Source organism: Vreelandella aquamarina (genome assembly GCF_020075495.1).
GTDB classification, from domain to species: domain Bacteria; phylum Pseudomonadota; class Gammaproteobacteria; order Pseudomonadales; family Halomonadaceae; genus Vreelandella; species Vreelandella aquamarina_A.
In genome coordinates this window covers 57,672-172,140 of record NZ_JABYQT010000005.1, presented here as the reverse complement: position 1 = coordinate 172,140, position 114,469 = coordinate 57,672, and the positions used below count along the sequence as shown (strand labels likewise).

The following is a 114,469-nucleotide window of genomic DNA, read 5'->3' as shown; positions in this document are numbered from 1 at the left end:
GTGCAGACCGCGCGCTGGGTGTACTGCGAAGATGCCAAGATGCTTGAGGAGTTCAAGCGCAAGGCCAGCACCAACCTGGCTATCGATGGTGGTGGCTACCTTACCTATATTGCTCCGACCCGTGTCAATCTGCAGATGACTCAGGAGCGTTGGCCGGATATCCGTTTCCAGCCAACCCGCGAGCACTAGCACCGCCGGTGGGCGGGAAGCCTGTTTGAGCTTGAAACTGCATGGTCATCCTGCAGTCAGAGCGGCTTATGTCGCTACTTTCAGGCTTGCCGCCTGCTGTTCCGGGTCAACGCGCTCGATCGAGTAGGGTAGCGACAAGAGCGTCACCTCGCTGCCCTGCCAATAGAGTGGAGTGCCTTCATCCACTGCCTTGGTATTCATGACGGCGAGCAGTTCAACGCTCTCGCTGTCGCGCTGCGCGCTCGCGACCACTTCTCCCATGGCCTTGTCCTGTTCGGTCATCAGGCTGGCGCCAATCGCGGGTAGCTGGCTTGTGGCAAGTTCGGCGCGCACCAGGCGTTTTTTGACCTGGCCACGAAAGTGCGCCCGAGCGACGACTTCCTGGCCCGTATAGCAGCCTTTCTTGAAGCTGATGCCCCCTAATGCTTCCCAGTTGAGCATCTGGGGCAGGAAGTGATCCTGCTGAACATCGGTGAGCCAGGCAAGCCCGCTGCGAATATCCTCGAGCGCCCAGGCTGCCTGCTGAGTGTCATCGGCCTCTTGAGTGATGGGCAAAGCGAAGGAAGCGGGTACGCAGAACAGCCAGCGCGGCATAGGCCCTGGCAGACGTACGACGCTCGCCTGAGCGTTACCATGCTGCTTGAAAGGCTGCTCGGGCAGCGTAAGCTCGAGCGATGTGGCCAGCGTTCCGGCACCATCACTTGCGCCGATGAGATTCATGCTCGCATCGTGAATCAGTTCCGCCTTGTAGAAGGCGGCGAATTTCTTGAGATGGGTCGCAAGCCCGTTCACAAGGGATGCACTCAGGATAAGCCTGAAATGGTCATCATCCACGCGCAGCAGTTGCCCATTGGCCAGCATGCGCCCCTTGGGTGTACAGAAACAGGTGAGCGGCGCGAACTCGCCATTGGCCAGGCTTACCTGGGCACTGGTTTGCCCCTGCAGGAATTTTTCTGCATCTGCCCCTTTTACATCCAGCGCTGCCAGATGGCCAAGGCGCAGGATGCCGGTAATCGTGGTAGAGGGGATAACCGTTGGCATATAAACTCCTGGTCGGGACAATGAAAGTGTGTGCCAAGAAAGGCCGCTTCTCAACGTGTGGGCGCAAGGCGCGAATTGCAAGGTGCTCTTGGCGTGCTAGACTCTTTTCTCTGTATCAGTTTTGCATAAGGTCAACGGAGTAGATTTCGCAATGGCACAGCAGTCGTTAACGTTTCAAGGCGTAAAGAATGCCGATCAGGTAAACAAGATTACCACAGCACTGATGATGCTGGACGGTGTCGATAGTGCCGAAGTGGGCCGTCATGGTGCCGATGTAGACGGGCGCGTCAAGCGTGAAGCGTTGATCGCTGCGGTAGAGAAACTCAAACTGGGAGTCAGCGTGTCCTGATGCATTCGCCTATTACGGTCATTAGCCAGCGTAACCATGTATTTCGTCAGCGTGTCGAGATCAATAGCCTCGAGGCGCTCTATGTCGATGTACCCAAGGCAGTGGGTGGGGAGGGTAGTGCGCCTGATCCTCACGACTATTTCGATATTTCGCTGGGGGCCTGCAAGGCGATCACCGTACAGATGTATGCCAAGCGCAAACAATGGCCTCTGGAGGCGGTGACGGTAACGATACACAGAGATGATAGTGAAGAAGCCGAAGGAACCTACAAGCTCACTGTCGTTCTTGCTCTGCATGGCATCAGCGACCCTGAGCAACGTGCAAGGCTTGAAGAGATCAGCCTGCGTTGCCCGATACAGCGGCTCATGACTCAGGCCACCATCGATATCACGACCCAGGCGGTTTGATTCTCCAGGGTTCAATTTCTCAGTCAGGAGCGACGATGAGCAAAGAGTTTCGGTTACAGTCGAAATTTCAGCCCGCCGGCGACCAGCCAAACGCCATCAAGGGATTGGTAAGTGGCCTGGAATCAGGACTTGCCCATCAGACGCTGCTTGGAGTCACGGGGTCGGGCAAGACATTCACCATGGCCAACGTGGTGCAAACGCTTCAACGGCCCACCATTGTCATGGCCCCCAACAAGACGCTAGCTGCGCAGCTTTATGGCGAGTTCAAGGCATTCTTCCCGGATAACGCCGTCGAGTACTTCGTATCCTACTACGACTACTATCAGCCAGAGGCCTACGTACCTTCTTCGGATACGTTTATCGAAAAGGATGCCTCGATCAACGATCATATCGAGCAGATGCGCCTATCTGCCACAAAAGCGTTGCTCGAACGACGCGATGCCCTGATCGTCGTGTCGGTCTCGGCGATCTACGGCCTGGGTGATCCGGACCAGTACTTGAAGATGCGCCTGCACTTTACCCGCGGTGAATTGATCGACCAGCGCGCTTTCCTGCGACGTCTGGCCGAGCTTCAGTACACCCGAAACGATATGGATTTTCGTCGTGGTACGTATCGCGTGCGCGGTGACGTGATCGATATCTTTCCTGCGGACTCTGAAGAGGACGCAGTGCGTGTGGAGCTGTTCGATAACGAAATCGACTCGATCCGCCTCTTTGATCCACTGACGGGGGACATCCGCAGCCAGGTGCCGCGAATGACCATCTACCCGAAATCCCACTATGTCACACCCCGCGAGACCATTCTGGGCGCCATCGATGCCATCAAGGGGGAGCTGAAAGAGCGACTCGACTGGATGCGCAAGCACGAGCGTCTGGTGGAAGCGCAGCGCCTTGAACAGCGCACGCTCTACGACATCGAAATGATGCTGGAGCTCGGCTACTGTAACGGTATCGAGAACTACTCCCGCTATCTTTCCGGCCGAGCGCCCGGCGAGCCGCCACCCACGTTCTTCGACTATCTTCCGGATGACGCGCTGCTGTTCATCGATGAGTCGCACGTCAGTGTTCCTCAGGTAGGCGGTATGTACAAGGGCGATCGCTCGCGCAAGGAAACCCTTGTGGAGTATGGCTTCCGCTTGCCTTCGGCGCTCGACAACCGACCCATGAAGTTCGAGGAGTGGGAGTCCATCTGCCCGCAGACCATCTTCGTTTCGGCCACTCCTGGTCCTTACGAGGCAGAACACGCAAGCCAGGTGGTCGAACAGGTAGTGCGACCCACCGGCCTACTGGACCCTGAGATAGAGGTACGCCCGGCCAGCACCCAGGTAGATGATCTACTCTCCGAAATAGGCCTGCGCATCAGCGTGGGCGAGCGGGTGCTGGTGACCACCCTGACCAAGCGCATGGCAGAGGATTTGACCGAATACTTTGATGAGCACGGCATTCGCGTGCGCTATCTGCACTCGGATATCGATACCGTTGAACGGGTAGAAATCATTCGCGACCTTCGACTGGGCAAGTTCGACGTTCTGGTGGGTATCAACCTGCTGCGCGAGGGCCTGGATATTCCCGAGGTATCACTGGTCGCCATTCTGGACGCCGACAAGGAGGGCTTCTTGCGCGCCGAGCGTTCGCTCATCCAGACCATTGGCCGTGCCGCACGCAATGCCCACGGCAAAGCCATCTTGTATGGTGACCGAATTACCGATTCAATGCGCAAGGCAATCGACGAGACCGAGCGCCGGCGTACCAAGCAGCAGGCGCACAACGAGAAGCATGGCATTACACCGACCACCGTCACACGCTCGGTAGCTGATATTCTGGAAGCGGCACAGGCACCCGGCGGCAAGAAGAGCAATCGTAAACGTGGAGCTGAACGCAAGGTGGCAGAAGGGGCTGGCGATTATGATATTGCCAACATGGGACAGCATGACTTGCTGGCGGCCATCAGCAAACTCGAAGATGCCATGTTTGAAGCCGCGCAGAACCTGGAGTTTGAAGAAGCGGCGCGCCTGCGCGACCAGCTCAATCAAATGAAAGAGAAACAGCTGGCGCTAGGATAACGCATGCCGGAAGGACCCGAAATTCGTCGAGCAGCGGACCGCATCGAAAAACAGATAGGCGGTAGAGTAGTTGAAGATGCCTGGTTTGCATTTCCCGAGCTGGCGAGCCAGGCCGACAGCTTGATTGGGCAGCGGGTAGTGGGCGTTGATACCCGCGGCAAGGCAATGCTGATCAGGTTTGCCAATCAGAAAGTGCTCTACTCGCATAACCAGCTGTACGGTGTGTGGAAGCTGCATCGCGCCGATCAGCCACCAGACACCAAACGCTCTCTCAGAGTACGCCTTGAGTCCGAGGGCAGGGTAGCCAGTCTCTATAGTGCCTCGGACATTTCGCTATGGGATAAGCAAGCTCTTGGCCAGCATCCCTTTCTTGCTCGCCTGGGTCCTGATCTCTTGAGTGAAAAGGTGAGCGCTGACGATGTGCTGGTGCGCCTGACCCTGAAGCCGTTCTATCGGCGAAGCCTCGGAGCATTGCTGCTTGATCAGGGGTTGGTGGCCGGGCTGGGTAACTATTTACGCTCGGAAATCCTTTTCTTTGCAAGGCTTCACCCAGCCAAGCGGCCTGCCGACCTTTCTCTAGATCAACAGAAAACCCTGGCGATGCTGATCGTGGATATCACTCGTCAAGCCTACAAGCTGGCGGGCGTGACCAATACCGAAGCCTGGATCGAGCAGGCAAGAGCAACTGGCGAGACGCGTCGCCAATGGCGTTTTGCGGTTTTCGAACGTGCTGGGCTGAGCTGTCATCGTTGCGGCGATATCATAGAGAGAATGAGCGTCGGTTCGCGGCGACTTTACTGGTGCCCTACGTGTCAGCCTGCGTCTTGATAAGGTTTATACCGTTATCTTGTTTAGCTTATCATCGTAGCTTGAGAGGGATTGCTGGTCAGGCACTGCAGTAGAAGCTGCCGCTTTATTACCAATACGGTATACTCGGGGCACGCTTAAACGGCCATTATCATGCAGTTAAAAAAGCCGTAGACAAGACGCAAACCAAGGAGCCGTTACTCCATGACCGTGATTCGCCAGGACGACGTGATTCAAAGCGTTGCCGATGCTCTGCAGTATATCTCTTACTACCATCCCAAAGACTTCATCGACGCGATGGATGCTGCCTACAAGCGCGAGCAGAATCCTGCCGCTAAAGATGCCATTGCGCAGATCCTGATCAATTCGAGAATGTGCGCCACTGGCCATCGTCCCATCTGCCAGGATACCGGTATCGTTACCGTATTCGTTCATGTGGGCATGAACGTGACCTGGGAAGCGGACATGAGCCTGGATGATATGGTCAACGAAGGTGTGCGTCGCGCCTATCTGTTGCCGGATAACGTACTGCGCGCCTCTGTACTTGCCGACCCGGACGGCAAGAGGCAGAACACCAAGGACAATACTCCTGCCATCATTCATCACAAGCTCGTGCCTGGTGACAAGGTGGACATTCACGTGGCCGCCAAGGGCGGTGGTAGCGAAGCCAAATCCAAGTTCGCCATGCTCAACCCGTCAGATAGCGTCGTCGACTGGGTCATGGAGCAACTGCCCAAGATGGGTGCAGGCTGGTGCCCGCCGGGTATGCTGGGTATTGGTATCGGCGGTACCGCCGAGAAGGCCATGGAAATTGCCAAGGAAGCACTGCTGGATCCGATCGATATCCAGGAGCTGCAGGCCCGTGGCGCAAGTAACCGTGCTGAAGAGCTGCGCCTTGAGCTTTTTGAAAAGGTCAACCAGAGCGGTATCGGCGCCCAGGGCTTGGGTGGACTGACGACGGTGCTGGATATCAAGGTCAAGGACTATCCGACTCACGCGGCCAACAAGCCGGTAGCCATCATTCCCAACTGTGCGGCTACCCGCCATGCGCATTTCACGCTGGATGGTTCAGGCCCCGTGGCACTTGCGCCACCCAAGCTCGAAGACTGGCCAGAAATTACCCGCGAAACTGGCGAAAACGTCAAGCGTGTCGATCTGGACAGCATTACCCCGGAAGAGGTGAAAACCTGGCAGCCCGGCGACACGCTGCTGCTCAACGGCAAGCTGCTGACCGGTCGCGATGCGGCTCACAAGCGCATGGTCGACATGATTGCCAAGGGCGAGCCACTGCCGGTAGATATGAAAGGGCGGTTCATCTATTACGTCGGCCCGGTAGATCCTATCGGCAATGAAGTGGTCGGGCCGGCAGGGCCTACTACGGCAACCCGAATGGACAAGTTTACCCGTACCATGCTCGAAGAGACTGGCCTTCTGGGTATGGTCGGCAAGGCCGAGCGTGGTCAGCAGGCAATTGAAGCGATCCGTGATAACGAGGCAGTCTATCTGATGGCTGTAGGTGGCTCGGCGTACCTGGTTGCCCAGGCGATCAAGAAATCTCGCGTGGTCGGCTTTGAAGACCTTGGAATGGAAGCCATTTACGAGTTCGAAGTGGAAGACATGCCGGTTACCGTGGCCGTTGATAGTCTCGGTACGTCGGTACACGAGACCGGGCCGGCAAAATGGAAGGAAATCATCGCGCAAACCGCATGATGTCGATTGCGTGATAGGTCTCTAGCCGTCAGAAGCCCCGTGCACGCGGGGCTTCTGTGCATTTTGTTCAGCAAGACGTTGTTTAAACGACTAATACGCTTGATGGGGAAGTAGGTATGGCCTCTTGGTTGCTAGGGACAAGCATCATGCTGATACACGTTCTAGGAATGGTATCGGCCGTCATGGCATTGATGTCGAGCCGAACGTCCCAGGGCGCTGTTGCCTGGATCATTTCCTTACTGACCTTTCCCTATATCGCGCTGCCGGCATACTGGTTCTTTGGACGCCCGCGCTTTTATGGATATGTCATGGCCCGAGGCGCACGGGATAACGTACTGAGACGGGTCCTGGCGCGCTATTACGAAAGCTCTTTACCCTTTCATGTGACTCCCGCGAGTTCCGATATCCAGGCCGTTGAACAACTGGCCATGATGCCGCTGACGCGGGGCAACAATGCATCGCTGCTGATAGATGGTGACGCCACTTTCGCCAGCCTTTTCGAAGGTATCGACAGGGCAGAACACTACCTGCTGCTGCAGTTCTTCATCGTCCGCGATGATGCACTCGGCCGTCGGCTTCAAGCTCACTTGTTGAAAGCGGCACGGCGAGGGGTACGGGTCTATTTTCTCTACGATGAAATAGGCAGCCGCAAGCTAGGCGAAGGCTACCTTAAAGAACTCATCGCTGAAGATATCGAGGTCAGCCCGTTTCGCTCTTCGCGAGGGTTCAAGCATCGTTTTCAACTGAATTTCCGTAACCACCGCAAGATAGCCGTTATCGATGGCAGGCAAGGGTGGCTTGGTGGCTTCAATGTTGGCATCGAATATCTGGGGCAGAGCCGCAAGCACGGGCCCTGGCGTGATACTCATCTGATGCTGGAAGGGCCAAGCGTGCTTGGTCTTCAGGAAGCCTTTTGGGAAGATTGGCACTGGGCTACCGGCGAGGTTGCCAGCTTGAACTGGCAGGCCGAACGTCATGCAGATACCGACCATCATGTAGTGATCGTACCTTCAGGCCCAGCAGATCGGCAGGACACGGCAAGCCTGTTGGTCCAGCAATTGATTCATAGCGCGACTCATCGGTTATGGGTAACGAGCCCTTATTTCGTCCCGGATCAGGGCGTTCAGGACGCGCTGCGGCTGGCCGCCATGCGCGGTATCGACGTACGGGTCATGATCCCGGAGCGTCCCGATCATCTGCTGGTCTTTTTATCCGCGTTCTCGTTTTTGCCCGACATGTTGAAAGCCGGCGTTAAAATATACCGTTATCTTCCTGGTTTTTTACATCAAAAGATCATGCTAATCGATAATGAGGCAGCAACTGTCGGCACGGTAAACCTGGATAACCGTTCATTTCGCTTGAATTTCGAAATTACCGCTTTCATACCCAGCACAACTTTTGCAGAAGAAGTACATCAGATGCTGGAAAACGATTTCGCTCAATGTCGACGCGTGACCGTCGATGAAATTCAGCGGCGGCCTCTATGGAAAAAAGTTGTTTCGCGGGCAGCTTACCTGATGTCGCCTATACAATAAGCAGTGATCGACACAATGCAAAGACACGATACAAAGGGCAAAGGAGTGCGAGGTGAATCTTGAAACAAAATGGCTTGAAGATTTCGTAGCCCTTGCCAATACTCGCAGCTTTTCAGCATCTGCACGCCAACGCCACGTTACCCAACCGGCTTTCAGTCGCCGCATTCGTGCGTTGGAGCAGGCCGTGGATGTAACGCTGGTAGATCGTTCCACCACGCCAGTCGGGCTTACATCGGAAGGCCAGCTGTTCTTGGTTACTGCGCGCAATCTGGTAGAGCAGCTCAATGAATCGCTGAGCCACTTGCGCGGGCTTTCCATTGCCAACGAGGCGCTGGATATCGTGGCTGCCCATTCACTGGCACTCAGTTTCTTTCCGCCATGGATATCTCGCCTGCAAAAGGGTCTGGGAGAGTTACCTACACGACTGGTGGCCATGAACGTAGGAGAGGCCATTCATGTACTGCGCGAAGGTAACTGTGATCTCATGCTGGCTTATTATGATCCGTTTGCCACCATGCAGCTGGATGCAGAAGTGTTTCCATCCTTTTCGATCGGCAAGGTCAAGATGCTGCCCGTATCGTTGCCTGATGAGAATGGAGAACCCTGCTATTCGCTGCAGGGGAGTGCATCCATTCCCTATCTAGCCTATACCCAGGGCGCTTTTCTAGGTCGCAGTGTGCGCATGCTGCTGAAGAATGATCCACTGCGCATGAAACTTCGCACCGTCTATGAGACCGCCATGGCAGAAGGTTTGAAAGGAATGGTGCTCCAGGGAATAGGTGCCGCCTGGATACCGGATTTTTGCATTCGTGAAGAACTCAAGAGCGGTCGGCTGGTAAGAGCAGGTGACGAGAGCTGGGATATTCCGTTGGAAATTCGTCTTTATCGCTGCTCACTGGTACACAAGCCAGGTGTCGAGAAACTGTGGCGACAGATGATGAAGTTACCGCGGGACTTCTTGCAAGCGTGACCTAGGGCGATGATCCAAGATCGGCCGGCAGGCCCAGAAAGTTCTGAATGATAAAGAAGTGGTCTTCGAACAGGCTATCGGGTTCAAGGTCCGCCAAGGCTACCCAGCTGGCTTGATCACCACCTTTGACTGGCTTCAGGCGAGGCAGCTGCTGATCTGGACGCAGCGCAAAGTAGAAGGCCTCGGCCAGGGTACGCCCACGCCAGCTGCGGTGAGGCTCATCGAATAGCCGCTGTCCGCGCAGCGAGCCTTTCAATACGGGCTCAGGGACCTTGAGGCGCAGTCGCTCTCTCAGCTCGCGCAGGCATGCATCCAGCAGTCGCTCTTGAGGATTGATGAACCCGCCGGGAAGGGCATAAAGCCCCTTGCCGGGTGCTGCCTGACGGCGTACCAGCAACACATGTCCTGACTGAACGACCACGGCATTGACCGTAACAAAGACAGGCGGGTAGGGCGCAGGTGCCCAGGCTTTTCGATATTGGTCCAGCAGTGCCTGCTCTTCAAGAAGCCGTAGATAGGCATCGCTTTGGCGAAATTCATTCACACTGCTTATCACACCGGACGACAGATCACGGTGAGCGTCGCAGCTCAGGTAGTCGCTCGCCGCGTTTTTCGAACAAAACAGCCGCTCGCGGATCTGGCCGGATGAAATATCCTCGACCAGCGGGACGCTGACCGACTCCCATTGAGGAAAAAGCGACAGGTAATAACTCGATTGCCCGCGGCTCGCCCCAATCAGGCCTATTCTTGGCAGGCGTGCATTTGCCGGCGTTGCCAGGTCACGTACCTTGCGCTGCACATCGCGTACCCATACGTCATCGTTGTACAACGCATCCAATAACGGTGTTATCTCCAGGCGCTGGTTATCGGCCTGGCCAAACATCGAGCGAATCATGATCTGGCGCTCGTCAAACTGCCAGGGGTTGCGCAGCGAACGCGCCTGCCAGGCAGACCCTGCCAGCACGATAACCTGGCGTGCCTGTTTCAGTGCTTCACGAAGAATCGCAAGATGGCCTAGATGAGGCGGCTGGAAACGGCCGATGAACACCAAACAATCAAAGGCATAAGCAGGCGTAGAACCGTTGGCGTCAGAAGCCATGAAGCCTCCTTGAATGCTTGATGAACTAAACGCGCTATTATGGGGAAGGAGGTAACAGGGCGCAATGTGATCAATGCTGCGCACTCGTCGCGCATTAGGTATGCTGTCAGGCAGTTACAAGAAAGACGCTCTCGAACTACTCAAGGGAATGAATATGCTGAAAAAACACCTCACGTTCTGGTGGAAGGTCGTTCAGGACGCCATATCTTTATGGCTGGAGCGCAATGCGTTCAGCTACGCAGGGTCACTGGCGTTCTACACGCTTTTTTCGCTGGCTCCGACCATCATCATTGCCGTGACGGTGATTGGCGTAGTGCTGGGTGAAGACGCTGCACAGGGCCAGATCGTGGCGCAGTTGCAAGGGTCGCTTGGCGTGGATGTAGCATCAGCCATTGAAGGCGCTGTTGCTCAATCGCGTATCGAAGAGTCAGGCTTGTTGCCGACTTTCCTCGGAGTAGGGGCGCTGCTGGTCGGGGCTACCACCGTGTTTGCTCAAATGCAGTTCTCCTTGAATACCATCTGGGGCGTAACCGCCAAGCCTACCAGTAACAGCATGTTCATCTTTATCAAGACACGTCTGCTATCGCTTACCGTAGTGCTATCGATCGGCTTCATCTTGCTTGTTTCGCTGATTCTAGGCGTGGCGCTGCGCGGTATGTTGCAGGCAGCCAACGATATTCTGCCGCTGGCGAGTTACTTCACCACGATTCTGGAATCCCTGATTTCCCTTGGTGTAGTCGTGCTGCTGTTTGCGACCATTTTCAAGGTGCTACCGGATGTCGTGCTGCGTTGGCAAGATGTATTTATCGGGGCCGTGGTCACTGCCATCTTGTTTACCATCGGGCGTAACCTGATTGCCGTCTACCTTGCCTATACCGCCACGGCGTCTACCTACGGCGCAGCAGGGTCGGTCGTGATGGTGCTGCTATGGGTCTACTACTCGTCGCTGATCCTGCTGTTTGGTGCAGCGTTTACCCGTTCGCTCCTGTTGCGCCGGGGCAGAAGGCTGGTTCCTCGTAACAGCGCTGTGCTCATCCGCCAGGAGATCCTCGAAACCGAAAGACCCGCCCCCAAGCATGGAGAGGAATTCTGATGTCACACTGTCAACGCGCCCTGGTCAGCGGCAAGGTGCAGGGCGTAGGGTACCGCCGTGCCACTCAGAAGCAGGCTATTGCCGAGCAGGTCACAGGCCATGCCAGAAATCTGCCGGACGGGCGAGTAGACGTGCTGATGTGTGGCGAGCCCGACGCCCTCGAAAGGCTAGCCGAGTGGCTCTGGAAGGGCCCCGCGCAGGCGCGGGTAACCCAGGTCGAGATGAGCACCGTGGCGGGCTGCCAGGTGCCCAGCCGTTTCTCTACCGAGTGATCACGCGGGCGACGAGGCGTCTTTCCACTGAGCAATGTTGTCTGCGGTCAGCCTGATGATGTTCTGGCGTGCTTCGGGCGTTATCCAGGCGTTGTGAGGTGTCACGATCAAGTTCAGCGGCTCCGAGAGAGCATCCAGCAAGGGGTGACCATCGCGCGGCGGCTCGGTTGGAAGCACATCCACGGCCAGGCCGCCTATGCTGCCCTGACGCAGTGCGTCGAGGGCAGCCTCTTCATCGATGATACCGCCTCGCGCGCAGTTGATGACCAGCAATGATGACTTGGCAGCTGCCAGCCGCTCCTGATTGATCAAGTGTTTGGTATCGGCGTTAAGTGGGCAGTGCAGGCTGATGATATCGGCCTCGGGCATCAGCGAATCCAGCGAGGGGCGCGTGTCATTTGCCTCATTGCCCGGACGTGCAGCGAAGGTGACTCGCATACCAAAGGCGTCTGCCAGGCGCGCGACCTCCGAGCCCAGCTCCCCCTGGCCCACCATGACCAGGTGCTTGCCGGCAAGCTGTAGCGTCGGATGGTCCTGCAGGCAGAAGAACTCGCTGCGCTGCCAGGCGCCGCTGGCCACCTCACGCTGATAAAGCGGCAGCCGGTTGGCCAGCGTCAAGATCAGCATCAACGTATGCTGAGACACGCTGGCGGTGCCGTAGGCGTTCACGTTCTTGACGACAATTCCGAGCGCCTTGGCGGCATCCAGGTCTATGTTGTTGAGCCCCGTGGCCATGACACAGATCAGGCGCAGCCTGGGAAGCTGCTTCAGCGTCTCGCCGTCCAGCACCACCTTGTTGACCAGGGCAATGTCGGCATCCGCCAGCCGCTCAAGAGCCTCCTGGGTAGAACTCTGGTCATGCACATCAAGCTGGCTCACCGCGTCTTGAATAACGCTTACATCAATCTGCGGGCCCATGCTCTTGGCGTCCAACATCACGGCGTGAAGCATTTTATTCTCTCCAGTTAGGGCCGAGGAGCAGTTAGCCTTGCTCGGCAGGGGGCACAAAAGGGTATAATATTGCCGCTTGATCAACCGCAGCCTTGGATTTTATCTCGGCAGGCCACATATTCGCAGCTGGCTGCGTTTATATTCGCCAATATCCTGTCGTTGTTGAGCTTTTCAGGAGTTATCAACATGCCTATCTATGAATATGAGTGCAAGGCCTGCGGCCATCGCATGGAAAAATTGCAGAAAGTCAGCGCGGACCCGCTAACGCTGTGTCCCGCATGCCGCCAGGATGATCTGGCACGACTCGTATCCGCTGCCGGCTTTCGCCTGGCGGGGGGTGGCTGGTATGAAACCGATTTCAAGACGGGAAGCAAGAAGAACCTGGCCGCTGATGGCAAGGGAGCCGCTTCCAGTACCAGCGCCAAGAGTGACACTACATCCAAGTCACCAGGCGCCGCCTAGCGGGCGCTGAGCCTCAACGGCTCGTGACACCTTATTTGCCACGTAACAGAACAGGATTTGACATGCGCAGCCATTATTGCGGCCAGCTAAACGAGACACTGGTGGATCAAACGGTCACCGTTTGCGGATGGGTACATCGTCGCCGCGATCACGGTGGGGTAATTTTCCTCGACATGCGTGACCGCGATGGTATTGCCCAGTTTGTGGTAGACCCGGATACTGCCGATGCGTTTGCGAATGCCGACCGCGCCCGCGGTGAGTATGTTCTGCGTATTACCGGCCGGGTTCGACTGCGCCCTGAAGGCACCCAGAATCCCAACATGCCGACCGGCATGATCGAGGTACTGGCCAAGGAAGTGGAAGTGCTCAACACGGCCGCTACACCTCCGTTTCAGCTTGATGAGCACGGCAAGGTAGGCGAAGAGGTACGTCTGAAGCATCGCTATATCGATCTGCGCCGTCCGGACATGATCGAAAAACTGCGCCTGCGCTCGCGTATCTCGCATACCGTTCGCGCGTTTCTGGAAAACCAGGGCTTTCTGGATATCGAAACGCCCATCCTGACCCGTGCAACGCCTGAGGGCGCCCGTGACTATCTGGTGCCCAGCCGAACACATGCAGGCAGCTTCTTTGCCCTGCCGCAGTCACCGCAGCTGTTCAAGCAGCTTCTGATGGTGGCCGGTTTCGACCGTTACTACCAGATTGCAAAGTGCTTCCGCGATGAAGACCTGCGCGCCGATCGTCAGCCTGAATTCACCCAGATCGATATCGAAGCTTCCTTCGTTGAAGAAGACGACATCATGGGCATTACCGAAGCCATGATCCGTCAGCTTTTCCAGGAAGTGCTCAGCGTCGAGCTGCCGGAATTCCCGCGCATGACCTGGCAGGAAGCCATGGACCGCTTCGGTTCCGACAAGCCGGATCTGCGTATTCCGCTCGAGCTGACCGACGTGGACGATTTGATGCAACAGGTCGATTTCAAGGTCTTCTCGGGCCCGGCCAGCGCTGAAGATGGCCGGGTAGCGGCACTCAAGGTGCCGGGCGGTGCCAAGCTGTCGCGTAAGGAAATCGACGAATACACCAAGTTCGTGGGTATCTATGGTGCCAAGGGCCTGGCCTGGATCAAGGTCAATGAGCGTGCCAAGGGACTTGAAGGGCTGCAGTCGCCCATCGTCAAGTTCATGGAAAACATCGTTGAGGAACTCCTTGATCGCCTTGGCGCGGAAGATGGCGATATCATCTTCTTCGGCGCCGACAAGACCCGCATCGTCAACGAAGCAATCGGCGCACTGCGCGTCAAGCTGGGCGCGGATCTCGATCTCTACACCCAGAGCTGGGCGCCGCTGTGGGTTGTCGACTTCCCCATGTTCGAAGCCGACGACAATGGTCGCCTGAGCCCGCTGCACCACCCGTTTACTGCGCCTTCCTGCTCGCCGGAAGAGCTCAAGGCCGACCCCGCGAAGGCGCTCTCGCGTGCCTACGATATGGTGTTGAACGGCACCGAGCTGGGTGGAGGCTCCATTCGTATTCACGACCAGACCATGCAGAGCACGGTATTCGAGATTCTGGGCATTGGTGAAGAGGAAGCCCAGGAGAAATTTGGCTTCCTGCTGGACGCGCTTCAGTATGGTGCACCGCCTCACGGTGGTCTGGCGTTCGGGCTTGATCGTCTGGTCATGCTGATGGTCGGCGCCAAGACCATCCGTGAAGTCATCGCGTTCCCGAAAACTCAGAGTGCGGCCTGCTTGATGACAGACGCGCCGGGTGAGGTCAGCCCTGACCAGTTGAAGGATTTGAATATCCGGTTACGCCAAAAGGCAAAGCCTGAAGCGGCTGGCGAGTAACATCGCCGGCTGACAGGCCGCCGATTGCTGAAAACACCGACGCTCCGGCGTCGGTGTTTTTGTATGGTAAAAGTGAGTACACGCATCATGGATGGAACACAAGCGACACTACCGGTACGCATTCTCGGGATCGATCCGGGCTCGCGTATTACCGGCTATGGAATCATTGATCTCAACGGCGTAAAGCCGAGCTATGTTTCCAGCGGCTGCATTCGCACCTCCGATGGTCCGCTCGAGCAGCGCCTGGCCCAGATCTATGCAGGATTGAGTGAAGTCGTTGGTCTTTACAGGCCTACGGATACGGCCATCGAGCGGGTATTCCTGTCGAAAAACGTCGACTCTGCACTCAAGCTAGGTCAGGCACGGGGGGCGGCGCTGGTATGTATGGCCAATCATGGCCTAGGCGTTGCCGAATACGCGGCACGCCGCATCAAGGAAGCAGTGACTGGTCAGGGCGGCGCCGATAAATTGCAAGTGCAACATATGGTAACGGCACTGCTCAAGCTTTCTGCCACGCCCCAGGCGGATGCCGCCGATGCGCTGGCCATCGCCCTTACCCATGCCTACTCATGCAACGGTCTGCCCGTGGCGGCCAGCGGACGCAGCCGACGCGCATCCACCGGGCGTTGGCGGCTTTAACGACTACTGGTCACCTGTACAGAGTGGCATTATAGTAAACGCCTGTTTTTACTATCGCGAGCGTATTTATGATTGGACGTCTAAGTGGCTATCTGCTGGAAAAACAACCGCCCTGGGTCGTGATCGACGTTCATGGCGTGGGGTACGAGCTTGAAGCCTCGATGAACACGCTGATCTCGCTGCCCGCGGTGGGAGAAAGCGCATCGCTGTATACCCACTTGACCATTCGCGATGACGCACACCTGCTTTACGGTTTTGCTCGCGAGCACGAGCGGGCACTGTTTCGAGCGCTGATCAAGGTCAACGGTGTCGGCCCCAAGCTGGCCCTGGCCATTCTCTCCGGCATGGATGAAGACGCCTTCATGCGCTGCGTGCGTGACGACGACAGTAAAGCCCTGACCAAACTCCCCGGCGTAGGCAAGAAGACCGCCGAACGGCTCATTATCGAAATGCGCGATCGTTTCCCCGAGTGGGAAAACGGTTCATACGCGCCGCTTCCACTGGAAGCAGCCAACGGCAAGCCTGTTCGTAACAGCCTGGCAGATGCGGAATCCGCTCTGGTCAGCCTGGGCTACAAGCTGACCGAAGCCAGCAAGATGCTGGCCGACCTTGACCCGCAGCAGCCAACGGAAGCCCTGATCAAGGCTGCGCTGACGCGCCGTATGAACGGCTGATGGGTGCCGTCGCACGGTATAGGCCGCCTCTATTGAAGAAGAGCATTTATGTTAGAACATGACCGGCTGATAGCCGCCGAAGCAGAGCAGGGCGAAGGACGGATCGACCATGCCATTCGCCCTAAACGACTCGAAGACTATATCGGCCAGCCGCGCGTCCGCGAGCAGCTGGAGATATTCATCGGGGCCGCTCGCCTGCGTGACGAAAGCCTTGACCATACGTTGGTGTTTGGCCCGCCAGGGCTGGGTAAAACCACTCTTGCCAATATCATTGCTACTGAAATGGGCGTGGGACTGAAGTCCACGTCGGGGCCGGTGCTCGAGCGCGCAGGCGACCTGGCCGCCATGCTGACCAACCTGGAGCCGGGCGATGTACTGTTCATCGACGAAATTCACCGGCTTTCACCCGCGGTTGAAGAAGTGCTTTACCCGGCCATGGAAGATTTTCAGCTCGACATCATGATCGGCGAAGGGCCCGCTGCGCGCTCGATCAAGCTGGACCTTCCACGTTTTACCCTGGTGGGCGCGACCACTCGCGCAGGGCTTTTGACATCACCGCTGCGTGATCGCTTCGGTATCGTGCAGCGCCTGGAGTTTTACAATCTCGAAGAGCTTACCGAAATCGTGACTCGCTCGGCGCGCCTTTTAGGTGTTGAGACCAGCCGTGAAGGCGCCGTGGAAGTCGCTCGTCGCTCTCGCGGCACGCCGCGTATCGCCAATCGACTGCTGCGCCGGGTGCGCGACTACGCTGAGATAAAAGGCAACGGTACTGTGGATGTTGCGCTCGCCGATGCGGCGTTGAACATGCTCAACGTGGATCACTATGGCCTGGATCATATGGACCGTCGTCTGCTGCTTGCCATGATCGACAAGTTCGAGGGCGGGCCCGTCGGGGTCGATTCGCTCTCGGCGGCCATTGGCGAGGAGCGCAACACCATCGAGGATGTAATCGAGCCTTATCTGATTCAGCAAGGCCTGATGATGCGCACACCCCGAGGCCGCACGGTCACTCGCCAGGCGTGGCTGCACTTCAACCGAGTGCCCAATGAGCACTCGGTCGACATGGAAGGAGAGCGCCGCCCATGAGCCTTGCGTTTTCGCTACCCGTTCGCGTTTACATGGAAGATACAGACGCCGGCGGGATTGTCTACTACGTTAACTACCTGAAGTTTATGGAACGCTCGCGCAGCGAGTGGTTACGCAAGCTTGGACTTGACCAGCAAACGCTACTAGACGAAAGCACGCAGCTAGTGGTATATCGCTTAGCCTGCCACTATGCGAAACCAGCACGGCTGGACGAGTCACTGATCGTCACGGCCCGGGTCATAGAGACAGATCGTTGCCGAGTCACGTTTGAACAGCGTGTAGAGCGGGGCGAGGAACTCCTATGCAGCGCCACAGTCGAGATAGCCTGCCTGGACGCCAAACGTCTGCGCCCTAAGGCCTGGCCTGCGGCTTTTCAGGCAGGGCTAATGACTTAACCGCGGTTTCATGATTGAAAATCACCACTTTGTCGGCAACGTCCGGCGTTAATTGATTGATGAGGGCACCTGTGAACGATAACACCATGTCCATCCCGCACCTGATAATGAGTGCCAGCGTCGTTGTACAGCTGGTAATGCTACTGCTGGTGGTGGGGTCGATCCTGTCCTGGGTGGTGATCTTTCAGCGTAGCATTGCGCTACGCCGTGCCAAACAGGAGTACAACCAGTTCGAAGAGTCGTTCTGGTCAGGGGTCGATTTAAACGAGCTGTATCGAGAGATACCGGCAGATGACCCACGTCACGGCGCCGAACACATCTTTCAAGCGGGTTTTCGCGAATTCAACCGCCTGATGCCCAAGACTCGCAATGCCGACACCGTACTGGAAGGTGTACAGCGCAGCATGCGTGTTGCCTGGTCTCGTGAGGAAGACCGCCTGACCCAGCATTTGGTCTTCTTGGCAACGGTGGCTTCGGCAAGCCCTTATATCGGTCTGTTCGGTACCGTCTGGGGTATCATGGGTTCGTTTCAGTCACTTTCCATGACGCAGCAGGCAACGCTGGCAACCGTGGCGCCCTGGATCGCCGAAGCTCTGATTGCCACGGCAATGGGACTGTTTGCCGCCATCCCTGCGGTCATTTTCTACAACCGCCTCTCCAACAACGCGTCTCGTCTGCTTGGCAAATACGAAGACTTCGCCGAAGAATTTCACGCGATCTTGCACCGCAACCTGCAAGGCCGCGACGGCAAGCCTAGCGCCAGTTAAGGGAGTACGCCATGCAAGGTCCATTCAATCGCAGTGGCAAAAGCAAGCCGATGGGGGAGATCAACGTCGTCCCCTTCATCGACGTCATGCTGGTCCTGCTGGTCATCTTCATGATCACGGCCCCCATGCTGACACAGGGGGTCCAGGTCGACCTGCCTCAGGTTTCTTCCGAGCCTATCGATACCCAGGATAGCGACCCGATCATCATTTCGGTGGATCGCGATGGTGGCTACTTCATTACCTTGGGCGAGGACTCGACGTCAGTGTCTCTCGACCAGATGGCCGAACGCGTGGCCGCCATACTTCAACGCCGCCCCGGTACGCCGGTCATGGTACGCGGTGATCGTAATGTGCAGTATGGTCAGATCGTTCTGCTGATGAGCACGCTTCAGCGCTCTGGCGTGGCCAACGTGGGATTGCTTTCAGAGCCGCCGCAAGATGGGTAAGGACAAGGCACAGACCGTCACCGATGCGCCTCGGGACCCGCAGGATGTAGGCTACACGCTGCCCATCATCCTCGCGGTGGCCGTGCATCTGGCTATTATAATATTCAGTCTGATCAACTGGCCCACCAGCTCGGCCGAACCGGATTCGTCTTCCATCGTGCAGGCCACCCTGGTCAGTACCGAAACCTTCACTGATCAGGCGCAGCAGGTAACCGAGCAGCAGGCGGCCATGAACAACAACGCCGAGCCCGTTGAAGAAGCACAGACAAGCGAACCTGAGCCTGAAGCTGAGCCAGAGCCGGATAATCAGGCACAACAGCAGCAAGCCGCTGAAGAGGCAGCCCGTCAGGCTGCCCAGGCAGAGGCCGAGGCGCTGGCAGAAGCCCAGGCCGCCGCTGAAGCAGATGCCCAGCGCCGTGCTGAAGAAGCCGAGCGCCAGGCCCAGGAGCAAGCCGCACAAGCCCAGGCTCGTGAAGCCGAAGCAGAGGCTCAACGCCAGCGGGAGGCGGAAGCGCAACGCGCGCGCGAGCAGGCCGAGGCCCAAGCGCAGCGTGAAGCCGAAGCACAGCGCGCGCGTGAACAGGCTGAAGCCGACGCCAGACGCGAAGCCGAAGCCAAGGCACAGCGCGAACGCGAAGCCGAAGAGCAGCGCCAGCGTGAGGCGGAGGCAGAAGCTGCAAGACAGCGTGAAGCTGAAGCAAAGGCGCGTGAAGAGGCCGCCGCTGAAGCACGTCGCGAAGCCGAGGCCGAAGCGCAGCGCGAGCGCGAAGCAGCCGCCCAGCGCGAACGTGAAGCGGAAGCTGAACGGCAACGCGAAGCCGAGGCCGAGCGACAGCGCAAGGCAGCCGCGGAGGCGGCTGAAGCGGCCATGCAGCGCCAGCTGGCAGGCGAGGCCGAGGCAGCCGCGAATGCTCAGCAGGCTCAACAGGCGGCTAACAGTTTCATCAACATCGTACGCCGCGCTGTAGAGCAGGCATGGTTGATACCGCCTGGAGCAAGCGATTCATTGAGTGCTACGCTTCAGATACGCCTGGGGCCATCGGGTGAACTGCTTGCGGCATCGATTGCAACATCAAGTGGTGACAGTGCTTTTGATCGGTCTGCAATACAGGCTGTTGAACAGGCTGCGCCGTTTGGCGAGTTGAGAGATTTGCCAGCGGATCAGCAGCGAAATTTACGTCAAATCAATCTGCGATTTACCCCGGGGGATGTTCGCTGATGCAAATATTGAGCAAAGTGTGGCTGTTCTGCGCGCTGCTATTCCTTAGCAGTACGGCTAGTGCCCAGTTGACCATTGAAATTACACGCGGCAGCGATCAGGCAGTGCCGATCGGGGTGGTGCCCTTTGCCGGCGCCGAGGGCATGTCGGAAGATATCGCTCAGATTGTACAGGATGACCTTGAGCGTAGTGGCTTGTTCGAGCCACTCGAGCGCAGTGCCATGTTCGAGAAGCCAAGTCAGGCCGACGAGGTCGAGTTTGGTACCTGGCGCTCGCTCGACGTGCGTTACCTGATCGTTGGCCGTGCCCAACCAACCGGTAATGGCTATCAGCTGCAGTTCGAGCTGATGGATATCAGTGGCCAGCGCCGCATGATCGGGGAAACCGTCACTGCCAATGCCAATGACCTGCGCGGGGCCGCGCATTATATAAGTGATCAGGTTTTTGAAGCGATTACCGATATCCGCGGCGCTTTCTCGACCAGCATTGCGTATATCACGGCACAAGGGCTTGGTGACAACATGCAGTTCGGCCTTTACGTTTCCGACGCCGATGGCCATAACAGTCAGCAGGTATTGACTTCGGATCAGCCGATCATGTCTCCCGCCTGGTCACCGGATGGCCGCAAGCTGGCCTATGTATCCTTTGAAAGCGAGCGGCCGGCCATCTATATTCAGGATGTAGCCACCGGCCAGCGCGTGCAGGCAACCTCGTTTGAAGGCATCAACGGCGCACCGGTATGGTCCCCGGATGGTCGGCGCATTGCCATGTCGCTCTCCAAGGATGGACAGCCGGAAATTTACGTGATGGATATTGGCAGCCGTTCGATCGAACAGCTCACCAACAGTAACAGCATTGACACCGAGCCCGCCTGGTCACCGGATGGCCGTAGCCTGCTGTTCACGTCTGACCGCAGCGGTGGCCCGCAGATTTATCAGTACTCCCTGGGCAGTGGTGAAACCAAACGCATAACGTTTACCGGCAATTACAACGCGCGCGCGCGCTATTCACCGGATGGCGAACAGATCTTCTTGATCCATCGCTCGAGCCGTGGATATCAGGTTGCGCGTCAGGATCTGGATGGTGGCCGTCTGGTCGTACTGAGTGATTCAACAAGAGATGAATCTCCTAGTGTTGCACCGAACGGGACCATGGTAATCTTCGCTACCCAACAGGGTAACAACGGGGTGCTGAGTGCCGTTTCTGCCGATGGGCGGTCGTCATTCCGGCTTCCTGCAGCACAAGGTGATGTGCGCGATCCCGCATGGTCACCATTTTTAAATTGATGATAAATGGCAATTATTTCTTTCAGGCAAGGAGTCTGATTATGCAACTTAAGCCGTTGGCTCGCTCATTGGCAGTAGCGTTATCCATCGTTGTGATCGCGGGCTGTTCCAGCACCGGCGGAACCCAGGATGGCGATTCTTATGGAAGCCAGAATGGCAGCAGCATGGGTGCGGGCACATCAGGTGCTGGTACTGGCGGCCAGTATGGTTCCACTACCGGCTCAGGCTCAGGTGCGGGCCAGCAGGCGGATTCGCGTATTCCTGAAGTGCGTACCATCTACTTTGATTACGATCGCGACAGCATCAAGCGCGAATACGAGTCTGCGGTCATGGCTCATGCCCGCTACCTGCGTGCCAACCCCAATGCCAAAGTCGTACTGCATGGTCATACCGATGAGCGCGGTACCCGTGAGTACAACATGGCCTTGGGCGAGCGTCGTGCCCGTGCGGTTCAGCGTTTCTTGAACATTCAAGGCGTATCTCCCTCGCAAATGAGCGTGGTGAGCTACGGTGAAGAGCGTCCGGCTGCCAGCGGTCAGAGTGAAAGCGCCTACTCACAGAACCGTCGCGTCGTGTTCAACTATTGATCGTATCTAGCTACTGATAACGCCGGCGTGCCCAGAGCACGCCGGCGTTATCCATGGAGTTGTCATGAATCACAGTCTCAAACGCTATTTTGAGAGGCTGTGCGGTGCGGGAGCCCTGGTGCTCCCGCTGTCCGTATTGCCCCTTGTAGCGGTTGCCCAGCAGCCTCTCGTCCAAGACCTCTCTTCAGGCGGTTCCAGCGGTTTCTACCAGCAGACCCAGCGCCAGGAAGCCTCCAGCGGCAATCTCGTGCTGTTTAACCAGGTAGAAGAGCACCAGCAGGAAATCCAGCAGCTGCGCGGACAGATCGAAGAGCTTCGCCATCAGCTCGAGCAGTTGAAGCGTCAATCCCAGCAGCAGTATCTGGATATCGAAGATCGCTTGATGAACAGCAGCTCGACCACTCAGATCGAGCAGGCGACTCCCCAAGTCGAGCCCGAAGCGGCTCAGGAAGTGGTGAATGCACCGTCGGCGCGTAACGTCAGCGAAGATGCCCAGGCGGATTATCAGGCCGCATTTGCCCACGTGCAGGCGCGTCGCTTTGATGAAGCGATCAAGGCGTTTGAAGCCTTCGTTGCCGCCCATCCCGATAGTAGCCTGGCCGCCAACGGCCACTATTGGCTAGGAGAGCTTTATGCAGCAGAAGGGCAGTTGAGCGACGCCGATGCGGCCTTTAGCCGTGTCATCGAACAGTTCAACGGCAGCAGCAAGGTGCCCGATGCTCTCTACAAGCTGGGACTCGTCAAGGCACGCCAGGGGGAAGCCGAGCAGAGCCGGGAACTGCTCGAGCAGGTGCGTGATGATTACCCGCAAAGCAGTGCCGCCGGACTTGCCAGTGACTTTCTTCGCCAATCGGCTGGCTGACAATTTATTGGATGCATGAATTCAGGAAAGAGCATGAGCTGCAAAATCGACTATCAAGCGCCTGTCGATCTGCTTGAAAACCGAGTTGTGCTGGTAACCGGAGCGGGTGACGGTATCGGCCGTGCGGCGGCGTTAAGCTTTGCTCGCCATGGCGCAACGGTCATTCTGCTCGGTCGCACCATTGAAAAACTCGAGCGTGTCTACGATGAAATCGAAGCGGCGGGTGGCCCTCAGCCAGCGATCTTCCCGCTCAATTTTGAAGGCGCAACGCTTCATGATTTCGATGAAATGGCCAAGACAATGGATAAAGAGTTTGGCCGGCTGGATGGCCTTTTGCACAATGCCGGTCTACTCGGCCGCATTACCCCCTTCGAGCAGTATGATGCCGAGCTATGGGATCAGGTGATGCAGGTCAACATCAACGGCCCGATCTGGATGACTCAGGCCCTGCTGCCGCTTCTGCAAAATGCCGATGATGCCTCGATCATTTTCACCTCATCGAGCGTCGGCCGAAAGGGGCGGGCTTACTGGGGTGCCTACTCAGTTTCCAAGTTTGCAACGGAAGGCTTTGTCGAGGTGTTGGCCGACGAGCTGGAGAGTCAGACACAGTTGCGTGTCAATACTTTGAACCCAGGCGCTACGCGTACCCAAATGCGGCAAAGTGCCTATCCCGGTGAAGATCCCGCAACGCTGCGTACACCCGAAGAGATCATGCCCACCTACCTCTGGTTGATGGGGCCTGATAGCGCAGGCGTGAGCGGGCAGAAATTCGATGCCCAGCCGCCACGTCAACGCTGACATGCGCGATGATTGCTCAGGCTTCGCGCCTGAGCAATCAGGCCTTTTCTAACTATCTTCGTGAAACCCTATTCATCGTCGTGAAACCCGTTGAGGGTGTCTACCAGCGCCTGACACTCTTCAAACCATAGATCCGCCGGCCACTGCTGGTAATCGTCCTCTTCGCTGATATATCCATAGCCAACGGCAACGGCGGTCATGCCGGCGGCCTTGGCGGCCTGAATATCGCGAACGTGATCGCCAACGTACCAGCACTCGCTGGGCGCAACGCCTAGGCGCCGAGCGGCTTCCCACAAAGGCTCCGGGTGGGGTTTCTTGACGCTCAGGTCATCTGCACAGAGTAACGCACCCGGTAGTAGCGACAACGCATCCAGCAGTGGCTCAGTGTATACGCGGGGCTTGTTGGTCACGATTCCCCACAGCCGCTGGCTGCCTTGCCACTTTTCAAGCCACGCATCCAGTGGAGGAAATACCTGGCTATCTACTGCCACCGCCTTGGCATAGCTGTCCAGCAGAAACTGGCGTGCCTGGTCGTGTTCGGGGGCGCCATGTTCGAGTCCCAGCGCCAACGTCACCAGGGCACTTCCGCCGTTGGAAACCTGGCGACGAATTTGTTCATAGGGCAGCGGCACGAGTCCATGGTGAATGCGCAAGGCGTTGGTCGCCCGCGCCAGATCGGGTGCGGTATCCACCAGGGTTCCATCAAGGTCGAAAAGTATGGCACGCGGAGCGGTAGTCGCCATTTATTGACTCACCTTGCGGCAGTACATCATGTAATTGACCGAGACATCATTGGCGACCAGCCGATAGCGGCGGGTAAGGGGATTATAGGTCAGGCCCGTCTGCTCGCGTACCTGCAGGCCGGCATCACGTGACCAGGCTGCCATTTCAGATGGCCGAATGAACTTGGCATAGTCGTGGGTGCCGCGAGGCAGCAGCTTTAGCACGTACTCCGCGCCGAGAATCGCAAAGGCGTAGGATTTGGGCGTACGATTAAGCGTCGAGAAAAACACGTAACCACCAGGGCGAACCAGCGCGCAGCAGGCGCGAATCACCGAGGCCGGATCAGGGACGTGTTCAAGCATTTCCATGCAGGTAACAACATCAAAATGGCCCGGCTGTTCGGCGGCCAGGGCTTCAACGCTGACGTTGCGATACTCTACAGCCACACCTTTCTCTTCGGCATGCAGCCTGGCAACCCCCAGCGGCGCCTCACCCAGATCGATTCCGGTAACCGTGGCACCCCGGTGGGCCATGGACTCACTCAATATGCCCCCTCCGCAGCCTACATCGAGCACCTTCTTCCCGGCGAGACCTGCGCGCGCATCGATGAAGTCCAGGCGCAGGGGATTGATATCATGCAGCGGCTTGAATTCACTTTTCGGATCCCACCAGCGGCTAGCAAGTGCTTCAAACTTAGCAACTTCTGCTACATCGACATTGTCTTGGTAGCGTCCTGCAGTGCTATCCTGAGGTGTCGCTTGCATGTGTTGACTCCCATGGTCGGTAAGCAAAGGAAAGGAAATTTCCATCCAGCCTGATTATCAGCGCCAAGTGGCGAGTGGCATCCACTCGATCGTTCAGTATTATGGGCATTCTAACCACTCCTGGGTCAGAACGCATAAAAAGGACCATTGTATGAATTTTATGGCGATACCTTCTCGCTTCCCCGACACACAAGGAGCTTGTTAGATGCGTATATTACTCTATGGAAGCGAGCTGAGTGCCGTGACGGCTGCCGCCGCCCTTGCCTGGGTGGGGCACCAGGTCGAATGGTTGCCTCATGAAAGCGCGCCCTGGAAAAGCCTCTCCCAGGTCGATTGGCTGCTTCGCGAGCCTGAACTGATGCCACACATACAGCAGGCCATCGCCGACAAGACGCTAAGACTGATCGAGAAGCTGGAAGAGGCCACGACCGCCGATATCATCTGGCTTGCGCTATCACCGGCCCAGCGCCATTCGGCCAGCGAGTTGCTTCAGTCGCCAGCATTGTCCATTCAGCACGGCAGCGTGCTGGTCAACAACTCAACGTTCCCGGTCGGTGAAACCGAGCGGTTGCACGATCTGATGAAAGCGCAGCACAGCAGCGTTGCGCTACCGGACACGCTTGAAGAAGGGCGCGCCTGGGCATCGTTCACCCGGCCAACACGCTGGCTGCTTGGCTGTGATGATGCCAAGGGCGAGCAGGTGGTACGTGAGCTGCTGCGCGCGTTCAATCGTCGTCAAGAGGTGTTCCAGCCCATGCCCCGGCGTGCAGCCGAGCTTACCAAGCTTGCCATCAACGGCATGCTCGCCACGCGCATCAGCTACATGAATGAAATTGCCGGCCTTGCCGACACGCTGGGAGTAGATGTGGAGCACGTGCGCCAAGGCATGGGAGCCGATACGCGTATCGGGTTTGAATACCTGTACCCGGGCTGCGGGTTTGGCGGTCCCAACTTCTCGCGCGACTTGATGCGCCTGGCAGACGTTCAGTCGAAGAGCGGTCGCTACTCGGCACTGCTTGAGCAGGTAATGGACATCAACGAACAGAAAAAGGAAACGCTGTTCCGCAAGTTGTGGGCCCACTTCGAAGGCGAGCTTTCGGGCAAGACCGTGGCTATCTGGGGAGCTGCCTTCAAGCCGGGAACGGCACGTATCGATCATGCGCCGGTCCTCACCCTGCTGGAAGCGCTCTGGGCTCAGGGAGCCAAGGTGAGACTGCATGATCCAGCAGCCATCGGCGCCTTGCACCAGGTTGTGGGCCACCGGGAGGACTTGCAGACCTTCGACCAGGATCCTTACCAGGCCTGTGAGGGAGCCGACGCCCTGATGCTGGTGACCGAATGGAAATCCTACTGGAACCCGGACTGGCACCGACTGGCATCCTTGCTGAGCGCTAAACTGGTGCTGGACGGTAGAAATATCTACGATCCTGCATTTGTTGCCAGCTGCGGGCTTGCATATCGCGGTATTGGCCGCCGCGCCGATCCAACGTCTTTTTGAGGAAACCCCATGCCCGATTCGACGCCGTCCCAACGCATTGTTCCTGACGTTGATCAAAGCTTGACGGCTCACCATCTACGTCATCGCAAAGGGCCAGCTGTATGGCCACTCTGGCTTGCCGTCATCATCCTCTTTGCCCTTTTGGCGGCGGTGTGCGCGGCGGCCTGGCTTGAACGTGAACGGCTGCTGGGCGAGCTGCACCGGATAAGCGGCGAAGCCTCCAATGTTCATGCCAGGCTCGATTCCGACGATATCGATGTCCAGGATACCATTACGTTCATGCAAGCCCAGATGACCACGCTTTTTCAGGAGCAGGAACAGCTGTCGGTCGCCCTGGCCAATACCCGGGAAGATATCTACGGAATGCTGACCGATCACCAGGAGCAGGGATCCAGTGATGCGCTCGAGCGGGTCAGCGAGAGAATGGATGCGTTCGAAGAGCGCGCAGAACTGCGTGACGGTCAACTGGCAGCCCTTGGCACCTCACTGAACGCGCTGGAGCAATCCGGTACCTCGGGCAGACAAAATCTGGTTGAAGAGCTTGAGCACCTGAGGCAGATTACCTCTCAACAGCTTGCCTCGCTTGAAAATGCATCGAGCACTCTGCGCCAATCGCTGGAAGAGCAAATAAGCACACGCAGCGATGAGGTTGATGAGCGTTTAAATATGCTGGAAACCGAGCTGAATACGCTACAGTTAGAGACAGCAACGGCGCAAGAAGAGCAAATGGCGGAAACCGAGGCACGCTTGAGCGCACGCATCGCAGCGCTTGAGAGCGATATTCGTCAGTTGCGCCAGGCCCAGTTGGCGTTTAGCGCCCAGATCGAGATGCTCAGATAATCTTGAACGACCAGAACAGCCATGATCGCTGAATTTTAGGGATTGAATGTATGGGAAGACAACAGCGATGGCGCATGGCCACCCGTGTAGTCTGTCTTAGCGCGCTGCCATTATGGGCTGTCAATGTATCACTGCCCGCCTGGGCGTTAGAGGCTGCGATCGATGGCGTAAGCGGTGACGTTGAAGATAACATCAGTGCTTATCTGGAAAGTATCGACGAAGAGCAGTACACCAATGTACGGCTGGAAGGTGAAATCCGCAGTCGAACCCAGGAAGCCATGCGTGTTTATGGTTACTACGAACCGGATATCAGAGTCGAGCTGGAACCCGCCGTCCGATTAACGATCGACCCCGGCCCGCGCATCGAAATTGAAGTGCTTTCGATCAATATTGAAGGCGATGCCAAGAACGATCCGCCCTTCAAGGAGGCGCTGGATAGTTTTCCCCTGCGTGAAGGAGAGCCGCTTCGTCATGCCCCCTGGGATAGTCTACGCTCGCAGCTTTCGGGCCTTGCCATCGAACGCGGCTATTTCGACTGGGGGTTTACCGATCGGCGCATGGAAGTACGGCCTTACCTGCAAAGCGCGCGGCTCTACATGGATTTCAACAGCGGTGCCCGCTACCGGTTTGGCAATACGCATATCACGGGCAGTCATATCGACCCCGAGCGTTTGCAGAACATGCAAACCTATGAAACCAATGATCCCTATCTAGCTGAATCGCTCGCAACCTATAACCAGCGTCTGGCCGAAACCGGCTGGTTCCGCTCCGTGACCGTGCGCCCACGCCTTGAAACCGCCCAGGAACTCACCATCACGCCCCTGAGCGGCGGTGACCCCTGGTGGTCTGAAGCGACCGCCAGTCAACCCGTGCGGCCGTTGATCAGCAGCGCAGCACTCGCCAGTGTGCTCATGCTCAACAAGCGAGATGATACACAGTTGCCAATCGATGTGAGTGTCGAGCCTGCCGACCGGCATCAATTCGAGGTAGGTGTCGGTTATGCTACCGATGTCGGCCCCCGGCTGCGTTTCAGCTGGAACCAGCCGTGGATCAACAGTTATGGCCATAGCTTGAACCACGACTTGTATCTCTCGGCACCAGAACAGCGTTTCACGGGGGTCTATAACATCCCCCTGGAGGACCCGCTGCGCGACAGTTACCGCCTCCAGTATGGTATTCGCAATATTGATGATAGCGATACCCGATCATTGGAAGCCGGGGTCGAGCTTGGGCGGCGTTGGCAGTTTGACAACGACTGGGTACAGACGATCTATTTCCGTACAACCTATGAAGACTTCACCCAAGGCGGTGAAGCTGACCAGGTATGGCTGTTCTACCCGGGCATTCAGTGGTCGAGAACCCGTACTCGCCCTCAGCGCTTTCCCCTCTGGGGGGACCGCCAACAGCTTTCTTTGGAGTACTCTGATCGCGCTTGGGGCTCGGATGCCCAGTTCACCCGTGTAACCGGCGATACCGAGTGGATACGCACGATAGGTAATGACAACCGTTTCTTGGCACGCTTGAGCATGGGCGCCATCGAAACCGATGATTTCTCCAAGCTGCCGCCCTCGCTGCGCTTTTTCGCAGGCGGCGATCGTAGCGTGCGCGGCTACTCCTATGAAAGCCTTTCGCCACGTAATGAAGAAGGGCGACTGCGCGGTGGTCAGCAGTTGATAACCTCAAGCCTCGAATACCAGCGACGCGTCAAGGATAACTGGTGGGGTGCCACCTTTATCGATACCGGTGATGCCTTTGATGACTGGGCACCTGATGATCTGAAAACCGGGGCCGGGGTGGGGGTTCGCTGGGTATCACCGGTAGGGCCGATTCGCTTTGATGTAGCGCATCCTTTCGATAACGACGATGCCTTTCGCATACATTTCTCCATCGGTCCGGAATTCTAGGAGCACGCTTTGTCCCAGGTTGAGTCTTCCTCTTCGACGCATCAGCCATACTCTTCGCGCCAGCGCGCATGGCTTGCGCTATGGAGCGTGATACGTCTACTGATCGTCTTGCCCTTGTGGCTGTTTGGCTTGATTGCACTACTGCTTGGGGTGGCACTGTCTCCCTGGGGGACGGGATTTCTGTTCTCTCAAGGGGAACAACGCGGCTTTTTTACCTTCGAGCATCAGCAGGGCGCACTGCTCGAAGAATTCACCCTTCAAGGGTTTCATCTTGAACTGGGCAATGTTCGCGTGGTCATCGACGACTTAGAGCTTACCTGGGCAGATGATTGCCTGCTCTCTAGACGGCTATGCCTGGATACGCTGCGCGTGGACGGCGCGGATATTCGCATCGGCGCCAGCGAGACGGAAACCCCACCCAGTGAAGACAGCACACCTTTCAGGCTATATCTCCCGTTTCCGGTCGAGCTTCGCGCAGTTGCGCTTGACGATGTAACAGTGCAATTGGCCAATGGTACCCGTATCGAGTGGGCCAGTTTTGAAACCTCCGCTACCGGCGAACAGAGCCGCATAGCCTTTGACTCGAGCCAGCTCGATCAACTGAGCATATACCTGCCCCCCTCGGCGGGTGTTCAGCTCACTCAGGATTCGCCCACACCGCTGACGCCTGAAGCAATCGATGGTGCGATTCTGGCAGCCTCTTCACAAGAAGAAGCCATGCAGGCAGTTTCCATCGAGGAAAACATCGCCACACGTGGTCCTGTAGAACTGCCGGACATCATCCTGCCGGTTGATCTCGACATCAGCAATTTGACGGTCAACGACATTCGTCTTGCCGGCGCCTTCGAGTACACCATCGAGCGCTTGCAACTGGGCCTTGTTACGCAAGAGAGTCGGGTAGAGGTGACATCACTGGAAGTACTCAGCGACGATGCAGAGGCCAGCCTGGTGGCAAATGTCGATCTCACCGGCAATTACCCATTGGATGCTCGGCTCGATGCTGTGCTGTTCTTGCCCGACCTGTTTCCCGAGCTCGACGGCGAAGTGCTTGAACTGACACTTTCCGGCCCGCTGGACAATCTGCAGGCTGGGCTGGCCGCCTCGGGCACCGTAACAGCAACGCTCGATGGCAGAATTAACGCGCTGGACCCGGAACTACCTTTCCAGGCACGCCTGCAAAGTGAACGGCTGCAGTGGCCGCTGGCTGGCGATGACAAAGATCAGGCTCCCCCTTATGTGATTGAAGACGTCGATGCTTTCGTGTCGGGTAGTCTTGTCGCCTACCAGGCAGAGATCCAACTGGCCGTCCAAGGACCCGAACTCCCCCTTGCGCAGCTAGCATTGAATGGTCAGGGTGATTTCAGCTATTTCCAGTGGCAGTCTCTGGTGCTTGAGGTAGAAGAGAGTACGCTGCGAAGTGAAGGCAGAATTGACTGGCAAGCCCCGCTGACGGTGGATACCCGAATCCGGTTGGATCAATTTGATCCTTCACATTTTGTGGATCAGATGGACGGCAGCTTGAGCGGGGATATCGAGCTGGGTGTACGCCAGCAGGGAGATATATGGTCTATCGGTATTGCCAACATCGATATAGACGGGCAACTGCGTGACTACCCTTTAACCTTGCAGGCCGCGCTGAATGCCAACAGCAATATGGAAGTGGACATCCACGAACTGCTGTTTACTCAAGGGAATAACCGGCTTGAAGCCTCCGGCCAGGTGAGCGAGCAGGCGATGTCACTAGATGCTGATATCGCTCTACGGGAACTGCGTACCCTTTCTCCTGAACTGGCTGGCACGCTGACTGGTAACGTAAGGGCGACTGGAAGTTTCGCCCAGCCTGAAATCGTGGCAGACCTGGCGGGGCGTGAGCTGCGTTTTGCAGATAACCGCGTCGAGCGTCTTGAACTCGATGCCACGGTACAAGGACTTGATGATCCACGGCTCGACATCCAGCTTGGCTTGCAGCAAATATTTGCCGGTGGCCAGCGCCTGACGGCCGCCGATGTGAATCTGACCGGGCGCCTGTCCCAGCACCAGCTCGAAGCCACTGTTCAAGGTGATCCCGATACACCTCTTCAGCGCGCATTGCTTGGCCTGACGGGACGTTTTGATCAGGCGCGCCAGCAATATCAAGGCCGGTTGACGCCGCTGGAGATCGATTCTGAAGCAGGAACCATCCGTCTGGAATCGCCCTTGGAGTTGAGCTACAACCTGGCAAATGGCCAGGCACGTCTCTCGCCGTTCTGCCTGCGCCGCGAAGAGGGCGGTCTGGTCTGTTCCCAGGAAGTTATCAACGCCTCGGCCGATCAAGGGCGCGCCATACTGACCGTGCGCGAAGTGCCCATGGAAATGCTCGAGCCGTTTTTGCCTGATGAGTGGTCGTTTGAAGGCGCCACGACTGCGGATGCGACGATCGATTGGCGACAGGGCGGTGCGCGCTGGCAAGCCGATGTTCAGCTACTCAGCGAGCTTGCGATTACCGCCATCAATGATTACGGGCAGCCTGTACAACTGCCTGAAATCAATCTGGACGCCCAGATTCAAGCCAACCAGGCCCAGGCGAACACCAACATGGTGTTGTCCTTTTCAGAAGCAGGTGACCTTACGCTCAACCTGTCGCTGAATGACCCCCTGGGCCAGGGCAGGCTTGATGGCGAGCTGCTGGCCAATAACTTGACGCTGGAACCCTATCGCCCGATGGTCATCAACATGGACCATCTTGAAGGTGCGATCGACGGGCGCGTGCAAATTGGCGGCACCACTCGCCAGCCCGATTTGCAAGGGAGCCTGGCACTGCGCGGGTTGCGCCTGCATGGGCCGGATATACCGCTGGACGTGCGTGATGGCGAACTGACGGTTTCGTTTGATGGCGAACAGGGTGATATCAACGGCTTTGTGAGTGCCGAGCGCGGGCGTCTGAATATAACCGGTGATGCCTACTGGCCCTCGGCCGACGATTGGCGTATCGGTGTGGATCTCAATGCTACCCAGGAGCCGCTTCTGCTGGTGTTACCTCAGTTCGGACGCCTGGAAGCGGCACCCGATATCCGCGTGCGCGTTACTCCCGAGCGGCTGCAGGTGCGTGGAAACGTGGACCTTCCCTGGGCACGTTTGCAAGTCGGCTCCCGGTCCTCCTCGGCCATTGAGCCAAGTTCGGATGAAATCATCATTACCGAAAGTGATGACCGTGCCGCAGAAGAAGCTGCTCTGCGTGCGCAAGCCAACGGCGATGACCCCAGCGCCGCTGCAGAGTTGGTCCAGGCGGGTATGGAGCTTGACGTATTGATTACGCTGACCCTGGGGCGGGACATGCAGATCTCCGCCTACGGGCTTGAATCAGGCCTCGGGGGCACGCTGGAAATCCGCCAGGATAGCGGAGGCCTTCAACTGTTTGGCGACGTGAACCTGGTCGATGGCCGCTTCCAGGCGTTTGGCCAGGATCTGCTTATCCGTCGCGGGCAGCTCTTGTTCAGCGGCCCGCCAGCACTGCCTACGCTGGACTTCGAGGCCATACGCAACCCTGACGTGACCGAAGACGACGTAATCGCCGGGCTACGCGTTACCGGCAGTGCCGAAGAGCCCAACGTGATGATCTTTTCCGAGCCGTCCATGGGTGAAACCCAGGCGCTCTCCTATCTGCTGCGCGGCCGCGCACCGGATGCAGGAGGCGGGATGGACAGCGCGCTGACCACGGCACTGATCGGCATGTCACTTGGGCGAACGGGGGGCGCAGTGGGCTCCATCGGCGAAGCCTTTGGTATCGACGACCTGGCGCTGGATACTACGGGCGCAGGCGACGAAAGTCAGGTCGCCTTGAGCGGACAACTCACCGATGATATTCGCATCAGTTACGGTGTGGGAATTTTCTCGCCGATTGCGGAACTAACCTTACGCTATACGCTATGGCGTAACCTATATGTACAAGCGGTATCTGGCGCTAACCAGGCGGTGGATTTGATTTACACATTTTCACGCCGTGGCGATCCCGTCATTTACCGGCAGCAGTAGAGAGGCTTTCATGATCAATCAAGACGGTGGCAACACGCAGCGTACGCCCATTGAAACCGGTGACGTTCACACCATCAACGGCCACTCTCTGAAAGGGCCTTATCCGGAGAACTTCGAAGAGATCGTATTGGGAATGGGCTGCTTCTGGGGCGTCGAGCGGCTGTTATGGCAGCAGCCGGGGGTTTATGTGACGGCAGCAGGCTATGCAGGTGGCTCGACCGAGCATCCTACCTACAAGGAGGTGTGCTCCGGGCGTACCGGTCATGCGGAGGTGGTGCGCGTCATCTATGATCCAGGCAAGACCGATGTCGACACGCTTCTCCAGATATTCTGGGAGCAGCATGACCCCACCCAGGGCAACCGCCAGGGTAACGATATAGGCACGCAATACCGCTCGGCCATTTATACCACGACCGCGGCGCAGCAGCAGGCGGCAGAACAGAGCGCCAAGGTTTATCAGCAGGCGTTGAATGCAGCCAACCGAGGTCGCATCACCACCGAGATCAAGCCGCTGGATACCTTCTATTTTGCGGAAACCTACCACCAGCAGTATCTGGACAAGAATCCCGACGGCTACTGTGGTTTGAAAGGCACCGGCGTTACCTGCCCGATCGGTGGTTAATCCGCTGATCCGGTAGAAGGAGAAAAAGAAGAGCAGAGCATCAAGACGACTACCGCCAAGCGGTAGTCGTTTTTCCTGGCATCCTGTAGCGCTTTAAACCAGTCAGTCGCTAGGCTGAAGGCGGTCAATGCGATAAAGGGTTTCCACCTGATCCAGCCCGGTAACGGTGCACTTGAGATCCTTGACGCGGCCATCACTCAAACCGTAGACCCAGCCATGCACGGAAATCTGTTGGCCACGTTGCCATGCTCGCTGCAGGATTTTAGTACGGCAAAGGCTATTGACCTGCGCCTTGACGTTCAACTCGCACATGCGGTCGATCTGGTCATCAATGGGGAGGTGCTCGAGTGAATGGCGATGATGGTTATACTGCTCTCGCACTGAATGCAGCCAATAATCCACCACGCCACATTCGCCACCGGTCACCGCCGCACGGATACCGCCACAGCCATAATGGCCCACGATCATGATATGGCTGACTTCCAACACATCTACTGCATACTGCACGACCGAAAGTGCATTCATGTCAGTGTGATGCAAGAGGTTGGCAACATTGCGATGGACAAACACTTCGCCGGGCGGCAGGGCAATTATCTGGTTGGCAGGTACACGACTGTCAGAGCAGCCAATCCAGAGATAGTCGGGATTCTGCTGAGCGGAAAGCCGCTTGAAATAGTCGGGATCCTCCTCGCACATGCGTTCAGCCCAGGCACGATTGTTGTCGAGGAGCGTCGCAATAGAGTTAGACATTGAGTCTCCGTTTCATCACTTCGTCAGGTTAGTGTTGGATACATCAGGGGGGAATGGTTTTAACCTTCCCGGTCAGCAAGGTCAATAAGCATACGTGACCAAGGTAGCGGTACGTACACGCATCTACAGGAGTAAAGAATGGTAGCCGATTCCGGATACGAATATGACCTTTTAGTGATTGGCGCCGGCTCAGGTGGCGTTCGCGCTGCCCGTATGGCAGCCGCCACCGGAGCGCGCGTCGCCATCATAGAAGACCGCTATTTAGGTGGAACCTGCGTCAACGTTGGCTGCGTTCCAAAGAAACTTTACGCATACGCAGCGCACTTTCATGACAGTTTTGACGATGCCGCAGGCTTCGGCTGGCAGCTTTCCGAGCCTGCCACGTTTGACTGGAACACGCTGCGGGATAACAAGACCAGCGAGATCAAGCGACTGAACGGCATTTATCAACGCCTGCTGGAAGGTGCCGACGTTACCTTGCTCAATGCACGCGGTGAACTCGTTGATGCGCACACGGTTGCTTTGAAAGATGCCAACGGGGTCAATCATGTAACGGCAAACAAGATTCTGCTGGCGACCGGCGGCTGGCCCTGGGTGCCCGATTTTCCAGGCAATGAGCACGCCCTGGACTCTAACCAGGTATTTGATCTGGCGTCATTTCCAAAGCGCTTTCTGGTCTTGGGTGGTGGGTATATCGCCGTCGAGTTCGCCAGTATTTTCAACGGATTGGGCAGCGAAACCCATCTGGTCTACCGCGGCGGTTTGTTCCTCAAGCCGTTTGACAACGAAGTGCGCGAGTTTACGCGCAAAGAGATGGAGAAGAAGGGCGTCAAGCTGCACTTCAATGCCAATATCGAACGTATAGAAGCCCTGGGCACCGGCTATAGCGTACAGCTAACCAATGGGGAAACGCTCGAAGTGGATGCGGTGCTTGCCGCCACGGGGCGTAGAGCTAATGTGGAAGGCCTGGGCCTGGAAAAACTTGGCATTGCACTCGACGACAGCGGAAAGATACCGGTCAACGAGCGCTTCGAGACGTCAGCGCCCTCCATCCTGGCACTGGGAGACTTGACCAAAGGGCCTGAGCTTACGCCATTGGCAATTACCGAAGCCATGCAACTGGTCGAGCATCATTTCAAGGACACCACACCCAAACCAATTGATTACACGAAAATTCCCACGGCAGTATTCTGCCAACCCAATATCGGTACCGTCGGGTTGAGTGAAGAAGACGCGCGGCAACAGTTCACGAACATACGGGTCTACTCGACAGAATTCCGCGCCATGAAGCATACGCTTTCGGGAAGTCAGGAGCGCACACTGATGAAACTCGTAGTCGACGACGCGACCGATGTCGTGGTCGGCGCCCATATGGTAGGCGAAGAGGCCGGCGAGATCATACAGGGCATTGCAATTGCAGTAAGAGCTGGCCTTACCAAAGAGGATTTTGATCTTACCGTGGGTATTCACCCCACCAGCGCCGAAGAGTTCGTGACCCTGAGAACCCAGACCAGGTCTTGATGCAACCTCATGAAAGCGAGCCGAGTGCTCGCTTTTTTTATGTCTCGCCTTGGGAATAGTTGGACTAAACTCATATCGTTACCTTCGATGTGGTGCCCTGAGCGCCGAATATCAGACAACACATAACACCTCGTTATGGAAAACAGGGTGGTAAATAACATGGTTTTTGAATTGGTAATAATCAGCTGTTATAATGAACAACAAATTCGCTACAGCGAAGCATAACCATGAACACACCTATACAAGCGTTTACCTCATCATCGGATCTTGCTCGTCCTACAGTGGCTGATGCGGTCGTCGGTTTTGTCGAAACGCCACTGTTCATACGCAAACCCAATGCAGATGACGGCTGGGGCATCTTCGAGCTGGTCAAGGCATGTCCTCCACTGGATGTAAATTCTGCCTACGCCTACCTGCTACTGGCGACCCAGTTTCGTGATACCTGCGCGATTGCCACCAACGAAGAGGGCGAGATAGTCGGGTTTGTGTCGGGGTACGTCAAAGACAATGCACCCGACACTTACTTCCTGTGGCAGGTTGCCGTTGGTGAGAAGGCTCGCGGGACAGGGCTTGCCAGGCGGTTGGTGGAAGCCATTCTGGCACGGCCCGAGTTATCTGATATTCACCATCTGGAAACCACCATTACACCCGACAACCAAGCATCATGGGGGCTATTTCGTCGTCTGGCCGCGCGTTGGCATGCACCGCTCAACAGTCGCGAATACTTTTCTACCGAACAGCTCGGCGGCGAGCATGACCCTGAAAACCTGGTTCGTATCGGTCCTTTTCAAATCGATCACTGCTGATCGACACGTCAAGTAACGTAGCTTCGTATAACGTCGCTACCAGCACGCTTTACCAATCAATAATGATGATACATGGAGGTCATTAATGAAGACGCAAACGCTTGAACGCATGGAATCCAACGTTCGTACTTATTCGCGTTCATTTCCGGTAGTGTTTACCAAAGCTCAAAACGCCCGCCTGACGGATGAAGAAGGGCGCGAGTATATCGACTTCCTGGCCGGTGCAGGCACGCTCAACTATGGGCATAACAATCCTCATCTCAAGCAGGCAATGATCGACTACCTCTCCAGCGATGGCGTCGTTCACGGCCTGGATATGTGGACTGCGGCCAAGCGCGATTACCTCGAGACTCTCGAAGAAGTCATCTTCAAGCCTCGTGGCCTGGACTACAAGGTACACCTGCCGGGGCCGACCGGGACCAATGCGGTGGAAGCGGCTATCCGCCTGGCGCGCGTTGCCAAGGGGCGCCACAATATCGTGACGTTTACCAATGGCTTCCACGGCGTGACCATGGGGGCACTGGCCACGACAGGCAACCGCAAGTTCCGTGAAGCTACCGGCGGGATCCCGACCCAGGGCGCAAGCTTTCTGCCTTATGATGGCTACATGGGCGAGCATGCTGATACGCTGGATTATTTCGAAAAACTTCTCAAGGACAACTCGGGGGGGCTGGATATTCCTGCCGGGGTCATCGTTGAAACGGTGCAAGGCGAGGGCGGTATCAACGTAGCCGGCATCGAATGGCTGAAACGCCTGGCGTCCATCTGTCAGACGCACGATATCTTGCTCATCGTGGATGATATTCAGGCTGGCTGCGGACGTACCGGTAAATTCTTCAGCTTCGAGCACGCGGGCATCAAACCCGACATCGTCACCAACTCAAAGTCGCTCTCCGGTTTCGGCTTGCCGTTCGCCCACGTTTTGATGCGCCCCGAGCTGGATCAATGGAAACCGGGTCAGTACAACGGTACTTTCCGCGGCTTCAACCTTGCCATGGTCACGGCCACGGCAGCGCTGAAAAAGTACTGGTCCAACGACACGTTCGAGCGTGATATCCAGCGCAAGGCACGCATTGTCGAAGAGCGCTTTCAGAAGCTCGCTGCACTGCTGAGCGAACACGGCATGCCGGCAACCGAGCGCGGCCGCGGTCTGATGCGTGGCATCGATGTAGGGTCTGGCGATATTGCCGACAAGATTACAGGAAAAGCGTTTGAAAACGGCCTCGTGATTGAAACCAGCGGCCCTGAAGGTGAAGTCGTCAAATGTCTGTGCCCGCTGACCATTACCGATGAAGACCTGCTTGAAGCGCTGGATATTCTCGAAGCAGCGGTAACATCCGTTGCAAATGGTTGATTGTGCCAAGCGCCACGTAAGTGGATATCTGGTGGCTCATTTGACAGCCGCCCTGTAACGGAGTGATTTATGATTGTTCGCAACCTTGATGAAGCGCGTAAGACTGACCGCCTGGTGACGGCGGAGAATGGCAACTGGGACAGCACACGCCTGGTACTGGCGGAAGACAATGCAGGTTTTTCATTTCACATCACGCGCATATTCCCAGGTACAGAGACGCATATTCAGTACAAGCACCACTATGAAGCCGTCTTCTGCTATGAAGGTGAAGGCGAAGTGGAAACGCTGGCAGATGGCAAGATCTGGCCAATCAAGGCGGGCGATATCTATCTGCTCGACAAGCACGATGAGCATCTCCTGCGCGGCAAGGAAAAAGGCATGACGGTTGCCTGCGTCTTTACACCGGCGCTCACCGGCAAGGAAGTGCACCGGGAAGACGGTTCCTATGCACCTTCAGAAGCGTAAAGGTTAACCAATCATCGAAAGCAGCTTGCCAATGGCAAGCTGCTTTTTTATGCGATAAACCGGGAGGTAGACGCGTGAATGATCGAGCCGACATCAGACTTAACAACGTGCGTATCAGTGCTTGCTTAAGCAGGTAGGTGTCAAGTAGTCTGCCGACGTGGTTGGTTCAAGATCCCTGTCTGGTGTTCGCATAATATATATTATGTTAAATAGAGTGGTATATAACATTTAACATGCTGTTATCGCGTTGGACAACCGGACTCGCTTCTCCTTATCATTCCTTTTTTATTTCAAGGGTGTCCTTCGTTATGCGTTCAGGTGTCTTGTGGCTAATGGCTGGTTTATCACTTCTATTTTCAGGTTGCGCCCTGCAGCAACCCGAACCCAATGAACCGCCACCGCTTAGCGAAACGGCGTTCACTGCCCGAATGCTCGAACTCCAGGACTCCCTGTCTCAACAATGCAATGCAGCCACCCAGCATCAACAGCAACAACTCACTCAGCAGCAATCGCTGACGGCGGACGTGCGTGAGGTCGGCAGCCTGCTGCGCTTGATGCGTAGTGACATCCAGGAACTGGAAGCGCGCGGTGAAGACCCCATCATCATCCGCGAAGAGTGTGAGATTCCCGATGCGCTGGATACCAAGACCATCATGGGCCGCAGCGAGTGGGTAGGTTTTCCGGGTATTGGTACTTACTTGAAGGCGCGAGTCGATTCCGGCGCCAATACCTCTTCGCTTTCCGCTTCCGACATCACTCGTTTCGAGCGGGATGGCGAAGACTGGGTTCGCTTCAAGCTGGCACTCAACGAAAATGACACGGTGGTCGAGTCGCTGCGCAACGAATGGATCGAAGCGCCGGTGGATCGCCGCGTACGCATCGTTCAAGCATCGGGTGAAGAGTCGCGTCCGGTGATTTCACTGCTGATGACCCTGGGCCCTATTCGTGAAAATGTTCAGTTCACGCTCAATGATCGCACCCACCTGGATTTCCCGGTGCTGCTGGGCCGGCGATTCCTAATGGATATCGCAGTAATCGACGTCGCGCAGGCTTATATGCATGAGCGCCCGGAATTCCCTGGCGGCGAGCCCGCAGATCAAGCCGCTGAAGATGAAGTGGCTGATCAAGAAGATACCGAAGAGTAACCGAGCCCCCTGCTGCTTTCCGCTGAAAGGAATTTTCATGTCCCGGCTTCCGTTTTATATCATCGTGGGTTTACTGCTGGTGGCAGGTATTGCCACTAGCGTGCACAGACATCTCCAGTTTGAAATACCGTGGGTACCAGGCGAGCAGCGTCAGGTATGGGAAGTCGAAGCCGTTATCAACTTCAACGCGCAAAACGGCCCTGTCGAGGTCGACCTGGCACTTCCCTCGCATCAGAAAGGCTTTCGCGTTCTGACTGAAAACACCGCGTCTTCAGGTTACGGGCTGGCTTACCAGGCCGACGAACTTGGCCGCCAGGCGCAATGGACCATTCGCGAGGCGGCCGGCAGCCAACAACTTTACTACTCCGTTCAGATGCTGGTGTCACCGGATGCCCGTCCACCGGTGCAAGTTCCACCTGGGCTGACATCGGCAACGCCCTGGGAAAGCCCCTATGACTCCGCCGCCAGCCAACTGATTGACCGGGCGTGGTCACGCAGCGCCAATAACGCGACCTTTGCGCGTGAGCTGATTCTCGATGTCAACGGTGAGCGTCAGGGGGAAAATGCCCGCCTGCTGCTTACCCAGGAGACACCTTCTGCGTTGATCGTTCGTCTGCTGAACCAGGCCGGCGTGCAGGCCCGGGAAGTAAGCGGCCTGGTACTGGAAGATGGCCGCCGCCGCCAGTCGCTCAGCAGCTGGATCCAGGTATTCGATGAGCCTGCCAACGAGTGGGCGCTGTTCAATCCCGTAACCGGCGAGCAAGGCCAACCCGACAACCTGCTGCTGTGGGAAACCGGTGGCCGGGCGGTGCTCGAAGTTCAGGGCGGTACCAATTCCCGGGTCAGCTTCTCCATGCTGACACACCACCAGCCCGCCTCGGCCGCGGTGCGTAATCATTACTCTGAAGATACCTTGATCAACTTCTCGATCCACAGCTTGCCCCTGGAAGAGCAGGCGCTTTTCCAGACCATCCTGCTGATTCCCATCGGTGCGCTGGTAGTGGTGTTTCTGCGCGTACTGGTGGGTATCAAGACCTCGGGCACGTTCATGCCGGTATTGATCGCCCTCGCCTTCATACAGACCACCCTGCCGACTGGCCTGATTGGCTTTCTGTTGATCGTGTCTGTAGGGTTGATCATTCGTAACTACCTGTCGTACTTGAACCTTCTACTGGTAGCCAGGGTTTCAGCGGTCATCATAACGGTTATTGCCATCATTTCGATATTTACCGTTCTGGCCTACCGCATGGGGCTGAGCGCCGGCCTTACGGTCACGTTCTTCCCGATGATCATTCTGGCCTGGACCATCGAGCGGATGTCGATTCTCTGGGAGGAGGAAGGCCCCAAGCAGGTACTGATTCAGGGCGGCGGTAGCCTACTGACAGCGGTGCTCGCCTATCTCGCCATGAACAACCCTTGGGTACGCCACATTACCTTCAACTTCCTGGGCGTTCAGCTGATCCTGATGGCCTTGATTCTGCTGCTGGGCAACTACACCGGCTACCGCTTGCTGGAACTGCGCCGCTTCAAGCCGATTACCGACGATGAGAAACCGTCATGAGCTGGTTCAAGGACTGGACGTGGCCAAGCCGCCTGCAGGATAAAGGCATCATCGGCATGAACCGTCGCAACATCCGTTATATCGGACGTTACAACTCACGCCGCCTTTACCCGCTGGTGGATGACAAGCTGAAGACCAAGCTGCTGGCCCAGCAGTACGGCATCACCACGCCCCAATTGATTGGCACGGTGTCCACCCAGTTCGGCGTCAAGCACATTGGCGATATGCTGACGGGGCACAACGGCTTCGTGATCAAGCCGGCCAAGGGGAGCGGTGGCAAGGGCATTCTGGTCATCGAGAAAGTGGTGGATAACCAGTTCGTAAAACCCAGCGGTGCGCACTTGAGCCTTGAAGATGTGGAGCGCCACGTTTCCAACATTCTATCAGGGCTCTACTCCCTGGGCGGCTCGCCGGACGTTGCCCTGATCGAGACGCTGATCAACTTCGATGAAAGCTTGATGGCCTATACCTATGAAGGCGTTCCCGACATCCGGGTAATCGTGTTCAAGGGCTATCCCGTGATGGCCATGATGCGCCTTTCGACGGCAGCTTCCGATGGCAAGGCCAACTTGCACCAAGGGGCGGTAGGCGTGGGTCTCAACATTGCTACTGGGGAGGCGCTGCGTGGGGTACAGTTCGACCGGCCCTGCTTCAGCCACCCGGATACGGGCCATGATCTGGCTAGCCTGGTCGTTCCGCAGTGGGATACGCTGCTGAATCTCGCGGCTGGCTGCTATGAAATGACAGGGCTTGGCTATCTGGGAACCGACATGGTGCTGGATCGTCAGCACGGCCCGATGCTGCTCGAGCTCAATGCCCGCCCGGGCCTTGCCATCCAGATGACCAATGGCGAAGGACTACGCCGCCGGCTTGACCTGATCGAGCGGCAGCCGGACGGCGTTTCAGCAGCCAAGCGGGTTGCCTTTGCCCAGCATCACTTTGCCCGCAAGAGCGAGCTGGTCGAAACGCCTGACACCGTTACGGCAAGCGCGTAGACTAAGGCTCAAGATGTTCAACGGGTACCCTAATGACTGAAGCGAATACGCTACTTCAACAAGCGGAATCACAGTGCCATAGCCGCGGCGTCCGGTTTACGCCCATTCGCCGCCGGGTACTTGAGCTGATTGCCAGAAATGGCGGAGGTTTGAAAGCTTATGATCTCTTGGACAAGCTTTCGACCGAGCACGCGGCCGCGCGCCCGCCTACCGTCTACCGTGCCCTTGAGTTCCTTATCGACCAGGGACTGGTGCATCGCATCGAATCGCAGAACGCTTATGTCGCCTGCGCTTGCCCTGAGCATATTCACGGTTTTCAACTGCTGATCTGCCGCCAGTGTGGCTATGTCGAAGAGCTGCACCTGGATGAAGTGGGCGACCAGCTGGCGGCGTTCGCCAAACGCCAGGGGTTCAGCGTCGAGCGGCAGACCATCGAGCTGCAAGGTCTTTGCCAGAACTGCCGAGCTGCCGGCAAGAAAGAGAGTGAGTAACAGGCATGTCCCGTTTTGATCAACTCCCCCCACGCGAGCTTTTCAAGGCGCTCGAGAGCGCCACACCTGACGATACCCTGCCGGGTATGTCCGCCCTGCTTGAGGCCGTGCATTTCAATGCAGACGGCCTGCTGCCCGCCATCGCCCAGCAGCACGATACAAAAGAGGTGCTGATGATGGCATGGATGAACCGAGAAGCACTTGAAGAAACGCTGGCAACCCAGCGGGTCTGCTACTATTCGCGCTCACGCAAAACGCTCTGGCGCAAGGGCGAATCTTCAGGGCAACAGCAGCACCTCAAGGCCGCTGCGCTCGACTGTGATGGAGATACGCTCTTGCTGCAGGTCGAACAGACAGGCCCGGCCTGCCATACCGGTCGGCGCAGCTGTTTCTATCTATCGCTGACTGGTGAGCAGGCGCATGTCAACAGCAAGCCGCTGATTGACCCTGCCGAGCTTTACGGTCAAACGTAGTGCTTGCCCGAGGATGGCTCGCAACGATCCGCTTTACTGGACGCCTGCTCGGGCGTCTGATGATTGGCCTGGTACGGGTTTATCAGTATCTGATCAGCCCGCTGCTGGGCCCACGCTGCCGCTTCTGGCCCAGCTGCTCTTCCTATACGATTGAAGCCATTCAGGTTCATGGCCCGATCAAGGGCGGCTGGATGGCACTCAAGCGAATCGTCAGGTGCCATCCCGGTAGTGCCGGTGGTATGGATCCGGTACCCGGCGGGCGAAGCGAAAAGCTTTGCCGTGAAGATAACGAACTGACACCTTCCTGCTACGGCGACCATCATACTCCGCGCTAAGCTGCCACCTTCAGTTTCCACCGCCCTTCTCTCGGTTTTTCAGTTCTTCCCCGCGACCTGATAAATGCGTTCGATCATGGCATGCAGGCCGTTGCTGCGCGTAGGCGAAAGATGCTTGTCCAGCCCCAGATCCGCCAGGAAGTGAGGTTCGGTCGCGCGAATTTCAGCAGCGCTACGCCCGCTGTAAATACGCAGCAGTACGGCAATCAGCCCGGACACGATGGCTGCATCGGATGTGGCCTTGAAGATCAGCTGCTCTTCCTGCGCCTCGTGACACATCCAGACGTTGGACTGGCAACCCTGGATCTTGTACTGCTCGGTCTTCAACGCCTCCGGGAAATCAGGCAGCTGTTTGCCCATGTCGATAATGTACTGATACCGGTCCATCCAGTTATCAAACATCTCGAACTCTTCGATCAGCTCTTGCTGGGCCTGTTCGGCGCCGGAAGTGCTCATAGGGATTCCTTCTCTGTGCATTTAAAACGTCGCCCTAGTATACCTGCTTCAGGGCGCAAGCCGATGGAGCTGTTGCTCACGGTGCCACTCATGATCTTCAGTATGAAGATAGCGCGAGGTGGTATCCAGGCGTGCATGGCGCGCGCTTTCAGCCAAGTGGCGCAAGCTGATACCAGACTGCGCCTGGTGGGTAATCGATGTGTGACGTAACCAGTGGGGCGTGGCCTGGCGCAGCGCGGCCACATAACCAGGGTCGCCTCCCTCACCTTCGAGCGCATCGGCCGCTTGCATGAAGGTATCGCGAATCAGCCGGTAGAGCTGATTGTGACCAATGCCGCGCTTGCCATCCAGGGCTCTGATGGCAGGGCTTTCATCCTGATAAGCCGGCCGGGCATCAAGCTTCAGCACCTTTCGCCAGTCAGCCAGGCAAGCCAGCATATCTTCTGGCAAGGGTACGCGCGCCACCTTGCTCCCCTTGCCCACTACACTCCACCACCAGCGCCCTTCTATCAGCTGAAAATCGCCCATACGCGTCTCTGCCATTTCATTGACGCGGGGTGCCAACAGGTAGGCAAAGCCGAAAATGAAGCGCCGCCGGGCATGCTCATAAAACCCACGCTTGCTCTGCCCTGCTTCGAGCGACCCATTCAGCCATTGCCAGAACCACTCCCACAACGGGCGCTCCAGATAGCGCTGAACACCCGGCGCCTGGTTATTCAGGCGGCGCGACTTGTCTCTCATCAGCCGAAACGGGTTATGGCTCAGCCAGCCGGCTTCCACCAGCCAGGTGAAGAGCCCCTGCAAGATGACCAGGCTCTGCCGACGGCTGGCGGGTGAAAGCCCTCCCCGAAACGGTCGCCACTGAGGGTGATGGCGAGGCCTGGATGGCCCTGTCCAGCGTTCTGCCGGCTGAGGGTCAGCCAGAAATTGTTCGAAATGGCGTAGCGCTTCGCGGTCCATGTCGCCCAGTGTCAGCTGCCTGCTGGCGAGCCAAAGCAGCAGACGCTCGGTTTCCCGTCGATAGCTTTTCAAGGTCTGCGGGCTTTCCCGGTACTCCGCAAGCCACGCTGCTACCGCGTCGGCATCCGTTACCGCATCAATGCGCCGGACCACCCTGCTTCCGAGCGATGCGCTCATTACGCCTGGAGTTTCCATGGGCAAACGGCTCTTGCCAGCGTCCATTGTTTCTACCGCCCCCTCGACCGTTAACTTTTTGTTTATAAGCATTTTCTATGCACATTACCTGTGCGCTTATGGGCTGCCGCATGCTTGCTGCTCAAAGCCTGCTAGCCATTACATGACCCAAGTGTGCTATCCCGCCCCATAAAATTCAAGATAATACGTGTAATCTTGAATTTATCTGCAATAAGATAAATAATTTTACGTATTACATATAACGTAATTATTGTATTAATACGTGTCACGGTGGACAATAGATAGATACCCCCAGCGCAGGAAGATGAAGACCATGGCTCGCAACGGCATTCAGTACAGTGATGTGCAACAGGCAATCGATACGCTGCTGAGCCGCGGCGATACGCCCAGCGTGCAGCGCATTCGTGATGTGCTGGGCACCGGCAGCTTCACCACGATCAGCGAACACTTTCGCCTGTGGCGCACCGAGCGCGAGCAGAATCGTGACGTTCCCCCACCCAAAGGCGTACCCGAAGTAGTGGTCAACCTGGCCAGCGAGCTGTGGCGCGAAGCGCAGGAAGTGGCCAATCAGGCCTTGGTGCATTACCGCGAAGAGGCCAACAGGCAGGTGGAAGAGGCGCAGCAGGCAGCGGCCGAGGCGCTACAGCAAGCAGTTCATGCCGAACAGCGCGAAAGTGCCCTGGCAGAGCATTTACGCCATACCGAGCAGCGTCTTGAAGCACTCACCCGCGAATTGGCCACCAGCCAGACAAGCGAGCAGCACCTTCACCAGACGGCAGAGGACCTGCGCGGTGAAAATCAGCAGCTGAAACTGACTTTGGAAGCGCTTCGGCAGCAAAACGCCGACAACGCCCAGCAGTACAATGAGGAACTGAAAGCTCAGCAAACCGGCTGGGAAAAGCGCCTTGCCCAGGAAGAGCAGCGTAATGAAGCCGCAGAAGGTCGGCTGATGGCCATGCTGGACGATGCCCGCCAAGAGCGAGCCCAGGAGGAAAAGGCCGCCCAGAAGCGCGCGCAGCAAAAGCAGCAACGCATCGACACCTTGAGCGAAGAGCTAAAGAGCAGCCGCCAGGAAGTGCACCGCCATCAACTGGAAACCGGTCAGGCGCTTCAACGTATCAAGGAGTTGGAGCAGCACAGCGAGGCACTCAAGCAGCAGCAAGACGTATTGACCGAGCAATTGGAAAAGGCGCAGATCGCCCAACGCCAGCAGGCTGAGCAGACCCGCCAAGCGCAGGATTGGCAGACGCAGATGGTGCAGCATATGGCAAGCCTGCAACAGCAACTTGCTGAACTACCCGCTTCGATTAGCGTCAGAGAACAGCAGTCGAACAAGAAGTAATTAGCCCTATAGGCAGGAGGCATCATTATGCTGATCAACATTGCCAAACCAAGCGATACTCATGAATCGGAGGTAACACCGGAGACGGTCTATCTATCGCGCCGGCGCTTTATGGGTGGGCTTGCCAGTCTGGGTGCAGGTCTGGCCTTTGCCGGTAGCCTCAAGGCCTCCGAGCAGCACCCAGACTATGGTGATGTACCGCCAGGCGATGCTCCTGAATGGTTCAAGGCCAAACGCGATGCCGCCGAGTGGCAGGCCGTGATGCCCAGTGACCCGACCAAGGACAAGACCGCTCCCTACGCGGATGCCAGCAGCTACAACAACTTCTTCGAATTCGGTACTGGAAAAAGTGATCCGGCCCGCAAGGCTGGCAGTCTGGTGACCGAGCCTTGGAGTGTAGTGATCGATGGCGAGGTCAATAACGCTGGGCGCTTCGCGCTTGAAGATATCGCGGCACCCTCCCGATTCGAAGAACGGATCTATCGCTTGCGCTGTGTGGAGGCCTGGTCGATGGTCATTCCCTGGCTAGGCATTTCGCTTGCCGATGTCATCGAGCGCGCCGAGCCTACCTCAAAGGCCAAGTACGTACGCTTTGAAACCTTGGTCGATCCTGAACAGATGCCGGGGCAGCGTTCTTCGTTTGCCTTGATTGACTGGCCTTACGTGGAAGGACTGCGGCTTGATGAAGCCATGCATCCGCTCAGCTTCCTGGCTCTGGGCATGTATGGACGCGAGCTGCCCAACCAGAACGGCGCACCGCTGCGGCTCGTCGTGCCCTGGAAATATGGCTTCAAGAGCATCAAGTCGATCGTACGTATATCGCTGGTCGAAGAACAGCCGCTCAACTCCTGGCAGCGAATCGCAGCCGATGAGTATGGCTTCTATGCAAACGTCAATCCGGAAGTCGACCACCCGCGCTGGAGCCAGGCGACCGAACGCCGCCTGCCCAACAGCTTGTTCAACACCAATATCATCGATACCCGCATGTTCAATGGCTACGCCGATGAAGTCGCCAGCCTCTATTCGGGCATGGATCTGCGGGTCAACTACTGATGCCGATGCCTGCCACCATATTTACTCTCTGGCGAACAGGCGTATTTGCAGCCGCACTGCTGCCACTCGTATGGTGGGGCTGGCAAGTGGCCAACAATATGGCCGGGCCTGAGCCTGGGCGTTACCTGCTGCTCAATATTGGCCTGGGGGCGCTGTGGCTGCTGCTGTGCACGCTTAGCCTTACGCCACTCACCAAGCTGACCCGCTGGAAAGGCTTCAACCTTATTCGCCGCCAGCTGGGGCTCTGGACGCTCGCCTATGCGGTATTGCATCTCATCTGCTACGTGCTGTTCATTCTGGGTCTGGACTGGGCTCGCCTGGGTAGCGAAATCGTCAACCGGCCTTATATCATCGTCGGCATGCTGGCTTTGCTGGGACTGACGATCCTGGGCGTCACTTCCAATCGCTGGGCCATGCGCAAGCTGGGCAAGCGCTGGAAAACGCTGCATAAGGCGAGCTACCTGATCCTTGCGCTGGTGCTGCTGCATTTTCTTTGGGTGGTGCGAGCGGACATGCAGGAGTGGTTCGTTTACGCGCTTACCGGCACTTTACTGCTGTGCCTGCGAATACCGCCCGTATCACGCACCCTGCCCAAGCTTCGCCAACGGCTGAAGCAGTCGGTTTGAATTGAAAAGGCCACCTCGCGGTGGCCTTTTACTGAATGCCTTACGTTTGGCCAGATGGGGATTCGTCTTCCGCTACTTCCCACGTCCCCTCTTCAGTCCATGGATCGTTCTCCGGGAACTCCTCGATATTGATCTCAGGCTCTTCATAATCGGGTTGATAGCGCAGATCGTATTGCGCCGCTCGCACCATCGACACCATCAGCAACACGGCAATGATCAGCAGCGGTACACCGCTGACGATGCTGGCGGTCTGCAGTGTTTCCAGCCCGCCCAGAAACAGTAGCGACATAGGCAAAAACGAGAGCGTAAAGGCCCAGAACAGGCGATGTGCGCGGGCCGGCTCCTTGTTGACGCTCTTTTCAGCCGCGGATGACAGAATGTAGGCAATCGAATCAAAGGTGGTTGCAGTAAAGATGGACAGCAGAATCACGACGGCCAGAGTCAGCAGCCAGGAGAAGGGAAGCTGGCCGAGTACGGCGTAGAAAGCCACGTTGGCAGACTGATCATTCATGATCTGAATGACATCCAGCGTACCACTCAGTTGCAGATAGAGGCCGTAGTTACCCAGAATGATGAAAAACAGCGCACACCCGAGCGAGCCAAAGAACAGCGAACCCGCCACCATGGTCTTGATGCGACGCCCTTTGGAAATACGTGCAATGAAAAGCCCTACCGTAGGCGCAAACACCAGCCACCACGCCCAGTAGAAAACCGTCCAGGATTTGGCAAAGCCCGTCTCTTCAAACCCGCCAAGTGCGCCAAACGGCTCGGTCCAGGTGGCCATCTGAATGATGTTGCTCAGCATCAGGCCAATGGAATTGAGGCCAGTATCCAGAATGAACACGGTAGGCCCCACAGTGAGCACAAACAGCAATATCCCCAGGCCCAGATACATATTGATATCCGATAGCACTTCGATACCGCCCTTGAGACCCCGCCAGGCACTGATGGCAAACAACGCGGTAGTGCCTGCCAGCACACCCACCTGGCTGACTGCATTGGGGGTAAAGTCAAACACATCGCCCAGGCCTTGATTGATCAACGGCACAAGAATACCCAGCGACGTGGCTCCGCCACCCAGCATACCGAAGATGAACAGCACATCGATGATGTTACCCAGCCAGCTGCGGGCGAGCCTTTCACCCAGTACCGGGCGAATGGCCTCACTGATACGCAGTACCTTGTGTTTGCGCACGTGAAGAAAGTACGCCATGGGTAGCGCCGGCACCAGATAGATCGACCAGGCGATGGGGCCCCAGTGGAACATGCCGTAGGTTGCCGCCCAGGCGGTTGCTTCTTCCGAGAACGGCTCGAGATGAAACGGCGGGCTCTGCAGATAATACATCCACTCCACGACACCCCAGAATACGACCGCCCCGCCGATACCCGCGGCGAACAGCATGGCCCCCCAGGAAAACAGCGAAAACTCGGGTTCGGAATCCGCATCGCCCAGTTTGATCTGACCGATATCACTGAAAATGATGTAGAACATGAACCCAAGCGATGCGATGCCCATGGCCTGATAAAGCACACCGAAATTATCGGTGACAAAGCTTTGAGCCACCATTACCCAGACCCGCCCCATCTCGGGAAACAGGATCAATGGTAGAGTGACGGCAATCAGCAGGGCCAATGAGCCAAAGAAGATAGGTTTGTGAATATTGGAAAATGCGCGCTTTGTATTAATAGTGGTATCCCCCGATGCGGAAATACATCCGTTGTTTTATGCCCGGCGCTAGTGAAAGACTGCCCGCTCGGGAAAGAACGGCATCTAATCGCTACCTAGCGTTTGTATAACCCTTGATAAGATTTAAATAGTTGCACGCTTTACGCCAGCGCACTAGAAAATCGTTTCAACGAAATAAAAAAACCCAGCCGAGGCTGGGTTTTAGAGGATAGACGCTTAGCGAAGGGTAGACACTTAGCGGTAGTAAGCGTTCGTCGTATCCGTATGGTCGGTAACATCGCGAATACCGGCAAGCTCCGGGATACGCTCCATCAGGGTTTTCTCGACACCATCTTTCAGGGTCAGATCCACCGCCGCGCAGCCCTGGCAGCCACCGCCAAACGCCAGCACGGCCATCTTCTCGTCGGTCAGCTCTACCAGCTTGATTTCACCACCGTGCGCTGCCAGTCCCGGGTTGATTTCGCTGTAGAGTACGTAGTTGATACGATCTTCAAGGGGGCTGTCGGCATTCACCTTGGGCATCTTGGCATTGGGCGCCTTGATCGTCAGTTGCCCTCCCATGCGGTCGGCGTTGAAGTCCACCACAGCCTCGTCCAGGAACGCCAGGCTGTTCTTGTCCAGATAGACGTTGATCTTCTCGAGCTCGAGCTTGACGTCGGTGGGCTCTTCCTCGCCGGGACGGCAGTACGCCAGGCAGGTTTCTGCATAGGGCGTGCCGGGCTGAGTGATAAAGATGCGTACGGCAATACCTTCCACGTTCTGCTTTTCCAGCAGTTCCGCAAGGTATGTCTGAGCGCTATCAGTAATATCAATACCTTGAGTATCGACGTTAGTGTCTTTTTCGCTAATCATGGTCATGAGGGCTGTCTTCCTCCCGTGGTAGTGGCGATGCCACTTCACATGTCGTTTGTGCCTATGGTAAGCAAAACGATGCGCTGACACAATCCCGAGTATTTTAGTAGGCTATTTGTCCGCACCATGTTATTCAAGCCATGTCTTCAAGTGCACCTCGGCCTTGTCGTTGCTGCTCGCTCCGTACTTCTTCAGCAACATCGGCTGCTTCAGTGTGGACAATCGGATTAGCCACCTCCTCGACGAGCAGGAACTGGGGTGTCGAAAATGGTGACTGTTCCGACTTGCAACGCATGTTCAAAGCCCTGCTCACAGTTTTATCCATGACAACGCTTTCAGGCAGGCAGGGTTAATTAGTCTTGCTCATGCACTGTATTAGCAATGCTCATCCCTTCTGGCATCGCACTTAGGGGCGTTTTGTAATGCCTTTTGTTATCATCATGCGCCTCATACCTCTATACGCAGCTTTACCGACGATAACAACCTCCCCTTTGATGACTGTGACGCTGGAGAACTCCCCCTGCCATGGCTGATAGTGCTTTGACCGTAACCCTCACACAACGCCTTGCTGAACGCATCCTGATCCTGGACGGTGGCATGGGCACCATGCTGCAGAACGCTCAGCTGAGCGAGGAGGATTTTCGGGGAGAGCGTTTCAGCGACTGGCCCTCGGACCTCAAGGGCAACAACGATCTACTCGCGCTTACCTGCCCTGATGTGGTCGCGCGGATCCATCGCGCTTACCTGGAAGCTGGCGCAGACATCATTGAAACCAACACGTTCAACAGCACGCGTCTTTCCCAGGCCGACTACGGCATGGAAGAGATCGTGGTGGAGCTCAACCGCGAGTCGGCGCGACTGGCACGAGAAGTATGTGACGCCGTGGCTCGGGAAACCGGCGTGCCGCGCTATGTGGCAGGTGTTCTCGGCCCCACATCGCGTACTGCATCGCTGTCACCGGATGTCAACGACCCGGCCAAGCGTAACGTCACCTTCGATGAGCTGCGCGAGAACTATCACGAAGCGGCCCGCGCGCTGATCGAAGGCGGCGCCGATGTGATCATGATCGAGACGATCTTCGACACGCTCAACGCCAAGGCCGCCATCTACGCCCTTGAAGAGCTTTTCGAAGAGCTGGGCAGGCGCCTGCCGGTAATGATTTCCGGCACGATCACCGACGCCTCGGGCCGCACGCTTTCGGGCCAGACCACCGAAGCCTTCTGGAACTCGGTGCGTCACGCCCAGCCGCTCTCGGTCGGCCTGAATTGCGCATTGGGTGCAGAAGAGCTGCGCCCGTACCTTGAAGAGCTTTCCACCAAGGCGGACACCTTCGTCTCCGCCCATCCCAATGCCGGCCTGCCCAACGAGTTTGGCGAGTACGACCAGACACCGGAAGAGATGGCGGCTATCGTCGGCGAGTTCGCTCACAGCGGGCTGGTCAACATCATCGGTGGCTGCTGCGGCTCGACGCCTGAACACATTCGCGCGATCGCCGAAGCGGTCAGCGCCATGCCACCGCGTCAGGTGCCCGAGCGCAGCGCAGCGTGTCGCCTCTCCGGGCTCGAACCCTTCAACATCGACGGCAGCTCGCTGTTCGTCAACGTGGGGGAACGTACCAACGTCACGGGCTCGGCGCGCTTCAAGCGATTGATCGTGGAAGAAGACTTCACCACGGCGCTTGAAGTGGCGCTCGAGCAGGTGGAAAGCGGCGCCCAGGTCATCGATATCAATATGGATGAGGGCATGCTTGAGTCCGAGGACGCCATGGTGCGCTTTCTCAACCTGATTGCCGGCGAGCCGGATATCGCTCGCGTGCCGATCATGATCGACTCCTCCAAGTGGGAGATCATCGAAGCGGGCCTGAAGTGCGTTCAGGGCAAGGCGGTGGTCAACTCGATCTCGTTGAAAGAGGGCGAAGCCGCGTTTCGCGAGCAGGCCACCAAGTGCCGCCGTTTCGGTGCCGCTATCGTGGTCATGGCGTTCGACGAAGAGGGCCAGGCGGATACCTTCGCCCGCAAGACCGAGATCTGCGAGCGCGCCTATCGCCTTCTGGTCGATGATATCGGCTTTCCGCCGGAAGATATCATCTTCGACCCGAACATCTTCGCCATCGCCACGGGTATCGACGAGCACAACAACTACGCGGTGGATTTCATCGAAGCCACCCAGTGGATTCGCGACAACCTGCCCCACGCCATGATTTCCGGCGGTGTTTCCAACGTGTCGTTCTCCTTCCGGGGCAACAACCCGGTGCGCGAAGCGATTCACTCGGTGTTCCTCTACCACGCCATCCGCGCTGGCCTTTCCATGGGGATCGTCAACGCCGGCCAGTTGGCCGTCTATGACGACCTGCCCGCGGAGCTTCGCGAAGCCGTCGAGGATGTGGTGCTCAACCGGCGCAGCGACGGCACCGAGCGGCTTCTGGACATTGCCGACAAGTACAAGGGTGACGGCAGCGGCGCAGCCAAGAAAGAGGATCTCGAATGGCGCAGCTGGCCGGTCAACAAGCGCATCGAGCACGCTCTGGTCAAAGGCATCACGGCTTATATCGAAGATGACACCGAAGAGGCCCGAGCACAGGCCGAGCGCCCAATCGAGGTGATCGAAGGGCCGTTGATGGATGGCATGAACGTGGTCGGCGACCTGTTTGGCGCGGGCAAGATGTTCCTGCCGCAGGTGGTGAAATCAGCGCGTGTCATGAAGCAGGCGGTGGCCTACCTGATTCCGTTCATCGAGGCGGAAAAGAGTGAAGAGACCCAGGCCAAGGGCAAGATCATCATGGCCACCGTCAAGGGCGACGTTCACGATATCGGCAAGAACATCGTCGGCGTGGTGCTGCAGTGTAACAACTACGAAGTGATCGACCTCGGCGTGATGGTACCCGCCGACAAGATCCTTCAGGCGGCCATCGACCACAATGCCGACATTATCGGCCTTTCTGGCTTGATTACGCCCTCGCTGGATGAAATGGTACATGTCGCCAAGGAGATGCAACGCCGGGGCATGAACCTGCCGCTTCTGATCGGTGGAGCGACCACCTCCAAGGCCCATACCGCGGTCAAGATCGAACCTCAGTACGAGCACCCGGTGATCTACGTGACCGATGCTTCTCGTGCGGTTGGCGTGGCCGGGCGCCTGCTGGCGCCGAATTTGAAAACCGACTATGTCGCGGAGATTCGCGAAGAGTACGAGAAGGTCCGCGAGCGTAACGCCAAACGTCGCCCCAAGGCGGCGGACCTGGATTATACCCAGGCTCGCAAGCGCCGTTTCCGTACCGACTGGGACACCATGACCCCGGTTAAACCCGCTTTCACGGGCCTCAAGACCTTTGACGACTATGACCTTGAAGAGCTGATCGAGCGCATCGACTGGACGCCCTTCTTCATGAGCTGGCAGCTGGCGGGCAAATACCCGAAAATTCTCGATGACGAGATTGTGGGTGAAGCGGCACGCAACCTGTTTGCCGATGCCAAGGTGATGCTGAAAAAGCTCGTCGATGAAAAGCGCGTACAGGCCCGCGGCGTGATCGGTCTGTGGCCTGCCAATAGTGTGGACGACGACGTCATTGAAGTGTACGCCGATGAGTCACGCAGTGAGGTGGTCGAGCGTCTCCATCATATTCGCCAACAGACCACCAAAGGCCGTGACGGTATCTGTTACAGCCTGGCGGACTTCATTGCGCCCAAGGAAAGTGGCAAGGCCGACTGGATAGGCGGGTTTGCCGTGACGACCGGCCATGGGGTGGATGAGCTTTCCAAGGCCTATGAGGCCGCAGGCGATGACTATAACGCCATCCTGGTTCAGGCGTTGACCGATCGTCTGGCAGAAGCCTTTGCCGAGCGGATTCACGAGCGGGTACGCAAGGAGTTCTGGGGGTACGTGCCAGAAGAAGCGCTGGATAACGATGACCTGATCGCAGAAAAGTACCAAGGCATCCGCCCGGCCCCAGGCTACCCGGCCTGCCCGGACCATACCGAGAAAGGTACGCTGTTCAAGCTGCTCAACGCCACGGAAAATACCGGACTCACGCTGACGGAAAGCTACGCCATGTGGCCGGCTGCGGCCGTAGCTGGCTGGTACTTTGCCCACCCGCAGTCGAAGTACTTCTCCACCGGCAAGATTACCCGTGACCAGGTAGAGGCGATTGCCGAGCGCAAGCAGATGTCGCTTGAGGAAATGGAGCGCTGGCTATCGCCGGTACTCTCCTACGACCCCAGCTGATATGGCGTTAGCGGATGATCGCCATGCCAAGATAATGCGCCTGGCACTTCCTGTCATGTTGGGCATGCTTTCCCAGAGCATGCTCAATATCATCGACGCTGCGCTGGTGGGGCATCTAGGTCAAGTAGCGCTGGCGGGGGTTGGCGTCGGTGGGTACGCTATGTTCATGATGACGGCGCTGGTGTTCGGTCTCTCCTCCAGCGTGCAGTCGCAAACCTCCCAGCGCCTTGATGCAAGCAGTCTGCAGATGGCCCAGCCGCTTCACGCAGGTGTCATCATCGGGCTGGCTGTTGGGGTGCCCTTATCCTTGCTGGCCTGGTGGCAGGCGCCTGCGCTGCTGGGCCTGATCACTCAAGCACCGGATGTGGAGCGCGTAGCGATTGATTACTTCCGCTGGCGTGTGGTTGCGCTCACGGCCATTGCCCTGACACTCTGTTTACGGGGCTACTGGAATGGTCGCCAACAGACGCATCTCTACTTGCGTATCATCATCGTCGTACAACTTTTCAACGTAGCGGCCAGCAGCGTGCTGATTTACGGCCTGGCAGGAATGCCCAGGCTAGGCGCAGACGGGGCAGGCGTAGGCACCACGCTTTCCCTGTTTCTGGGGCTTTTTCTCTGGCTGTGGGTGACGTTTAAGTCGCCACACCATGCCGACATACGGTCAGGCTTGCCCTCCTCTGCTATCCTGCGTGCCACCTTTGCCCTTGCCTTTCCGCACTCACTGCAGCAGATATGTTTTGCAGCAGGTTACCTTGTGCTCTTCTGGCTGTTGAGCCAGTTGGGAACAGCAAGCGTTGCGGTAGGCCATGTACTGGTCAATCTCTCGTTGGTGCTGATTCTTCCCGGTGTAGGCGTCGGCGTTGCCACCATGAGCCTGGTGGGCGAAGCGCTAGGACGTGATGATCAGCACAGCGCCCACCGCTGGGGGCTCGATGCGCTGCGCGTGGCAGGCATGCTGCTTGCCGTGCTGGCTCTGCCCATGCTGATAGTGCCTGATCAGGTACTCGGCATTTTCTTTTCAAGCGCCGAGCTGGTAGCACTGGGCGTACTGCCTTTGCAGATTACCGCCATGATGATCGTGCTGGACGCCGCTGCCCTGGTACTCGCCCAGGCATTGATGGGAGCCGGGGCACAGCGTACGGTGATGGCATTGAGCCTTGGCATGCAGTGGCTGCTGTTTTTACCCCTTGCCTGGTGGGTAGGGATTGGCCTGCAGCAAGGGTTGCTTGGCATATGGCTGGCGCAGCTGTGCTACCGGCTGACCAATTCAGCGGGGTTCTTGTGGGTGTGGCAGCGTAGACGCTGGCTCTCCCCCGCCACTTTAAATACCCTTTAACGATAAAAAGATAATTATATATTCTTTTGTAGAATATGAGACAGGCGTTAAGGTAGCACTATCGTATTGTCCGCCCTGACGTGACCATTTCGCTTTTAGCAGGATCGTGCCACATGTACCGTTATGATATTCATGACCAGACGCTGGTTGATGAGCGCGTTGCCCAGTTTCGCGACCAGATGGATCGCTACCTGGCGGGACGCCTGGGAGAAGAAGAGTTTCGTCCGCTGCGGCTGCAAAACGGCCTGTATATCCAGCGGCATGCGCCGATGCTACGCATCGCCATTCCTTACGGCATGCTGGCAAGCTATCAGTTGCGCGCGCTGGCAGATATCACCCGCCGGTACGATCGCGGCTACGGCCACTTTACGACCCGTCAAAACCTGCAGCTGAACTGGCCTGCCCAGGAAGACGTGCCGGATATCCTGGCCGAGCTTGCCACGGTGCAGATGCATGCCATTCAGACCAGCGGCAACTGTATCCGCAACACTACCAGCGACCAGTTCGCCGGCATTGCCAAGGATGAAGTGGAAGACCCGCGCCCCTGGTGTGAATTGATTCGCCAGTGGTCGACCCTGCATCCGGAATTCGCCTACCTGCCGCGCAAGTTCAAGATTGCCGTGACTGGTGCAGCCGCGGATCGCGCCGCGATCCAGGTTCACGATATCGGCCTGCGCCTGTGGCGCAACGACGAAGGCGAGCTGCGCGTCAAGGTACTCGCCGGCGGTGGCCTTGGACGCACGCCGATGATTGCCGAAGTCGTGCGCGAGGACCTGCCCTGGCAGCATCTGCTGACCTATCTTGAAGCCTGCGTGCGCGTATATAACCAGTTCGGTCGCCGAGACAACAAGTTCAAGGCACGCATCAAGATTCTGGTCAAGGCGCTGGGCATCGAAGAGTATCGCCGCCGGGTGGACGAAGAGTGGGCCCACCTGAAGGATGGCCCGCAAACGCTCAACCAGGCTGCAGTAGAGGCTGCCAAGCGCCATTTCCCCGAGCCCGAGCGGCGCCCGGTGGCAGAAAGCGCGGTCACTGATTTCGAACGTCTGCGCACGGAGAACCGTAGCTTCGCGCGCTTCGTTACCAACAACGTCACCGACCACAAGGTGCCGGGCTACAAGGCGGTTACGCTGTCGCTCAAGCGCCGGGAGCACGCCCCGGGCGATGTCACCGCCGATCAGATGGATGCCGTGGCGGATCTGGCCGACCGCTACAGCTTCAGCGAGCTACGTGTGACCCACGAGCAGAACCTGGTGCTCTCGGATGTGCCGGTCGATGAAATCGAAGCGCTCTGGAATGAGCTGGACGCCCTGGGCATGGCCAACCCCACCGTGGGTACGCTCAACGATATCATTTGCTGCCCTGGCGGTGACTATTGCAGTTTGGCCAATGCGGTATCGATCCCCATTGCCCAGTCGCTGCAGGAGCGCTTCGAGGATCTGGACTTCCTGTACGACCTGGGCCCGCTGGATCTCAATATCTCGGGCTGCATGAACGCCTGTGGCCACCACCATGTAGGTCATATCGGCATTCTGGGTGTCGACAAGAAAGGCGAAGAGTTCTACCAGATCTCGATTGGCGGCAATGCCACCGATGACGTATCGCTTGGAAAGATTCTTGGTCCTTCCTTCTTTCGTCAAGATGTTCCAGATGTGGTCGAGAAGGTGCTACAGGTGTACGTCGCCGAGCGCCATGAAGATGAGCACTTTCTGGATACCTACCGCCGTATTGGTTTGAAACCCTTTAAAGAGCGTGTCTATGCCAAGTAACGTGGATACCCCGACTGACCAAGCGCTTGCCCATCCTCCGGTGCACGTGAATCACCTGCTGATCAATGGTGGGCTTGCGGTGGAAAACGCCTGGTGCGTTTCTTATGACGTCGACGTACTGCCCGAACAGCGTCCGGCTTTCGTGCCGCTGGCCTTGTGGCAGGTCAACAAGCAGGATGAGGAACTTGCCCCACTGCTGCTGAGTGATACCGAGCTGACCGCTGAGCTTGCGGCAGATCTTGCACCACTCCCTGCCGTGTCGATCGACTTTCCAAGCTTTACCGACGGCCGCGGCTATTCGCTTGCCCGGCTTTTGCGCGAACGCTTCGGGTATGCCGGTGAAGTACGTGCGGTAGGCGATGTGCTGGTCGACCAGCTGGATTACATGCGCCGCTGTGGTTTCAACGCCATGGCGCTGCGCGATGATCAGGACCCCGCAGATGCGTTGCGGCTACTGAACTCGTTCAGCGTGCGCTATCAAACGGACGTTGAAGAGCGCCAGGCGCTGTTCGAGCGCCGTCTGACAAACCGCGGATAATCGGCAGTCAGCTAGACGTAAAAAGGGCAGCGAAAGCTGCCCTTTTTGCTGTTGAGCTTTTATCCGCGCCTTTTCTGCTGGCGCTCGCGATTGTTGGCTTTCGCCCGCTCGCTCTTGCGCAGCATCACCCAGGTAGCGCCAAGCCCCCCTTCCGAGGGCTGGGCGGACACATAGGCCTGAACCTCCTCGAACTGACTGAGCCACTTGGCCAGGTAAGAGCGCAGCACATTGGCCGGACTGTCCATCTCGCGCCCCCTGCCATGCACGATCATGACCGAGCGCAGGTCATGGGCATACGCCTCCTGGATGAAGGGAAACAGCATACGTCGGCATTCGGCCAAAGGCCGGCGCAATAGGTGTAACTGCGCCTGCACGCTATAGCCGCCGTGTCTGAGCTTATCGACTACGCCTTGCTGAATGCCTTCCCGGCGGTACTCGATCGGGTCGAAAGGCGGTAGCAGGTCAACGAAGTCGTCGGACAGGAAATTGCGCTCGTCAACGGCTTCCTGGGCGCTCTCACGGCGGGCCAGCTGTGCCTCGGAGGGACGTTTGCGGTGATTTTGTGCATCGGCACGGTTGCTGGGGGCCAAGGGTTTCACATCGCCGATAAACGCTCGAAAATCCATATCGTCACGAAGTGGCTGATTCATTGCAGGCTCCTCCGATGGGGTCTACTGACTATCCTAGCAAACCACGCGCCGTTGCATAAATAAAAAGCCGGACCTTGCCGGATGCGCTGCCAAGCGCCAAGCTGAATGATTAACAATCGGCAAGGTAACAATATGGTCTGGATTAAAAAGTGGCTACAGGTGGCAGGCGTTTTGATGCTGGGACTGGCCAGTTGGCTATGGTTGACCATGCTCAGTCCATGGTTCTACTCGCCTCCGGATGATTTCTCGCAGGTTGAACAGCGTCCTCACCATGTATTCGTTTACGGTACGCTGCGCTATACCGCTGTTCGCTGGATAGTGATGGGTAGAGCCGGTGATCCGCAGGTAGCTACCCTTGAGGGATACCACCGAAATGGCCTGGATGTTTCCGTTCAGCCCGGCAGCCGGGTAGAGGGTCTGCTGCTCAGCGTGACCCCTGACGAACTTGAGCAGTTGGACCGCTACGAGCGCTTGGGGGATCGTTACACGCGGGAGAGAAAAACCCTCGCCGATGGAAACGTTGCCTGGGTATATGTCAGGCTGCCCGAAACCAGCGGGCGTATGGTGACATCTCCTGTCCGGCAGATAGCTCTGGTACCATGAGTACCCAGCTGGCTTTGGTTGAGCCTTCTTTCTAAGCGAAGGAAACACGATGAGTGACACGACTCCCTACGTATTGGTTCTTTACTACTCGCGCTCCGGGGCAACGGCCGATATGGCACGACAGATGGCTGCTGGCATCGAGAGCGTGGCCGGTATTCAAGCCCGTTTGCGCACGGTTCCTCCTGTTTCTCCCACCTGTGAAGCGGTCGACCCCGAGATTCCTGACGAGGGTGCGGTCTACGTCGAACTCGACGATCTACGCAACTGCAGCGCACTGGCCCTCGGTAGCCCGACCCGCTTTGGCAACATGGCGGCCCCGCTCAAGTACTTCCTGGATACCACCAGCAGTCTCTGGATGAATGGCGCTCTGGTAGACAAGCCCGCCTGCGCCTTCACGTCTACATCGAGCCTCCACGGCGGGCAAGAAAGTACCCTGCTGACCATGCTGGTGCCTCTGCTTCACCACGGTATGGTATATGCCGGCATCCCTTACAGTGAAACCGAGCTTTTAAGCACCCAGGGCGGTGGTACGCCCTATGGTGCCAGTCATCTGGCAGGAGCGCGAAGTGATCGTTCCGTGGACCAAATGGAGCGTGCGCTGTGCATCGCCCAAGGCAAGCGCCTGGCAAGGCTGGCCCTGGCGCTTGGCCGTATGCGTGAGGAAGGGGCATGAAACAGTGGCTAGGCGAGCTCGAGCAGCGCCACGGCCTGGACACGCTGACCATGCGCGCCAGGCAGTGCGTGGTGGCAAGCCTTGTCATCTTGCTCGTGCTGGTGATCGCTCGCAGCTTTCTGATTCAAGGCGATGAGCTTGACTGGCGGCCAGTGCTTGCTTTCGTGCTGCCGCTGATTCTGTTTCTGCCGTCCATCATCGGCAAGCGCGCACGCGGGCACGCCTGGCTCGCTTTCGTAAGCCTGTTGTATGTCACTCAAGGAATCATGCTGGCCGCCGTGCCGGGGCAAACAGGGCGCGGTATTCTGGAGGCGGTAGTAGCGCTGATGCTCTTTGCAAGCTGCATGGCCTATGCCCGTTTCCGCAGCCGCCAGCAACGCCAAACAGGCCGTTAAGAAAAAGGCTTGTGCAACACTGGCAAGTCGCGAATATAACGAATATTTCAGGGAGATCCGCTAATGACCCGCCATATTGCTGACATCCGACGCGACTACGAAGGTGGCCGGCTCGATGAAGCGCAGGTTGGCCAGGGGCCATTCGTACTGTTTGACGAGTGGTTCAGTCTCGCCATTGAGAAGGAAGACAAGGACGCCAACGCCATGACGCTTTCCACCGTGGATAGCCAGGGCCGCCCCCACGCACGCGTGGTACTGTTGAAGGGCTTTGACGAGCGCGGCATGGTGTTCTTCACCAACTACCACAGCCACAAGGGCAGCGAACTCAACAACGTCCCCTTTGCCGCTATGACCTTCTGGTGGCCATCGCTGGCCCGCCAGGTGCGTATCGAAGGCCCTGTGGAGCAGGTAGCGCCGGATGAGTCGGATGAGTACTTTGCCAGCCGCCCGCGCGGCAGCCAGCTGGGCGCCTGGATTGCCACTCAGAGCGTGGTCATTCCTGACCGTAACTGGATCGAAGAGCGCCAGAAGCGTTTCGAGCAGGCGTATGAAGGTCAGGACATTCCACGGCCAATCCATTGGGGCGGCTACCGCCTCAACCCGGAAATGATCGAATTCTGGCAGGGTCAGCCAAGCCGCCTGCATGACCGTATTCGTTTCGAGCGTCGTGATGGTGGTGAATGGAGCCAGTTCCGCCTGGCACCCTGAGTCAGCCTCACCGTTAACGCCTGAGTCCACCTGCCCATTGGGCAGGTGGACTCGTTTCAATCCGGCAAGCTTTCCAGGCGGTGGCGCTGCCACTCGCTTTCCGGCTCGTTCAGGCGCAGTACCGCGTCAATCACCTGCTCCTCCATGTTATAGCGGCACTTGAAGCCCAAGTGCTTCATCAAGGCCCGCATCGGGTGATTATCCACCATGATCTTGCCGATCATTTCCAGCGTGCCGATATGGGTGCAGTAGTCGATCATCTTCTTCATCAAGAGACTGCCGATCCCGAGCCCTTGAAGATCGTCGCGAATGATGACCGAGAACTCGGTGCGAATGTTATCCGGGTCGTTCCATACCCGAACCACGCCCAGCATCTCCTTGCTGCCATCAGCATGCTGGTGCTCGGCAATAAACGCCATCTGGCGGTCATAGTTGATATGCGACAGGATCGACAAGTCGCGCTGGGTCAGGTTGGATTTATTATGGAAGTAGCGAAACCGGATGCTCTCTTCGGAAAGCTGGCGATGGAACGTGGTGATCAGCGGTGCATCTTCTGCCCGAATGGGGCGCACCTCGACCTGCCAGCCGTTCTTGAGCGTTACCCACTCGCGCAGCTCTTCCGGGTACGGCATGATGGCAAAGCGCGCCGGGGCGCCAAGGTCCATGGCGAAATCCACCGCAAGCACTCCATCGCGGTTGAGCAGCAGCGGATTGATTTCAAGCCCGCGCAAATCGCCCAGGTCCGATGCCATCTGCGAGAGCTTCACCAACAGTTGGCAGAGCCGCGCGATATCGCGCTCGGGCTCGGCGGAATGCTCACGAATCAGGGACGCGGCATGAGTTCTGCCCACCACATCCGCGGCCAGACTCATGTTCAACGGTGGCAGCGCTACCTGACGGTCTGCCAGGACATTGACCTTGTAGCCACCGATCCCGAAGACGATCAGCGGACCGAATACCGGATCCCGGGTAATACCCGCACAAATCTGCATGGAGTGCTTGCCACGCTGCATGGGCTGCAGGCAGTACTCGCGAATGGCGTACTGGGGAAATTTTTCCTGCACTTTCTCGCCCAGCTGGCGCACGCCATCGACCACCTGCTCCGGCGTCTGCAGGTCCTGCAACAGCCCAGCAGAAAGCTTGTGTGGATGCTTGCGGTATCGGTAGGGTCGGCAGTTGCCTTCGTGAATCACCTTGAGTGCCATCGGTCCCTGAATCTGCTGCGCCGCTATCTCGGCCTCTTCTGGACCGCTCAGATAGACGCTTGGCGCAGCAGGAATACCGTAGGCTTTGAGTACCTGAGATGTTTCCGAGTGGGTAAGCGTCTGTCTGCCCTGCTCCTTGGCTTTTTCAATCAATGTCCGACATTGAGCGCGGATGTCGCTGCTTGTCGAAAATGGCAGACTGGGCGGGATTTCATGCAAAAGCGCCTGTACGCGCTGGTAATCTACCATGTGCATGAACGCCTTTACCGCCTTTTCGGGTGAAATATACGTGGGGATACCGGCCACATTGCACAGATGGCGTGCATTAAGCGCCTCTTTCAGCCCCATCCAACTGGTCAACAAGTTGCGCCGAAATTTCTTGCGGTTATCAATCAATGCCTGGGCCGTCACTGCTGAAGGCGCCATGCGGGTAGGTGCATGCACGACCAGCACGGCATCGACATTCGCGTCAGCGGCAACGATTTCAAGCGCCTCGACAAACTTGGCAGCGGATGCGTTACCCCCAAGATCCACCGGGTTTTCACCCGGCTTGCTCATGTCCACCTGACTTTTATGCAGCGCTGCCTGGGTTTCTCCACTAAACACGGCAAGCTTGCCACCGGCACTGATCAGCTTATCAATGGCCAGCATGGCAGGTCCCAGGCCGTTGGAGACGATGGCTAACCGATCGCCTCGCAGTGGCTTGACTCTCGACAGCGTTTCAAGTGCGTCCAATAGCTCGTCAGAGTCATTGACACGGACGACCCCGGCCCGGGAAAAGGCCGCATCGAACACGACATCTCGGTTGGCGATTCCCGGCGTGGGTGCCATGCCGGAAATATCCGATTGGGGCGTGCGGCCGCTCTTGATCGCGACTACCAGCCGATTGCGCGACGCATCACGTACAGAGGTCATGAAATGCTGGGCGTCGGTCACGCGCTCAAGATGAAGAAGGATGGCCTGGGCCGGGGAAAATTGATTCACATAATCGATAAGATCAGGCAGCAGAACGTCAACGCTGTCACCTACCGTGACCAGATGAGAAAACCCCACTCCACGTCCTGCCGCCCAGTCGATCATGGCATTGGCCAGCATCCCCGACTGCCCAAGATACGCCACGCGCCCAGCCTTGACCGGCTGACTGGCGTAAGAGGCATTGAGATTCCTGCCGGGTACGATCAATCCCATGCACTCGGGCCCAAGTACGCGAATACCCGAGGCAATGGCTGCCTTGAGCATTCGTTCACGAATCGACCCCTGGTTATCTTCATCGCGGTCGAGATAGGCACCACCGGAAAGTACCAGCGCCGCCTTGACCCCGAATTGTCCCAGTCGCTTGATCAATACGGGCACGCCTTCAATGGGTGAGCAGACGACGGCAAGATCAGGTACTTCCGGCAAATCCGCTACACTCTTGAAACAGGGCGCGCCAAATACCTGGTCATAGCCTTTAGGATTGACGGCCCACAACTTGCCTTTGAAACCGCCATCCTGAAGGTTGCTCAGCACAAGTCCGCCCAATGACGCCGGTTTTTCAGAGGCGCCGAACACCGCCAGCGTGCGAGGTTCAAAGAAATGATGCAAAAAGCGCGTGCTCACGAGTGCGTCTCCCCTGAATTAGATAACGACTGTGTACGACTTATTGACACTGTCGCGCAAGCCCCGGAGGCGATTAAGGTGGCCTCACTAGAATGGAGCGCCTGAATGATCACTGCCTACCTTACCCATCCAGACTGTTCATTGCATCATATGGGGCCTGAACATCCGGAAAGCCCCCAACGTCTGGACGCCATTCGTGCCCGCCTTTCGCTTGCCGGACTACTCCAGCAGACCATGCAGGCCGATGCCAAGGAGGCCTGCTTCGATGCCTTGGCCAAGGTGCATCCTGCCCGCCATTTGCGCGCCCTTGAAAAATGCGTACCTAGCGAGGGCATCAGCGCACTCGATAGCGAAACACTGATGAACCCCGACAGCCTGAAGGCGGCACGCGTGGCCGCGGGAGCAGTGATCAAGGGAGTGGATCAGGTCTTCAAGCGTCAGGCAGATAACGTCTTTTGTGCCGTCAGGCCCCCTGGGCACCACGCTGAAGCTACCGATTCGATGGGATTTTGCTTCTATAACAACATTGCTGTTGGCGCCGCCCATGCGCGCGATACTTACGGCGCCCGACGCATCGCCATTCTCGACTTTGACGTACACCAGTGCAACGGCACTATCGATATACTCAAAGACCGCCCTGACGTACTGATCTGCACCAGTTTTCAGTACCCCTTCTACCCTTGGCGCTATTTGCGCAGCGAGTGGAAAAACGTAGTGAATACGCCGCTGGAGGCGGGTACCGAAGGTGGCGAGTTTCGCAACCGTGTCGAGCAGCAGTGGCTGCCTGCCCTTCACGCCTTCAAGCCAGATCTGGTAATGATCTCAGCCGGTTTTGATGCTCATCGTGACGATCCCATGGCAGACCTCTGCCTGGATGACGAAGATTATTACTGGGTGACACGCCTGGCCATGGAGATTGCGACGCTGTATGCCGAGAACCGAGTCGTCTCGGTACTGGAAGGCGGCTATAACCCCAAATCTCTGGCCAGCGGCGTCGAAGCCCACCTGAAGGCGCTGTTGGGGCTACCTTTCACCGATAGCTAGCCAGAAGACGTTCACGCCTCCTGTCTGATGGCTATGATATCATGGCCATCAATGCTGTCTGCTACGTGATGACTATGACTGCCACTTCTGAAGAAAACGCCGCGCTGCGTATCGCCTCGGGGCGAAAGGCGTTTGTTGAACCACTATGCCTTGGCGAGCGGCTCAAGCAGATACGCCTGGCCAACCAGTGGACGCTCGAAGATGTCAGCCAGCGCACGGGGCTGGCCCGCTCCACGCTTTCAAAAATCGAAAACGATCAGGTTTCTCCCACGTTCAGCGTGGTTCAGAAGCTGACGACCGGACTCAACATCGATTTGCCGCAGCTGCTGACGCCCCCCAAACGTGAACGCTACACCATGGGGCGGCGTGATCTTACCCGTAAAGGCAAGGGCCAGCAGCATCCGACGCCGACTTACGAGCATGAGCTTTTAGGCCATCAGCTGGCACAAAAGCGCATGATACCGTTCAAGACCATTGTGCGAGCACGCAGTTTTGAAGAGTATCACCAGTGGGTACGCCATGATGGCGAGGAATTTCTGATGGTCTTGCATGGTGATGTCATGCTTTACACCGAATTCTACGCTCCACTGGTAATGGTAGAAGGCGACAGTATCTATTTTGACAGTGATATGGGCCATGCGCTGGTGTCCACCAGTGCAGAGGATGCGGTGGTACTTTCTGTATGTACGCGGGGCGACATTGCTTAGCGCGTGATCACCCCGGCCCGTTAGAGGCAGTTGGTAGGCTTGGGCAGACCGGCAAGGCGGGCAATTCGTTTCGGCGGGCTGCCCGGGAACAGCGACATCAGGTAAATTGAGGTGCCCTTCTCGTCCCCCAGTGCATTTCGGGTGGCTTTCACCAGAGGACGCATGGCTGGCGCCATTTCGTAGCGGTGGTAGAAATCACGTACTACACGGATGATCTCCCAATGCTTTTCGGTCAGCGTCAGCCCTTCGTCATCCGCGAGCAATTCGGCAACGGCTTCTGACCACTGTGTCTGATCTACCAAGTAACCCTCAGGGTCCATTCCGATTTTTTTTTCTGAATCAAGATAACGGTATATTTCTGTTGTCGACATATCAATACCAGGTTAGCGTTTGAACATGCTGCTCTGTCAGCGCTACGAAACCATCCATATCCACTATCGTCAGGGCTTGATCCATCACTATTTCGTCAAGCCCCCACGCCGTGACATCTTCCGCCAGTAGATAGATACGCGCTGAGGGCAGCTGAAAGCCAGCCCATTCACGATGCAGTGCTGCTTGAACGCCGGCTTCAGTCAGTACAATGGCATCATCGTCACCTACTGCTTGAAGCATTTGCTGGGCGGCGTCGCTATTGGGCGCTTTAGTTAAAATATGCAACATGGCGCTTTCCGCTAAAAATTGAGAACTTGCGAATAGGTCGCTATAAAATCCGGCAGACCTTGGGCATCGACTATACGGACGTTACCCATCAGGCACGAGGGCTTGAGACCCAGTACCTGCAATGTTTCCTGGGAAGTCCACAGCCCTTCTATGTCATACATCTCCAGCATATCCAGGGTCGGCCTGGTGGCCTTCTGCCCCGGCGCGCCTTCACCCTGCTCATCCAGTAGCGCCATTGCACCCTGACCCAGAAACAGTAGATCAACGGATTGACCGAATGCGGCGGCCACCAACGCAGTATCGAGCCCCTCGCGCAGCAGATTGGTAGCGTATGGGGCATGACGAATGATGACCAGCAGGCCGCTTGGCTCGCTCATGTACTCTCCTATCAGCCAAATGTGATCAAGCGGTCACAACGTTGTTGCAGAGTCAACAATTGACCGAGCCCCGTCAACTCAAACGGCGCTTCCAGATTGAACGATGCCCTGCCGTGGCGCTTCGCTTCTGCTTCGCTCATGATACCGCGGCGTAAGGCAGCCGCGATGCATACATCGAGCGGTACCTGGCAAATATTGTGCAACTCTACCCAGGCCTTGTGCAGGTTAAGCTCATCTTGAGGAGGCGCCATCAAGGTAGACGCATTGTGTACGCCCTCATGATAAAAGAACACTCCTGCAAGCTGATGGCCTCGTGCCAATAATGCATGGGCAAAGCGTAATGCCGAATGGGGCGCCGGGCTGGTATAGGGGGCACCCATTACCAATAAACCATACTCCATTGAAATTACTCGAACTGAATAGCCAAAAAAAAGCAGACCCTACCTGGTAGGGCCTGCCCGTTGATCAACCGCTTGGCGATCAATCGTTGCTCATGATACCCAAAATAGACAGCAGGCTCACAAACAGGTTATAGATCGAGACGTACAGGGTCACGGTTGCAAGAATGTAGTTCGTTTCACCAGCGCGGTGCACGATTTCGCTGGTCTGGAACAGGATTGCTGCCGAAGCAAACAGTACAAAACCGGCTGAAATCATAAGTGATAGCGCCGGAATCTGTAAAAACAGACCCGCCACCATGGCCAATACCAGCACGATCATTCCAGCCAGCAGGAAATTGCCCAGGAAACTGAAGTCCTTTTTGGTCGTCAAGGCTACCGCTGAAAGACCAAAGAACGTCAGCCCGGTCATGGCCAAGGCATTCATGATCAATGCCCCGCCATTGGGCAGCGTCAAGTAGGCTGAAATGATGGGTCCAAGCGTGAAGCCCATGAAACCGGTAAACGCAAACGTTGCCAGTAGGCCCGCCGCCGAGTTGGCCGTCTTGTGAACCAGAAACATCAAACCATAGGCCCCGATGAAGAACACGAAGATGTTCAGTTGCTGAATTCCCAAGGCCATGGAGGCGCCTGCCATTACGGCAGAGAACAGCAGCGTCATTGCGAGTAATGCGTAAGTATTGCGCAGTACTTTGTTGGTGCTGACGCTATTGGCCACACCGCCGGATCGGGTATGGGCCGTGTTGAGGTCGTTATAAGCCATGTGTTTATGCTCCCCAAAAATAATATTGCTGATGATAGACAAGGATGCCGTTACCAAGTTCCAGACGCAAGCGTTTATCGTCACTGCTGCCGTAGCTTCAGTGTTTGTCCTGAGCCTGGACTGCTTACTTAACTTGCTATTTATTTAGCAAACTATCTTGATAACAAAGCCTGCTAATATTCGGCATGACACTACTTCTTCATTCGCATTGATCATTAGCTGGATAAGATAGTGTCGTCGATACGTTGCTTCACCTCACCAAACCGAAAACAAAGGCCAATTCCCGAACTCGTTTCATGGCAGCCGGGCTCTACCAGGTCAGCCGCTCTTACGATCAGCTTTCTTGCTCATCTTCTCTTGGCGCTGGCATTGGGGTATTGGCTGTGGGGCGAGCGTCTTGTGAATAGAGTCTGACATCAACGATATGCAACACAGCCAGCTGTGCGAAAAGCACTGCAAGACAGATAATGAAACCCTTGATCATGGATCGCTTTCCTGGAACGGGCTGGCGAAAGCCAACCGCTCCTTTCATGCTAGCCAAGTACATGCCGAAAGCAATAGCTAACACCTCTGCAGCTTTCATGCATATATCCGTCAATACATGCACGACTTTTTGCTCCGACATAAAAAAAGCCCTGCCAGCCAGTATCCAGGGCTTGAATCGGCAGAGGCAAAGCGGTCACCTCAAGTATGGCGCCCCTGTAGCTTGTCCAAGAGGCGGTCGATCATACCAACCCCTGGGCCTACACTTTTGTGAAACAACTCCGAATGAGGTGCGCTGGGATGTGGTCGTGTAGGGGCCAGTTTCTTTGCGTTGGTTACCTTGTCGCCTAGATCGATGAGCTCATCGCCAGGAATGCTGGCACGCAATTTGGGAAACTGCTCCGACTCCTCGTCATCGATATGATGACGTAACTGTTTTTCCATCTCTTTGGCCAACGCCATGAATTCGGGCCGTAACGGATCAACGTCTTCGAGTTTTTTCATCACCTTGACAAGTTCATCATGCTCCTTCTTGTCATGCTCGACTTCTTGTTTGCCGTTTTCGATATGCTGTTCCATGGCGGGATAAACATACATCTCCTCTGCCACTGCATGCCGCATTACTTCAGCAATTGCAGTATCTACCAAATCCCGCCGTTGTCTGGCATCAGGATTATTTTCTACCTGGGTCAATAGTTCGAGCATCTCTCGATGATCAGCGGTCAATATAGCAATAACGTCTGAATTATTGCCTGAATTATTATTGGAGTTTTCGCCATTTATGTTTTCCATAACATTTTCTCCTTGAACCATATCAATAAGCATCACCAAATTTAAAGTTAGCACTAAACGCCGACTATTTCAAAACACTGATAAATATCTACAATTGTTAAAATGTGCACTATTCAAGCATGAAAAAAGGTTTTAAATGAAGGATTCCCAACTACCTTTAATTAAACCAAGCAACAAAGGAGCAAGACATGTCGACGTTCAAGGTTTATCGAGTGGTTCCAGAAGGTGCTGAAATCGATGCCCAACCCGAATGGTGGATCGTTGATTTACGTGACACCGACAAACGCGATGGTGAACTGGTTAGGCAGCGCTGTGCAACAAAGCCTGAAGCTGACGAGCTTGTAAAAAGCTTAAATGAAAAATACCAGCTATGAGTCGAAGCCTAAAAAAGCATGGCTGCCAGACCATCAGGCCTGGCAGCTTCGAAAAGCTGGAAATCACTCCTTTCCGCTTAAACCTCTTAACAGCTTCTCGACTTGGTGGTCTCCTTCACCTTCATCCTCTTTCTCTTTCTTTATCAACTTTTCTCTATTACCCAGCACTGCATTACATGCATTGCAATAGATCGACTGATCCTTTTCACCCTCTTCTGGTATATGTAAATCCTCACTACCGCACTCGGTACATTTTTCGAGAATGGCCATTTTCAATTACCTTCCATTACTTTCAGTACAGCACAATGCCGTACTCTCATAGCTTAGTCAGTAGCTGCCGAGTTGCAAAACTATCGACAGTACTATTTAATTCGTTTGCCCAGGATATTGATGCTGTTTTAGTAACTTGGCCAGATGAACACAATTAAGAGCAAGCACCTGTGTTGCGCTTCGAGTACTTTCTGGGGTCTCATCAAGATCCTTGAGATCGACCGACTGCATGGCTTCGCCTACCCAGTAAGTACAGGCATTGGCAGGGATGGTAAAACCAACATCATTAAGCCCTTGGTACAGCTCAGCGATGATATGATGCGCTCCATCTTCGTTACCTACCGCTACCACGCCCGCGACCCGTCCATAGGAAACCATTCTTCCTTGGTCGTCAGTTTCTTCCAGAAAGGCATCCAATCTTTCCAATACACGCTGGCAGATGCTCGATTGGTGGCCTAACCAGACCGGGCTCCCCAAGATAAGAATATCGGCCTCGAGAACCTGTTTTCGGATCTCAGGCCAATCATCTCCAGCACCCTCGTCCGACGTTACTCCAGGCTTGATATTGAAATCTGCTGCTCGAATTTGACGGCCAGCTACACCATGACGTTTCAGCTCTTCCAGCGTTTCATCGATCAAACGCCCACACGAAGAATCCGCGGGTGATGCCTTGAGCGTACAGTTAATTGCAATGGCCTTTAGTGGCATGCGACTCTCCTTGTCTAATAACAATAAAAGCAAAGAAAAACCCACTACTTAAGCATAGCCAAGGCATCGGATAACGCTATTGGCGTTTACATTAAAATCAAAAAAATCAAACAGCTCCTTTTTAGTTTTCAATTCATTACCTGTTGTTCATCAAGAATGTTAAAAACCAATTCTCTAAAAAGGGCATTAAATAAACAATATTTTCGTAGCACAGAAGTTATATTCGACAACCAGACATCCAAAAATGAAATAACCTCAGATAAATTAGCATATGCAACCATGTGCACATTGCCAACCATCTGAGGCGAATATTACAGAGCCTTGGAAATCGAAAAATGAAACGCGAAGAGAAAGTTAAACTTTCTTTTTATCACCAGTGATTTCGTCTGTGACTCTTCGCAACCCTTTTTCAATAGGGTGCTCATCCTCACCATTGCCATTGATGTCGGAATTAGCCTGAGTGTCTGCGTCGTAAATTTCCGCTCCACATGTATTACATGTGGGTTCTTGCAGAGATTCACTCTCCTTTTCAACGACATACTTTTTACCGCATTTCTGACATTTATGGGTATGTTCCATATTATCTCTCCTTGGTATTCACCCAGTCCGTAAATCAATATGAGAAAAGTCTACCACCATTCCTCTTGAAACCGTTATCGCCATTGCCAGTTGAGAATATATTATAAATCAGCAGCCCTGTTATAACTTGAATCCGCAAGATGCAACATATTAACCCCTCTCTGGCAATTGATTTAAGCTGATGATTTATAACCAGGATAGTGCTTGTTTTAAAAATATTCAAATACCAGATTATTAAAAATGGTTAGCCTCAGCGCTCTGCTTCCGGCCTGCGTTTGCACACAGTACCAACTTGGTCAGCAAGGCTGGCATAGGGATGGCAATTTCATTACTTGCAAAGGATGGTCAGAAATTCTGTGTACAATATCTTCTTGAATCGCTAGGCTGCCGCGCCTAGATCATATCCTGAACTCTTCCTGAAGGACCGTAGGACGATCCGCTTGTCGTCTATCAGAGCTGAGCATCGAGAAGGTGCTGGTTCTACTCCTGCGTTCGCAACCGACGGTTGCGTCGGAAGACATGCTGCAGTGGTCCACCGGGAAATTCGATGCGAATGGCCTCTCTTTTATGTCAGTGAGCCTCTATGGCAGTACTTGGCCAAGAAAATGGGTATATCGATTTACCGCCGGCAAGAACGCCTTGAGAAGGCGTTTATTTTCAGCATGCCGCGAGAAAAGGCTTCGATTTAAAATTCTCATTGCATAATAAGCGAACTGACAGACAGTACAGTACGATCCATCTTCATAGTCCACATACCAAGGGTGTTCCACCAAGAATGCTACATCAGCCTCTAATTGAAACTTATAAAGACGGTTGGCCCTATGCCAACCTAAATATTATAAATTGATAAGATCAAAAGCTACATAGATAAAGAAAAAATGGCAAAGCTACTTTTATAAAATTTTATGGAAAAGGTGGTATTTTAAAACTGGCCTATTCGAAATTATTTACCATAATAATAAACCGCTCGATATGACAAGGTTTTGATATATGTTCAGTAGGGAGCTATGGGAAACCTGGATATCTCAAACCGCTTTGATTAATTTCGGTCTGGTAATAGGCGCTGCCATTCTCAGCTATATTACGCTGCGAATGATGATGCGCGCTCTCATGGCACGCCTGGTGGCATGGCTATCAAACGGCAAGGGCCGGTGGAGCCAGTATGGCGCCGAAGTCTTCAGGCACACAAGCCAGTTGCTCATCGCAGCAATGGCGCTGCAGATCGGCCTTGCCATTGCTGATCTAGGGCCTGTCTGGGACGCTCGGGTCAGTCACTTATGGTTTCTCGTACTCGCCTTGCAATTCGGTCTTTGGGTAGATGCTGCTATCGCCTTCTGGAAAGAAACCATCATTCAAGATAAAGCAGGCCAGGACAATCAACTGACCGTCACCATGGTCGCACTCATGTTCCGCATTATACTATGGGCAGTCGTGCTACTTTCTGGCTTGGCGAACCTGGGCGTCGATATCACTGCTTTCATCGCCAGTCTGGGGATAGGCGGAATCGCTATTGCCCTGGCAGTACAGGCACTGCTGGGTGATCTGTTCGCCTCTGCCTCCATCGGCGTTGACAAACCCTTCAAGACAGGCCACTTCATTGTCTTCGGTGATATCGCCGGTACCATTGAATACATCGGCTTAAAAACGACGCGCATACGTAGCTTGAGCGGGGAGCAGGTCATTTGTTCGAACACTAACCTGCTTCAACAAACGATCCATAATTATAGCCGCATGCAAGAGCGTCGTATTGTTTTCAATCTAGCTGTGTCGTTCCGCACATCCGCGGAAAAGGCAAGACAGGTTCCACCTCTCATCAAGCAAGCCATTGAAGACGTAAAGCATACTAGGTTTGATAGAGCCCATCTGCTGATGTTCGATGACTATGCTCTGAAATACGAGGTTGTCTATTTCGTGCTGAGCGGAGATTACAATCTTTATATGGATATCCAGCAAGCCATCAATTTTACGCTGCTGGAAGAGTTGAACAAGCGTGATATCAAATTTGCCATGCCAGTACGCGCTCTGGAGTTTCTGGAAGACATTCCCCTTCCCAAAGGGAACACTAGTTACCAGATGATGCCTACACCTTCTGTTGAAGCACCTCCACAGCCCTTCCAAGTAAACAAAGATGTTGGCATCGACAAAAGCCCCTGACACATCAAACGCATTCGAGATCATTAGCGGCGTGTCAGCTCTGCCAAGCCATGCCTTGGGTTAACTACTATGATTCATCAAGGCGCAGAAGAAGCAAGGCGCTATCGAATCTCAGCTCTTCGAGCGCCGCTCAGCCAAAGCGACCAAGCTGACCAACGCGCCAGCCAATACGGTTGTGGTGAGCACAGGATGCCTGGAGGCCCTGCTGTAAAGGCTGCTCTTGAAAACATGCCTGGAGTATCGAGCACGTTCGCGCATATCGGTGGCTGGCTCCTGCAACGCGAAGTGACGACGATGCTCCACCTGGCTGGTCTGTTGCAGATCGACCACCTTCGCTGACATTATCTTGTCCATCAAGCCTGGTGCGCAGTGCCCCAGCGCGGCCATGAGCCGCCCGCCGCCCCCGACATACATATCACGCCGGGCATGTTCGGCGCAGTAAAGGATACTGCGTGCAACGATTCGTGGCTCATAGATCGGTGGCGGCAGGGTCGGTTCCGTATCCATCACATTGCCGGCGTGTTCGGCGAAGGGCGTCGCGATACTGGCCGGCTTGATCAACGTGACCGAGACGGGCGCGTCAATATGCTCGAGCTCCATGCGCAAGGCGTCGGTGAAGCCTTTGACGGCGTGCTTGGCGGCCGAATACATGCCTTGATAAGGGATAGCTTGATCCGAAGCAATCGAGCCCAGGTTGATGATTGCTCCCGCGTAGCCGTCGCAACGCTTGCTGAAGTAGCGTGCCGCTTCCAGTGAACCATACACGACGCCCCAGTAAGTCGTGTCGAACAGGCGGTGGTAATCCTTTTCGTCAATATCGAGCAAGTTGCCGAAAAGTGATACACCGGCATTGTTGATCCAGGTATCGAAGCCACCGAAAGTATCGATGGCAGTTTGCGTTATTGCTTGAACCTGGGCTTTATCGCCAACATCGACCACCACGTAGACGGCCTGGCCACCGTTGAGGCTGATCTCGTTACAGAGTTCGCGCAACCTATTTTCGTCACGTGCCGCCAGAACCAGGCGTGCGCCCTGCTCGGCCGCCATGCGCGCAGTTGCCAGGCCAATACCCGAGGTTGCACCTGTGATAATCAGCGTCTGGCTACCTAGACCTTTCAAATGCCATGCCATTTTGCACTCCTTGCTTTTCCATGCGGTTCCCGCGAGGGGGCGGCTGGATGCCGGTTGCCAGCTCGAACTGTTCTATCAAGATAGTAGCTTTACAAGAAGTGCCAACTACGCTGACATCTCGCGCAGATGGGAGAATCAGACGAGAATCTGCGCAAGTGCGAATGCTTGGCAAGCAGGGGAAGGTAACAAAGCCAGGAAGAGCTGTTACAGCTTTTAGAAAACGAAAAAAGCCCCTGACGAATCAGGGGCTTTTCGAGATAAGTGGCGGAGGGACAGGGATTCGAACCCTGGATAGGCTATTAACCTATGCCGGTTTTCAAGACCGGTGCATTCAACCGCTCTGCCATCCCTCCGGCTTATGGGTGCGTATAATATCAGTATTTCCTTGGAAGTCAACACCTTCTAGAGAAATTAGTACAAGCGGAGCCCCACGCGGGTAATCGTGCCTTTCTCCATCTCGCTGACAACCCAGTGAATACCGTGCCAATCCACATCGTCCCCTACTACCGGGTGTCCGCCAACGCGCAGGGCAACGAACTCGGCCAGGGTCATATCGTGCTCGCCAGGGCTGAGCGTCAGGCCATAGGCCTGGGCGACATCCTTCATGTTGGCGATGCCATCGAGTGTGAAGGTACCGAAGAAGGCACGCTCCTGCTTCAGCTTTGCATCGCCGTTAAATAGCCGGTTGAGTGCAGTCAAATCCTCGGAACGCCCAATCACACAGATTACGTCGCCAAGCTTCAAGCGCGTACTGCCCTTGGGATGCAGCATGGCATGATGACGAAATAACGCAGAGATCAGCGCACCTGAAGGAAAACGCAGCAATCGGATAGGAACATCTTCGAGGTCGCTGTTTTCAACCGTATAGACGAACATCTCGAAATCGTTATCCGGCAGTATACCAAGCGGCCCTCGATGGTTGGGTGTGGTCCCAACCGGCACCTCCACCTTCAGCCAGCGGGCCATCAACGTCAGTGAACCGCCCTGAATAAGAAGCGACATCAATACGACGGCAAATGCCACGTTGAAGTAGAGTGATGCATTCTCGACCCCACCGATGACTGGAAAGATCGCCAGCACGATCGGCACTGCGCCTCGCAGCCCTACCCACGCGATAAACAAGGTTTCACGCCATCGAAACTTGAAGAAGGGCTTGATGGTAATCAGTACGGCCAGCGGACGGGCAACGAAGATCAGCGCCAGCGCAACCAGGCCAGCGGGCAACGCCACGTTCCAGAGCTGGCTGGGAGTGACCAGCAAGCCAAGCACCAGGAACAGGCCAATCTGGCTGAGCCACGCCAGGCCATCATGCACGGGAAGAATGAAGTTGAGATGACGCCCAGGCTGGTTACCGATCATGACACCAGTAAGATAGATGGCAAGAAAACCGCTTCCCCCCAGCACGCTGGTCAGCCCGAACACGCTGAATCCGAGCGCCAGCGCCAGCATGGCATAAAGGCCCGGCGCCAGATCGAGCCAGCGCAACAGTTTGGCGCTTAGCCAGCCACCGCCGATGCCTATCAGTACCCCAATACCAAATTGAGAAACGAAGAAGGCCAGAGTATCCAGCGGCCCACCAATTTCACCTACCAGCAGTTCTACCAGCATCAAGGTAAGAAAGATGGCCATCGGATCGTTGGTGCCCGACTCGATTTCAAGGGTAGCCCCTACCCGTTCGTTGAGGTTGACTCCCCGACCGCTCAGCATGGAAAAAACGGCGGCCGCATCGGTCGAACCGACAATCGCGCCTACCAGCAACCCCTGCACCAGCGTCAGGTCGAACACCCACATGGCGATCATGCCCACGATGGCACTGGTAATGAATACACCAAGCGTGGCCAGTGAAAGCGCCGGCTTGAAACCTACGCGAAAGGTTTTCAAGCGTGTACGCAGCCCGCCATCCAGCAGAATCATGGCAAGCGCCAGGTGACCTATCGCAAAGGCCATCGAGTAGTCGTCGAAGGCAACCCCGAGCACGCCCTCCTCGCCGGCCAGCATCCCCAGGCCCAGGAAGATCAGCAGCAGCGGCACTCCCATCATCGAAGAAAGGCGGCTGGCAAGAATGCTAAGCACCATCAGCGAACCACCCACTAAAAAGAACGTATAGATCGCGTCCATGTCTCTCCATCTCACCATCAATGCAGCCCTATTATTGCATGCTGCCAATAAATTTACTCCGCAACACGGCAGCCCAACGCATCCAGGACTAGTCACGAGCAGATCGAGACGGCTAAACTCCGCCGACTTGATATCAGGAGTCAGTGATTATGCTACGTTGCCTTTCAGGTGTAGGGCAGTTACGTTTTTTTATAACGATAGTGTGCATATTTTTTCTATTTTCATCAGCTTACGCACAAGACACCGAAGCAGCGGGAGAGCAGCGCCCTCTTTCGCTGGATAGCGACCTGGTGGTTGTAGAAGCGCTGTGGCAAGCCGATGGCAGCAAAGAGACCGAGGAAGTACCCTCTACCGCGCAGGTGCTGCCTCCACCGCTTGAGCCACCGCCCTTGAAAAGCGTTTCACTGATGCTGGACTGGTACCTGAGCCCTCAACATGCTGCGTTGATCGTTGCCGAGGCGCGGGGTCTATTCACTGCCCAAGGGCTTGATGTAGAGCTGCTGACACCGGCCGACCCATCGGTTGCCATCAAACTGCTGGCGGCCGGCGAAGTGGATCTGGCACTGACGCGACAGCCGCTCCTGCATCTGTTCGCTCACCAAGGCGCGCCGATTACCCGCATAGCCACGCTGATCGAAACCCCGTTGACAGCGGTAATCGTGAAAGGCGCCGAGCAATCGGACAACGCCGCCCACTTGGCAGGGCTTCATTACGGCTACTCCACCCAGGAGGGTGCCGATATTCTGATCCATGAGCTGGTGCCGCGTTCGGTACGCCAGACCGATGACTACCGCACACCGCAAAGCGTCCATTTCAATACGGTCAGCGCCATGGACAGTGACACTATCGATGCCATTGCCGACGGTTTTTATCACACGCTGCCACAGGCGCTGTCTGCCAATGGCATTGCCACCCATACCCTGCACTACGGCGAACTGGGCGTCCCTCGGCATGACGGTTTGGTGATGCTTGCCAATAACAGCTCATTGGCAGCCCAAAGCGAAACCTGGTCACGCCTTATCATCGCTGTGGAAGAAGCCAGCGAGTGGATAGTGAATAACCCGGAAGCAGCCTGGGCATTAGTGGTGGCTACCCATCCAGTGCTTGATAATACGGTCAACGCAGCTGCCTGGCCGGATATCCAGCGCCGTATGTCGCTGAGCCCGGCCGCGCTGGATACGCGTCGCTACGGCGCGTTTGAAACTTATCTACAGCGCAAAGGACTAACCGATACGGCCCTGCCCGTCTCACGTTTGGCCGTCGACCTTTTTACCCCTTGATGCCCTTGCCGATCCAGGAGCGCCATGACCCAGGCACCGCTGATATTCATTGACCTTGAAACCACGGGTACGAGTGCCACGCACGACCGCATTACCGAGATTGCCGCGCTCAAGGTGGTCGATGGCCAACCGGTCGACTGCTGGTCCAGCCTGGTTCAACCAGATATCCGCATACCGGGCAATATCAGTCAGCTCACGGGTATCGATGATGCCCTGGTAAAAGACGCTCCACGCTTTGAAGGTATTGCCGCGTCGCTTCGCGAGTGGCTCGGCCCAGCCCACACGCTGGTCGCTCACAATGCACGATACGATTACAGCTTTCTGCGCCATGCCTTCACGCGTTCGGGCCATGACTATCAAGCACCGCTCATCTGCACGCTGCGCCTTTCCCGCAGGCTGACGCCTCACGAGTCCCAGCACAACCTGAAGGCGCTGCTCGAGCGCCACGCCATTCCTCGCGCTCGCGCACACCGCGCAGGCGATGATGTCAAAGCGCTATGGACACTGTGGCAGACATGGCAACGTCAGCATACGGATGATGCATGGCAACGCATGCTTGCCGAGGAGAAACGTCATCGCACGTTACCTGCGCATCTGGATAGCCATCAGTTGGCGGATTTACCCGAATCGCCGGGCGTCTACTTCTTCTATGGGCACAACCGGCTGCCTCTTTACGTAGGCAAAAGCGTCAACTTGCGCCGCCGGGTGCTCAGCCACTTTCAGCGCGACTACCAGAACAACAAGGCCATGCGCCTTGCCCAGCAGATTCATCATATCGAGTGGGAAGAAACTGCCGGCGACCTTGGCGCCCAGCTGCGTGAGGCGCAGCTGGTCAAATCCTTGATGCCGATAATGAACCGCCAGCTTCGCAAGCAGCGCAAGCTCACGACCTGGCACTGGCCGGCGGGATCGCACCAGCCAGCGCTTGCTGGCGGCGACGTGCTTACCCAGCCACCGGAAGGGGCGCTCTATGGCTTGTTTCGAAGTGCCAAGGATGCCAAGGAAACGCTGCGCACTGTCGCCGAAGAGCATAAGCTTTGTCCGCAGGTGCTTGGGTTGACCAAAGGGAAAGGACGCTGCTTTGCCAACCAGCTGGGCAAATGCCTGGGCGCCTGCGATGGGAAGGAGTGCCTGACCACCCATACGCTGCGTGCTCAGGAGGCATTGGCTCAGCTACAGATCAAGGCCTGGCCATGGCCTGGGCGTATTGCCATACAGGAAGGCCCTAGCGCGCAAGGCAAGCAGGCCTGGCATGTGGTCGACCATTGGTGCTACCTGGGCAGCGCCGAAACCCTCAAGAAAGCCCAACGCCTGACCCACGCCGCTACCCCCGCGTTCGATGTGGATAGCTATCGTATTCTCAAACGTTTTCTACGTACGCCCGAAGTGCACGGCCTAAGCATCGAGGCGCTATGAGAAGTATGTGGTTCAGCGGTCGTGATGCGTAATGAAGGCATCGACTGCCTGCTGAAACGCCTCGGGCTGCTCGGCATGCAACCAGTGACCAGCCTGCTTGAGCGTTACCACCCGCGCCTTGGGCAGCACGGCTCGTAAAGCGGGCAGCATGTCATCGGTCACATAATGTGACTCTGACCCACGCAGTACGAGGGTCGGGCCCTCGAAAGGCACATCGCCAGCGGGCGGGCCAATGATATCACTGTAGCCGCGCTTGATTTCATCAAGCCCCACGCGAAGCTCCATTCCGTTGTCGCCGCGCACCAGGTTAGTGGCCAGAAAGAGGCGCGTCGATCTTGCCTTCACGTGCTCGGCCATCAGGTCGTCGGCTTCACGGCGGTTCTTGGGCAATGTGTCTCTGACGCGTTCAAGTGCGGCAAAGACGTCATCGTGACCATGCTGATAGGCCACCGGAGCAATATCCCCCACCAACAGAGAAACCACCCGCTCAGGTGCCATCCGTGCCAGGCTGATCGCCACCTTGCCGCCCATGGAATGCCCCAGGATATGCGCCTGATGGATGGAGAGCTTGTCCATCAGTGCGAGCACATCCTGACTCATGGTGGCATAGCGCATGTCATCGCCGTGCGGCGAGCGGCCGTGATTGCGTAAATCCACGGCAATGACCCGCCGCGTACGCTGCCAGACCTTCAGATGGGAGCGCCAGTTATCCGCGCTGCCCATCAAACCGTGAATCACGACCAGCGGTGTGGCTTCGCTCTGGGCTTCACAGGCCATGTCCAGTACGTGCAGATCGAGCGTGGCAGCATCCGTCATATCGATTTCCTAGGGTTATAAACGGGGGATAAAGAGGCGTTCAGGCACTCCTAGGCCGCGCGCGGCGCAAGGTCGGCGCGCCCTGTCCAGACCACTAGCCGGCGTGTCAACCAGGCAAGCAGGAGGCCATACAGAGGCAGGAAGAACAGCAGGCTGATGGCCAGTTTGATGGCGTAGTCGACGGCGGCAATTTCCATCCAGTGTGCCGCCATGAAGGGGTCAGGGCTATTATGAAAAGCCGTCCAGAAGAAGGCAAAGGTATCAGCCAGATTGCCAAGTACGGTCGAACACACTGGCGCTATCCACCAGGCCAGCTGGCGCAGTCGGTCAAACACCTGCACATCCAGCAACTGACCGATCACATAGGCAAGAAAGCTTGCCAGGGCAATACGTGCCACGAACAGGTTCCACTCTCCCAGTGCCTCGATACCTGCAAAGCTGCCCCGTGGAAATACCACGGACACCACGTAGGAAACCAGCAATGCCGGCAGCATGACACGCAGAATAATGGCGCGAGCAGGCCCCTTGCCGAACAGCCGAACCGTCAGGTCGGTGGCCAGGAAGATGAACGGGAAACTGAACGCTCCCCAGGTGGTGTGAAACCCGAAGAGGGTAAAGGGGAGTTGCACGAGGTAATTACTGGCGGCAATGATGCCGATATGAAACGCCACCATGACCATGAGGCAACGGCGATACTGAGCAGGATTCAATGCAAACATGGAGAACCTTTTTTACAAGCCAGGAGGGGTTAGGGAACCCTCGTAAGAAAGCGCACAGCGCTGCTGGGCGCGCATTATACGCGTTCTCGACGCCAATAAAAGCGCAGGCTTTTCAGGATCACCATTCATCACAGCCGCTATGCAAGAACCTAGCTCGATCAAATCGAGGCGGATTTATCAGCGGCGCCGACGTCACGTTCACACATCAGGGCATGAACCTCGTCGAGGCTCGTCGGATCATCGATGGTGGAAGGAATACCAAACGTCTTGCCATCGGCCATGTTACGCAACAGCTTGCGCAGTATCTTGCCAGAGCGAGTCTTGGGCAGGCGGTTGACCACGAGCACCTGCTTGAAGCAGGCAATCGGCCCGATGGTATCGCGTACACGCGCTAACAACTCATTTTCAAGCGCCAGCTCATCCCCGCTGAAATCATCCTTGGGGATCACAAGGCCAATGGGGACCTGCCCCTTGAGTGCATCGTGAATGCCGATGACCGCACACTCCGCCACCGCCGGGTGACCGCCTACCACTTCCTCCATTTCACCGGTGGAAAGCCGGTGCCCGGCCACGTTGATCACATCATCGGTGCGCCCCATGATGAACAGGTAACCCGCCTGATCGAAATAGCCGCCGTCACCGGTCAGGTAATAGCCTGGGAACGCGGCCATATAGGCACCATGAAAACGCTGGGGGTCACGCCAGATGCCGATAAGGCAGCCAGGTGGCAACGGCTGCTTGATCACCACGCTGCCCTGCTCCATCGGTGCGGCCGGCTCGCCTTCGCGATTGAGCACCTGCACATTGAAACCAGGCACCGGTAAACTGGCAGACCCCGGTTTGATCGGCATTTCCTCGAGCCCAGGCTGATTGGCCACGATCGGCCAGCCGGTTTCGGTTTGCCACCAGTGATCGATCACCGGCACGTCCAGCAGGTCGTCCAGCCAGTGAAAGGTCGGCGCGTCGAGCCGCTCACCGGCCACGTAAAGGTGTTTCAGGCTGCTGATATCGTATTGCTCGAGCAGCTTCGCATCCGGGTCGGCCTTCTTGATCGCTCGGAATGCCGTCGGCGCGGTAAAGAAACTCGTTACCCGGTATGCTTCGATCAGACGCCAGAAACTACCTGCATCCGGTGTGTTGACGGGCTTTCCTTCATATACCACGCTGGTGCAACCGCGCAGCAGTGGACCATAGACGATATACGAATGCCCTACTACCCAGCCAACATCCGAGGCGGTAAACATTACCTCCCCCGGGTTCATGGCATAAATTGTCTGCATGGAGTAAGCAAGCGCTACTGCATATCCCGCGCTGTCCCGCATGACACCCTTGGGCTTGCCGGTAGTGCCCGACGTGTAAAGAATATAGAGCGGATCCGACCCCTTGACCGGCACGCATTCAGCGAAAGGCGCCTTGGCCACGAGTTCGTTCCAGTCATGGTCGCGCACGCCCATGGTCGCCCGCTGAAATTCGCGCTGGAAGATGATGCAGGCATCAGGCTGATGACGGCTCTGGACAAGCGCCTGGTCGATGATCGGCTTGTAGGGAACGATCTTGTCGACCTCGATACCGCAGGAGGCTGCCACGACTACCTTAGGCGCTGCGTCCTCGATGCGCGTGGCAAGCTCATGTGCCGCAAAGCCACCAAATACGACCGAGTGAACAGCACCAAGCCGTGCACAGGCATACATGGCAACCAGTGCTTCGGGAATCATGGGCATGTAGATCACCACCCGGTCTCCCTTCTCGACTCCAAGGCCTGCCAACGCCCCGGCAAAGTGAGCAACCTGATCGCGCAGCTCGCGGTAGCTCAGCGTGCACTTGGCCTGGGCAACTGGTGAGTCCCAGTAAATAGCGGGCTGCTCGGCCCTTCCCTGTGCGACATGATGATCCAGAGCGGCGTAGCAGATATTGAATTCGCCATCCTCGAACCAGCGTGCGTGCTGCTGATCGTCATAGGTAAGTATCTGTGTGGGTGGGGTATACCAGGGCACGCGCAGGGCCTGTTCTGCCCAGAACGCTTCAGGCTCTTCGGTGGCTTGGCGGTAAGCGACTGGATAACGGTTCATGGCGACCCTTGATGGTTGTTTTTATCATGGAAGTAATTGGCGTATGAACGTGCTCGTCTAACTCTCTGACACTTTATAAACGATACGCCCGGCTCGCTCTGCTACCATTGTCTAACCAGGCATGCTCTGTAAATGACGCTCATGTCGTATGCAATTGATCTCGGAGTTATCATTGATAAACCGTTAAACAATTTCTTGGACAAAATTCACTAAATTACTGATCATTGATTTACTATCCTCGCAACGCGACGATGCTCTTCTACTATAAAAACGAAGCCTTAAGCTGAAATAACAACTATCCACCCAGTGTAGGCAAGGAGATTGTCATGTCTGCGTCCTCAAGCGCCGCTGCACGCCTGCTTGAAAACAACGGCCAAGCCCTCGTGTACAGCACCCATTTGCTGAAAGCGCTGGCCAATGAAAAACGGCTGCAGATTCTCTGCCTGCTGGCGGAAAAAGAGCTTTCGGTAACGCAGATCAACCATCAGCTTTCACTGAGCCAGTCAGCCCTTTCCCAGCATCTGGCCATTCTGCGGCGCGATGCGCTGGTCACTACCCGACGAGAATCACAGACGATCTACTATTCGCTCAGTAGCGAAAGCGCCAAGGCGATTCTGAACACCTTGGCGCAGCACTATCCCGCTTGAGACCCTATCGCTGCCCGAAAGCGTTCAGCGACGCTGCCAGCTAGAGGCTTCCAGCATGCTCATGGCCTTGAGCATGGCACTTTCCACACCAGCAGATACCGCCATCCCCAACCGGCGACCCATGGTCCTGGGGCGCTCCAGCTTGACACTGTATACCTTGGCTTGCCTCATGCGCTCCACCAGATAAGCCTCGCTGGTTCCCAGACTGTCGACCAGATGGTTGTCCACCGCTTCGCTGCCGTACCATATCTCCCCGGTGGCAAGCGTATCGATATCCATCTGCGGGCGATGATCGCTTACATAGCGCTTGAACAGCTGGTGGGTATTGTCGAGATCCTCCAGAAACTTCGTCCGACCCTCTTCGGTATTTTCGCCCAGGACTGTCAGCGTGCGCTTGTACTTACCCGCCGTGAGCAGCTCCACATCGATGTCATGCCGCTTGAGCAGTCGGTGAACGTTGGGCACCTGGGCAACGACGCCGATCGAACCGATAACGGCAAAGGGGGCAGCTTTGACGTGGTGCGCTGTGCAGGCCATCATGTAACCGCCGCTTGCCGCGACCTTGTCGATGCAGACCGTGGTAGAAAGTCCGGCATTTCGCAACCTGTCAAGCTGTGCTGCAGCAAGCCCATAAGCGTGGACAAGCCCCCCGGCGGACTCCAGGCGCACCACCACTTCATCATCGGCAGTGGCCACGTCGATGATTGCCGAGATTTCCTGGCTAAAGTGCTCGGTCTGCGACGCCTTCAGATCACCCTGGAAATCCAGCACCCAGACACGCGTTGCTGACTGTTCGCCATCCTGCCTGGCAGCTTTCTGACGCCTTTTATCTTCGCGACGAAACGCCTTGATGAGCCTTTTACGTGCGCCTGGCTCACTGGAAGCCGCCTTCAAACGCCTCTTGCGTGCAAGGCGCTGTTCATTAAGAGGTTCGATATAGAGTTTGAGGTCACGCCCCTGGGCGCCCTTGCCGCGCAACACCACCAGCAATGCCAGCCCCAACAGGACCATCACAATAGTGGTCTGCAACAGAAACGTACCCATTTCCGCTATCCATTCACTCACGTACACTCTCCCATGAAAAGATCAGGCGTTGCGATTGCCACCCGGTAACACCGCTTGATTAAAACACCTGTTTGAAATACGCTCACCTACATTGCCGGGGCTATCACTCCCCTTTATACGCCCTTTTACCGTCAACGGAGATACTCACATGTCGAACACCACGCTTGAAAAATTACAGGCTCGTTTTAACCCCGACGCTGCCAAGGGAATGCACGAAGTCTTCCAGTTTCACTTTTCCGATGCCGGCAGCCACTACCTGGTCATCGACGATGGCAGCCTGGATGTTCACGAAGGCGAGCATGACGATCCGTCCGTCAGTCTGAGCATGAGCACCGATACGCTCAAGGGCATCATGAGCGGCGACATCAACGGCATGACCGCTTTCATGACCGGCAAGCTGAAGGCGACCGGCAACGTCATGCTGGCCACCAAGCTGACCAGCCTGTTCCCCAACTGATCCTACCCTCACCCCGCCCACCGCGATTAACCCAAGCGAGCCAAATGCGTTTCGATCAGCTCTCGGGAAATCGAGTACGGCGGGGGCAGCGATGGCAGCTGGCGCGGTGAAAACCACGCCGCGTCACTGATTTCCACCCCGTCGATTCGAATACGCCTGGTGGTGGCTTCGGCAAAGAAGCCCAGCATCAGCGAGTGTGGAAAAGGCCAAGCCTGGCTCTGGTGGTAACGCAACTGATCCACATGCACACCCACCTCCTCGAACACTTCACGATGTACGGCCTCTTCGGCTGATTCGCCAGGCTCGATAAAGCCCGCCAGCGTCGAGTAACGCCCAGGCGGAAACCGCGGACTGCGTGCCAGCAGCATCGCCTCGCCACTAGTAACCAGCGTAATGATGCACGGCGAAATGCGTGGGTAGTTGCGATGCCCGCATGCATGGCAATGCATGGCGAACTCGGCTTCCAGCTTGGTCGCCGGCGCTCCGCAACGTCCGCAGAAGCGGTGGTTTTCAAGCCATGCCCCTACCTGCAGCGCGGTAGACAGCAAGCTGAACCAGGAAGTGGGAAGTTCTGCCATCCACTGGCGTCCATCAATCCACGCCTCCTCCGGCTCACGCTCGAGTAAAAGAGCCACCGGCTCATCGTCCCAGTAACACAGCGGCTGCATGTGCGTGGTCCACGGCTGGTAGGGTTGAAGCGGCGTCAGGGGCTCGCCTGCAAGCGGTGCGGGTGCAATCCGACTGCGGGAAAGCTTGATGACGCGCCCCTCACGCACGTGATGAGGAATTTCACGCCTGAGCATCGTGACCGCTTTCCTTGAACCAATTGAGTTGATGTGCCTGACACTTGGCCTGATGCGCGGCGCGCTCTTCATCGGTTGGCCGAATAACGCGCAGCTGGCCGGGCGTCAATGAAAGCCGCTGTACCGACAGCCCCTCGCTGGAAGGGTTGGCCGTCTGCTCTTCGGAAGAAGAGGTATCGGCGTCCAGCGTCAACGCTGTCTGCCCACCGGTCATGGCCAGGTAGACATCGGCCAGGATCTCCGAGTCGAGCAAGGCGCCGTGCAGCACTCGGTGGCCATTATCGATATCGTAGCGCTTGCACAACGCATCCAGGCTGTTGCGCTGGCCCGGGTGCATTTCGCGTGCCATGGTCAGCGTATCCAGCACCCGGCAGTACTGGCGCACAGGACCAAGGGGAGCCCCGCCGCGCGTTCTGTTGAGCAGTTCCAGCTCGTGATCGATAAAGCCCACGTCGAAGGGTGCGTTATGGATAACCAGCTCAGCACCTTCGATGAATGCCCAGAACTCGTCGGCTATCTGGGCAAACACCGGCTCGTTGGCTACCTTCTCGTCATCGATACCGTGAATCGCCACGACCTCGGCATCGATATGCCGCTCCGGGTTGATGTACTGGTGATAGGTGCGTCCGGTAAAACGGCGGTTGATCATCTCGACGGCGCCGATCTCGACAATGCGATGACCATCCTTTGGGTCGATACCGGTAGTTTCGGTATCCATGATCACTTGGCGCATTATGCTCTCCTCTGCTGATGTTCATCGATGGCTTCATTGGCAAGCGCATCGGCGCGTTCGTTACCAGGGTGCCCGCTATGCCCTTTTACCCAGTGCCAAGCCACCTTGTGGCGGTGGGTCTCTTCATGCAGCGCCTTCCACAGCTCGGCATTCTTGACCGGCTGTCTGGCCGCGGTTTTCCAGCCCCGCTTGACCCAGTTGTGAATCCACTGGGTAATGCCCTGACGGACATACTGGGAGTCAGTCCACAGCGCTACTTCGCAGGGCTTGTTCAACGTGCGCAGGGCCATGATGGCGGCCATCAATTCCATACGGTTATTGGTGGTATCGGCTTCAAACCCCTTCAGAGTCTTTTCATGCGAGCCGCTTGAAAGGAGAACCCCCCACCCGCCGGGGCCCGGGTTGCCCCGGCATGCGCCATCGGTATATACCGTCACTTGCGGCAGCCGCTCGGCAGCTTGATTACTCACACTTGCTATCCTTTATCAACGGGTATTTCAACGTGTTCTGGGGCGACCGGCGCCTGGCGGGAATGCATGGGCGGAACTGCTGCGGGTGGCACCCAGGGAAGACGAAGGCACCGGGGCTTGTAACGAAAACCTGACACGCTTGACCGGTGCCGCCTGTTGGCGGCGCTGCGCCTGAATCATGTAACTTTCGCCCCAAGGCAGGTTGTGTCGTCGGCCAAGTGCTTCCCAGCTCTCCTGGCAGGTCGCTTTCATCGCCCCTCTAAAGCAGCAATAGTCTACGCGTTCGACCTCAAAATCGACAAACGTCAACCAGTCGCGTAACCGGCTGGCCTTGTGCCACTGCCCATTATAGGGAAATTCCGAACGACGTTTTCGAAGCTTGCGGTAAAGGCCCTTCAGGCCCAACGGGTTGAACCCCATCAGCACCAGCTTTCCGTCATCGGCGGTCACCCGGGCGGCTTCCTGAAGGGTGTGATGGGGAGCATCCAAGTGCTCGAGCCAATGGTGGATGATCACCACGTCCATGCACCGGTCAGGCAGCGCCAGGTGATCCGGTGGACATACCAGGGAGGACGGCCCGGTTGCCAGGCTCAGGGCAGGCACCCAGCGTATCGGGTGGGAAAGGGACGACACGCCCATCAGCGAAGGCCCCATGCTCATCTCAAGGCCATGCCTGCCTGGCCGATCTTCCACCACCGGCCCAAGGCAGGCGCGCTGTACCTCCCAGAGCGCGCGCCCGGCATCCGTTTCCCAGTAAAAGTGACTATCCATCAGACGCTTGGCCATCACCGCTGCCGGGCTTGAATTTGACATGAACAGCACTTCCCTCCAGAGTATCGGCTTTTAACGCCTTCTCGGCGTATTTTCAACGTACTTATCAGCAGGTTTGCAACCCTAAAAGGATCTCGCCCATGATGAGCGTGACACCGATTCCCGCCCTTAGCGACAACTATATTTGGCTACTGCGACAAGATACCAGTCAAAGTGTCTGTGTGGTGGATCCCGGTGAAGCCGATCCGGTCATCGAGCTTCTTGAGCGCGAATCGCTGACCCTCGACACGATCCTCATCACTCACCATCATCAGGATCATACCGGAGGCCTTGCCAAGCTGATCAAGCGCTACTCCCCTCACGTGATTGGCCCGGCAAACCCCTCCATCGAAGGAATCGATCAACACGTAGGCGATGGCGACACTGTCCGCGTCATGGGTCGTGTGTTTGAGGTCATGGCCACGCCTGGCCATACGCTCGACCATATAAGCTTTTACGCCCCTGGTATCCCTGGGCTTCTGTTCTGTGGGGATACGCTTTTTTGCGCGGGATGCGGTCGCTTATTTGAAGGTTCTCCCGAACAAATGTTCACTTCATTGAACAGGTTAGCGGAACTCTCTGAAGATACGCTGGTCTTTGCAGCCCATGAGTACACGCAAGCCAACCTTGATTTTGCCAAAGCGGCAGACCCAGAGAATGATGACGTGACAACCGCCTTGAACGAGTGTGAAAAGGCCCGGGCACTGGAGCGCCCAACCCTGCCCAGCACGATAGGACGCGAGCTGAAGATCAATCCCTATCTGCGTGTAGGCACACAAGGGGTACGCAACGCAGCAGGTACCCAAGGGCCCAATGACCACGACCTCGCAACGTTTACCACTCTGCGTGAGTGGAAGAATCGTTTTTAAGTACGCTATCGAAACCAAACGAATTTCACTATGACCTATCGAACGATTCGTCAGCGCTTGATGCTAAGCGCTGGCAGCACGGTAATTATGGGCCTGATGTTGGCCGCTGCAGCAAACACCCAAGCTTCCGCCCCCGCATACGATGCCTACGCAGACACCCCGGATAACGAGAGTGCTGGCACTGCTGCCTCCCCTTATCCCTCATCGTTTCAAACGCATTTCTGGGAAGCGCTGGACCTTGAGCCCCAGGATGCCTGGACGACGCTTCGCCAGAGTTTTCAATGGCAGGACCTTACCCTGCCCCCTGCTGCTCAGGCGCGCGTGGACGAATGGATCGAATACTATCGCGCCAGCCCACAAAACATCGCCACCATTACCGAGCGTGCCACTCCTTGGCTTGCCTGGATCAGCCAGCAGGTCAGCGAACGCGGTCTGCCTGGCGAAATTGCCCTGATTCCTTTCGTGGAGAGCTCATTTGACCCCAGCGCCCGCAGCCATCGCGGCGCGGCCGGACTATGGCAGTTCATGCCCGGCACCGGCGATGCCCTGGGCCTGGTACGCAACGGTAACTACGACGGCCGGTTGGATGTGATCACCTCCACCGATGCCGCACTCGATTATCTGGAGATGCAGGCTGACCAGTGGTATGAAGGCGATATCATGCTTTCTCTGGCGGCATACAACGCCGGTGCCGGCACGGTCAATCGCGCCCTGCGCCAGGCTCAAAGCCAGGATTCGAATGCGGACTACTGGGACCTTTCCCTGCCCCACGAAACCATGCAGTACATTCCCAAGCTGAAAGCAATTGCCACCATCATCAATGACCCGGCACGCTTCAACGTTTCATTGCCTGAAATTCACGTAGATCCCGCCTTTGCCAAGGTTCAGCTGGAGCAGCCACTGAGCATTGCCCAGGCGTCCAGACTTCTGGATGTCAGTCAATCGGCGCTAGCCGAGCTAAACCCTGGCCTGCTCAACGGCAGCATCGATCCGCGCAGTGCACAAACCCTTCTGGTGCCTGAAGAAGTCGATACCCAGGTGTTAGCTCAGCTTTCGCAGACGACCTCCAGCGACCTGGCCTCGGCCCCAACGCCGGATAGCTACCGCGTTGAACGCGGCGATAGCCTGTCAGCCATTGCCAGCCGCTATAATGTTAATCAGAATGACCTGATACGCTGGAATGCCCTCGACCGCCCTGAAGCCCTGCAACCGGGGCAGCTACTGACCCTCTCGGGTCGTTAAGCTGCAAGGCTCTGCTTATACGGAATGTAACTCATGCTGCGCGGTGTATTTTTTGCCAAGTCGATATTGATCGTTAGCAGTTTACTGATGAGCTTTGCCGCGCCTGCCGCGCCCATCGAGGCCGACACCATGGACACGGCAAGCCTTGCACCGGACGACACCGTCAATAGTGCACCGATCGAGACCGTGCATGGGCTATCGCTCTACGATAGCCCAGCGCTTGACGAGAACTTCGCCTATTTTCCCCACGTCAATCCACAGGCACCCAAGGGCGGCAGCATCATCCACACGGCCGTGGGTTCGAGTTTCGACTCCACCAACCCATTCATCATTCGCGGTACGCCCGCCACCGGCATTTCGCAGATCTACGACACGCTCATGACGAGCAACCCAGGCGAACCATTCAGCGCCTACGGACTTCTGGCAGAGGGCGTCCGCCTTGACCCCGAGCGCCGCTGGATCGAGTTCGACCTCCGCCCGGAAGCGCGTTTTCAGGATGGCGAGCCGGTCACTGCCTATGATGTGGTCTTCTCCTTCAACCTGCTGCGCGAGGAAGGCAACCCGTTCTACGCCAGCTACTACGCCGATGTCGATAAGGTAGAGGCGCTGAACGAGCACCAGGTGCGCTTCGAGTTCAAGAGTACCCAGTCGCGCGAGCTTCCCTTGATTGTCACTCAGTTGCCCATTCTGCCCCGCCACTACTGGGAGCCGCGGGATTTCACCTCGCCAACGCTGGCCGCCCATCCCGGTTCAGGGCCTTATCGCATCAGCGAAGTGGACCCGGGCCGGCGCATCGTGTACCAGCGCGATGAGAATTATTGGGGCAAGGATCTGCCGGTCAACGTTGGCCGCTACAATATCGACCGCGTGGTCTATGACTACTACCGTGACCGGGACATTGCCTGGGAAGCGTTCAAGGCAGGGCTGATCGATTTTCGTGAAGATGCCCGCGCTGCCACCTGGGCAACCGGGTATGACTTTCCTGCCTACCGCGAAGGGCTGATCAAGCGCATCACGGTTCCCGATGTGAACCCCTCCTTGATGCAGGCCTTCGTGTTCAATCTGCGCAAGGAGAAGTTTCAGGACCCGCGTGTACGTGAAGCGCTGAGCCTGACCTTCGATTTCCCCTGGCTCAATACCAATATCTTCTACGACGCCTATCGGCGCACCGAAAGCTATTTTCAGAATTCGGAAATGGAAGCCACTGGGCTGCCAACGGATGCCGAGCTTGCCCTGCTGGAACCTTATCGGGAAGAACTTCTGGCCTCGCACCGCTCCGAGCGGCTATTTACCGACCCACTGCCCATCGATGAGCCTACGGACCTGCGCGAGCGACTGCGCCGCGCGCTCGAACTCCTGCGTGAGGCGGGGTATGAAATCGAGGACGGCGTGCTGATTCACTCAGCCACCGGCCAGCCGCTGCGCCTGGAAGTTCTGATGTACGACGCCGCACTCGAGCGCGTGGTACAGCCCATGCTGCGCAACATGGCCCGGCTCGGCGTGCAGACCTCCATGCGCATCGTGGATATCAACCAGTACCTCAACCGTCTGCGTAACTACGACTACGATATCGTGACCAGTCACTTCCCCCAGTCCAACAATCCGGGCAACGAACAGCGCGATTACTGGAGCAGCGCCGCGGCCGAGGCGCCGCAAAGCCGCAATCGTATGGCCTTGGCCCATCCGGCGGTGGACGCGCTGGTCGAGGATATCATCCGCGCCGATAGCCGAGAAACGCTGGATACCGCCGCCCACGCGCTGGATCGCGTGCTGCGCTGGGGCTTCTACGCCATTCCCCACTACCACTCGGGCGAAACGCGGATCGCCGTCTGGGACAAGTTCGGCTATCAGGAGCCGTTTCCCGAGTACGGCATGGATCTGGATGCCTGGTGGGTGGATCCCGTCCGTGAAGCGGAACTTCAGCGCCGCAACTGACGCATAACCCAGGCCCGCAGCGCCTGGCTGGCTTATCACTCATGGAGTGTACCGTGGCACGCTATACCCTACGCCGACTGCTGCTCATGATCCCCACACTTCTGGGCATCATGCTGTTGAACTTCATGATCGTTCAGGCCGCCCCGGGCGGGCCTATCGATCAGATGCTGGCGCGTTTCGAAGGCGCCAACGCCATGGCCAGCACACGTCTGGACATGGGCGGCGCGGATATTCAGGTCAATGACGACTCTCGCGGGGCGCGCGGCATCGACCCGCGCTTCATCGAACAGCTCGAGCAGCAGTTCGGCTTCGACAAGCCCGCCCATGAGCGCTTCATGGGGATGATGGCGGATTACCTGACGCTGGATTTCGGCACCAGCTTCTTTCGCGACCGTCCGGTGGTCGAGCTGATGATCGAGCGCCTGCCGGTATCGATTTCACTCGGACTCTGGACGACGCTGCTGGTCTATCTGATCTCGATTCCACTGGGTATTCGCAAGGCGCTGCGCCACGGCTCGCGCTTTGACGTCTGGACCTCAGGGCTGGTGATCGTCGGCTACGCAATTCCAGGATTTCTGTTTGCCATCATGCTGATCGTGGTATTTGCCGGCGGCAGCTACCTGGACTGGTTTCCGCTGCGCGGGCTCACTTCGCCGGATTTTTCCGATCTTTCTACCTGGGGTAAGGTGAAGGACTACTTCTGGCATATCACACTGCCGGTCGTCGCCGCCGCGATCGGCAGTTTTGCCACCCTCACCATGCTGACCAAGAACAGCTTTCTGGATGAAATCCACAAGCAGTACGTACTCACCGCCCGGGCCAAGGGGGCAACCGAAGGCCGCATCCTGTACGGCCATGTGTTCCGCAACGCCATGCTGATCATCATTGCAGGCCTGCCCGCCGCCATGATCGGCATCTTCTTTACCGGGGCGCTGTTGATCGAGGTCATCTTCTCTCTCGATGGGCTGGGGCTTTTAGGGTTCGAGGCGGTCATGCAGCGCGACTACCCGGTAATCTTCGGCACGCTGTTCCTGTATACCGTGATCGGGCTTGTGCTGAAGCTGATATCGGATCTTACCTATGTGTGGGTCGACCCGCGCATCGATTTTGCATCAAGGGAGTCGTGAGCATGGGCCTTATGACATCACGACTGCTCCAAGGACTGTCGCCGATCACCCGGCGTCGTATCGCGGCCTTCAAGGCCAACCGGCGGGCACGCGTTTCGCTCTGGCTGTTTGGCGGGCTATTCATCCTGAGCCTTGCGGCGGAGCTGATCGCCAACGACAAGCCGTTGATTCTGCACTTCGATGGCCAGTGGTACGCGCCGCTGCTGGTGGAGTATCCGGAAACCGAGTTCGGCGGCTTTCTGCCCACGCGCACCGATTATCTCGACCCGTTCATCCAGGAGCAGATCCACGACCACGGCTGGGCCCTGTGGCCGATGATTCCGTTCTCCTACCAGACGCTGGACATGCAGATGACCCGCCCTTCGCCGGCACCGCCGGACCGGCGCCACTGGCTGGGCACCGACGACCAGGGCCGTGACGTGCTGGCCCGGGTCATCTACGGCTTTCGCCTGTCGGTAGCCTTTGCCTTGGTGCTGACTGCGGGCTCTCTGGTGCTGGGCGTGCTTGCCGGCGGCGTGCAGGGCTATTTCGGCGGCAAGGTGGATCTCATCGGTCAGCGCATCACCGAGATCTGGTCGGGGCTTCCCGTACTGTTTCTGCTGATCATCCTGGCCAGCTTCGTGCAGCCAGGCTTCTGGTGGCTTCTGGGCATCATGCTGCTGTTCTCCTGGCTGGGGCTGGTCGATATCGTGCGTGCGGAATTTCTGCGAGCGCGTAATCTGGAGTACGTGCGCGCCGCCAAGGCCATGGGCCTGCCGTCACGGCTGATCATGTGGCGCCACGTGCTGCCCAACGCCATGGTAGCCACGCTCACCTTCATACCTTTTCTGTTTACCGGCGCCATCGGCACGCTGACGGCGCTGGATTTTCTCGGTTTCGGTCTGCCGCCGGGCGCCCCTTCACTTGGCGAGCTGGCAGCGCAGGGCAAGAACAACCTGCACGCCCCTTGGCTTGGCATCACCGCGTTCATGACGCTTGCCATCATGCTCTCGCTTCTGGTGTTCATTGGCGAAGGCCTGCGCGACGCCTTTGACCCGCGGCATATCAAACTCAGCCCCCGGCCGGCACAGGGAACCCCGCATGCCTGACTCAAACGTTTTAAAGCCGCTGCTGCGATTGACCGACTTCACCATCGCCTTCGACGGCCATACCGTGGTGGATTCGCTGTCGCTCAGCGTGAACGCTGGCGAAACCCTGGCGATTGTCGGCGAATCCGGCTCGGGCAAGTCGGTGTCGGCGCTGGCGGCGCTCAACCTTCTGCCCGGTAACGCCGAGGTGAGCGGTGAGCGCTGGCTGGAGGATACCGACCTTGACCGCCTTTCCAGCCGAGAGTGGAACGGTGTACGCGGCAACCGGGTAGGATTCGTGTTTCAGGAGCCCATGACCTCGCTCAACCCGCTCCACCGTATCGGCAAGCAGATCGGCGAGACGTTGCGCCTGCACCAGGGGCTTGGCGGCAAGGCGGCACGCTTGCGGGCCAGGGAGTTGCTCGAACAGGTGAAGCTGCCGCGGCCCGAGGAGCTGCTGGACGCCTGGCCCCACCAGCTTTCCGGCGGCCAGCGTCAGCGTGTGATGATCGCCATGGCGATTGCCAACAATCCTAAGCTTCTGATTGCCGACGAACCCACCACGGCACTCGATGTCACCGTACAACAGGATATTCTGGCGCTGCTGAAGGAGCTTCGCGACCACCATGGCATGGGCATGCTGTTCATCAGCCACGACCTCAACCTGGTACGCCGCTATGCCGAACGCGTATGTGTGATGTACCAGGGCAAGGTTCAGGAAATCGGCCCGGTGGAAGAGGTGTTTACTCGCCCCCAAAGCGACTACACCAAGGCACTGCTGGCCGCCGAGCCCGAAGGCCGCCCAGCCCCCTTTATCAAGGAGGCGCCGCTACTCACCGCACGTCAGCTAAGGGTCAGCTTCGCGCGTCCCAGGGCGGGACTTTTCAAGCGACAGCCACCTCCCTTTGAAGCCGTCAAGGCAGTTGATCTTGCCATTGCCCCGGGCGAGACGCTGGGTATCGTCGGTGAATCCGGCTCCGGCAAGACGACGCTGGCCTCGGCTATCATGCGTCTGGTGCAGAGCCAGGGAGAGATAAACCTGGGCGAGGCGCGCTTGAGCGAGCTTAACGGCGACACCCTGCGCCGCCAGCGCCATCGCTTCCAGATGGTGTTTCAGGACCCTTATGGCGCCCTCTCGCCGCGCATGCCGGTGTTCGATATCGTCAGCGAAGGCTTGCGCTTTCACTACCCGCACTTGACCCAGGACGAAGTCGCCGAGTGGGTGCACCAGACGCTCAGGGAAGTCGGCCTTCCGGAAAGCGTGGCGGCACGCTACCCGCATGAATTTTCCGGCGGCCAGCGCCAGCGCATTGCCGTGGCCCGGGCAATCATTCTCGAGCCGGAGCTTCTGGTGCTGGACGAGCCGACCTCGGCGCTGGATCGCACGGTGCAAAAGCAGCTGGTCAACTTGTTGCGCCAGCTCCAGGAGCGCCGAAAGCTGAGCTATCTGTTCATAAGCCACGACCTGGCAGTGGTACGCGCCATGGCGCACCGCATCATGGTGCTGAAAGATGGTGAAGTGGTCGAACAAGGACCCTGCCTGGATGTGCTGACTTCACCCCAGCACCCCTATACCCAGGCGCTGATTGCCGCCGCCCACCTGCACGAACTTTCTGCCTGACGCTTGGTTACAGGACTCAAGCTCAGGCGCGGGCAAATAATTTTATATGTAAGATAACGGTATAATATGAGTACGCCTGACAGCGCCCGATAAAGGGCGCTGGGCCAGATTTTAGAAGCTGGCGATCTCTTCGGCGCTGAGTTCGCGCCATTCGCCGGGGGCCAGGTCATCGGGCAGGGAAATGTCGCCAATCGACTGACGATGCAATTCGTTGACGTGATTACCAAGAGCAGCAAACATCCGCTTGACCTGATGGTAGCGCCCTTCGGTCAAGGTCAGTTCGGCGCATTGGGGGGTGATGAAGCGCAGCGTCGCGGGCTTGGTCGGCGTGTCCTCATCGTCGAGCAGAATGCCCTGGGCGACCTGCTCGATGGCGTGCTCTGCAGCGCTGCCCTCCCAAGGCTCGGCAAGCTCGGCAATATATACCTTGGCGCAGCGGTGCTTGGGCGAGGTCACGCGGTGGGACCACTGGCCGTCGTCGGTCAGAAGCAAAAGCCCGGTAGTATCCACATCCAGGCGCCCTACCGGCTGCAGCCGCTCCGCCTTGGGCAGGTCGATCAGATCGACCACCCGGGGGTAGAGCCCGCGCCGTGCGGTGCACTCCACCCCTGCAGGCTTGTGCATCATCAGGTAGCGAAGCCCAACCAGAGAGAGCGTCTCGCCGTTGAGCACCACCTCATCGCGCTCGGTATCGATGTGCGTTGACGCCTGCTTGACCGGTTCGCCGTTCAGCGTCACTTCGCCATTCTTGAGTGCCCGCTTGGCGAGACTGCGGGTCAAGGGGCTGGTTTCACTCAAAAAGCGGTCAAGGCGCATTATTGACCCACCCCTGGCAGCAGCGAAAAGCGGTCGGCATCTTGCCAGGCTGGAAATTTTTCACGAAAAGCATCGAGTTCCGTTTTATCGAGTATGCCCGTTTCAATGAACGGGGTATGGGCGGGATGGTCGATCAAGGGCTCGCCCTTGAAATCGACCAGCATGGAGTCGCCGCTGTAGGCCAGCCCCTTGGCATCTTCGCCTACCCGGTTGACGCCCACCACATACGTGAGGTTTTCAACCGCGCGGGCCTGAAGCAGTGTCCGCCAGGGCATACGGCGCGGGGCGGGCCAGTTGGCGACGCAAAGTAGCGCATCATACTCGAAGTGCTCGCCCTGCGCCGGTTGCTGACGTGTCCAGACCGGAAAGCGCAGGTCATAGCATACGCTGAGCAGCAGCTTGAAACCCTTGAGCTCGACGATCTGGCGCGTCTTGCCCATGCCGTAGCGCTCGTGTTCGCCGGCCATGCGAAACAGGTGGCGCTTGTCGTAATGGCGTGTTTCGCCCTCCGGTGTGGCCCAGATCATTCGGTTGTAGTACTGGCTGTCATTGCCGTGCAGGGCGTCATCCTTGATGGCAACGCTTCCTGTCATCACGCATCCGCGCGCCTTGGCCTGCGCCTTGAGCCAGGCAACGCTTGCACTCTCGTTCATCGGCTGGGCCATTTCCCGGGAGTTCATGGTAAAGCCGGTGGCGAACATCTCGGGCAGCACGATCAGGTCGGTGTCGCGGCTATCAAGCTCCCCCAGCAAACGCTCCAGGTGTGCATGATTGGCCTCGGGGTCTTCCCAGCGCAAATCACACTGTACAAGGCTCGTTTTCAGCTGCGTCATGCTACTTCTCCTTTCACCGGTGTGTTGTCATATTGTGTGATAGATTAGCATTTTTAAATAATGAGGCTGCTATGCACTCCCCTTCTGTTCGCGATCCCCAGGCAGCCAAAGGCGTCACCTTCGGTTTGACGGCCTATATCATGTGGGGCTGTTTTCCGCTCTACTTTGCGCTGTTCGAGGGCATGCCAGCTTTCGAGGTGCTGGTCCATCGCATCTTGTGGTCCTGCGTGTTTCTGGTGGGGCTGATCACGCTTTTAAAGCGTTGGACGCCGGTCGTGGCTGCCCTGAAAGAACCGCGCCGACTCGGCCGCGTACTGATCTGCGCGCTATTGATCGGCGCCAACTGGGGGCTTTATATCTACGCGGTAGAGAGCCGTCAGGTGCTGCAGGCAAGCCTGGGCTATTTCTTGACGCCTCTGGTCAACGTGGCGCTTGGCATGCTGGTGCTGCGGGAAGTCATGGCACGACTACAACTGGTGGCGCTGGGGCTTGCAAGCCTTGCCATCATCATCCAGTTTGCCCTGCTGGGCGAGCTGCCCTGGATCAGCCTGATGCTGGCGCTGAGCTTTGGCAGCTACGGGCTGTTTCGCAAACAGATACCGCTGGATGGCCTGTCCGGGCTGTTCGTGGAAACATTGCTGCTCTTTCCGTTGGCGCTTCTGGCGCTGACCTGGCTCAGCCTGCAGGGTGAATCGCATTTTCTTTATGACGCGCCCGTGAGCGTGCTGCTGGTCTCGAGCGGTGTAGCCACGGCGCTCCCGCTGCTGGCCTTTGCCGGCGCGGCCCGGCGGCTGCGCCTCTCGACGCTAGGGTTTTTGATGTACATCAACCCAAGCATCCAGTTTCTGATTGCCCTGCTCATCTTCGGCGAGCCGCTCGGCACCATTCAACTGGCCACTTTTATCATGATCTGGCTGGGCCTTGCCCTTTACTCCTGGTCATCCTGGCAGTCACGCCCGCGCCAGGTGGTGGACTGAAGAAGAACGATGATGCGCCAGCGGCAACGCCGTTTCAGTGGAGCGCTCTGGATGATAGCCGACCCGAAAACCGCCCCAGTGCTTGCCGTTGATATAGATGGGTACCGAGAGGTCATGCATGATTTCTCCGGTATCGCGCTTGTAGGTTTGCAGCAGCAAAGGCTGGGTATGCGCACCACAGCGGCTGCCCGTGGCATCATCGAAAATGCGCTTGCTGCGGCAGTACTTGAGATCATGGGCATAATCGCCGGTCGGTTCGCGGCTGACGCTGGCATTATGGGTGGGCACGTAGCCGTTGCGGTCGCAGGCAATGGCATAGCTCAGCCCGTACTGCTCTAACAGCGGCTCCTGAAGTGCCGGCAGGTGCTGGTCGGTGAAGGCATCGAATCCGGTGCGATAAAGCGGCGGCCGCGTGCCGGGGATGGTTTGATAATCCGGCTGAAATAGCGCCTGTGCGGTCACCTCACCTCGGGCAATGGCTTTTTCAAGCAGCTTGCCCATGTGATCGGCGGCCTGACGGGCTGCGATAAACACGTCCTGATGCCGCCCTTTCAGGCGCTGCTGGGCAAGCTCCCCATCCACGCCTTCGGCGGCCTCCATCAAGGCCCGCGCCTGGGCGGCCAGGTCGTGCATGTTGCGGTTACCCTCGTCGACATCGGCTTCCAGCTGGCCAAGGCTCTCGGCGACGGTCTGGCTGTGCGCCTTGGTGCTCTCCATGGACTCGGCGACGCCGGTAATTTCGAGCTGAACCTGATCGAACTCACCGGTCATCGTGCCCAGGCTTTCTCCCACCGCTTGCAGGCTTTCGGCCCGCTCGCGTACGCGGGTCATGAGTGACCCCAGGGTCACCGCCACCTGCTGGCCGCTTTGATGCATGTCCTTGACCAGCGTCTCGACGCTTTGGGTAGCGGTCGAGGTCTTCAACGCCAGGCTACGCACTTCCCCGGCCACCACGGCAAACCCGCGCCCGTGTTCACCTGCCCTGGCGGCCTCGATAGAGGCGTTGAGCGACAGAAGGTGGGTCTGCTCGGCGATGTCCTCGATCATGGAGGTCACGTTGCGCACTCGTTCGATCTTGTCATTGAGTGCGCCAAGCATGGCAAGCGCCTGATCGGAGCGCTGGGCGACCTCGCTCATGTCCCGGATGATGGCAGACAGCTCATCGCGATTGTGGTGCCCGGCCTGACGAGCGTTTTCCGCAAGCGAAGCAACTTGGGTGGCACTGGCGCTGACCTGCAGGATAGCGGTGTTGATGGCGCTCATGCTCGAAGAGGCTTCGCGGACCATGGCCTCCTGCTGGTTCAAGCGCTGATCCATCAGATCGGCGTAGTGGGACACTTCTGCCGAGGCGATGGCCGTGCTGCTGGCGCGGCCCATCAGTCGATAGGCCATGGCCTTGAGCGAGCCGTAATCGCGTAGCGGTTTCACCCCGCGAACCTGGGTCAAGCGCTCCGGGTCAGCCAGGTAAATGCCCGAGAGCGCGCTTACGACCAGCCCGGCCCCGGCCAGCAGGGCGCACAGCAGCGCCACGTACTCGAGGCCACGGGAATAAGAGACAAGCTCGATGGCCAGCACCAGCAGAATCAAGGGCACCAGTAAACGTAGCACTGATAAAGGTCGTCGCCGCATGGAAAGAACTCTTTTGTAATTGATGTTATTGAGCGCTTGAATACTGGACTACTGTATTCTCAGTCAGCTTAACGGGTTACGACTATGATGGAAGTAGCACTTTGGGAGCAGGAGAGCCGGTTAATTTTCTCACCGGTACCGCAAAGCGGTGGCGAACGCGTTAAGATTGGTATCTAACTAAAGAACGTTCGGTTCTTAAACCTTCTCGATGGCCCGGAACCCATGCTCAAGCGCTACCTACCCATCCTCGCGTGGCTACCCCACTACCATAGGCGCCTGCTGGGTGCTGACTTGCTGGCGGGGCTGATCGTCACCGTCATGGTCATTCCCCAATCACTGGCCTACGCGCTGCTGGCTGGATTACCGGCGGTGGTGGGTCTGTACGCCAGCATTCTGCCGCAGCTTTTCTACACTTTTCTGGGCACCAGCCGAACCCTGGCCGTAGGGCCGGTGGCGATCATCGCCTTGATGACCGGAGCGGCGCTCTCAAGCGTGGCCCAACCGGGCACAGCCACGTACCTCGAAGCCGCGCTGATTCTCTCGCTGCTTTCAGGAGCGATTCTGGTGGCGATGGGCGCGCTGCGGATGGGGTTTTTCAGCAACTTCCTGAGTCACCCGGTCATCTCCGGGTTCTTGACCGCCTCGGGCATCCTGATCGCGGTCAGTCAGCTGGGCAGTCTGCTGGGAGTCTCCAGCAGCGGTTTTACGCTGGTTGAGCGGCTGATGACGTTGATCCCCAACCTTGCAGGCATCAATCCTTACACCTTGATGATCGGCGTCGGCACCTTGACGTTTCTGATCGGCATGCGCCGCTTTGGCAAGAAGATCCTGACGGGCGTGGGCTTGCCCAAAGGGCTTGTCGATCTCATCACCAAGGCCGGCCCCGTCTTTGCCGTGGTGGCCACCACGCTGATGACCTGGCACTGGCAATTGGCGGACCAGAGCGTGGCCGTGGTGGGCGATATCCCCAGCGGCCTGCCGGCGTTGAGCTTTCCCTGGGGGGATGGTTCGCTGTGGCGCACGCTGCTGGTGCCGGCACTCTTGATCAGCCTGGTGGGCTTTGTCGAGTCGGTCTCCATGGGGCAGATGCTGGCTGCCAAGCGGCGCCAGCGCATTTCCCCCAATCAGGAGCTGATTGGCCTGGGAGCAGCCAACCTGGCCGCCGGTATCAGTAGCGGCATGCCAGTGACTGGCGGACTCTCTCGTACGGTGATCAACTTTGATGCCGGCGCGCAGACGCCGGCGGCCGGCGCCTTTGCGGCACTAGGCATCGCTCTGATCACGCTTTCGTTTACTGGCTGGCTTTTCTACCTGCCGATCGCAACCCTTGCCGCGACCATCACCGTATCGATTCTGACACTGGTGGATATCCCCATGCTGCGTCAGACCTGGCGCTATTCGCGCAGCGATTTTGCCGCCATGGCGGTCACCATTGTGCTCACCCTGGTAGAAGGTATCGAGGCTGGTATCATCGGCGGTGTAACGCTTTCCATCGCGCTGTTTCTCTACCGCACCAGCCGCCCGCACAGCGCCCTGGTAGGACGGGTGCCGGATACCGAGCACTTTCGCAATATCGAACGCCACGACGTTCAGGCGCCTACCAATGCAGCGCTTTTGCGTATCGATGAAAGCCTCTATTTCGCCAACGCTCGTTACCTGGAAGATACCGTCTACAACCTGGTGGCCAGCCACCCGGAGCTCGAGCACGTGGTGCTGATCTGCTCGGCGGTCAACCTGATCGACGCCTCGGCACTCGAGAGCCTGGACGCCATCAACGCCCGGCTGAAGGATTCGAACGTCAAGCTTCACCTCTCCGAAGTAAAGGGCCCGGTCATGGACAGACTCAAGAACAGCGATTTTCTCGACGCGCTGACCGGGCGGGTGTTTCTAAGCACCTACGCCGCGTGGCGGGAATTTTCCTAGTGTTGTGATTTACCTTCCCTTTACTAAAAAGCCAGGCCAATGCCTGGCTTTTTAGTATGCCCGAGGTCTTGACGCGTGCCCGCCGAGATAACGACGTTGACATATTACCGGCGGCTTCACTACTATCAATCGACAATTTGCAAAACAATATACCGCATAGCAAAACACATTGTAACTCAGCGTAACTTATTCCGCCTCACAACCATAATAAAGGAGCCTATCAATGCGCCCATCTGCTCGATACATGCTGATCGCCGCTTTCCCACTGTCACTGCTTGGCTCTGCTGTCAGCCATGCAAGTGACGTCGAGCTTCCCAGCACCATGGCCTGGACCGCCTACGGTACCAACTCCAGTGGCTACGCCCAGGCAGTCGCCATCGGTAATATGCTGCAGAACAAATACGACTCTTCAGTACGTATTCTGCCGGGTGAAAACGACGTATCGCGCATGACCCCGCTGAAGCAGGGACGCGTCGACTTGTGCGCCTGCGGGATCGCCAGCTACTACGGCATGGAAGGCGTGATGATGTTCGCCGACCGCGACTGGGGACCCCAGCCGATCCGCGTGATCACCACCTCCACCGCCTCCTTCGGCCTTTCCCTGGCCGTGGCCGGCGACCTGAACGTTGAAACGCCGGCGGATCTGGCGGGCAAGCGCATTGCTTATATCCGGGGGGATGATGCGCTCAACAAGGGTACCGAGGCGTATCTGGCCTTCGGCGGGCTTACCTGGGACGACGTGGAACGAGTGGACTATCCGGGCTATGCCCGCTCGTTCGACGGCATTATTGCCGGCGATGTGGATGCCTCTTTCACTACCACCGTCACCCCGCCTGCCCAGCAGCTGGCCAGCAGCCCGCGCGGCATCAATTGGCCGGTGCTGGACCCCAATGACGAGGCAGGCTGGGAGCGCATGGCCGCCGTCGCGCCCTACTTCCGCCCCCACGAAGTGACTGCCGGTGCCGGCGATATCAGCGCCGATGATCCGCTGGCGAGTGCCAGCTACCCGTACCCTATCGTGGTCGCCAATCAGGACCTGGAAGACAACGTTGCTTATGGCCTGATCAAGGCGCTGCAGGAGAACTATGACGACTACAAGGATAACGCCCCCGGCGCCAACGGATACGCTCTGGAGTACCAGGATCTACAGTGGGTCGTGCCGTTTCATGATGCGGTCGTCGAGTACTACAAGGAAATCGATGCGTGGACCGACGAGATGCAGGCACACCAGGACCAGCTGGTCGAACGCCAGCAGGTGCTGATCGACGCCTGGGAACAGTTCATGCAAGAAGCCCCGAGCGATAACGACGCCTTTGCCAGCGAGTGGATGAGCGCCCGCGCAAGCGCCCTGAGCGATGCCGGTTTCGAGCCGATCTTCGAGTGACACGCCACGGGGCGGCGCCCGCCGCCCCTGCTGATTGATGGAACGCCCTATGACCACCCATACTCCGCCTGCGGATCATCAGCAGGTCAAAGAAAAGATCAGCCAGATTCGCGAGCTTCCCCTGGCGCTACGCTGGATACCGGCCTTCATTACCGTGCTGTTGATGCTGATGACCCTGGACTATCTGTTCAACACCGGTCTTTTGACCTTCGTGACAGGGCTCGAAACACAGTTCTATTACGCCGTGGTGGCGCTGCTGCTGCCGCTGGTCTTTCTGCTCTGGCCATTGAGCAGCCGTCAGCAGGACAGCCCCATCCCCTGGTACGACTACCTGCTGAGCGCCGCGACGCTCACGGTAGGTGGCTACTTCGTCTATAACGCCGTGCCCATTCTCGAACGCGGCTGGGCATTTTCCGCCCCGGACCTGGCCATCTTCGCAAGCTACGCCTACTGGCTCTTGATCATCGAAGCGGCGCGCCGGGCGGGGGGTTGGCCCATCGCCATCATTGCCGCGGTGTTCTCGCTCTATCCGCTGGTCGCCGATATCGTGCCCGGCCCTATCCAGGCGTTCCCCTCCACGCTTGAACAGACCGCGATGTATCACACCATGAGCACCGAAAGCATCATGGGCGTGCCGCTGCAGGCCTTTGCCGGGCTGGTCATCGGCTTTCTGGTCTTTGGAGTGGTGCTGCAAAAAAGCGGCGGCGGCAAGTTCTTCATCAACCTGGCGTTTGCACTGCTGGGGCATGTGCGCGGCGGCCCGGCCAAGGTATCGATCTTTTCGAGCGGCCTTATGGGCTCGATGAGCGGCAGCGTGATCAGCAACGTCTTGACTACCGGCGTGCTGTCGATCCCCGCCATGCGGCGGATCGGCATGAGCCGCTCGTTTGCCGGCGGGGTGGAAGCCTGCGCCTCTACCGGCGGGGTGCTGATGCCGCCGGTGATGGGCGCCACTGCCTTCGTCATGGCGATGTTTCTGGATATTCCCTACTCTGCCGTGGCGCTGGCCGCGGTCATCCCGTCGATTCTCTACTTTCTGGGCCTGTTCATCCAGATCGACGCCTACGCCGCGCGCAACGACATCAAGGGCCTGCCCGCCGTGGAGCTGCCCTCGCTGAAACAGACGCTGAAAGAGGGCTGGTACTTCATCTTTGTCTTCGCCCTGCTGGTATGGATGCTGCTGGTGATGCAGCGCGAAGCCGTCGCCCCCTTCTATGCAACTGCGCTTCTGCTGGTGCTCAACCAGCTCTCCCGGCACAACCGCTGGGGCTGGTCGGACGTGGCCGACACACTCTCCTCGGCGGCCAAGCTGTTTGCCGAGCTGATCGCGATTCTGGCCGGTGTGGGGATGCTCGTGGGTGCGCTTTCCATGACCGGGCTCTCCGGCACCATCGCCAACGACTTCATCAATATCGCCGGTGGCAGCGTGCCGCTTCTATTGATCATGGGCGCGGTCACCAGTTTCGTGCTGGGTATTGGCATGACCGTTACCGCCGCCTACATCTTCCTGGCGGTCGCGCTGGCCCCGGCATTGATCCAGGGCGGCGGGCTGGACCCGATGGCGGTACACATGTTCATTCTGTACTGGGGCATGCTGAGCTTTATCACCCCGCCGGTAGCACTCGGCGCCTTTGCTGCGGCCACGGTAGCCGGCGCCCGCCCTATGGCTACCGGCCTGCAAGCCATGCGTCTGGGTAGCGTGATCTACTTCATTCCGTTTCTGTTCGTGCTCAACCCGGCGCTGATCATGCAGGGTGCGCCACTGTTGATCGTGGCCGTGTTTCTCCAGGCGGTCGTGGGCATCATCTTGTTCGCCTCGGCCATGCAGGGCTACCTGATGGGCGTGGGCAGACTCGGTTTTGGAGCGCTGCAGGAATTCGTCATTCGCGGCCTGGTACTGATCGCGGGGCTTTTGCTGGCCCTGCCCGGCGGCGGCATGGTACCGCTCAGTCAGCTTGAGCTGATTGGTCTGGCGCTTGCTGCTTTGCTACCGGGTATTTTACTGGCGCGCCTGAGCCAAAAACGCCACCAGCGTTTACTGACCTCACTTAACCCCACTTGATAACCAAATATTCACTATACAAAACAGAGCGAGTAAGCCATGACCGTCTCGTATCAGCGCCACGGCGATATCGGCGTCATCGAAATCGACAACCCGCCCGTCAATGCTCTGAGCCATGCCGTGCGTAGCGGCTTGATCGACGCGCTTGATGAGGGCATTGCCGACCCTCAAACCCAGACGCTGGTGCTGCTGGCAAGCGGGCGTACCTTTATTGCCGGGGCGGACATTCGCGAATTCGGCAAGCCTTCCCAGGCGCCTATACTTCCCGAGGTCATCACCGCGCTCGAAGCCAGCCCCAAGCCGCTTATCGCCGTACTCCACGGCACCGCGCTGGGGGGCGGGCTGGAAGTGGCGCTGGGGTGTCACTATCGGGTTGCTCTGAAAGGCACGCACGTGGGCCTGCCGGAGGTGAAGCTAGGGCTTCTGCCCGGTGCCGGCGGCACCCAGCGCCTGCCGCGCCTGGCCGGAGTGTCGTTTGCGTTGGATATGATCACCAGCGGGCGCTTCGTAGGCGCTGATGAAGCGCTTGCCGCGGGCATCATCGATGTCGTAAGCACAGCACAAACGCCTCTGGATGCAGGTCTGGCAGCGGCGCAGGACGCCGCGGCCGGGCGCATCCAGCCCCGGGTGACCGGCGAGCTGCCTGCCCCAGCGCCCGATGCTGATGCTATCGCGGCGATGACAGCGCGGCTGGAGCGTGAGGCGCCCGAGCTTTTCTCGCCGTTTCGTATCGTCGAGGCCGTCGAGGCATGTACTACCTCAGCGTCGCTTCAGGAAGGTCTCGACCTCGAACGAGCGCTTTTCATGGCGTGCATGGAGTCGCCCCAGCGCGCCGGGCTGATTCACCTGTTCTTCGCTGCGCGCAGCCCACACCAGGTGCCGGATGTCGAAAACGCCGAACCGTTCAAGCGCCTCGCCTTGATCGGCAAGCACCCGCTATTCGAGAAGCTTCAAGCGGCCGCGCCGCGCGACTGGCTCGAGCTTGCTAGTGCCCCGAACGCGGACACCGAGCTTTGCATCCTCGCCCCGGATGTTACGGCTGAGGGATGTCCGACAGGCGCCGTGCGTTTAACCCTCGAGCATCTCGGGCAAGGCGAATCCGATGCGGGGCTTAGTCTGGTGCTCGCCGAAAGCGGCGCATTTGATGAGCTGGTCAATCACGGCGTCGATGGCCTGGCCCAGCAGCGCGTCGCGCTCACGTTAAAAGCGCTGCGCCTAAGCGTGGTAGTCAGCAGACAGAAAAGTCTACTCGGCACGCTCAGCGCCGCCGCGAAGGGGGGCGCTGAAAAAGCCCAGACGGCGCTCGAAGCCGCAAGCCTGGGAATCGCCGCGCGCGGCGAATGCTACCGGGAAAGTGATATCGATCTGCTGGCCGTGGAAGCGTTGAACTATCCGCGCCACCTGGGCGGACCCCATCGCCAGGCCACGCTTGCCAAGGAGTCCTGATCATGAATCTTACCTTTAGTCCCGAGGAGCAGGCCTTTCGCGCCGAAGTGTGTCAGTTTCTCGCTGATAACCTGCCCGAGGACATCCGCGAGCGCGTACGTCTTGGGCGCCATTTGCGTGCCGATGACTACCTGCGTTGGCAGACCCTGCTCAGCGAGCAGGGCTGGCTTGGCGCCAACTGGCCTGTCGAGCACGGCGGCCCAGGCTGGGGTCCGGTGCAGCGCCATATCTTCGATGAAGAGTGCGCCGCCGCCCACGCCCCCACCGTGGTGCCTTTCGGGGTAAACATGGTGGCGCCGGTGATCATGAAGTTCGGCACCCCCGAGCAGCAGGCATACTACCTGCCGCGCATTCTGGACAATCGGGACTGGTGGTGCCAGGGCTACTCCGAGCCCGGCGCCGGCTCGGACCTGGCAAGCCTGAATACCCGCGCCGTGCGCGATGGCGATCACTACGTGGTCAATGGCCAGAAGACCTGGACCACCCTGGGGCAGCACGCCAACATGCTGTTTTGCCTGGTACGCACCGACCCGGTTGCCAAGAAGCAGGCCGGTATCAGCTTTCTTTTGATCGACATGCAGACGCCGGGCATCACGGTGCGCCCGATCGTCACCCTCGATGGCGCGCACGAAGTCAACGAAGTCTTTCTGGATAACGTACGCGTCCCGGTGGAAAACCGCGTGGGCGAAGAGGGCCAGGGCTGGACCTGCGCCAAGTTCCTGCTTACCCACGAGCGGACGGGTATTGCCGGGCTTGGTCACGCCAAGCAGGCGCTGCGCCACCTGAAGTCGCTGGCGGGTCATGTCGAGCACCGCGGCAGGCCCCTGTTGGAACTGCCAAGCTTTCGCCAGCGCGTGGTGAAAGCCGAGCTCGAACTGATGGCGCTCGAGGTAACCAATCTGCGCGTGATCGCCGCCGCGCGCGGCGGCGGCGCCCCGGGCGCGGAAAGCTCGCTTTTGAAGGTGCGGGGCTCGGAGCTTCGCCAGGAGCTCAGCGAGCTGACCCGGCGGGCGCTTGGCCCGGCAGCCGTCGCGTTCTTTCCCGACTTTCTCTATCGCGACGAACCGCTCGATGCGGCCTATGCCGAGCGCGCGGCAGCCAGCGCCCAGTACTTCAACCGGCGCAAGCTTTCGATCTACGGCGGGGCCAACGAAATACAAAAAGGCATCGTCGCCAAAACCATTCTCGGCATGTAAGGGGACACCATGGATTTTGCTTTAACCGATGAGCAGCGCATGCTTGAAGAGACGCTGACCCGCCTGGTGGCCGACCGCGTCTCGCCGGAACAGCGCCGCACGCGGCTCCAGGCGCCCTCGCCCGGCGCCTCGTCGCTTTGGCAAACCTTCGCTGAGCTCGGCCTTCTGCACATGCCTTTCAGCGAAGAAGCCGGCGGACTTGGCGGCGACGGCACCGACCTGATGATTATCCTGCAGGCGCTTGGCCGGGGCTTGGTGCCGGAACCCTACCTGTTCGGGCTGGTGCTGCCGGGTACGCTACTGGCGCTGACCGGCGATGATGCCCAGCGCGCGCGTTGGCTCGCGCCGCTGCTTGAAGGCGAACACCAGCTGGCGCTCGGCTGGCAGGAAACCGCCGCACGCTATGACGCTCAGGCCATGACTACCCAAGCACGTCAGAAAGAGGGGCAGTGGCACCTCAGTGGCCGCAAGGATCTGGTGATGAACCTCGGCGCCGCTGCCGTCACGCTGGTCACCGCGAAGCTTGAAAGCGGCAAGTTGGGGCTGTTCTTGGTACCTGTGGCCACTCCCGGCGTTCGCAGCTTTACCTATCAGACCATGGACGAGCAGCCCGCCGGGGATCTTACGCTTGAGAATGTCACGCTTGCCCAGGAGCACTGCCTGAGCGAGGACGTGGAAAGCGCGCTCGACGAGACGCTTGCCATTGGCCGCGCCGCGCTCTGCGCACAGGCCATTGGCGCCATGGAATCCGCTTGCGACCAAACCCTTGCGTATCTGAAAGAGCGCAAGCAGTTCGGGGTGCCTCTGGCGACGTTTCAGGCGCTGCAGCACCGCATGGTAGATATGCATCTGCATCTTGAGCAGTCCCGCTCCATGGCGATTCTGGCAGCCACCAGCCTGACGCTTGCGAATGATGAGCGCGACTACAAGGTCGCCGCGGCAAAAGCGTACTGCGGCGAGTCCGCGCGCTTTATCGCCGAACAGGCGATTCAGCTGCACGGTGCCATGGGCATGACCAACGAGTGCCATGTGGCCGCCTACGCCAGGCACCTGATAATGTTCGATCACTACCTGGGCGATAGCGACTACCACCTGGAGCACGTCAGCGATCGGCTCAGCGCCGCTTAAGGAGTGTTAAATGACCTCACAAACCGGTAACGTTGTCACCACCACCGACCTGGAAGACGGCGTGGTGGAAGTGGCGATCAGCAGGCCAGATGCGCGCAATGCACTTAACGAGGAAACCGCTCTGGCGCTCAATGAAGCGCTGGCGCGGGTGGCCGACGATCCCAGCGTGCGCTGCGTGATTCTGCGCGGTGAAGGCAGTGCGTTCTGCGCCGGCGCCGATCTTGCCGAGTTCGAGAAAGCCGACGCCCGGCCCGCCAGCGAGCGCCTGGCTACGCTATTTCTGCCTGCGTTGAAAAGCCTGATGGCCATGGAGAAACCGGTCATCGCCGCGGTCAGCGGTGCCGCGGCGGGCATCGGGGTCTCCTACGTACTGGCAAGCGATATGGTGGTCATGGGCCGCTCGGCCTACCTGAAACTCGCCTTCATCAATATCGGGCTGATACCCGACGGCGGTGCCTGCTGGCATCTTGCAAGAAAGCTGGGCCACGCTCAGGCGTTCGAGATGGCGGCTCTTGCCACACCCATTGATGCCGAGCGTTGCCAGACGCTGGGGCTTGCCAATCGTGTGGTAGGAGATGACGAAGTGGTGGCACAGGCGCGTGGGCTTGCCCATCAACTGGTCGCGCAATCGCCCCAGGCTCTGGCGGCAACCAAGCGCGCGCTGCGCAAGGCCGCCGGGCTTTCGCTGGATGACACCCTACGCCTGGAAGGCGAACTTCAGGATCAATGCAAGGCCACCGACGATTTCAAGGCACGCGTCGCGGCATTTCGTCAAAGCCGGCGCAGATGATCCAGGGCCTTTTGATAATCCGCCTTCAGCGTAGCCACTTCGTCGGCCACGCTGCCGAGTGTATCGATGGCGCCCACGCCCTGCCCCGCACCCCAGATATCCCGCCAGGCCTTTGATTTGCTGCTACCGCCGGAGCCGTAGCGCATCGCGCTCTTGTCACTTTCGGGCAGCGCGTCCGGGTCAAGCCCCGCCTGCGCGATGCTCTGGCGCAGGTAGTTGCCGTGCACGCCGGTAAACAGATTGGTATAGACGATATCCCCCGCCGCCGCGTCCAGCACCATCTGCTTGTACTCTGCCTGAGCGCGGGCCTCCTGGGTGGCGATAAAGCGCGTGCCCATATACACGAGATCAGCTCCCAACGCGCGCGCCGCGGCAATCTGCTTGCCTTTGGTGATGGCGCCAGCAAGCACCAAAGGCCCGTCGAAGAACCGGCGCACCTCTGCCACGAAGGCAAACGGATTCAGCCGCCCGGCATGGCCGCCGGCGCCTTGGCACACCAGAATCAGGCCATCGACACCGGCATCCACCGCCTTTCTGGCATGGCGCAGTGTGGTCACATCGTGGAATACAAGCCCGCCATAGGCATGCACCTGCTCGACCACCCGGTTCGGCGCATGTAGGCTGGTAATCACCAGCGGTACCTCGAACTCGGCGCAAAGCGCCACATCGTGCTCGAGCCGGTCGTTGGTAGGGTGCACGATCTGATTCACCGCAAAGGGCGCGGCCGGGGCATCGGAATGCGCTTGATTATACTGCGCCAGATGCTGGGTGATCTGCGCAAGCCACTCGCGCAGCACTTCGGCCGGGCGAGCGTTGAGGGCGGGAAACGCGCCGATGATACCCGCCTGGCACTGAGCAATGACAAGCTCCGGGCCCGAGACGATGAACATGGGCGAACCAATGACCGGCAGGCGCAGTGAAGCGGTAAGTTTATCCATCATGGGCATCTCGCAGGTCGGTGATTCAATATCAGGCAGCAAAAGGCCCCTTTCGGGGCCTTGGTGTCGAGCGCTTTACAGCTTTCTCTCGAGCTCGGGCAGCAGCTCGAATAGATCGCCCACCAGCCCGTAATCTGCCACCTGGAAGATTGGCGCCTCGTCATCCTTGTTGATTGCGACGATCACCTTGGAGTCCTTCATCCCCGCCAGGTGCTGGATCGCCCCGGAGATGCCCACGGCGATGTACAGATCCGGGGCAACGATCTTGCCGGTCTGTCCCACCTGCATGTCGTTGGGCACGAAGCCAGCGTCCACCGCCGCGCGGGAGGCACCCACCGCCGCGCCCAGCTTGTCGGCAATGCCGTCGAGCAGCTTGAAGTTGTCGCCGTTGCCCATGCCGCGTCCGCCGGAGATCACGGTCCTGGCGCCGCCAAGCTCCGGACGGTCGGACTGAGCAAGCTCCTCCTTGACGAACTGCGACTGGGTGTTCTCGACCACCGTATCGACAGCTTCAATCGCCGCACTGCCGCCCTCGCTTACCGCGTCGAATGCCGTTGTACGCACGGTCATCACTTTCAACGCGTCATCGCTTTTCACCGTGGCGATAGCGTTACCGGCGTAGATCGGGCGCTTGAAGATATCGGCGCTGTCGATGGCCAGCACCTCGGAAATCTGACTGACATCCTTCAGCGCGGCAACCCGAGGCAGCACGTTCTTGCCCGTGGTAGAGGCACTGGAGAGAATATGGGTGTAGTCGTCGGCCAGCGCCACGATCAGTGCGCTTAGTGGCTCGGCGAGCTGATGGGCGTAGACGCTGTGATCGGCCAGACGTACACGACTGACGCCGTCGAACCTGGCGGCGGCGTCAGCTGCGCCTTGAACGCCTTCACCGGCTACCAGCACATCGATGTCACCGCCAACCTGCTGGGCGGCGGCCACGACGTGGGCGGTGGTGGCGGCAAGCTCGCCTTCATGAAGATCGGCAAGAACCAGAATGCTCATGGTATGGACTCCTTTTCAAAACGGGGAAGTGGTTGAAGCAGCCTTGGTTTAAAGCACTTTGGCTTCGTTCTTGAGCTTGTCGATCAGCTCATCTACCGAGGCCACCTTGACCCCACCCTTGCGCTCCGCCGGGGTTTCGACCTTCATCAGGCTCACTCTTGATGCTACCTCGACGCCGTAGTCAGCCGGCGACTTGGACTCCAGCGGCTTCTTCTTGGCCTTCATGATATCGGGAAGCTTGGCATAGCGCGGCTCGTTCAAGCGCAGGTCGGTGGTAAGGATTGCGGGCAGCGTCAGCGCCACGGTCTGCAGGCCGCCATCGATCTCGCGGGTCACATTGACCTTGTCACCTTCAACCACCACTTCGGATGCAAAGGTGCCCTGAGGCATATTGGCCAGCGCAGCGAGCATCTGGCCGGTCTGGTTGTTGTCAGTATCGATGGCCTGCTTGCCAAGGATCACAAGCCCGGGCTGCTCTTCTTCCACCACCTTGGCCAGCAGCTTGGCCACCGCCAGGGATTCGACACGTTCGCCGGCCTCGATGTGAAGCGCCCGGTCAGCCCCGAGTGCAAGCGCGGTGCGCAGCTGCTCCTGGGCAGCCTTCGGGCCGATGGATACGGCGACCACTTCCGTGGCAGTGCCCTTCTCTTTAAGACGCACGGCTTCTTCCACGGCGATTTCGCAGAAAGGATTCATGGCCATCTTGACGTTGGTCAGATCGACATCGGAGTGATCCGCCTTGACGCGAATCTTGACGTTGTAATCGATGACGCGTTTTACCGCGACGAGAATTTTCATAAGGCATGCTCCAGGCGATCAAAACGAGTATTCATATCGCTTGCATGAGTAAGACTTATCTCGACAAATCTTTATTCTGCATAGCGAAATTTCATTTCAATTTATAAAAAATACAATAAAAAAACGCCGTATAAAGGTCAAGCGCTTCCTGCGCGCAGGAGCTTTAAAACGGTGACCACATGAACCAGACAGCCAATAAAGGAATCGAGATCGCCAGAAAGCGACCGTTCCAGCGATAGCCAATCCACGTCGCCCGGACCCCGGTAAAGCGCGAAAGAATCAGCATCGATGCCGTCATGGGGGAAGACATGAGCGCCAGCGCCCAGCCCACCATCAGCGAGGCGCCCACCATGGCCGGTGAAAGCCCTTCGATGCGCAGCGTCGGTAACATCCCCACCAGCAGCGTCACGGTAACGATAGGATTGACACCCACCTGAGCGAGCCCCACTACCATCAGCATGGCAAGCACTGCATTAAAGGCGCCCAACGAATCCAGTACTGCCAGCAGTGGCGCCAACTGCTGGGTATCGATCAGCTCCACACACAGATGCCCCAAATAACCCGCAGCCCCCAGCACCACGATTTCGTTGGCACTGGGAGAAAGCAGCCAGGGCAGTTGACGATGCAACGCGCAGACAGCGGCTGGCAGGCCTGCATAACCCAGTCTGCGCCGCTGCCAGGCAAGCCAGACCAGCGCCGCGATGGGTGCGCCGAGCAGCGCCGCGATCGGCAGGCGTAGCGACAGAAGCCACGCAATCGAGAAAACGAGGGCCACAATCCCTATCAGCAGCATGCTGAACTGCCCAAGCGGGCGCAGCGAAGGTGACGCGAGCTGAACGCGATTGGCAGGGGGATGCGGCCCGGTAAAGAAATCAACCGTCCAGCCCACCGCGAAAATCATCCCAGCCGCGCCCAGAATAAAGGGCGCTAGTTCCCACCAGGTGATCTGGGGCAGACTCGACAGCACTACGGCTACACCAATACCCATGGGGGAAATCAACGGCGCGAGTGCAAAACCTCGCAACAGGGCCAGCATCATGCGGCGCCGGCGCGCCTCGCGCACCCAGGCGCGCCCTTGGGCCGCCTCGAGCGTATTGCTTTTCTCGATCATGGCGGCAAACAGGTTGAGCACGCCGATGTTGAGGATAATCCCGAACAGCGCC

General features: G+C 57.6%; 111 protein-coding genes and 1 tRNA gene (2 of these 112 only partly in view). 71 read left to right on the top strand and 41 right to left on the bottom strand.

Annotated features, from left to right (window positions below):
- Positions 1-189: the final stretch of a peptide chain release factor 3 gene (locus tag HW452_RS10275; protein ID WP_224106016.1), read on the top strand. Its footprint begins 1,401 nt before the window's first position; the window shows 189 of its 1,590 coding nt (coding positions 1,402-1,590); the start codon falls outside the window, past its left edge; its stop codon occupies positions 187-189.
- A gap of 66 nt (positions 190-255) precedes the next feature.
- Here the strand turns inward: HW452_RS10275 and HW452_RS10270 are convergent, their stop codons facing one another.
- Complete coding sequence (locus HW452_RS10270; RefSeq protein WP_224106015.1) at positions 256-1,230, bottom strand: YgfZ/GcvT domain-containing protein; 975 nt, start codon at positions 1,228-1,230, stop codon at positions 256-258.
- Positions 1,231-1,381: 151 nt separating this feature from the next.
- Here HW452_RS10270 and HW452_RS10265 point away from each other — a divergent pair, with 151 nt between their 5' ends.
- From HW452_RS10265 to HW452_RS10235, 7 genes are all read left to right on the top strand, one after another.
- Positions 1,382-1,579: a hypothetical protein gene (locus HW452_RS10265; protein ID WP_224106014.1), complete on the top strand. Its 198-nt coding sequence runs from the start codon at positions 1,382-1,384 to the stop codon at positions 1,577-1,579.
- The gene (locus HW452_RS10260) at positions 1,579-1,986 is read left to right on the top strand and encodes an OsmC family protein (protein WP_224106013.1); all 408 of its coding nucleotides are present in this window, start codon (positions 1,579-1,581) and stop codon (positions 1,984-1,986) included. Before HW452_RS10265 ends, HW452_RS10260 begins: the two co-directional genes overlap by 1 nt.
- 35 nt (positions 1,987-2,021) lie before the next feature.
- On the top strand, positions 2,022-4,049 hold the full coding sequence (gene uvrB, locus HW452_RS10255; protein WP_224106012.1) for an excinuclease ABC subunit UvrB: 2,028 nt from the start codon (positions 2,022-2,024) through the stop codon (positions 4,047-4,049).
- Between the two features lie 3 nt (positions 4,050-4,052).
- Positions 4,053-4,877 (top strand): endonuclease VIII, encoded by an 825-nt coding sequence (gene nei, locus HW452_RS10250; protein ID WP_224106011.1) that lies wholly within the window; start codon positions 4,053-4,055, stop codon positions 4,875-4,877.
- A gap of 183 nt (positions 4,878-5,060) precedes the next feature.
- The gene (locus HW452_RS10245) at positions 5,061-6,566 is read left to right on the top strand and encodes a fumarate hydratase (RefSeq protein ID WP_224106010.1); all 1,506 of its coding nucleotides are present in this window, start codon (positions 5,061-5,063) and stop codon (positions 6,564-6,566) included.
- A 116-nt stretch (positions 6,567-6,682) separates the two neighbouring features.
- Positions 6,683-8,101, top strand: coding sequence for a cardiolipin synthase (gene cls, locus HW452_RS10240; RefSeq protein ID WP_224106009.1), 1,419 nt, complete (start codon positions 6,683-6,685; stop codon positions 8,099-8,101).
- A gap of 52 nt (positions 8,102-8,153) precedes the next feature.
- Positions 8,154-9,071, top strand: coding sequence for a LysR substrate-binding domain-containing protein (locus HW452_RS10235; RefSeq protein ID WP_224106008.1), 918 nt, complete (start codon positions 8,154-8,156; stop codon positions 9,069-9,071).
- Position 9,072: 1 nt separating this feature from the next.
- Here the strand turns inward: HW452_RS10235 and HW452_RS10230 are convergent, their stop codons facing one another.
- Positions 9,073-10,170 carry a bifunctional nicotinamide-nucleotide adenylyltransferase/Nudix hydroxylase gene (locus HW452_RS10230; RefSeq protein WP_224106007.1) on the bottom strand — a complete coding sequence of 366 codons (1,098 nt, stop codon included), beginning with the start codon at positions 10,168-10,170 and terminating at the stop codon, positions 9,073-9,075.
- A gap of 154 nt (positions 10,171-10,324) precedes the next feature.
- On the opposite strand from HW452_RS10230, the gene HW452_RS10225 reads away from it, so the two are divergent.
- Both HW452_RS10225 and HW452_RS10220 read left to right on the top strand, forming a co-directional pair.
- A complete protein-coding gene (locus tag HW452_RS10225; RefSeq protein WP_224106006.1) occupies positions 10,325-11,263 on the top strand; it encodes a YihY/virulence factor BrkB family protein in 939 nt (312 codons plus the stop codon).
- Entirely contained in the window at positions 11,263-11,535 is a 273-nt protein-coding gene (locus HW452_RS10220) for an acylphosphatase (RefSeq protein WP_425348103.1), read from the top strand. Before HW452_RS10225 ends, HW452_RS10220 begins: the two co-directional genes overlap by 1 nt.
- Here the strand turns inward: HW452_RS10220 and HW452_RS10215 are convergent, their stop codons facing one another.
- Positions 11,536-12,486, bottom strand: a complete 951-nt coding sequence (locus HW452_RS10215) for a D-2-hydroxyacid dehydrogenase (RefSeq protein WP_224106005.1) — start codon at positions 12,484-12,486, stop codon at positions 11,536-11,538.
- Between the two features lie 186 nt (positions 12,487-12,672).
- Between HW452_RS10215 and HW452_RS10210 the strand changes: the two genes are divergently transcribed.
- From HW452_RS10210 to HW452_RS10150, 13 genes are all read left to right on the top strand, one after another.
- The gene (locus HW452_RS10210; protein WP_224106004.1) at positions 12,673-12,948 is read left to right on the top strand and encodes an FmdB family zinc ribbon protein; all 276 of its coding nucleotides are present in this window, start codon (positions 12,673-12,675) and stop codon (positions 12,946-12,948) included.
- A gap of 62 nt (positions 12,949-13,010) precedes the next feature.
- Positions 13,011-14,792, top strand: a complete 1,782-nt coding sequence (gene aspS, locus HW452_RS10205) for an aspartate--tRNA ligase (protein ID WP_224106003.1) — start codon at positions 13,011-13,013, stop codon at positions 14,790-14,792.
- 87 nt (positions 14,793-14,879) lie between these two features.
- Positions 14,880-15,431, top strand: coding sequence for a crossover junction endodeoxyribonuclease RuvC (gene ruvC / locus HW452_RS10200; RefSeq protein ID WP_224106002.1), 552 nt, complete (start codon positions 14,880-14,882; stop codon positions 15,429-15,431).
- 68 nt (positions 15,432-15,499) lie between these two features.
- A complete protein-coding gene (gene ruvA, locus HW452_RS10195) occupies positions 15,500-16,105 on the top strand; it encodes a Holliday junction branch migration protein RuvA (protein ID WP_224106001.1) in 606 nt (201 codons plus the stop codon).
- Positions 16,106-16,153: 48 nt separating this feature from the next.
- Entirely contained in the window at positions 16,154-17,191 is a 1,038-nt protein-coding gene (gene ruvB / locus HW452_RS10190) for a Holliday junction branch migration DNA helicase RuvB (protein WP_224106000.1), read from the top strand.
- Complete coding sequence (gene ybgC, locus HW452_RS10185) at positions 17,188-17,586, top strand: tol-pal system-associated acyl-CoA thioesterase (RefSeq protein ID WP_224105999.1); 399 nt, start codon at positions 17,188-17,190, stop codon at positions 17,584-17,586. The genes ruvB and ybgC overlap by 4 nt, the downstream gene beginning before the upstream one ends.
- An 86-nt stretch (positions 17,587-17,672) precedes the next feature.
- Entirely contained in the window at positions 17,673-18,353 is a 681-nt protein-coding gene (tolQ, locus tag HW452_RS10180) for a protein TolQ (protein ID WP_224105998.1), read from the top strand.
- An 11-nt stretch (positions 18,354-18,364) separates the two neighbouring features.
- Positions 18,365-18,799: a protein TolR gene (gene tolR / locus HW452_RS10175; RefSeq protein ID WP_224105997.1), complete on the top strand. Its 435-nt coding sequence runs from the start codon at positions 18,365-18,367 to the stop codon at positions 18,797-18,799.
- Entirely contained in the window at positions 18,792-20,018 is a 1,227-nt protein-coding gene (gene tolA / locus HW452_RS10170) for a cell envelope integrity protein TolA (protein ID WP_224105996.1), read from the top strand. The genes tolR and tolA overlap by 8 nt, the downstream gene beginning before the upstream one ends.
- Positions 20,018-21,304, top strand: coding sequence for a Tol-Pal system beta propeller repeat protein TolB (gene tolB, locus HW452_RS10165; protein WP_224105995.1), 1,287 nt, complete (start codon positions 20,018-20,020; stop codon positions 21,302-21,304). The genes tolA and tolB overlap by 1 nt, the downstream gene beginning before the upstream one ends.
- Positions 21,305-21,345: 41 nt before the next feature.
- On the top strand, positions 21,346-21,891 hold the full coding sequence (gene pal, locus HW452_RS10160) for a peptidoglycan-associated lipoprotein Pal (protein WP_224105994.1): 546 nt from the start codon (positions 21,346-21,348) through the stop codon (positions 21,889-21,891).
- A gap of 64 nt (positions 21,892-21,955) precedes the next feature.
- Complete coding sequence (gene ybgF / locus HW452_RS10155; protein ID WP_224105993.1) at positions 21,956-22,753, top strand: tol-pal system protein YbgF; 798 nt, start codon at positions 21,956-21,958, stop codon at positions 22,751-22,753.
- A gap of 33 nt (positions 22,754-22,786) precedes the next feature.
- Positions 22,787-23,551, top strand: coding sequence for a YciK family oxidoreductase (locus tag HW452_RS10150; protein WP_224105992.1), 765 nt, complete (start codon positions 22,787-22,789; stop codon positions 23,549-23,551).
- A gap of 68 nt (positions 23,552-23,619) precedes the next feature.
- Here HW452_RS10150 and HW452_RS10145 read toward each other — a convergent pair whose 3' ends face one another.
- The gene (locus tag HW452_RS10145; RefSeq protein ID WP_224105991.1) at positions 23,620-24,294 is read right to left on the bottom strand and encodes an HAD-IA family hydrolase; all 675 of its coding nucleotides are present in this window, start codon (positions 24,292-24,294) and stop codon (positions 23,620-23,622) included.
- The gene (gene ubiG, locus HW452_RS10140; RefSeq protein ID WP_224105990.1) at positions 24,295-25,038 is read right to left on the bottom strand and encodes a bifunctional 2-polyprenyl-6-hydroxyphenol methylase/3-demethylubiquinol 3-O-methyltransferase UbiG; all 744 of its coding nucleotides are present in this window, start codon (positions 25,036-25,038) and stop codon (positions 24,295-24,297) included.
- 205 nt (positions 25,039-25,243) lie between these two features.
- Here ubiG and HW452_RS10135 point away from each other — a divergent pair, with 205 nt between their 5' ends.
- Genes HW452_RS10135 through msrA form a run of 5 tightly spaced genes read left to right on the top strand, consistent with a single transcriptional unit; the run spans position 25,244 to position 33,913 of the window.
- Positions 25,244-26,536, top strand: a complete 1,293-nt coding sequence (locus HW452_RS10135; RefSeq protein ID WP_224105989.1) for a nucleotide sugar dehydrogenase — start codon at positions 25,244-25,246, stop codon at positions 26,534-26,536.
- Positions 26,537-26,545: 9 nt separating this feature from the next.
- The gene (locus tag HW452_RS10130; RefSeq protein ID WP_224105988.1) at positions 26,546-27,376 is read left to right on the top strand and encodes a hypothetical protein; all 831 of its coding nucleotides are present in this window, start codon (positions 26,546-26,548) and stop codon (positions 27,374-27,376) included.
- Positions 27,377-27,426: 50 nt separating this feature from the next.
- On the top strand, positions 27,427-29,280 hold the full coding sequence (gene tamA / locus HW452_RS10125; protein ID WP_224105987.1) for an autotransporter assembly complex protein TamA: 1,854 nt from the start codon (positions 27,427-27,429) through the stop codon (positions 29,278-29,280).
- 9 nt (positions 29,281-29,289) lie between these two features.
- Positions 29,290-33,291: an autotransporter assembly complex protein TamB gene (tamB, locus tag HW452_RS10120; RefSeq protein ID WP_224105986.1), complete on the top strand. Its 4,002-nt coding sequence runs from the start codon at positions 29,290-29,292 to the stop codon at positions 33,289-33,291.
- 10 nt (positions 33,292-33,301) lie between these two features.
- A complete protein-coding gene (msrA, locus tag HW452_RS10115; protein ID WP_224105985.1) occupies positions 33,302-33,913 on the top strand; it encodes a peptide-methionine (S)-S-oxide reductase MsrA in 612 nt (203 codons plus the stop codon).
- A gap of 102 nt (positions 33,914-34,015) precedes the next feature.
- Here the strand turns inward: msrA and can are convergent, their stop codons facing one another.
- A complete protein-coding gene (gene can, locus HW452_RS10110) occupies positions 34,016-34,663 on the bottom strand; it encodes a carbonate dehydratase (RefSeq protein WP_224105984.1) in 648 nt (215 codons plus the stop codon).
- Positions 34,664-34,801: 138 nt separating this feature from the next.
- Between can and gorA the strand changes: the two genes are divergently transcribed.
- The 10 genes from gorA to yidD all read left to right on the top strand — a co-directional run bounded on the left by gorA (position 34,802) and on the right by yidD (position 43,809).
- Positions 34,802-36,184, top strand: coding sequence for a glutathione-disulfide reductase (gene gorA, locus HW452_RS10105; protein ID WP_224105983.1), 1,383 nt, complete (start codon positions 34,802-34,804; stop codon positions 36,182-36,184).
- Between the two features lie 227 nt (positions 36,185-36,411).
- Complete coding sequence (gene ectA / locus HW452_RS10100; protein ID WP_224105982.1) at positions 36,412-36,990, top strand: diaminobutyrate acetyltransferase; 579 nt, start codon at positions 36,412-36,414, stop codon at positions 36,988-36,990.
- Between the two features lie 85 nt (positions 36,991-37,075).
- Positions 37,076-38,344, top strand: coding sequence for a diaminobutyrate--2-oxoglutarate transaminase (gene ectB / locus HW452_RS10095; protein WP_224105981.1), 1,269 nt, complete (start codon positions 37,076-37,078; stop codon positions 38,342-38,344).
- A gap of 69 nt (positions 38,345-38,413) precedes the next feature.
- A complete protein-coding gene (locus HW452_RS10090) occupies positions 38,414-38,809 on the top strand; it encodes an ectoine synthase (RefSeq protein ID WP_224105980.1) in 396 nt (131 codons plus the stop codon).
- 308 nt (positions 38,810-39,117) lie between these two features.
- Positions 39,118-39,954 (top strand): ATP-dependent zinc protease family protein, encoded by an 837-nt coding sequence (locus HW452_RS10085; protein WP_224105979.1) that lies wholly within the window; start codon positions 39,118-39,120, stop codon positions 39,952-39,954.
- 37 nt (positions 39,955-39,991) lie between these two features.
- Complete coding sequence (locus tag HW452_RS10080) at positions 39,992-41,515, top strand: inactive transglutaminase family protein (protein ID WP_224105978.1); 1,524 nt, start codon at positions 39,992-39,994, stop codon at positions 41,513-41,515.
- Positions 41,512-42,510, top strand: a complete 999-nt coding sequence (locus HW452_RS10075; RefSeq protein WP_224105977.1) for an alpha-L-glutamate ligase-like protein — start codon at positions 41,512-41,514, stop codon at positions 42,508-42,510. The genes HW452_RS10080 and HW452_RS10075 overlap by 4 nt, the downstream gene beginning before the upstream one ends.
- A gap of 32 nt (positions 42,511-42,542) precedes the next feature.
- Positions 42,543-43,001, top strand: coding sequence for a transcriptional repressor (locus HW452_RS10070; protein WP_224105976.1), 459 nt, complete (start codon positions 42,543-42,545; stop codon positions 42,999-43,001).
- Between the two features lie 5 nt (positions 43,002-43,006).
- Positions 43,007-43,474 carry a phosphoribosyl-AMP cyclohydrolase gene (gene hisI, locus HW452_RS10065; protein ID WP_224105975.1) on the top strand — a complete coding sequence of 156 codons (468 nt, stop codon included), beginning with the start codon at positions 43,007-43,009 and terminating at the stop codon, positions 43,472-43,474.
- 59 nt (positions 43,475-43,533) lie between these two features.
- A complete protein-coding gene (yidD, locus tag HW452_RS10060) occupies positions 43,534-43,809 on the top strand; it encodes a membrane protein insertion efficiency factor YidD (RefSeq protein WP_224106095.1) in 276 nt (91 codons plus the stop codon).
- 39 nt (positions 43,810-43,848) lie between these two features.
- Here yidD and HW452_RS10055 read toward each other — a convergent pair whose 3' ends face one another.
- Together HW452_RS10055 and HW452_RS10050 are read right to left on the bottom strand one after the other, a co-directional pair.
- Positions 43,849-44,265, bottom strand: coding sequence for a SufE family protein (locus tag HW452_RS10055; RefSeq protein ID WP_224105974.1), 417 nt, complete (start codon positions 44,263-44,265; stop codon positions 43,849-43,851).
- A gap of 48 nt (positions 44,266-44,313) precedes the next feature.
- A complete protein-coding gene (locus HW452_RS10050; RefSeq protein WP_224105973.1) occupies positions 44,314-45,420 on the bottom strand; it encodes a tyrosine-type recombinase/integrase in 1,107 nt (368 codons plus the stop codon).
- Between the two features lie 313 nt (positions 45,421-45,733).
- On the opposite strand from HW452_RS10050, the gene HW452_RS10045 reads away from it, so the two are divergent.
- Genes HW452_RS10045 through msrQ form a run of 3 tightly spaced genes read left to right on the top strand, consistent with a single transcriptional unit; the run spans position 45,734 to position 48,441 of the window.
- A complete protein-coding gene (locus HW452_RS10045) occupies positions 45,734-46,762 on the top strand; it encodes a DNA-binding protein (RefSeq protein WP_224105972.1) in 1,029 nt (342 codons plus the stop codon).
- Between the two features lie 27 nt (positions 46,763-46,789).
- The gene (msrP, locus tag HW452_RS10040; protein ID WP_224105971.1) at positions 46,790-47,815 is read left to right on the top strand and encodes a protein-methionine-sulfoxide reductase catalytic subunit MsrP; all 1,026 of its coding nucleotides are present in this window, start codon (positions 46,790-46,792) and stop codon (positions 47,813-47,815) included.
- Positions 47,815-48,441, top strand: a complete 627-nt coding sequence (gene msrQ / locus HW452_RS10035; protein ID WP_224105970.1) for a protein-methionine-sulfoxide reductase heme-binding subunit MsrQ — start codon at positions 47,815-47,817, stop codon at positions 48,439-48,441. The genes msrP and msrQ overlap by 1 nt, the downstream gene beginning before the upstream one ends.
- A gap of 40 nt (positions 48,442-48,481) precedes the next feature.
- On the opposite strand, the gene HW452_RS10030 is transcribed toward msrQ, so the two are convergent.
- From HW452_RS10030 to HW452_RS10020, 3 genes are all read right to left on the bottom strand, one after another.
- Positions 48,482-50,152, bottom strand: a complete 1,671-nt coding sequence (locus tag HW452_RS10030) for a BCCT family transporter (protein ID WP_317986345.1) — start codon at positions 50,150-50,152, stop codon at positions 48,482-48,484.
- A gap of 210 nt (positions 50,153-50,362) precedes the next feature.
- The gene (gene nfuA / locus HW452_RS10025; protein ID WP_224105968.1) at positions 50,363-50,986 is read right to left on the bottom strand and encodes a Fe-S biogenesis protein NfuA; all 624 of its coding nucleotides are present in this window, start codon (positions 50,984-50,986) and stop codon (positions 50,363-50,365) included.
- A gap of 127 nt (positions 50,987-51,113) precedes the next feature.
- Complete coding sequence (locus tag HW452_RS10020) at positions 51,114-51,305, bottom strand: hypothetical protein (protein ID WP_224105967.1); 192 nt, start codon at positions 51,303-51,305, stop codon at positions 51,114-51,116.
- 200 nt (positions 51,306-51,505) lie between these two features.
- On the opposite strand from HW452_RS10020, the gene metH reads away from it, so the two are divergent.
- The 4 genes from metH to HW452_RS10000 all read left to right on the top strand — a co-directional run bounded on the left by metH (position 51,506) and on the right by HW452_RS10000 (position 58,847).
- A complete protein-coding gene (metH, locus tag HW452_RS10015) occupies positions 51,506-55,201 on the top strand; it encodes a methionine synthase (protein WP_224105966.1) in 3,696 nt (1,231 codons plus the stop codon).
- A gap of 1 nt (position 55,202) precedes the next feature.
- Positions 55,203-56,540 (top strand): MATE family efflux transporter, encoded by a 1,338-nt coding sequence (locus tag HW452_RS10010; RefSeq protein ID WP_224105965.1) that lies wholly within the window; start codon positions 55,203-55,205, stop codon positions 56,538-56,540.
- Between the two features lie 113 nt (positions 56,541-56,653).
- The gene (locus HW452_RS10005) at positions 56,654-58,309 is read left to right on the top strand and encodes a nitrite/sulfite reductase (protein WP_224105964.1); all 1,656 of its coding nucleotides are present in this window, start codon (positions 56,654-56,656) and stop codon (positions 58,307-58,309) included.
- Complete coding sequence (locus HW452_RS10000) at positions 58,299-58,847, top strand: DUF934 domain-containing protein (protein ID WP_224105963.1); 549 nt, start codon at positions 58,299-58,301, stop codon at positions 58,845-58,847. The genes HW452_RS10005 and HW452_RS10000 overlap by 11 nt, the downstream gene beginning before the upstream one ends.
- A 59-nt stretch (positions 58,848-58,906) precedes the next feature.
- Here HW452_RS10000 and smrA read toward each other — a convergent pair whose 3' ends face one another.
- The gene (gene smrA, locus HW452_RS09995; protein WP_224105962.1) at positions 58,907-59,497 is read right to left on the bottom strand and encodes a DNA endonuclease SmrA; all 591 of its coding nucleotides are present in this window, start codon (positions 59,495-59,497) and stop codon (positions 58,907-58,909) included.
- Positions 59,498-59,629: 132 nt separating this feature from the next.
- Here smrA and HW452_RS09990 point away from each other — a divergent pair, with 132 nt between their 5' ends.
- The 4 genes from HW452_RS09990 to pdxH all read left to right on the top strand — a co-directional run bounded on the left by HW452_RS09990 (position 59,630) and on the right by pdxH (position 61,876).
- Positions 59,630-60,100 carry a gamma-glutamylcyclotransferase family protein gene (locus HW452_RS09990; protein WP_224105961.1) on the top strand — a complete coding sequence of 157 codons (471 nt, stop codon included), beginning with the start codon at positions 59,630-59,632 and terminating at the stop codon, positions 60,098-60,100.
- A 49-nt stretch (positions 60,101-60,149) separates the two neighbouring features.
- Positions 60,150-60,773, top strand: coding sequence for an NAD(P)H:quinone oxidoreductase (wrbA, locus tag HW452_RS09985; protein ID WP_224105960.1), 624 nt, complete (start codon positions 60,150-60,152; stop codon positions 60,771-60,773).
- Entirely contained in the window at positions 60,770-61,168 is a 399-nt protein-coding gene (locus tag HW452_RS09980; RefSeq protein ID WP_224105959.1) for a DUF2069 domain-containing protein, read from the top strand. Before wrbA ends, HW452_RS09980 begins: the two co-directional genes overlap by 4 nt.
- A 63-nt stretch (positions 61,169-61,231) precedes the next feature.
- On the top strand, positions 61,232-61,876 hold the full coding sequence (pdxH, locus tag HW452_RS09975) for a pyridoxamine 5'-phosphate oxidase (RefSeq protein WP_224105958.1): 645 nt from the start codon (positions 61,232-61,234) through the stop codon (positions 61,874-61,876).
- Between the two features lie 56 nt (positions 61,877-61,932).
- Here the strand turns inward: pdxH and HW452_RS09970 are convergent, their stop codons facing one another.
- Positions 61,933-64,680, bottom strand: a complete 2,748-nt coding sequence (locus HW452_RS09970; RefSeq protein ID WP_224105957.1) for a GNAT family N-acetyltransferase — start codon at positions 64,678-64,680, stop codon at positions 61,933-61,935.
- 105 nt (positions 64,681-64,785) lie between these two features.
- On the opposite strand from HW452_RS09970, the gene HW452_RS09965 reads away from it, so the two are divergent.
- Positions 64,786-65,724, top strand: coding sequence for a histone deacetylase family protein (locus HW452_RS09965; protein ID WP_224105956.1), 939 nt, complete (start codon positions 64,786-64,788; stop codon positions 65,722-65,724).
- A 74-nt stretch (positions 65,725-65,798) separates the two neighbouring features.
- Positions 65,799-66,431 (top strand): helix-turn-helix domain-containing protein, encoded by a 633-nt coding sequence (locus HW452_RS09960; protein ID WP_224105955.1) that lies wholly within the window; start codon positions 65,799-65,801, stop codon positions 66,429-66,431.
- Between the two features lie 20 nt (positions 66,432-66,451).
- On the opposite strand, the gene HW452_RS09955 is transcribed toward HW452_RS09960, so the two are convergent.
- The 7 genes from HW452_RS09955 to HW452_RS09925 form a co-directional block, all read right to left on the bottom strand.
- Positions 66,452-66,802 carry a TusE/DsrC/DsvC family sulfur relay protein gene (locus tag HW452_RS09955; protein ID WP_224105954.1) on the bottom strand — a complete coding sequence of 117 codons (351 nt, stop codon included), beginning with the start codon at positions 66,800-66,802 and terminating at the stop codon, positions 66,452-66,454.
- Between the two features lies 1 nt (position 66,803).
- Positions 66,804-67,091: a sulfurtransferase complex subunit TusB gene (gene tusB, locus HW452_RS09950; RefSeq protein ID WP_224105953.1), complete on the bottom strand. Its 288-nt coding sequence runs from the start codon at positions 67,089-67,091 to the stop codon at positions 66,804-66,806.
- A gap of 11 nt (positions 67,092-67,102) precedes the next feature.
- Positions 67,103-67,468, bottom strand: coding sequence for a DsrE family protein (locus tag HW452_RS09945; RefSeq protein ID WP_224105952.1), 366 nt, complete (start codon positions 67,466-67,468; stop codon positions 67,103-67,105).
- An 11-nt stretch (positions 67,469-67,479) separates the two neighbouring features.
- The gene (gene tusD, locus HW452_RS09940) at positions 67,480-67,869 is read right to left on the bottom strand and encodes a sulfurtransferase complex subunit TusD (RefSeq protein WP_224105951.1); all 390 of its coding nucleotides are present in this window, start codon (positions 67,867-67,869) and stop codon (positions 67,480-67,482) included.
- A 79-nt stretch (positions 67,870-67,948) separates the two neighbouring features.
- Complete coding sequence (locus tag HW452_RS09935) at positions 67,949-68,629, bottom strand: Bax inhibitor-1/YccA family protein (protein ID WP_224106094.1); 681 nt, start codon at positions 68,627-68,629, stop codon at positions 67,949-67,951.
- Positions 68,630-68,963: 334 nt separating this feature from the next.
- Positions 68,964-69,212: a hypothetical protein gene (locus tag HW452_RS09930; protein ID WP_224105950.1), complete on the bottom strand. Its 249-nt coding sequence runs from the start codon at positions 69,210-69,212 to the stop codon at positions 68,964-68,966.
- A 101-nt stretch (positions 69,213-69,313) separates the two neighbouring features.
- Positions 69,314-69,904: a hemerythrin domain-containing protein gene (locus HW452_RS09925; RefSeq protein ID WP_224105949.1), complete on the bottom strand. Its 591-nt coding sequence runs from the start codon at positions 69,902-69,904 to the stop codon at positions 69,314-69,316.
- A gap of 188 nt (positions 69,905-70,092) precedes the next feature.
- Between HW452_RS09925 and HW452_RS09920 the strand changes: the two genes are divergently transcribed.
- Complete coding sequence (locus HW452_RS09920) at positions 70,093-70,278, top strand: hypothetical protein (protein WP_224105948.1); 186 nt, start codon at positions 70,093-70,095, stop codon at positions 70,276-70,278.
- 63 nt (positions 70,279-70,341) lie between these two features.
- Here HW452_RS09920 and HW452_RS09915 read toward each other — a convergent pair whose 3' ends face one another.
- From HW452_RS09915 to HW452_RS09905, 3 genes are all read right to left on the bottom strand, one after another.
- Positions 70,342-70,548, bottom strand: a complete 207-nt coding sequence (locus HW452_RS09915; protein WP_224105947.1) for a hypothetical protein — start codon at positions 70,546-70,548, stop codon at positions 70,342-70,344.
- Positions 70,549-70,644: 96 nt separating this feature from the next.
- A complete protein-coding gene (locus HW452_RS09910; protein WP_224105946.1) occupies positions 70,645-71,256 on the bottom strand; it encodes a flavodoxin family protein in 612 nt (203 codons plus the stop codon).
- Between the two features lie 354 nt (positions 71,257-71,610).
- Positions 71,611-71,835, bottom strand: coding sequence for a hypothetical protein (locus HW452_RS09905; protein ID WP_224105945.1), 225 nt, complete (start codon positions 71,833-71,835; stop codon positions 71,611-71,613).
- A gap of 990 nt (positions 71,836-72,825) precedes the next feature.
- On the opposite strand from HW452_RS09905, the gene HW452_RS09900 reads away from it, so the two are divergent.
- On the top strand, positions 72,826-73,989 hold the full coding sequence (locus tag HW452_RS09900) for a mechanosensitive ion channel family protein (RefSeq protein ID WP_224105944.1): 1,164 nt from the start codon (positions 72,826-72,828) through the stop codon (positions 73,987-73,989).
- 111 nt (positions 73,990-74,100) lie between these two features.
- Here HW452_RS09900 and HW452_RS09895 read toward each other — a convergent pair whose 3' ends face one another.
- The 3 genes from HW452_RS09895 to HW452_RS09885 form a co-directional block, all read right to left on the bottom strand.
- The gene (locus tag HW452_RS09895; protein ID WP_224105943.1) at positions 74,101-75,120 is read right to left on the bottom strand and encodes an SDR family oxidoreductase; all 1,020 of its coding nucleotides are present in this window, start codon (positions 75,118-75,120) and stop codon (positions 74,101-74,103) included.
- Positions 75,121-75,382: 262 nt separating this feature from the next.
- A tRNA-Ser gene (locus tag HW452_RS09890) sits at positions 75,383-75,473 on the bottom strand.
- Between the two features lie 58 nt (positions 75,474-75,531).
- Positions 75,532-77,238 (bottom strand): potassium/proton antiporter, encoded by a 1,707-nt coding sequence (locus HW452_RS09885; RefSeq protein WP_224105942.1) that lies wholly within the window; start codon positions 77,236-77,238, stop codon positions 75,532-75,534.
- A gap of 290 nt (positions 77,239-77,528) precedes the next feature.
- On the opposite strand from HW452_RS09885, the gene HW452_RS09880 reads away from it, so the two are divergent.
- Together HW452_RS09880 and HW452_RS09875 are read left to right on the top strand one after the other, a co-directional pair.
- A complete protein-coding gene (locus tag HW452_RS09880; RefSeq protein WP_224105941.1) occupies positions 77,529-78,518 on the top strand; it encodes an ABC transporter substrate-binding protein in 990 nt (329 codons plus the stop codon).
- 24 nt (positions 78,519-78,542) lie between these two features.
- A complete protein-coding gene (locus HW452_RS09875) occupies positions 78,543-79,934 on the top strand; it encodes a 3'-5' exonuclease family protein (protein ID WP_224105940.1) in 1,392 nt (463 codons plus the stop codon).
- Between the two features lie 12 nt (positions 79,935-79,946).
- Here HW452_RS09875 and HW452_RS09870 read toward each other — a convergent pair whose 3' ends face one another.
- The 3 genes from HW452_RS09870 to HW452_RS09860 form a co-directional block, all read right to left on the bottom strand.
- On the bottom strand, positions 79,947-80,750 hold the full coding sequence (locus HW452_RS09870) for an alpha/beta fold hydrolase (protein ID WP_224105939.1): 804 nt from the start codon (positions 80,748-80,750) through the stop codon (positions 79,947-79,949).
- A gap of 50 nt (positions 80,751-80,800) precedes the next feature.
- On the bottom strand, positions 80,801-81,469 hold the full coding sequence (locus tag HW452_RS09865) for a 7-cyano-7-deazaguanine/7-aminomethyl-7-deazaguanine transporter (RefSeq protein WP_224105938.1): 669 nt from the start codon (positions 81,467-81,469) through the stop codon (positions 80,801-80,803).
- A 158-nt stretch (positions 81,470-81,627) separates the two neighbouring features.
- Positions 81,628-83,538, bottom strand: coding sequence for a propionyl-CoA synthetase (locus HW452_RS09860; RefSeq protein ID WP_224105937.1), 1,911 nt, complete (start codon positions 83,536-83,538; stop codon positions 81,628-81,630).
- A gap of 326 nt (positions 83,539-83,864) precedes the next feature.
- Here HW452_RS09860 and HW452_RS09855 point away from each other — a divergent pair, with 326 nt between their 5' ends.
- Complete coding sequence (locus HW452_RS09855) at positions 83,865-84,185, top strand: ArsR/SmtB family transcription factor (RefSeq protein WP_224105936.1); 321 nt, start codon at positions 83,865-83,867, stop codon at positions 84,183-84,185.
- Positions 84,186-84,209: 24 nt separating this feature from the next.
- On the opposite strand, the gene sohB is transcribed toward HW452_RS09855, so the two are convergent.
- Positions 84,210-85,250: a protease SohB gene (sohB, locus tag HW452_RS09850; protein ID WP_224105935.1), complete on the bottom strand. Its 1,041-nt coding sequence runs from the start codon at positions 85,248-85,250 to the stop codon at positions 84,210-84,212.
- Between the two features lie 148 nt (positions 85,251-85,398).
- Between sohB and HW452_RS09845 the strand changes: the two genes are divergently transcribed.
- Positions 85,399-85,707, top strand: a complete 309-nt coding sequence (locus tag HW452_RS09845) for an SCP2 sterol-binding domain-containing protein (RefSeq protein ID WP_224105934.1) — start codon at positions 85,399-85,401, stop codon at positions 85,705-85,707.
- A 26-nt stretch (positions 85,708-85,733) separates the two neighbouring features.
- On the opposite strand, the gene nudC is transcribed toward HW452_RS09845, so the two are convergent.
- Genes nudC through HW452_RS09825 form a run of 4 tightly spaced genes read right to left on the bottom strand, consistent with a single transcriptional unit; the run spans position 85,734 to position 88,526 of the window.
- A complete protein-coding gene (gene nudC / locus HW452_RS09840) occupies positions 85,734-86,510 on the bottom strand; it encodes an NAD(+) diphosphatase (protein ID WP_224105933.1) in 777 nt (258 codons plus the stop codon).
- Positions 86,497-87,243: a DNA polymerase III subunit epsilon gene (dnaQ, locus tag HW452_RS09835; RefSeq protein ID WP_224105932.1), complete on the bottom strand. Its 747-nt coding sequence runs from the start codon at positions 87,241-87,243 to the stop codon at positions 86,497-86,499. The genes nudC and dnaQ overlap by 14 nt, the downstream gene beginning before the upstream one ends.
- Complete coding sequence (gene rnhA / locus HW452_RS09830; RefSeq protein WP_224105931.1) at positions 87,243-87,713, bottom strand: ribonuclease HI; 471 nt, start codon at positions 87,711-87,713, stop codon at positions 87,243-87,245. Before rnhA ends, dnaQ begins: the two co-directional genes overlap by 1 nt.
- 27 nt (positions 87,714-87,740) lie before the next feature.
- Positions 87,741-88,526: a class I SAM-dependent methyltransferase gene (locus tag HW452_RS09825; protein ID WP_224105930.1), complete on the bottom strand. Its 786-nt coding sequence runs from the start codon at positions 88,524-88,526 to the stop codon at positions 87,741-87,743.
- A gap of 98 nt (positions 88,527-88,624) precedes the next feature.
- Here HW452_RS09825 and gloB point away from each other — a divergent pair, with 98 nt between their 5' ends.
- The 6 genes from gloB to HW452_RS09795 are packed head-to-tail and all read left to right on the top strand — an operon-like array spanning position 88,625 to position 96,384.
- Positions 88,625-89,392, top strand: a complete 768-nt coding sequence (gloB, locus tag HW452_RS09820; RefSeq protein ID WP_224105929.1) for a hydroxyacylglutathione hydrolase — start codon at positions 88,625-88,627, stop codon at positions 89,390-89,392.
- A gap of 30 nt (positions 89,393-89,422) precedes the next feature.
- Positions 89,423-90,634, top strand: a complete 1,212-nt coding sequence (locus tag HW452_RS09815) for a transglycosylase SLT domain-containing protein (protein WP_224105928.1) — start codon at positions 89,423-89,425, stop codon at positions 90,632-90,634.
- 33 nt (positions 90,635-90,667) lie between these two features.
- Positions 90,668-92,569: an extracellular solute-binding protein gene (locus HW452_RS09810; RefSeq protein ID WP_224105927.1), complete on the top strand. Its 1,902-nt coding sequence runs from the start codon at positions 90,668-90,670 to the stop codon at positions 92,567-92,569.
- A gap of 53 nt (positions 92,570-92,622) precedes the next feature.
- Positions 92,623-93,696, top strand: coding sequence for a microcin C ABC transporter permease YejB (locus tag HW452_RS09805; protein WP_224105926.1), 1,074 nt, complete (start codon positions 92,623-92,625; stop codon positions 93,694-93,696).
- An 11-nt stretch (positions 93,697-93,707) separates the two neighbouring features.
- Complete coding sequence (locus tag HW452_RS09800; protein ID WP_425348105.1) at positions 93,708-94,784, top strand: ABC transporter permease; 1,077 nt, start codon at positions 93,708-93,710, stop codon at positions 94,782-94,784.
- Positions 94,777-96,384 (top strand): ABC transporter ATP-binding protein, encoded by a 1,608-nt coding sequence (locus HW452_RS09795; RefSeq protein WP_224105924.1) that lies wholly within the window; start codon positions 94,777-94,779, stop codon positions 96,382-96,384. The genes HW452_RS09800 and HW452_RS09795 overlap by 8 nt, the downstream gene beginning before the upstream one ends.
- A gap of 111 nt (positions 96,385-96,495) precedes the next feature.
- Here the strand turns inward: HW452_RS09795 and HW452_RS09790 are convergent, their stop codons facing one another.
- Together HW452_RS09790 and HW452_RS09785 are read right to left on the bottom strand one after the other, a co-directional pair.
- On the bottom strand, positions 96,496-97,200 hold the full coding sequence (locus HW452_RS09790; protein WP_224105923.1) for a pseudouridine synthase: 705 nt from the start codon (positions 97,198-97,200) through the stop codon (positions 96,496-96,498).
- Positions 97,200-98,033: an amidohydrolase gene (locus HW452_RS09785; RefSeq protein WP_224105922.1), complete on the bottom strand. Its 834-nt coding sequence runs from the start codon at positions 98,031-98,033 to the stop codon at positions 97,200-97,202. Before HW452_RS09785 ends, HW452_RS09790 begins: the two co-directional genes overlap by 1 nt.
- Positions 98,034-98,104: 71 nt before the next feature.
- Between HW452_RS09785 and rarD the strand changes: the two genes are divergently transcribed.
- The gene (rarD, locus tag HW452_RS09780; protein ID WP_224105921.1) at positions 98,105-99,010 is read left to right on the top strand and encodes an EamA family transporter RarD; all 906 of its coding nucleotides are present in this window, start codon (positions 98,105-98,107) and stop codon (positions 99,008-99,010) included.
- Here rarD and HW452_RS09775 read toward each other — a convergent pair.
- Positions 98,984-100,639 carry a methyl-accepting chemotaxis protein gene (locus HW452_RS09775; RefSeq protein ID WP_224105920.1) on the bottom strand — a complete coding sequence of 552 codons (1,656 nt, stop codon included), beginning with the start codon at positions 100,637-100,639 and terminating at the stop codon, positions 98,984-98,986. The genes rarD and HW452_RS09775 overlap by 27 nt on opposite strands.
- Positions 100,640-100,861: 222 nt before the next feature.
- Here HW452_RS09775 and HW452_RS09770 point away from each other — a divergent pair, with 222 nt between their 5' ends.
- The 7 genes from HW452_RS09770 (at position 100,862) to HW452_RS09740 (ending at position 110,568) form a co-directional block, all read left to right on the top strand.
- The gene (locus HW452_RS09770) at positions 100,862-102,562 is read left to right on the top strand and encodes a SulP family inorganic anion transporter (protein WP_224105919.1); all 1,701 of its coding nucleotides are present in this window, start codon (positions 100,862-100,864) and stop codon (positions 102,560-102,562) included.
- Positions 102,563-102,785: 223 nt separating this feature from the next.
- Positions 102,786-103,946, top strand: a complete 1,161-nt coding sequence (locus tag HW452_RS09765; protein WP_224105918.1) for a TAXI family TRAP transporter solute-binding subunit — start codon at positions 102,786-102,788, stop codon at positions 103,944-103,946.
- A 49-nt stretch (positions 103,947-103,995) separates the two neighbouring features.
- On the top strand, positions 103,996-106,008 hold the full coding sequence (locus tag HW452_RS09760) for a TRAP transporter permease (RefSeq protein WP_224105917.1): 2,013 nt from the start codon (positions 103,996-103,998) through the stop codon (positions 106,006-106,008).
- 39 nt (positions 106,009-106,047) lie between these two features.
- Positions 106,048-107,454, top strand: coding sequence for an enoyl-CoA hydratase/isomerase family protein (locus tag HW452_RS09755; protein WP_224105916.1), 1,407 nt, complete (start codon positions 106,048-106,050; stop codon positions 107,452-107,454).
- 2 nt (positions 107,455-107,456) lie between these two features.
- Entirely contained in the window at positions 107,457-108,650 is a 1,194-nt protein-coding gene (locus HW452_RS09750) for an acyl-CoA dehydrogenase family protein (protein WP_224105915.1), read from the top strand.
- Between the two features lie 9 nt (positions 108,651-108,659).
- Complete coding sequence (locus HW452_RS09745) at positions 108,660-109,778, top strand: acyl-CoA dehydrogenase family protein (RefSeq protein WP_224105914.1); 1,119 nt, start codon at positions 108,660-108,662, stop codon at positions 109,776-109,778.
- A gap of 10 nt (positions 109,779-109,788) precedes the next feature.
- Positions 109,789-110,568, top strand: coding sequence for an enoyl-CoA hydratase/isomerase family protein (locus HW452_RS09740; protein WP_224105913.1), 780 nt, complete (start codon positions 109,789-109,791; stop codon positions 110,566-110,568).
- Here HW452_RS09740 and HW452_RS09735 read toward each other — a convergent pair.
- The 4 genes from HW452_RS09735 to HW452_RS09720 form a co-directional block, all read right to left on the bottom strand.
- Positions 110,550-111,509, bottom strand: coding sequence for an NAD(P)H-dependent flavin oxidoreductase (locus HW452_RS09735; RefSeq protein ID WP_224105912.1), 960 nt, complete (start codon positions 111,507-111,509; stop codon positions 110,550-110,552). The genes HW452_RS09740 and HW452_RS09735 overlap by 19 nt on opposite strands.
- A 72-nt stretch (positions 111,510-111,581) precedes the next feature.
- A complete protein-coding gene (locus HW452_RS09730; protein ID WP_224105911.1) occupies positions 111,582-112,508 on the bottom strand; it encodes an electron transfer flavoprotein subunit alpha/FixB family protein in 927 nt (308 codons plus the stop codon).
- A 48-nt stretch (positions 112,509-112,556) separates the two neighbouring features.
- Positions 112,557-113,306, bottom strand: coding sequence for an electron transfer flavoprotein subunit beta/FixA family protein (locus tag HW452_RS09725; RefSeq protein ID WP_224105910.1), 750 nt, complete (start codon positions 113,304-113,306; stop codon positions 112,557-112,559).
- Positions 113,307-113,469: 163 nt separating this feature from the next.
- On the bottom strand, positions 113,470-114,469 hold the 3' portion of the coding sequence (locus HW452_RS09720; RefSeq protein ID WP_224105909.1) for a hypothetical protein. Its footprint extends 389 nt past the window's final position; 1,000 of the gene's 1,389 nt are visible here — the last part of the coding sequence; its start codon lies beyond the right edge, outside the window — the gene reads right to left on this strand; its stop codon occupies positions 113,470-113,472.

Bases quoted from the DNA above. Each gene is read 5' to 3' on its own strand.
- HW452_RS10270 (WP_224106015.1), bottom strand. From the start codon at position 1,230: ATGCCAACGGTTATCCCCTCTACCACGATTACCGGCATCCTGCGCCTT.
- HW452_RS10265 (WP_224106014.1), top strand. From the start codon at position 1,382: ATGGCACAGCAGTCGTTAACGTTTCAAGGCGTAAAGAATGCCGATCAG.
- HW452_RS10260 (WP_224106013.1), top strand. From the start codon at position 1,579: ATGCATTCGCCTATTACGGTCATTAGCCAGCGTAACCATGTATTTCGT.
- uvrB (WP_224106012.1), top strand. From the start codon at position 2,022: ATGAGCAAAGAGTTTCGGTTACAGTCGAAATTTCAGCCCGCCGGCGAC.
- nei (WP_224106011.1), top strand. From the start codon at position 4,053: ATGCCGGAAGGACCCGAAATTCGTCGAGCAGCGGACCGCATCGAAAAA.
- HW452_RS10245 (WP_224106010.1), top strand. From the start codon at position 5,061: ATGACCGTGATTCGCCAGGACGACGTGATTCAAAGCGTTGCCGATGCT.
- cls (WP_224106009.1), top strand. From the start codon at position 6,683: ATGGCCTCTTGGTTGCTAGGGACAAGCATCATGCTGATACACGTTCTA.
- HW452_RS10230 (WP_224106007.1), bottom strand. From the start codon at position 10,170: ATGGCTTCTGACGCCAACGGTTCTACGCCTGCTTATGCCTTTGATTGT.
- HW452_RS10225 (WP_224106006.1), top strand. From the start codon at position 10,325: ATGCTGAAAAAACACCTCACGTTCTGGTGGAAGGTCGTTCAGGACGCC.
- HW452_RS10220 (WP_425348103.1), top strand. From the start codon at position 11,263: ATGTCACACTGTCAACGCGCCCTGGTCAGCGGCAAGGTGCAGGGCGTA.
- HW452_RS10215 (WP_224106005.1), bottom strand. From the start codon at position 12,486: ATGCTTCACGCCGTGATGTTGGACGCCAAGAGCATGGGCCCGCAGATT.
- HW452_RS10210 (WP_224106004.1), top strand. From the start codon at position 12,673: ATGCCTATCTATGAATATGAGTGCAAGGCCTGCGGCCATCGCATGGAA.
- aspS (WP_224106003.1), top strand. From the start codon at position 13,011: ATGCGCAGCCATTATTGCGGCCAGCTAAACGAGACACTGGTGGATCAA.
- ruvC (WP_224106002.1), top strand. From the start codon at position 14,880: ATGGATGGAACACAAGCGACACTACCGGTACGCATTCTCGGGATCGAT.
- ruvA (WP_224106001.1), top strand. From the start codon at position 15,500: ATGATTGGACGTCTAAGTGGCTATCTGCTGGAAAAACAACCGCCCTGG.
- ruvB (WP_224106000.1), top strand. From the start codon at position 16,154: ATGTTAGAACATGACCGGCTGATAGCCGCCGAAGCAGAGCAGGGCGAA.
- ybgC (WP_224105999.1), top strand. From the start codon at position 17,188: ATGAGCCTTGCGTTTTCGCTACCCGTTCGCGTTTACATGGAAGATACA.
- tolQ (WP_224105998.1), top strand. From the start codon at position 17,673: ATGTCCATCCCGCACCTGATAATGAGTGCCAGCGTCGTTGTACAGCTG.
- tolR (WP_224105997.1), top strand. From the start codon at position 18,365: ATGCAAGGTCCATTCAATCGCAGTGGCAAAAGCAAGCCGATGGGGGAG.
- tolA (WP_224105996.1), top strand. From the start codon at position 18,792: ATGGGTAAGGACAAGGCACAGACCGTCACCGATGCGCCTCGGGACCCG.
- tolB (WP_224105995.1), top strand. From the start codon at position 20,018: ATGCAAATATTGAGCAAAGTGTGGCTGTTCTGCGCGCTGCTATTCCTT.
- pal (WP_224105994.1), top strand. From the start codon at position 21,346: ATGCAACTTAAGCCGTTGGCTCGCTCATTGGCAGTAGCGTTATCCATC.
- ybgF (WP_224105993.1), top strand. From the start codon at position 21,956: ATGAATCACAGTCTCAAACGCTATTTTGAGAGGCTGTGCGGTGCGGGA.
- HW452_RS10150 (WP_224105992.1), top strand. From the start codon at position 22,787: ATGAGCTGCAAAATCGACTATCAAGCGCCTGTCGATCTGCTTGAAAAC.
- HW452_RS10145 (WP_224105991.1), bottom strand. From the start codon at position 24,294: ATGGCGACTACCGCTCCGCGTGCCATACTTTTCGACCTTGATGGAACC.
- ubiG (WP_224105990.1), bottom strand. From the start codon at position 25,038: ATGCAAGCGACACCTCAGGATAGCACTGCAGGACGCTACCAAGACAAT.
- HW452_RS10135 (WP_224105989.1), top strand. From the start codon at position 25,244: ATGCGTATATTACTCTATGGAAGCGAGCTGAGTGCCGTGACGGCTGCC.
- HW452_RS10130 (WP_224105988.1), top strand. From the start codon at position 26,546: ATGCCCGATTCGACGCCGTCCCAACGCATTGTTCCTGACGTTGATCAA.
- tamA (WP_224105987.1), top strand. From the start codon at position 27,427: ATGGGAAGACAACAGCGATGGCGCATGGCCACCCGTGTAGTCTGTCTT.
- msrA (WP_224105985.1), top strand. From the start codon at position 33,302: ATGATCAATCAAGACGGTGGCAACACGCAGCGTACGCCCATTGAAACC.
- can (WP_224105984.1), bottom strand. From the start codon at position 34,663: ATGTCTAACTCTATTGCGACGCTCCTCGACAACAATCGTGCCTGGGCT.
- gorA (WP_224105983.1), top strand. From the start codon at position 34,802: ATGGTAGCCGATTCCGGATACGAATATGACCTTTTAGTGATTGGCGCC.
- ectA (WP_224105982.1), top strand. From the start codon at position 36,412: ATGAACACACCTATACAAGCGTTTACCTCATCATCGGATCTTGCTCGT.
- ectB (WP_224105981.1), top strand. From the start codon at position 37,076: ATGAAGACGCAAACGCTTGAACGCATGGAATCCAACGTTCGTACTTAT.
- HW452_RS10090 (WP_224105980.1), top strand. From the start codon at position 38,414: ATGATTGTTCGCAACCTTGATGAAGCGCGTAAGACTGACCGCCTGGTG.
- HW452_RS10085 (WP_224105979.1), top strand. From the start codon at position 39,118: ATGCGTTCAGGTGTCTTGTGGCTAATGGCTGGTTTATCACTTCTATTT.
- HW452_RS10080 (WP_224105978.1), top strand. From the start codon at position 39,992: ATGTCCCGGCTTCCGTTTTATATCATCGTGGGTTTACTGCTGGTGGCA.
- HW452_RS10075 (WP_224105977.1), top strand. From the start codon at position 41,512: ATGAGCTGGTTCAAGGACTGGACGTGGCCAAGCCGCCTGCAGGATAAA.
- HW452_RS10070 (WP_224105976.1), top strand. From the start codon at position 42,543: ATGACTGAAGCGAATACGCTACTTCAACAAGCGGAATCACAGTGCCAT.
- hisI (WP_224105975.1), top strand. From the start codon at position 43,007: ATGTCCCGTTTTGATCAACTCCCCCCACGCGAGCTTTTCAAGGCGCTC.
- yidD (WP_224106095.1), top strand. From the start codon at position 43,534: ATGATTGGCCTGGTACGGGTTTATCAGTATCTGATCAGCCCGCTGCTG.
- HW452_RS10055 (WP_224105974.1), bottom strand. From the start codon at position 44,265: ATGAGCACTTCCGGCGCCGAACAGGCCCAGCAAGAGCTGATCGAAGAG.
- HW452_RS10050 (WP_224105973.1), bottom strand. From the start codon at position 45,420: ATGGAAACTCCAGGCGTAATGAGCGCATCGCTCGGAAGCAGGGTGGTC.
- HW452_RS10045 (WP_224105972.1), top strand. From the start codon at position 45,734: ATGGCTCGCAACGGCATTCAGTACAGTGATGTGCAACAGGCAATCGAT.
- msrP (WP_224105971.1), top strand. From the start codon at position 46,790: ATGCTGATCAACATTGCCAAACCAAGCGATACTCATGAATCGGAGGTA.
- msrQ (WP_224105970.1), top strand. From the start codon at position 47,815: ATGCCGATGCCTGCCACCATATTTACTCTCTGGCGAACAGGCGTATTT.
- nfuA (WP_224105968.1), bottom strand. From the start codon at position 50,986: ATGACCATGATTAGCGAAAAAGACACTAACGTCGATACTCAAGGTATT.
- HW452_RS10020 (WP_224105967.1), bottom strand. From the start codon at position 51,305: ATGGATAAAACTGTGAGCAGGGCTTTGAACATGCGTTGCAAGTCGGAA.
- metH (WP_224105966.1), top strand. From the start codon at position 51,506: ATGGCTGATAGTGCTTTGACCGTAACCCTCACACAACGCCTTGCTGAA.
- HW452_RS10010 (WP_224105965.1), top strand. From the start codon at position 55,203: ATGGCGTTAGCGGATGATCGCCATGCCAAGATAATGCGCCTGGCACTT.
- HW452_RS10005 (WP_224105964.1), top strand. From the start codon at position 56,654: ATGTACCGTTATGATATTCATGACCAGACGCTGGTTGATGAGCGCGTT.
- HW452_RS10000 (WP_224105963.1), top strand. From the start codon at position 58,299: ATGCCAAGTAACGTGGATACCCCGACTGACCAAGCGCTTGCCCATCCT.
- smrA (WP_224105962.1), bottom strand. From the start codon at position 59,497: ATGAATCAGCCACTTCGTGACGATATGGATTTTCGAGCGTTTATCGGC.
- HW452_RS09990 (WP_224105961.1), top strand. From the start codon at position 59,630: ATGGTCTGGATTAAAAAGTGGCTACAGGTGGCAGGCGTTTTGATGCTG.
- wrbA (WP_224105960.1), top strand. From the start codon at position 60,150: ATGAGTGACACGACTCCCTACGTATTGGTTCTTTACTACTCGCGCTCC.
- HW452_RS09980 (WP_224105959.1), top strand. From the start codon at position 60,770: ATGAAACAGTGGCTAGGCGAGCTCGAGCAGCGCCACGGCCTGGACACG.
- pdxH (WP_224105958.1), top strand. From the start codon at position 61,232: ATGACCCGCCATATTGCTGACATCCGACGCGACTACGAAGGTGGCCGG.
- HW452_RS09965 (WP_224105956.1), top strand. From the start codon at position 64,786: ATGATCACTGCCTACCTTACCCATCCAGACTGTTCATTGCATCATATG.
- HW452_RS09960 (WP_224105955.1), top strand. From the start codon at position 65,799: ATGACTGCCACTTCTGAAGAAAACGCCGCGCTGCGTATCGCCTCGGGG.
- HW452_RS09955 (WP_224105954.1), bottom strand. From the start codon at position 66,802: ATGTCGACAACAGAAATATACCGTTATCTTGATTCAGAAAAAAAAATC.
- tusB (WP_224105953.1), bottom strand. From the start codon at position 67,091: ATGTTGCATATTTTAACTAAAGCGCCCAATAGCGACGCCGCCCAGCAA.
- HW452_RS09945 (WP_224105952.1), bottom strand. From the start codon at position 67,468: ATGAGCGAGCCAAGCGGCCTGCTGGTCATCATTCGTCATGCCCCATAC.
- tusD (WP_224105951.1), bottom strand. From the start codon at position 67,869: ATGGAGTATGGTTTATTGGTAATGGGTGCCCCCTATACCAGCCCGGCG.
- HW452_RS09935 (WP_224106094.1), bottom strand. From the start codon at position 68,629: ATGGCTTATAACGACCTCAACACGGCCCATACCCGATCCGGCGGTGTG.
- HW452_RS09930 (WP_224105950.1), bottom strand. From the start codon at position 69,212: ATGAAAGCTGCAGAGGTGTTAGCTATTGCTTTCGGCATGTACTTGGCT.
- HW452_RS09925 (WP_224105949.1), bottom strand. From the start codon at position 69,904: ATGGAAAACATAAATGGCGAAAACTCCAATAATAATTCAGGCAATAAT.
- HW452_RS09920 (WP_224105948.1), top strand. From the start codon at position 70,093: ATGTCGACGTTCAAGGTTTATCGAGTGGTTCCAGAAGGTGCTGAAATC.
- HW452_RS09915 (WP_224105947.1), bottom strand. From the start codon at position 70,548: ATGGCCATTCTCGAAAAATGTACCGAGTGCGGTAGTGAGGATTTACAT.
- HW452_RS09910 (WP_224105946.1), bottom strand. From the start codon at position 71,256: ATGCCACTAAAGGCCATTGCAATTAACTGTACGCTCAAGGCATCACCC.
- HW452_RS09905 (WP_224105945.1), bottom strand. From the start codon at position 71,835: ATGGAACATACCCATAAATGTCAGAAATGCGGTAAAAAGTATGTCGTT.
- HW452_RS09900 (WP_224105944.1), top strand. From the start codon at position 72,826: ATGTTCAGTAGGGAGCTATGGGAAACCTGGATATCTCAAACCGCTTTG.
- HW452_RS09895 (WP_224105943.1), bottom strand. From the start codon at position 75,120: ATGGCATGGCATTTGAAAGGTCTAGGTAGCCAGACGCTGATTATCACA.
- HW452_RS09885 (WP_224105942.1), bottom strand. From the start codon at position 77,238: ATGGACGCGATCTATACGTTCTTTTTAGTGGGTGGTTCGCTGATGGTG.
- HW452_RS09875 (WP_224105940.1), top strand. From the start codon at position 78,543: ATGACCCAGGCACCGCTGATATTCATTGACCTTGAAACCACGGGTACG.
- HW452_RS09870 (WP_224105939.1), bottom strand. From the start codon at position 80,750: ATGACGGATGCTGCCACGCTCGATCTGCACGTACTGGACATGGCCTGT.
- HW452_RS09865 (WP_224105938.1), bottom strand. From the start codon at position 81,469: ATGTTTGCATTGAATCCTGCTCAGTATCGCCGTTGCCTCATGGTCATG.
- HW452_RS09860 (WP_224105937.1), bottom strand. From the start codon at position 83,538: ATGAACCGTTATCCAGTCGCTTACCGCCAAGCCACCGAAGAGCCTGAA.
- HW452_RS09855 (WP_224105936.1), top strand. From the start codon at position 83,865: ATGTCTGCGTCCTCAAGCGCCGCTGCACGCCTGCTTGAAAACAACGGC.
- HW452_RS09845 (WP_224105934.1), top strand. From the start codon at position 85,399: ATGTCGAACACCACGCTTGAAAAATTACAGGCTCGTTTTAACCCCGAC.
- nudC (WP_224105933.1), bottom strand. From the start codon at position 86,510: ATGCTCAGGCGTGAAATTCCTCATCACGTGCGTGAGGGGCGCGTCATC.
- dnaQ (WP_224105932.1), bottom strand. From the start codon at position 87,243: ATGCGCCAAGTGATCATGGATACCGAAACTACCGGTATCGACCCAAAG.
- HW452_RS09825 (WP_224105930.1), bottom strand. From the start codon at position 88,526: ATGTCAAATTCAAGCCCGGCAGCGGTGATGGCCAAGCGTCTGATGGAT.
- gloB (WP_224105929.1), top strand. From the start codon at position 88,625: ATGATGAGCGTGACACCGATTCCCGCCCTTAGCGACAACTATATTTGG.
- HW452_RS09815 (WP_224105928.1), top strand. From the start codon at position 89,423: ATGACCTATCGAACGATTCGTCAGCGCTTGATGCTAAGCGCTGGCAGC.
- HW452_RS09810 (WP_224105927.1), top strand. From the start codon at position 90,668: ATGCTGCGCGGTGTATTTTTTGCCAAGTCGATATTGATCGTTAGCAGT.
- HW452_RS09800 (WP_425348105.1), top strand. From the start codon at position 93,708: ATGACATCACGACTGCTCCAAGGACTGTCGCCGATCACCCGGCGTCGT.
- HW452_RS09795 (WP_224105924.1), top strand. From the start codon at position 94,777: ATGCCTGACTCAAACGTTTTAAAGCCGCTGCTGCGATTGACCGACTTC.
- HW452_RS09790 (WP_224105923.1), bottom strand. From the start codon at position 97,200: ATGCGCCTTGACCGCTTTTTGAGTGAAACCAGCCCCTTGACCCGCAGT.
- HW452_RS09785 (WP_224105922.1), bottom strand. From the start codon at position 98,033: ATGACGCAGCTGAAAACGAGCCTTGTACAGTGTGATTTGCGCTGGGAA.
- rarD (WP_224105921.1), top strand. From the start codon at position 98,105: ATGCACTCCCCTTCTGTTCGCGATCCCCAGGCAGCCAAAGGCGTCACC.
- HW452_RS09775 (WP_224105920.1), bottom strand. From the start codon at position 100,639: ATGCGGCGACGACCTTTATCAGTGCTACGTTTACTGGTGCCCTTGATT.
- HW452_RS09770 (WP_224105919.1), top strand. From the start codon at position 100,862: ATGCTCAAGCGCTACCTACCCATCCTCGCGTGGCTACCCCACTACCAT.
- HW452_RS09765 (WP_224105918.1), top strand. From the start codon at position 102,786: ATGCGCCCATCTGCTCGATACATGCTGATCGCCGCTTTCCCACTGTCA.
- HW452_RS09760 (WP_224105917.1), top strand. From the start codon at position 103,996: ATGACCACCCATACTCCGCCTGCGGATCATCAGCAGGTCAAAGAAAAG.
- HW452_RS09755 (WP_224105916.1), top strand. From the start codon at position 106,048: ATGACCGTCTCGTATCAGCGCCACGGCGATATCGGCGTCATCGAAATC.
- HW452_RS09750 (WP_224105915.1), top strand. From the start codon at position 107,457: ATGAATCTTACCTTTAGTCCCGAGGAGCAGGCCTTTCGCGCCGAAGTG.
- HW452_RS09745 (WP_224105914.1), top strand. From the start codon at position 108,660: ATGGATTTTGCTTTAACCGATGAGCAGCGCATGCTTGAAGAGACGCTG.
- HW452_RS09740 (WP_224105913.1), top strand. From the start codon at position 109,789: ATGACCTCACAAACCGGTAACGTTGTCACCACCACCGACCTGGAAGAC.
- HW452_RS09735 (WP_224105912.1), bottom strand. From the start codon at position 111,509: ATGATGGATAAACTTACCGCTTCACTGCGCCTGCCGGTCATTGGTTCG.
- HW452_RS09730 (WP_224105911.1), bottom strand. From the start codon at position 112,508: ATGAGCATTCTGGTTCTTGCCGATCTTCATGAAGGCGAGCTTGCCGCC.
- HW452_RS09725 (WP_224105910.1), bottom strand. From the start codon at position 113,306: ATGAAAATTCTCGTCGCGGTAAAACGCGTCATCGATTACAACGTCAAG.